The organism is Mammaliicoccus sp. L-M44 (genome assembly GCF_022386355.1).
GTDB classification, from domain to species: domain Bacteria; phylum Bacillota; class Bacilli; order Staphylococcales; family Staphylococcaceae; genus Mammaliicoccus; species Mammaliicoccus sciuri_A.
In genome coordinates, this window is sequence record NZ_JAJNIU010000005.1 from 1 (window position 1) to 115,343 (window position 115,343).

Below are 115,343 nucleotides of genomic sequence, written 5' to 3' on the forward strand. Positions count from 1 at the left end.
AAAGAGGTCACACCTGTTCCCATGCCGAACACAGAAGTTAAGCTCTTTAGCGCCGATGGTAGTTGGGCTTACGTTCCGCGAGAGTAGGACGTTGCCGGGCAAATGTTTATAAATGGATGCGATGAGCCGCACTTGAGACCTGTTAGGTCTCTTTTTTTATGTTTAAATTTAGTTGAAATAAAGTAGAAGATAAAGGGCATGTATACAGTACATAATAAATAAAGATATAACAGGGTTTATATCAAAAAAACATCTCATTTCTTTCTGTAATAAACAGAGAAATGAGATGTTTTAATTTGGTTACGTACTTATATTAGCAATGAATAAAGCATTTTATTCTTATTAATATAGATGTATTTAGGATCAAATTCGCTAACGTTCTTATAAAGTTGGTCTAAATCGTTATGATCTTTAAGTTGAATACCTATAATAACAGAACCAGTATTTTGGCTCGATTTTTTTAAGTATTCAAATTTTGTTATATCATCATTTGGTCCAAGTACTTCGTTAACAAATTCTCTTAATGCCCCTGGTCTTTGTGGGAAGTTAACAATAAAGTAATGTTTCATATCTTCAAATAAAAGTGAGCGTTCCTCAATTTCTTTCATTCGGTTAATATCATTGTTACCACCACTGACAATACAAATAACATTTTTACCTTTAATTTCATTTTTATAATGATTAAGTGCAGTGACACTTAAAGCGCCAGCTGGTTCTGCAATAATAGCTTGTTTAGAGTACATATCTAGGATTGAACTACATACTTCACCTTCATCTACAGCAACAAAGTCATCAACAACATTTTTTGAAATTTCGAATGTTAATTGTCCAACTTTCCCTACTGAAGCGCCATCTACAAATTTATCGATATCCGTTAATGTAACAATTTTATTAGCTTTAACAGATTGAGCCATACTACTTGCTCCAAGTGGTTCTACACCAATGACTTGTGTAGTAGGCATTGTATCTTTAAGATAAGTGCCTACTCCTGAAATTAAGCCACCGCCACCAATTGCAGCGAAGCAATAATCAAATTTGATATCTTCTTCTTCTGCATAATCTACTATTTCTTTAGCGATCGTACCTTGACCAGCAATTGTATTAATATTATCAAATGGATCAATAAAGTTTAATCCAAATTGTTCAGTATAATCTAACGCATGTTTTAAGCAATCATCAAAAGTATCGCCAATTAATTCTATTTGTACAAATTCACCACCGAAAAATTTAACTTGATTAATTTTTTGAGCTGGTGTTGTTACTGGCATAAATATAACAGCTTTGATTTCGAGTTGTTTAGCCGTGAATGCGATACCTTGTGCATGATTACCTGCGCTCGCACAACTAACGCCATTTGCTCGTTCTTCGTCTGTTAACTGATTAATTGCATAGTACGCACCTCTTAATTTAAAGGAACGTACCCATTGCAAATCTTCTCTTTTTAAATATACATTACAGTCAAACTTCTGTGATAAATACATATCTTTTTCTAATGGTGTTTGTTTTACTGTATCTTTTAATTTTAAAAATGCTTCTTCTATATCTTCAGCACTTAAACGTGTTTTTAAGGTCATTCTACCACTCCCAATTAGTTGTGCATTTTTTCATATTGGTTGATCTGTTCTTCATAAGTTAATGTAATAGCAATATCATCTAAACCATTAACCAATTTATTCTTCCATGTCGCATCTATATCAAAATGATATTTTGCTTCAGGTGTAATAATAAGTTGGTTAGGTAAATCAATCGTTATTTCACTATGGTGCGCTATTGCTTCTCTGTCTTCTTTATTTTCAATTACAATAGGTAACATACCATTTTTAGTACAGTTCATATAAAATATATCACTAAAACTACCTGCTATAATGATTAAGAATCCAAAGTCTTTTAATGCCCAAGCTGCGTGTTCTCTTGATGAGCCACAACCAAAATTATCACCTGAAATGAGTATGCTTGCACCTTTGTATTCTGGTTTATTTAAGTTGAAATCTGGATTATCAGAGCCATCTTCTAAATAACGCCATTCGTCGAATAAGAAGGGGCCAAAACCAGTTTTAGAAATTCTTTTCAAAAAAGCTTTTGGAATGATTTGATCCGTATCAATATTATCATTGAGTAGGGGAACTGTTTTACCATTAAAAATATTAATTGGTTCCATTTAAATGACCACCTTTCTAGTATCTACAAATCTTCCGTTAATAGCTGCTGCTGCTGCCATTGCAGGAGATACAAGATGCGTTCTTGCGCCTTTACCTTGACGACCTTCAAAGTTACGGTTACTTGTTGAAGCACAGTGAACACCGTTAGGAACTTGGTCAGGGTTCATTCCTAGACACATTGAACATCCAGGTTCACGCCAATCAAATCCTGCTTCTTTGAAAATTTTATCTAGACCAAGCGCTTCTGCTTGAAGTTTAACACTTCTAGATCCAGGAACGACTATTGCTGTAATATCTTGATGGACTTTATGACCATCTACAATTTTACTTGCTTCAATAAGATCTGAAAGTCTTGCATTTGTACAAGAACCAAGGAAAACATAACCTAGAGGAATATCTCTAGCAGTTTGACCTGGTTGAAGGCCCATGTAATTATAGGCTCTTTCATCATTTAAATCTTTAATTTCTGGGAATGGCGTATTAAAACTAACACCCATTTCAGGACTTGTACCCCAAGTTACTTGTGGTTCAAGATCACTTACGTCTACAGTAATTACTTTATCGTAAGTAGCATCTTCATCTGAATACAAAGTTTTCCAATCTTCAATAGCTGCTTCAAAGTTCTCTGGTTGATATTTACGTCCTCTTACATATTCAAAAGTTGTTTCATCTGGCTTCATCATGCCATATTTAGCACCAGCTTCGATTGCCATATTACAAATTGTCATTCGCTCATCCATTGTCATATTAGAAATAGCTTCACCAGCGAATTCTAAAGCGTAACCAGTACCAAAATCAACTCCGTGTTGATTGATTAAGTATAGGATAATATCTTTAGCATAAACACCAGTTGGCAATGTACCATCAACTTGAATTTTCAAGTTCTTTGGTTTAGTTTGCCATAGTGTTTGAGTTGCAAAAACATGTTCGACTTCACTTGTACCTATACCAAAAGCAATAGCTCCAAATGCACCATGCGTTGCAGTATGTGAATCTCCACATACGATAGTTTTACCTGGTTGTGTTAAACCTGTTTCTGGGCCAACCATATGCACGATACCTTGTTCATCTGAACCCATATCAAATAACTTTACACCAAATGCTTCACAGTTTTTTTGCAAAGCACTAATTTGTTTATTAGCAATTTCATCTCTAATATTGAATATATCAACTGTAGGTACATTATGATCCAATGTTCCAAACGTTCGATCGGGACGTCTTACTTTCCTATTTTGTAATCTTAAGCCTTCGAATGCTTGAGGAGATGTAACTTCATGAATAAGGTGTAAGTCGATGTATAATAATTGGGGTTCACCTTCTTTACCAGCTATTATATGTCGATTCCATACTTTATCAAATAATGTTTGAGACATGTCGTTTTCCTCCTTCTAAATATTATTTTTGATTGCTTCGAAGACTTCAGATGTACTGTTATTTCCACCTAAATCTTTAGTTGCAATACCTTTCTTGATTGTGCTAAATACGATATCTTCTAAATACTGAGCGCATTCAGGTTGATGTAAACTTTCTCTAATACACATTGCTAATGATAGTAACATACCACTTGGGTTTGCTTTATTTTGACCGGCTATATCAGGTGCAGAACCGTGTATTGGTTCATATAAACTTGGTCCATTCTCACCAAAACTTGCAGAAGGTGAAAGGCCAAGTGATCCTGGAATAACTGAAGCTTCATCACTAAGAATATCTCCAAATAAATTTTCAGTTACAATAACATCAAACTGTTTAGGATTTGTAATTAAATGCATGCTACATGCGTCTACTAAGAGATGATTTAGTGTAACATCTGGATATTCTTTAGAAACTTGTTCTAATGTTTGTCTCCAAAGTTTAGAAGAGCTTAGTACATTTTCTTTATCTACTGATGTAACGGTTTTATTTCGTTTAGTAGCTAGCTGAAATGCAACGTGTGCGATTCTTGTAATTTCTTCTTTAGTATATGCAAGTGTGTCAATTGCTTTTTCATAATCAAAATATTTTGGTTCTCCAAAATATAAACCGCCTGTTAATTCACGTACAATTATAAAATCAGTACCTTTGACGAGTTCTTCTTTTAATGGTGATAAATGTGCAGTTGATTCAGTAACAATTGTTGGTCTAATGTTAGCAAATAATTTCAATGCTTTTCTAATACCTAATAGGCCGTGTTCTGGTCTATTTTTTGGATCAGTCCATTTAGGACCACCAACGGCTCCTAATAATATTGCATCACTGTTTTGACAAGCAGTTAGAGTTTCTGGAGGTAAAGGCTCGCCATGTTTATCGATGGCGATACCTCCAAAATCTTTAGTGTCTATTTCATAATCAAAATTAAATTTCTTTGATAATAATTCTAGTATTTCAATACTACCTTCTAAAATTTCTGGACCGATTCCATCACCGGGTAGGGCAGTGATTTTGTATGTCATGACTTTACGCCTTCTTTCAATTTGTTCTCACTGTGTTTAGCATGTGCTTCAACATATGCCTTACAAGAAGCATATAGGATATCGTAGTCAATACCGATACCTGTATATACTTCGTCTTCAAATTCTACTTGAACGTGTACTTCAGCTTGAGCATCCGTACCTTCTGTAATAGATTCAATTCGATATTGTTGTAATTCAGGTGTGTAATCAAAAATTCTATCAATTGCATTATAAATTGATGTAATTGAACCTGAACCAATAGATGAGTCTTTATAAGTATTTCCTTCTTTATCTTCAATAACGACAACAGCGCTTTGTAAGCCATTCGATACAAATTGAAGTTGAAGTGCATTTACTTTATAGTATGCATTTTCTTCATGTTCACTACCTTGAAGGATAGCGTGTATATCTCGATCAGTTACTTGTTTTTTCTTATCTGCGACTGATTTGAATTGTTTAAATACTTCCACTTGTTCATCTGGTGAGAGATTATATCCAAGTTCAACTAACTTTTCGCTAAATGCGTGTTTACCAGATAGTTTACCAAGTGGTAATGAATTTTTAACAACACCGACAAGTTGAGGTGTCATAATTTCATAAGTTTCTGGGTTTTTCAAAATACCATCTTGATGAATACCAGATTCATGACTGAAGGCATTTTGACCAACGATCGCTTTGTTTCTAGGGACTCGAAGACCTGAATATCTACTTACCATGTCACTTGTGTTTTTAGTTTCAGCTAGATTGATATTAGTAGATAGGTTGTAATGATCTTGTCTAACGTGTAGTGCAAGTGCAATTTCTTCAAGAGCAGTATTACCAGCACGTTCACCGATACCATTAATTGCACCTTCAACTCTTCGTGCACCATTTTCAAAAGCAGATAGGGCATTTGCTACAGCAAGACCTAAATCATCATGACAATGAGAACTATATATCACTTCATGATCACTTTTAATTGTTTCAATAAGTGTCTTAAAGATTTGACCATATTCTGTAGGATAAGAATAACCAACCGTATCTGGAATATTGATAATATCTGCACCAGCATCAACTGCTGTTTGCACTGCTTTAATTAAAAATGGTAAAGGTGTTCTTGTAGCATCTTCAGGTGAAAATTGAACTTTTTCAAATAATGTTTTTGCATAAGTTACATTTTCAGTAATAGATGCTAATACTTGTTCTTCAGTCATTTTCAATTTATATTCCAAGTGGATAGGGCTAGTTGCTAAGAAAACATGAATTTGTCTATGTTGTGCTTCTTTTGTTGATTCATGTACAGCATCGATATCTGACTTTTTACATCTAGCTAATCCGCAAACTGCAGTTGTTGTTAATGCTTTAGCAATACTTTCTACTGATTTAAAACTACCTTCACTAGAAGCGGGGAAGCCAGCTTCTATTACATCGACTCCCCATTTTTCTAGTTGTATAGCAATTTTGAGGCGTTCATCAAATGAAAAACTGACGCCTGGTGTTTGTTCTCCATCTCTAAGTGTTGTATCAAATATTTGAATATGGTCTGACATAATAATCCTCTCCTTAAATTCTAGTACTTTTATTTAGTTTGAATACTTTTAGCTTTAACGAATGGCATCATGTCACGTAATTCTCTACCTACTGATTCGATTTGATGTCCTTGTTGCTCTTTACGCATTCTTAGGAATTCTTCGAAGCCATTTTCGTTATCTTTAATGAAGCGATCACTGAAAGCTCCTGTTTGAATATCTTTAAGTACTTCTTTCATATTTTCTTTAACATCAGGTGTGATAACACGTTCACCAGATACATAATCTCCAAATTCTGCAGTGTTTGAAATAGAATAACGCATGTTTTCCATTCCGCCTTCATACATTAAATCAACGATTAATTTCATTTCATGTAATACTTCGAAGTAAGCAATTTCTGGTTGGTAGCCAGCTTCAACTAATGTTTCGAAACCAGATTGGATAAGTTTCGTTACACCACCACAAAGTACTGCTTGTTCACCGAATAAATCAGTTTCAGTTTCTTCTTCAAAGCTTGTACCAATAACACCAGCTCTAGTAGCACCGATACCTTTTGCATAACTTAATGCTAATTGAGTTGCTTTGCCTGTAGCATCTTGATATACAGCGTATAGTGCAGGTACAGCACTTCCTTCAGTAAATGTACGTCTAACTAGGTGACCTGGTCCTTTTGGTGCAACTAAGAATACATCTACGTTTGCTGGTGGTTGAATAACTTTAAAGTGAATATTAAATCCATGAGCAAATACTAAAGCATTTCCTTCATCTAAGTTAGGTTCAATTTCTTCTTTATAAACTTGTCCTTGAATTTCATCTGGTAATAGAATCATTACAACGTCAGATTGTTTTACAGCTTCATCTACTGGATATACTTCAAAACCATCTTCTTTAGCTTGATCAAATGATTTACCTGGACGAATACCAATTACAACATCATAACCGTTATCTTTTAAGTTCTGTGCATGTGCATGTCCTTGTGAACCATATCCAACTACTGCGATTTTCTTACCTTGTAATGCGTCCTCTGTTACCGTGTTGTCATAAAATACTTTAGTCATAATAAATGCCTCCATTAATTTGTTTTATTTTGTATTATAGTAATCCTGCAGAACCTGTTCGTGACACTTGTGTCACAGGATATATTTTTAAATCATCCAATAGATTTTCTATTGTTTGATGGGTTCCAATTGCTTGAATATAAATATAATCTTCTAAATCTTTTAAAATGGTTAATTGACCTTCATAAGGCTTAATGATTTTTTCGAACGTTTGATAATCGTCAGGATGTCCTAACTTGATTAAAATAAGTTCTCTATTAAATAGGTTGTTATCTGTAATATCTAGGGCAGATATTACATTTACTTGCTTTTCTAACTGCTTAATAATTGTTTCTGTACTACTTTCATCTGAAACATCCACAATAAATGTAATATTTGTGATGCCCTCTGTTTCAGTAGGCGTTGCAGAAAGAGAAACAATGTTGTATTGTCTCCTTACAAAAATGCTTGTAAGTCGGTTGAGTGTACCCGCTCTATCGAGTACTTGAGTCTTAATTGTTCTTTTCATTATTCAACGCCCTCCATTTTGTAGTTTGGTTGTCCACTTGGAACCATTGGAAGTACTGGTTCAGAAGGGGAAATTCTAATTTCGATTAAGGCTGGGCCTTTATGAGCGAATGCTTCATCAAGTGTAGATTCTAATTTGTCGTTAGAATCGATCATGAAACCTTTAACACCATAGCTTTCAGAAAGCTTCATAAAGTCAGGCTGCCCAGCAAATACTGAATGAGAAAAACGTTGGCTATAAAATTTATCTTGCCATTGTTTAACCATACCTAAAGCACCATTGTTGATTAATACGATTTTGATGTCATTATCAAATTCATTTAAAATGGCCATTTCTTGGTTAGTCATTTGGAAACCACCGTCACCAACAAAGGCAACAACTGTCTTGTCAGGGTGTGCAAACTTGGCACCCATAGCAGCTGGAATACCGAAGCCCATTGTTCCTAAACCACCGCTTGTAATAATTTGACCATGTGTTTTAAATGGATAATATTGTGCAACCCACATTTGATGTTGACCTACGTCAGTTGCAACAAGTGCATCTCCGTTTGTAATCTTTCCGATATACTCAATTGCTTGTTGAGGCTTAATGAAGTCATCAGTTGGTTTGTCGTATCTAAATGGATATGTTGCTTTATTTGATAGACAATGTTCATACCATTCATGATGGATAAGCTCATGAGAATCATATTCTAATAGTGCTTCTAATGTTTGTTTTGCATCGGCAATAATACCTAAATCTGTAGGAATGATTTTGTTAATTTCACATGGATCGATATCTACATGAATAACTTTAGCGTCTTTTGCGAATTCATCTGGGTTACTTGCTAGACGATCATCAAATCGACTTCCAAAGTTAATTAACAAATCACATTCTGTTAATGCCATGTTACTTGCATATGATCCATGCATACCGCCCATACCTAAGAATAATGGGTCAGAGTAGGGGATAGAACCTAATCCAAGCAAAGTGTTTACAACAGGAATTTTGTATTTATTAGCAAATGCTGTAAGTTCCTTTGAAGCTTCAGCGTGGTTAACACCAGCCCCAGCAAGGATAATTGGTTTCTTAGCTAAACGAATCATTTGGATAACTTGTTCAATCTCTTTATCTTCTGGCGTTAAGTTAATATGATATCCAGGTAAATTAAGCTCTCTTGGAGAAACTTCAACTGTTTCTAGAACACCGATATCTTTAGGAAAATCGATTACAACTGGCCCTTTACGACCAGTTGAAGCAATATGAAATGCTTCATCAATAATCTTTGGAATATCTTTTACATCTGTAATTTGATAATTATGCTTTGTAATAGGTGTTGTCATAGAGAGTAAATCCGCTTCTTGGAAAGCATCTTTACCAATACCTGGTCTGTGAACTTGTCCAGTCAGTACAACTAGTGGAATTGAATCACTCATAGCATCAGCTATTCCAGTAATTGTATTAGTTGCGCCAGGTCCACTTGTAACGACTACAACACCAGGTTTACCTGTAACTCTTGCATATCCTTCAGCTGCGTGAACTGCACCTTGCTCGTGTCTCGTAAGAATATGAGGCACTTTACCTTCATAAAAGGCATCATATAAAGGCAAGACAGCACCGCCAGGATATCCAAAGATGTAATCGACTTCTTGATCAATAAAGGATTGGACAAGTAATTCTGCCCCTGTGTAAGTTATTGTCTTTTCTTTAGTTGCTTCATCTGGTTCTTTGTATGATTTAGTAGTTAGTGCCATGCAAATCACTCCTTAAATTAGTTCGTCCGGTACTTTCAAGATGCCTCCTGTATTTGCACTTGTTACAAGGGCAGTGTATCTTGCAAGATAACCAGTCTTAACTTTAGCTTTAAATGGTTCAATGTTTTGTTTTCTAGCATGTAATTCTGCTTCAGAAACATTTACATCTAATGTACGATTCGTTAAATCGATGATGATTTCATCACCGTCTTGGATGAGTCCGATAGGTCCACCCGCGGCAGCTTCTGGTGAAATATGTCCGACAGCGATACCTCTTGTTGCACCAGAGAATCGACCATCTGTAATTAATGCAACATCTTTACCTAAACCTCTACCGACGATAGATGAAGTAGGTGCTAACATTTCTGGCATTCCAGGTCCACCTTTAGGGCCTTCATAACGAATGACAACAACGTGACCTTCTCTAACAGTATGGTTATCAATTGCTTCAACCGCTTCATCATGTGAACTAAAGCAAATCGCTTTACCAACAAATTTCTTGATTGATGGATCAACACCACCAACTTTAATAGCAGCACCATCTGGCGCGATATTTCCAAATAACATTGATAAGCCACCAGTTTCAGAGAATGGATTATCTCTTGTATGGATAACTTCTGTATTTTTAATTTCACGATGTTCGTTATTTTCTCTTAATGTTTTGCCTGTGACTGTAATACGGTCAGGATGTAAAACATTATCGAGTTTGAGTAATTCACCGATGATAGCTGGTACACCGCCTGCTTCATGTACATCATGCATTGAGTATGAAGAACTTGGTGCAATTTTAGATAGGTAAGGTGTACGTTTAGCTATTTCATTTACTCTATTTAAGTCATAATCGATACCAGCTTCATTTGCTAAAGCTAAAGTATGAAGGACTGTATTTGTAGAACCACCCATTGCCATATCTAAAGCAAATGCGTCATCAATTGCATCTTTAGTAATGATGTCTTTAGGTTTAATGTCTTTTTTAACTAAGTCCATTAGTTTAAAGGCTGCTTCTCTAATTAATTCTCTTCTTTCTTCTCCTACAGCAATAGCTGTTCCGTTATAAGGTAATGCTAATCCTAATACTTCCATTAAGCAGTTCATTGAATTTGCTGTAAACATGCCTGCACATGAACCACAAGTAGGGCATGCGTTCTTTTCCATATCTAAGAATTCTTCTTTCGTCATTGAACCACCTTTGAATGATCCAACTGCTTCAAACATCGAAGATAAAGTTAATGCTTTACCTGTTGCAGATAAACCAGCTTTCATTGGGCCACCTGAACAGAAGATAGCTGGTACGTTTGTTCTAACAGATGCTAGTAACATACCAGGTGTAATCTTGTCACAGTTTGGCATGTAGAATACGCCGTCAAACCAGTGTGCGTTAATAACAGTTTCAGCTGCGTCAGCAATAACTTCTCTACTTGGTAATGAGTAGCGCATCCCGATGTGACCCATTGCTATACCATCGTCAACACCGATTGTATTGAATTCAAATGGAATACCACCTGCTTCTCTAATCGCTTCTTTTGCGATATCCGCCAATTCCCTTAAATGAACATGTCCTGGGACAATATCAATGTAAGAATTGCAAATCGCAATAAATGGTTTATTCATATCCGTTGGGCTCTTGATTTGTCCTGTTGCATGTAATAGGCTTCTTGCAGGTGCTTGGTGATCACCTTTTTTGATCATGTCACTTCTCATAATTACACTCCTCTAGAAAAATAAAAAAGCAACGTCCCAATAAATATGGGACGTTGCTTCGAGTCCCATTCAAGTAGAAATAGGACTTAAACCATACAGTAAATTGAAACTTACTGTTGTTCGAGTCCTTCTAAGCGTAATAAAATCACTAATATGCTGTATTCGATTGTCGGTTTATTTGCCGTCATTGTGAATTTCATTACAACTCGTCCTTTCTTCTCAAATGTGAACCATATTTTTAGTTAAGATTTTTGAATAGTTAAAAAATTTATGTACTAAATTTAACGCATATCAGAATACATGTCAACAGAAGATTTAGATTTTTCTAAAAATTTAGATAATGAAAGCGTTTTATTGATAAATGAACCATTCATTACCCAATTAAATAAATATTTGTTATAATAGTTCAGTTAGTTTAAGTAAAGAAAAGGTAGGTGCCAAATTAGTGATTATTCAAGTTGACTCATTAGAAAAAACGCAGCAAATTGCTGAAAAATTAGCTCAAGTTGTAACTGAAAATGATATTATTTTGTTGAATGGAGATTTAGGAGCGGGTAAAACCACTTTTAGCCAATATTTCGGAAAGGCTTTAGGCGTTAAAAGAAACATTAATTCACCTACCTTTAATATAATAAAGTCCTATAAAGGGAGATTGCCTTTTCATCATATGGATTGTTATAGATTAGAAGATAGTGATGAAGATTTAGGATTTGATGAATACTTTAATGATAATGGTGTTACGATAATTGAATGGAGTGAATTCATTCAAGAATATTTACCTAAAGAGCGTTTAGAAATCAACATTAAGTATATTGACGCCGATAAAAGGGTGTTTGAAATAATTTCTAAAGGTGAACATTATAAACAGATAAAGGAAGTGCTAAATGATGACAACATTACTAATTGATACTTCTAATCAACCTTTAGCAGTAGCACTTGTTAAAGATGGAAATGTATTAATCAATTATCAGTCCAATATAAAGAAGAATCATTCATTACAATTAATGCCCGTTATTGAATCGTTAATGGATGAAGCGCAATTAACACCTCAATCATTGTCAGATATAGTCGTTGCCAATGGACCAGGTTCGTATACGGGGTTAAGAATTGGTATTACAACTGCAAAAACGATGGCATATACTTTGGATATTCCTTTATATGAAGTTTCATCTTTAAAGGCATTAGCAGCAACATATAACAACGAAAATGATCTTATTGTACCTTTATTTGATGCTAGAAGAGACCATGTATTTGCTGGTGTTTATCAATATAAGGATGATAAATTAGAAACAATCAAAGAAGATAGTTATATTTCTATTGAAGCATTGAATCAATTTTTAAAATCACAAAATCATCCATATATATTTATTGGTCACGATGTATTAAAGTTACAAGATAAGTTAGAAGGTAGAAGTCTTTCAAAATTACCTGATGCTTCAATAATGTATAACATTAAGGAACAACCGGTGTTAAATGTTCATGAACTAAAACCAAGATATCTAAAATTATCAGAGGCGGAACAAAATTGGAAAAACAATCAAACGAAGCATTAGAAATTAGAAAAATGTCAATTGAAGATGTCCCTCAAGTATACGAAATAGAAAATCATAGTTTTACGCAAAGTTCATGGTCTATTGACGCATTCTATCATGAGTTAGAGAAAAATGAATTTGCGCATTATTTTGTTGTATCTATAGGTGAAGAAATCATTGCATATTGTGGATTGTGGTTAGTTATTGATCAAGCACAAATTACGACAATATCTGTTGCCGAGCAATATAGAGGTAATGGAATAGGACAAATGTTATTAGAATATGCGATGACTTTTGCTAGTGCAACTTGTACAACGATGAGCTTAGAAGTAAGAGTGGATAATGAAGCGGCGAGACATGTTTATGAGAAAGCTGGCTTTACGTATGGTGGCGTTAGGAAAAATTATTATGGTGATGGAGAGGATGCTAAAGTGATGTGGGTGAGTCTAAAAAATGTCTGAATCAATTATATTAAGTATAGAAACAAGTTGTGATGAAACAGCAGCAAGTGTCATAAAAAACGGCAATGAAATTATCAGTAATGAAGTTGTAACACAAATGATGACACATAAAAAATTTGGCGGTGTAGTACCAGAAGTAGCGAGTCGTCAACACGTTGAAGTTATGACAACAGTGATTGATGAAGCTTTGAAAAATGCAAATATGCAAATGGATGACATTGATGCAATAGCTGTAACAGAAGGTCCAGGATTAATTGGTGCTTTACTTGTCGGTGTTGCAAGTGCTAAAGCTTTAGCATTTAGTCATCAAAAGCCACTTATTCCAGTTCATCATATTGCAGGGCATATTTATGCTAATCATCTCGTTAAACCATTAGAATTTCCTTTAATTGCATTAATAGTTTCTGGTGGACATACAGAACTGATTTACATGAAAAATCATTTAGATTTTGAAGTTATAGGTGAAACGCGTGATGATGCAGTCGGTGAAGCATATGACAAAGTTGCTAGAACAATAGATTTACCATATCCAGGAGGTCCTGAAGTTGATAGACTTGCACAAATCGGTCAAGATACTTTGAATTTCCCTAGAGTATGGTTAGAGAAAGACAGTTATGATTTCAGTTTCAGTGGGTTGAAAAGTGCGGTTATTAATACATTGCATAATAAAAAGCAAAAAAATGAAGAAATCATTAAAGAAGATGTTGCGACTAGTTTCCAAAATAGTGTTGTTGAAGTACTTGTCGGCAAAACAATGGCCGCAGTTAAAGACTATGATGTTCAACATTTAATTGTAGCTGGTGGTGTAGCTGCGAATAAAGGTTTGCGTCATGCACTTGAACAAGAATCAAACAAATTAGGAATAGATCTTAGTATTCCACCATTAAATTTATGTACAGATAATGCTGCCATGATAGGGTCAGTAGCTCATTTCTTATATGAAAATAACCGCTTTTCAAATATGAAATTAAACGGTAAAAGTTCTCTAGATATTGAAGCATTTTAATATACAATAATTTGTAATATTGCACTATAGACGTTATACTCAATATGATATAAAAAGATTGAGGAGTCGTTGTAAAGTGGAAGTGAATACTTATTTTAATTTTAAAAATAGTATTGAAGCATTAAAGTTCTACGAAGAAAAATTAGGTGCAACGGATATTATGAGAGTTCCGGGTAACCATGAGATGTTTAAAGATGCACCTGATGAATTTAAATTGCCCGAATCTTTTACAATGAACGCGAGCTTTAACTTATTAGGGAAGACATTTTTATGTAGTGACACTTGGCAAAATAAAGATATTAATAACGAAGGCGCTCAAGCATGTTTTCAGTTTAATTATAACGATGAAGAAGATAGAGCAGCTGTCATCGAATTGTTTAAGAAAGCAGAAGAAGCGGGTTGTAAAATTGATATGCCTTTAAACGAGGTAGAGTGGTCACCACTCTTTGGTTCATTCCAAGATCCATTTGGTGTAACTTGGATGGTAAATGCATATACAGAATAGGATAAAAGGACGTTCAAAAATTTTGAACGTCCTTTTTTATTTGCGTGCGTATTTGCCTTCACTATTCGTATAGTCAGTATAATCTTTTATACGTTGATCATATTCTTCTTTAGTTATAATTTTATGTTTCAATAGTTCCTTAGCTTTCGTTGTATAATTTTCAATGTTAGATTGTTTCATAAATCATCATCCCTTCTGAAGCATACACAAGACCAATTAATCAATGAAATTTAACTCTAAGCACATCATTAACTTCAAAATTAAAGTAGAATTTATAACTAAAGTCTATAAACAAGAAAATTGGTTACATAAATTATAAGTCTTAATTGATATTAAATCTAGCCTAATTGATAAATATATTAATATTTTAGTCATTTCAACATTTAGAATTTAAAATATTTACAAAAAATACATGAAGGTCACCTATTCATCATAAAGTCAATACAGAACATTTGTACTTGTGCACAAGTTAACCACATTTTGTGGATAACATTAGTATAAGTTTTTAAATATTTGTGGATAAAATAGTTGATTCAGATCGATATTTTACATTTTACTTGTGGATAACTAGGATAACTTTGTGGATTACTTGAAAAATAAGACTTTTTGATGTGTATAAAGATGTGCTTAATTATTTCAGAAAAAAACGACTGAGGTGTAAAATTTACCTCAGTCGTTTTTCGTTAATTTAACTTACTTTCAAGTTCTTCCCATTTTTCCATATTTTCTTCGAGCAAACGTTCTGCTTCAACTCGTAAGTTATTGATTTCATTACTTTTTTCAATATCATTAAATATCTCTGGTAACGTAAGTTGATGTTCATAGTCAGAGATTTGTTCTTCATATGTTGAAATATTATTTTCGATTTCTTCTAACTGTCTTTCGAGTTTACGCTTTTCTTTTTTTAGTTGTTTTTGATTTGCGTAATATTGATCGTCTTTAGGCGTTTCAGTAGATTGGATGTCTTCTTGTTCATAACGACTAATAGCCTCACGTTGTTCTAGCTTTTCTAAATAATATTGGTAATCTCCTCTAAATAATTCATTTCCACTTTGTGTGATGTGGAAAATATTATTTGCTAGTTCGTTAATAAAATAACGGTCATGAGATACAAAGAGTAATGTACCTTCAAAATTTTGCAAAGCTTGTTCCAGCATTTCTTTAGAATCGATATCTAAGTGGTTGGTAGGTTCATCTAGAATGAGTACATTGTTTTTTTCTAACATGAGCAAAGCGAGTTGAAGTCTGGCTTTTTCTCCACCTGATAAATCATTGATGACTTTTTTTACTTCTTCTTGAGTAAATAAAAATCTACCTAAAATCGTTCTAATATCTTTCTCAGGCATATGTGCATACTGATTCCAAACATAGTCTAAGATTGTCATATTAGAAGTGAATTCTGCTTGTTTTTGGTCGTAATAACCGATTTGAATATTGGAACCATAAACAATATTACCACCTAAAGCAGGTATTTTTTGAGCAATTGTTTTGATTAACGTAGATTTACCAATACCATTTGGACCAATTATCGCAATACGATCATGTCGTTTAACTTCTAAGTTGATAGGTGGTGTAATGCTTTTAGAATAACCAATATCTAAATTTTGAACTTTAAGTACATCTTCACCTGTAGCTCTGTTTATTTCGAAATTTATTTGTGCACTTTTAGCATCAAGTCTCGGCTTTTCGATTCTTTCCATTCTTTCTAATACTTTACGACGACTTTTTGCCATGCCACTTGTCGAAGCACGTGTAATATTTTTTTCGACAAATGTTTCTAATTTTTTAATTTCACTTTGTTGTCTTTCGTATTCAGCCATGACTTTTTCGTAATGTGCATCTCGTTCTTTTAAGAATTTACTATAATTACCGACATACTTTTTAACAGAACCTAAAGCGACATCATATACTTGATTGACTATTTTATCTAAAAAGTATCTGTCATGACTGATAATAACGATCGCGCCTTTAAAATGTGTTAAATAATTCTCTAGCCATTCAGTTGTTTCCATATCTAAATGGTTCGTAGGTTCATCGAGTAATAGTAAATCAGGTTCACTTAATAACATTTGAGCCATAGATAATCTTGTTTTTTGGCCACCACTAAAGGATTGAATTTGTCTATCAAAGTCAGATTCTTTAAAATCTAAACCTGTTAAAACGGTTTTAATTTTGCTTTCGTAATTATAGCCATCCATTAATTCATATTGATTAGATAACGCTTCGTATTGTGACAATTTTTCTTTATATATATCTTGGTCATATTCATCAGCATGAATACTTAACCAATCTGTTAAAGTTTTCATTTTATCTTCAATATTGATAACGTCTTTAAATGGTTTTTTCATTTCATTCATAACACTGTCATTAGAATCTAATGTCATTTGTTGAGTAAGGTAACCCATCGTAACTTGTTTACCTTTAGAAATATTTCCTTCATCATACGATTCGACACCAGCGATGATTTTCATTAATGTTGTTTTTCCCGCGCCATTTCTTCCGACAATAGCGATTCTTTCACCGGTTTTTACTTCGAAATCTACATCAGAAAAGATAACTTCTCCATCATAAGATTTCTCTAATTTATTTATTTGTAAAAGTATCATGTTTACACCTCTCTATTAGTTATTATTTTACATGAAAACGAGTGATAATTGTATGTAAATCACATACAATATTTATATAGTTATTTTACGTGAAGTTTGTTATAATTAAGCCATTAGATGTGAACGCAATCACATTATTTTATATTGGAAAAGGTGAGGATTTTGGCAAAGAATGATGTGAAGATCCCTAAAGCAACTTTGAAACGTTTGCCTCTTTATTATAGATTTGTTAGCACATTGCATAATTCTGGCGTAGATCGTGTTTCATCGAAAGAATTAAGTGAAGGACTTAAAATTGATTCAGCTACTATTCGTCGAGATTTTTCGTATTTTGGTGAATTAGGTAAAAAGGGTTATGGTTACAATATTAGTTATTTACTTAAATTTTTTAGAACAACGCTTGAACAAGATGATATGACTAAAGTCGCAATCGTTGGTGTTGGTAATTTAGGTACTGCACTTGTGAATTATAACTTTACTGTTAATGATAGAATGCAAATTGTAGCTGCTTTTGATCAATCAGAAGATATCATTGGTAGTATGGTTGGTAAATTAACTGTGGATAGTATGGATGATTTTGAAAAGGTAGTTGAAGAAGTAGGTATACAAGTTGTAATATTAACAGTACCACAACAAGCAGCTCAAAAAGTTGCGGATCGTATAACATCTTCGGGTATTACTGGTATTTTGAATTTTACACCTCAAAGAATTAATGTGCCTGAGAAAGTGCAGGTTCATCATATAGATTTAGGAATTGAATTACAATCTTTAATCTTCTTTATGAAGAATCAATAGGAGGGTATCAAATGGAAGCTTTAATGTTTATTAACACACTTGGTATTTCAGGACCAGTCAGTTTATTATTTATAGGGGTAGTTGCATTAATCATATTTGGACCAAAGAAATTACCACAATTCGGTAGAGCAATGGGTTCAACTTTGAAAGAATTTAAAGATGCGACTGATGGCATGACAAACTTTGATGAGAAGAAAAGCACTCCAGAAGATAGCAAAGATAAAGAAGTTAAATAGAATTTTATTTAACAGATGTTCCCATGTATGTGGCGGGTTTCCTGCCACATCTTTTTTAGATTGGAGGTAAGACGGTGGATAAAGACAATTTAACATTTGTCGAACACTTAGAAGAACTTCGTGGACGTATTATGATCATTGCATATTTCCTTGTTGGTGGTCTCATCGTTGGTTTTTTCGTAGCTAAACCCGTTATTTTTTATATAACAAATGATGATTTCACACAAACATTAGAACTCAATGCATTTAGAATAACGGATCCATTAACGATATACATAACAATGATAATTGTGATTGCATTTATCATAGTATCGCCTGTTATTTTATACGAATTATGGGCATTTATATCTCCAGGTTTACATCCTAAAGAACAAAAAGTGACATTAAGTTACATACCATTTAGTTTGATTTTATTTGTAGGTGGTTTATTATTCTCATACTTTGTTATTTTTCCGTATTTAATTTCGTTCACAATGGGATTAGCTGATGATATGGGGATTAAGCAAACTATCGGGATTAAAGAGTACTTTAGTGAAATGTTTAAATTTACAATACCATTCGGATTTGTCTTTCAATTACCAATTTTATTACTATTTTTAACGAGATTAGGTATCGTTACACCGATGTTTTTAAAGAAAAATAGAAAATATGCATATTTTATTTTACTTGTTGTGGCTGCGTTAATCGCACCACCTGACTTTATGACACATATGTTGTTTACTTTACCGATGATTTTACTTTATGAAATCAGCATAATTATTTCAAAAATCGGCTATAAAAAATATTTAAAAGCAGAACAAAAATTAATGGAAGAAGAACTTGGGATGGATGAAGAAGATAAAGAGCAGCTGTAGCTTAATGCTATGGCTGTTTTTTTATTGAATTGTCTGATATTTGTAATCAAATGTTAACTTGAATATGTGTTGTATATGATATATTATTATTCCTATCATTGTAATAGGAATAAGGAGTTGTTTATATGGTTTGGATGATTATAAGTGGACTTATAGTCGGAATATTACTTGGCTTTGTTATGCAAAGAACACGTTTTTGTTTAACAGGCGGGTTTAGAGATATGTATGTACAGAAAAATAATAAAATGTTTTATGCTTTATTAATAGCGATCTCTATTCAAAGTATTGGATTATTTACACTAGTAGGATTAGGCGTATTTAAGTTAGAAGCTGCAACATTTCCATTAGTAGGTACGATATTTGGATCATTTGTATTTGGTATCGGAATTATCTTAGCTGGTGGATGTGCGACTGGGACTTGGTACAGAGCAGGCGAAGGATTAATTGGAAGCTGGATAGCCTTAGTATTATATGGTGTAACAGCAGCAATTATGAAATCTGGACCATTAAACCCTGTTCAAGAAAAAATTAATTCATATAGTGTCGTTAACTCTAATATGGCAGAAACACTTAATGTACCTGTATGGGTATTGATTGCAATTTTAGTGATTGTTACAGTTTATTTTGTGACAAAGACACTAAAAAAACCAAAAGTAGCAATTCCTCAATTAAAACAAAAATATACAGGCATTCGTCATATCTTATTTGAAAAAAGATATCACCCATTTGCAGCTGCTATTGCAGTAGGGATAATAGCTTTAATTGCTTGGCCAATGAGTGCTTCAACAGGAAGAATTGCTGGCCTTGGTATTACAACACCTTCAGCAAATATCGTGCAATACTTAGTTACAGGTGATGCTTCATTAATAAACTGGGGCGTATTTTTAGTACTTGGTATATTTATCGGTTCATATATTGCTGCAAAAGGTTCAAGAGAATTCAAATGGAGAATGCCAGATACTAAGACAATAAGAAACAGTGTTATCGGTGGTGCTTGTATGGGTGTTGGTGCATCATTAGCAGGCGGATGTTCAATCGGTAATGGTTTAGTTTCAACTGCAGCAATGAGTTGGCAAGGTTGGGTTGCTTTACCATCAATGATCGTTGGTGCATGGTTTATGAGTTATTTCATCTTTGTTAAACCTAGAAAAGCAAGACAAACAAAAGCACAAGTAAGTACACAAAGTATTTAATAAAAGGAGTTAATATATATGGTACATGAATTAGGTACAGTAGGAATGGTATGTCCGTTCCCTTTAATAGAAGCGCAAAATAAAATGGATGAATTACAAGTAGGCGAACAATTGAAAATTGATTTTGATTGCACGCAAGCGACAGAAGCACTTCCAAATTGGGCAGCAGAGAATGGCTATCCCGTTACAAATTATGAACAACTTGGAGATGCTTCATGGACAATAACGGTTGAAAAACAATAAATTACATTTAACCTAGAAACAAAGCCAAATGTCTTTGTTTCTAGGTTTTTTTGTTTAAAACTGTATTTTATTTATAAAGAATTGGAAACGGTTTTATGATAGAATAAATGACTGAGAGGTGTATACATGAAGACGATTAAAGATATTGCTAATATGGCAGGTGTTTCTAAAAGTACAGTTTCTAGATATTTAAATGGCGGCTCCATTAGTAAAAGTACAAAAGAAAAAATACATAAAGTAGTAGAAGAAACAGGATATAAACCGAATCAATTTGCACAAAGTTTAAAGGCTAAGAGAACAGGTCTGATCGGTGCAATTGTACCTAGGCTAGATTCCTATGCAACGACTGAAACGTTAAAAGGTATAGAAACAACTTTACTGAAACAAAATGTTCAAACAATGATTGTGAATACAGATTTATCAAAAGATAGAGAAATTGATTCTATTTATATGTTAGCTAAGCGTAAAGTGGATGGCATTATTTTGATGGCAACGAACATTTCTGAAGAACATATGAAAGCAATTGAGTCAGTTGAATGCCCAATTGTTATTGTTGGTCAATCGCATGAATCACTTTTATCGATTGTTCACGATGATTTCCAAGCAGGTAATCAAGTTGCAGAATGGTTATTGAAACATCAAAAGCACAATATTACATATATCGGTGTTTCTGAACATGACATTGCAGTTGGTAAGACGAGAAAAGAAGGCCTGTTTGTCCCACTAAAGGAACAAGGCATCGAACCAACATTTATTGAAAGTAGTTTCAGTATTAAAGATGCACAAATATTGGGTAATGATATTGAGTTGAGAGAAGACGAAGTTATTGTCGCAGCTACGGATAATATAGCTTTAGGTATATACCACACACTTTTAAAAAGAGAAGTTGATATGCCAACAATTATTGGATTTGGTGGAAATAAGATGACAGAAATTGTGGCACCTCATATTGGGACAGTAAAGTTTAACTATTATTTAGCAGGTGAGACAGCAGTTCATGTATTAAATAAAAGTATAAATAACGAAACGGTAGAAAAATTAAATATTATTGAAACACAATTTGAATGGTTAAAAAATTAAGCCTTTCAAGTATGCTAAAATATATATATTATGGAACCCGTCTAAATCGGATGTAAGGAGAATGATAATGGTAAATTGGACACGAGAAGAAAGATATAAAAAATTATCAGACATATCTGATGAAGCATACAATGAATTAATAGATAAAGTAAATGCGTCAAAATGGCGTCAAACTTTTCATATTCAACCAAAAACAGGATTGTTAAATGATCCAAATGGATTGGTTTATCATAATGGTGTTTATCATATATTTCATCAATGGTTTCCGCTTGGTGCAGTACATGGTTTGAAGTATTGGTATCATTATACAAGCAAAGATTTATTAGAATTTAAAGATGAGGGAATCGCTTTAGTGCCTGATACAGAATATGATAGTCACGGTGTATATTCGGGTAGTGCTTTTGATTATAATGGCAAGTTATATTTAATGTATACGGGAAATGTACGTAATGAAAATTGGGATCGTAAATCTGTCCAAATGATTGCTGAACAATTAGAAGATGGTACTTTTAAAAAGTTTGATCAACCAGCTATTCCAAACAAGCCAGAAGGATATACTGAACATTTTAGAGACCCTAAAGTATGGTTTGAGAATGAAAAATACTATGCAATATTTGGTATTCAAAGAGAGAATGAAACAGGTACGGCTGTTATATATGAATCTGAAAATATTCAAGATTGGAACTTTAAAGGCGAAATTGAAACACGACTGCAAAACTTCGGTTATATGTGGGAATGTCCAGATTTATTTAAGTTAAATGATAAAGATGTATTTATCTTTTCACCTCAAGGTATTGAAGCGGAAAATAACCAATTCGAGAACATCTATCAATCTGGTTATTTAATTGGTGATTTTGATATTGATACGTTGAAGTTTGAGCACCAAGAATTTCTTGAATTAGATCAAGGCTTTGACTTTTATGCCCCACAAACATTCTTAGATGAACATGGTGACAGAATTTTAATTGGTTGGATGGGTCTTCCTGAAATAGATTATGCTACAGATGAAGAAGGTTGGGCACATTGTTTAACGATTCCAAGAGTACTCACAATTGAAGATGATAAACTGAAACAAAGACCTATAAAAGCACTTGAAAAATTAAGAACAAATAAAGAAACTGCTGAAGGTTATGCTAATAAACATTCAGTTAAACTCCACCCATATGAAGGTAAACAATTTGAATTAATGATTGAGATACTAGAGAATGAAGCTAGCGAAATATACTTTGATTTAAGAGTTTCTAAAAAATGTTCAACGCAAATTATTTATAATACACGTTCTAAACAACTTACTTTAGATCGATTTGAAAGTGGTATTGTAAGTGAAGCGGTTGAGAAGACAACTCGTACAACAACTTTAGATAATGACTTAAAAGAGTTGAGAATTTATAGCGATACATCTAGTTTAGAAATTTTCGTTAACGATGGTGAAAAAGTATTAACAACGAGAATATTCCCTGATGAAGATGCTGTTAATTTCAGAACTTCTACAGAGTCTGGTCAAGTTTACTTGAAGTTTACGAAATATGACTTACAACTAAATAACTAAACGAATAAAAAACACTTGTTGTTCTGATACAGCAAGTGTTTATTTTAATATCAGTAAATTGTAAGAAATATGAATAAGTTATTACAAAATATTAATTCTGTGTAACATATGGCGTACAAGCATAGAAAACAAAGAAACATTCCTTTATACTTTAACTATTAATTAATGTAGAGGAGGGGAAGAATTTTTATGAAGATATTTAAAAATGCTATGATTTCAACATTACTATTATCTTCTATGGCATTTGGAGTAGCACACGGGAATAATACAGATGCAATAGAAAGCAATGAATCTAGTACAAAAGATACTTCTCCGAACACAACTCAAGAACAATCGAATCAAAATATAGAAGCACAGCAATCCAATAAAACTGATTCAAATAGCAAACAAAATAGTAAAACTGAGGAAACAACTACTGAACCGAAGTCAGAAGAAAATTCAAGCACTGAGGAACAGTCATCAGAAGAACCTACTAGAGATAAAAAGTCTGAACAAAAATCAGATGAACAGCCTAGTAAAGAAGAACCAACAACAGAAGAACCAAGTACAGAGCCGAAATCAGATCAGAAACCAAGTACAGAAGAACCGAAGACTGATGAAAAGCCTAGTATAGAGGAGCCAACAACAGAAGAACCAAGCACGGAAGAACCAAAAACAGATGATAAACCAACTTCAGAGGAACCAACAACAGAAGAGCCAAAGACAGATGATAAACCAACTTCAGAGGAACCATCAACAGAAGAGCCAAGTACTGAACCAAAATCTGGCGAAAAACCGAGCACTGAAGAACCTTCAAGTAATGATAACAATCATCAAGTACCACCACCGAACCAATCCAATAGTGGGAAACCATCTTCTGAAGAACCTAAAACTAATGAACCAAATTCAAATAGCAATAATGATCAAAATGTAAATCAATATAAACCAACAATGCCAGCATATCCTAATACAAATGAAGTAGGGGATGGATATTACAATCCGCAATACACTGATGAAAAAGCGCCTAAATTTATACCTGGCCATTCAGAAGCATATTATAGTAAATTGGATGAAGATGTACTAGCGCTCGTAACAAGTAAAGTTGGTAGTAGACCTGATTTAGCACAACCAAAATTTAAAAAGACTAATAAAACGACAGAAACAACTTCAGTAGATGATGATACTAAAACAGAGACAACTCAAACTACAACAGAAAGTTTTGAAACAACTTCTGACGACAAAGGTGTTTCTAAACCATTCATCATTGGTATTTCAATCGCAATCGTACTAGTATTAGGAGTCATCATATTATTCATAATGCGAAGATTTTCAAAATCATAAATAAAATAAAAGTGAGTCTGGGACAGAAATGTTCTAGACTCTTTTTCATATTTTTAGAAATTGGGAGGCTGAATATTGCAAGTGAGGCGTGATAAGCAATGTTGGAGGACCTTGTATTTATCAAGACTGGACAAACAAGATAAATAAGCGCCTTGTATTTATCAAGACTGCCCAAACAAGATAAATAGGAGCTCTGTATTTATCAAGACTGGTGAAACAAGATAGATAGACGCTATCTATGTTGCAAGACATACCAAACAAGCAACATAGAACTCCTGTATGTTGCAAGACTCCCTAAACAAGCAACATAGAACTCCTGTATGTTGCAAGACCCACCAAACAAGCAACATAGAACCTCACACTAATATTGATTTTTCCAAATAAAAGAGACTGGTATATAATGTAATGTCTCAGTCTCTTCTAGTATCTTGGGAGTAAACTTCTGTCTCGCACCAACTTTTTTATTAAAATTTACTTTGATCAATATTCTGTGTTGCTTTGTATAATGTTTCTATAATGGATTTTACAGTACCTTCTTCAAATGGAGATTGTAACTGAACAGATGCCATAATATCAATAAATGATTGTGAACCGCCAATTTGACATATTTTCAAGTAATCAGACCATGCTTGTTCTGGATCAGCTTCTTGTTTAATGAAAAATTGCATTGCACAAATTGTCGCTAATGTATAATCAATATAATAAAATGGTGATGCAAAAATATGACCTTGTCTATGCCAGAATGCACCATTTTCAAGATGTTGAATATTGTCATAGTCTACACTTGGGAAGTATTTATTTTCTAAATCTGACCAAGCTTTTCTACGTTCTTCTGAAGATATGTCTGGGTTCTCATAAACAAAGTGTTGGAATTCATCCACTGCTACACCGTACGGTAAGAATTTAATATTGTCTTCTAAGTGTGCTAGTTTAAATTTATCCGTATCTTTTTTGAAAAATAATGGCATCCATGGATAAGTTAAATATTCCATGCTCATTGAATGAATTTCACATGCCTCTGAAGTAGGGAAGTAATATTCGGGTACAGAATACTTCAAGCTTTCATATACTTGGAAAGCATGTCCGGCTTCATGGGTCATAACTTCAATATCACCTTGTGTGCCATTAAAGTTGGCAAAGATGAATGGTGATTTAAAATCATTAATGATTGTACAATATCCACCACTTTCTTTTCCTTTTTTAGCTTCTAAATCAAATAATTGTTTATCAATCATAAAATCTATAAAATGACCAGTTTCTTTAGAACGTTCATGGTACATTTTTTTAGCATTTTTCACGATTTCTTCTGTAGATATTTGTGGTTTAGGCGATCCAGTTTTAAAAGTGAAATTATTATCGTAAGCTTTTAAACTGTCAACGCCAATACGTTTCGCATGCTGAGATTTGATGTCTTCAGTAATAGGTACGACATGTTCTTTAACTTGCTCTCTAAAAATTTTTACATCATTTGCGTCGTAACCAATTCTTTGCATTCTATCATAGCCTAGTTGAACAAAGTTCTCGTATCCTAATTTTAGAGCTATTTCATGTCTTGTTTTTACAAGATCATCATAAATACGATCTAAATCCTCTAGATGATCTGCAAAAAACTGTTCTCTAGCTTTAAAAGCATCTTTTCTAATTTCTCTATCTTCGTTGATTAAGTACTTACTGAATTGTGATAAGTTCAAATGTTCACCGTTATAGTCAATATCTGCTGAAGCAATTAATTTATCATATTCGCTTACTAATTTATTTTCTTTAACAAGTAAGTCATTAATAGAAGGATTATATGTATTGAGAGCAACTTCTGCTAAAGAAAATAGTTGTTGTCCAAAATGCGCAATTAAATCATTTTTAAATTTAGATTTTAATAAAGATTGATAGAATAAATGGTCTAAATATTGTATTTTAGGCATTGTTTCATCAAAGAAATCTCTTTCTTTATTATAATATTCATCATTTGTATCGATAGATGCTCTTATGTAAGCTAAGTTATAATGCGTATCAGTATGGTTTCTAATTTTATTAATTTCATTAATCGCCTCAATTGCTTGATCGACCGTTTCTGCATTATCGAATTCATTTAATAATGATTTGGTTTGCTTTTCTTTTTCTTCAATATTGATTTGTTCATATTGATAATCTTTAAAAGTTAACGTCATGTTAAAACCTCCCTTAATAAATTTATTATAACATTTCTTTGTTGTAATTTTATTGAAAATTGCGGAAATAAAGGTAAAAGCATATAATATGAAATGAAAAGAGGTGTATATAAATGACTAAAAATAATGAACAATTATCTTTAGAAGTAGCAGCATTAACGAGGAAGACAAAAGAACTTGGAATTCCTATCATAATTGTATTTGAAGGTGTTCCCGCATCAGGTAAGACGAGACTATCAAATGAACTTCTTTTAACACTTGATGCTAAATACACACACTTTGTACCGATGAAATCACCTTCAGAAGACGATCTAAGATATCAATTTTTACAGAAGTATTGGAACAGTTTACCTTCAAAAGGGGATATCAATATTTATTTTAGAAGTTGGTATACATATTATATAGAATATCAAGCAAACAAAATAAAGCATTCTATATACAACAAATATCATGCGTTACGCAGACAAATCCAAGACTTTGAATCGATGGTCCAAGATGATGGCTATGAAATTATTAAGTTTTATATTGAGATTAGTGATAAAAAGAGAAAAGAACATTTAAAAGAAATGAAAGAAAATCCATTAACAAGTTGGAAAGCACAAGAATATGAAAGTGCTATTAATGATGATGTATATCATAAAGAAATGCATAAAATACTGAAAGCATCGCCTGATGAATGGGAAATCATTGATTATACGGAGAGAGAAGAAGCTATCAATTTGATGTATAAACATATCATCAATCGTTTGAACAAAGCGATTAAACTACATAAAAAGAAAGACAAAGTAATTGATGGCGATTTTACAGAAGATTTTAAAACAGACCTATTTGATCAATCTATAGATAAAGTAAATAAAAAGACATATAAATCTCTTATAGGTGACTTGCAAGATAGACTGAAAGAATTGCAATTTGCATTATACGAAAGAAAAATTCCGTTAATATTAGTATACGAAGGCATGGATGCAGCCGGTAAAGGTGGCAATATTAAAAGAGTTAGAGAAAAATTAGATCCAACCGGTTATGAAGTAAATGCAATAAGTGCGCCAACAGACGTTGAGTTGAATCATCATTACTTATGGAGATTTGCTAAAGATATGCCAAGAAGCGGCCACATTGAAATATTCGATAGAAGTTGGTACGGAAGAGTATTAGTCGAAAGAGTAGAAGGATTTGCTACTAAAAAAGAATGGAAACGTGCCTATGAAGAAATCAATCAATTTGAGAAAATGTGGACAGACGAAGGTGCAATTATTCTAAAATTCTTCTTAACTTTAGATAAAGATGAACAATTAAGAAGATTTAAAGAACGAGAAGAAACACCAGAAAAACAATGGAAAATCACAGACGAAGATTGGCGAAATAGAGAAAAATGGGATCAATATATCGAAGCAAGTCATGATATGATTAAATTCACAAACACAGATCATGCACCATGGCTTGTCGTACCGGCTGACAATAAAAAATCAGCTAGAATCGAAGTTATCAAATACATTATTAAAAAATGTGAAGAAGTATTATGGGCGTCAAACAATATTAGAGTATGTTAGGGACAGAATTCTGAGAAATGTCCATAAGATGGGGCATATCTAATTGTCAGAATTTGAAATAATGGAAGTTAGCCACCCTCCAAATACAAAAAAATAAGCATATCACTTAAGACTGAGTTCTTCAGTTCGGTGATATGCTTATTTATTTACACTTAGCTATACATGCTCAAGATTGTATGATATATCAGTTGTGAAATTTGAGATTGTTTCTCTAATTGTTCGTTTACTTGATCTTTAAATACAATTTGTCCTAAAACAACTATTCCGTTCATTCCCATATGTGCAACCATTGGTACGATGATACGTTTCGTTAATACATAAAGTCCGCTAAATACAGTTCCCATTACAACATATATTAATGTATGTTCTGGATCTGAATGTGCTAATGAGAAGATAAAAGAACTGACTAATACTGCAACGATAAAGCTTAACCACTTAGGTGCTTTAATCATATTGTATATCTCTCCGAAAATTAATTTACGGAATATTAATTCTTCTAATATTGGACCTGCTAATACGATATAAACGATTAATATATGTGATTGTTGTGCAATCTTCATGAGATTTTGAGTATTGCCACTTTCTACTGGTTGATTAAATATATATGTATTAATCAAAGCGGCGATGATTTGTCCAAGCATGGCCATTATAATACCTGCAACACACCAGAAAATCACGTATACCCATGGTTCTTTCTTCTGTTGTTCTAATCGAGTTGGATTTTTAATATTTGAGTTCATATACCATAATAATAAAACAGTAATGATAGCTGTTGTTGCCATCCAAGTTAAGCTGATTTCTAACCTTGTGACTTTAGATAATCCTGAATCAGCGTATAAACTATTTGGAATAATTGCGATTGTTTGTACAACGCCAAATAGTAATAGGGTAGCAATATTAACAGTTAATCGATTAAATTGCATTTTCAATTCCTCCAAAAATAAACATGTAAACATTGTACCTTATTTAGCAGAAAAAGAGAAAAATTTAAGTTATATTGCTTGTAATTTTGACCAAATTTGATTATTATAAAAATGTAGTTAGCACTTAAGTATAAAGAGTGCTAACATTATTAGCGCCAAGGAGGATTTTATAAATGTTAAAACCATTGGGAGATAGAATTATTATTGAGAAAACAGAAACAGAACAAACTACAGCTAGCGGGATTGTATTGACAGATTCAGCTAAAGAATCATCTAACGAAGGAAAAGTTGTTGCTGTTGGACCAGGTAAGCGTCTAGAAGATGGTACAAGACTTACTGTAGATGTTGCTGTAGGTGATCAAGTTGTATATCAACAATACGCAGGAACAGAAGTTAAACGTGATAAAGAAACATATATTATCCTTTCAGAAGATGACATTTTAGCAGTTATTGAATAATTTAGATAATATTTTTGAAGATATTTTATGGAGGTTTTTATAAATGGCTAAAGAACTAAAATTTTCAGAAGACGCTAGACGTTCTATGCTTGCTGGTGTTGATAAATTAGCAAATGCAGTTAAAGTAACTTTAGGACCTAAAGGACGTAACGTCGTTTTAGATAAAAAATTCACTTCACCATTAATCACAAATGATGGTGTTACAATCGCTAAAGAAATTGAATTACAAGATCCATATGAGAATATGGGTGCTAAATTAGTTGCAGAAGTTGCGAACCAAACAAATGATGTTGCAGGTGACGGTACAACTACAGCAACTGTCTTAGCTCAAGCGATGATTCAAGAAGGTTTAAAAAACGTAACTAGTGGTGCAAATCCAGTTGGTATTCGTGAAGGTATTGATAAAGCAGTTAAAGTAGCTTTAGAAGAATTACACAATATCTCACAACCAGTTGAGAAAAAAGAAGAAATTGCACAAGTTGGTTCTATTTCTGCTGCTGATGAAGAAATTGGTAAATTTATTTCAGAAGCAATGGAAAAAGTAGGTAATGACGGTGTTATTACTATTGAAGAATCTAAAGGATTCAGCACAGAATTAGAAGTTGTTGAAGGTATGCAATTTGATAGAGGATATACTTCTCCATACATGGTGACAGATTCAGACAAAATGACTGCTGAATTAGAAAATCCTTACATCTTAATTACAGATAAAAAGATTTCTTCATTCCAAGATATTTTACCTATCTTAGAAAAAATCTTACAAACAAATAGACCAATTTTAATTGTTGCTGACGATGTTGATGGCGATGCATTAACAAACTTAGTATTAAACAGATTACGTGGTACATTCACAGCAGTAGCAGTTAAAGCGCCTGGATTTGGTGACCGTCGTAAAGCAATGTTAGATGACTTAGCAATCTTAACTGGTGGTCAAGTGATTACTGATGACTTAGGTCTAGACTTAAAAGAAACAACTCTAGATATGCTTGGTGAAGCAGGTAAAGTTCAAGTTACTAAAGACAACACTACAATTGTTGAAGGTCAAGGTGACTCAGTAAACATCGACGCTCGTGTTGGTCAAATTAAAGCTCAAATTGAAGAAACAACTTCAGACTTTGATCGTACGAAATTACAAGAACGATTAGCTAAATTAGCAGGTGGCGTTGCAGTTATCAAAGTAGGTGCTGCAACTGAAACAGAATTAAAAGAACGTAAATTAAGAATTGAAGATGCTTTAAACTCTACACGCGCTGCAGTTGAAGAAGGTATTGTAGCAGGTGGTGGTACAGCATTAGTATCTATTTATAATAAAGTAGCTGAAGTTGAAGCAAAAGGCGATGTACAAACTGGTGTGAACATTGTGTTGAAAGCTCTTGAAGCACCATTACGTCAAATCGTTGAAAATGCTGGTTTAGAAGGCTCAATTATAGTTGAAAAACTTAAAAACGCTGACGAAGGTATTGGTTACAATGCAGCAACAGACGAATGGGTAAATATGTTAGATGCAGGTATTGTCGATCCAACAAAAGTTACACGTTCAGCATTACAAAATGCAGCATCTGTAGCAGCAATGTTCTTAACTACTGAAGCAGTAGTAGCAGATATTCCAGAAGAAGAACCAGCAGCACCAGATATGGGCGGCATGGGCGGAATGCCAGGTATGATGTAATTCGGTGAATATAACCGACATTACTAGCTAAGAGATATGTATAATACCCTTTCTAAATGGTATTAAACCATATGGAAAGGGGATTTTTATGTTAAAATGAATCTAATTTGTATTAAAGGAGTAGAAAATATGATTAGACCTGCTGTTAAAGAAGATGCGAAAAAATTAAGTGAGTTAATGTTTATGATTTGGCATGATATGGAGCTACCTTTAGTTGTTCAAAATGATAAAGAAACTGTTTTAAGATTACTTGAACAAGCGAGTGTTGAAAGTGAATATAGAAACCATTATAAACATAGTCAGGTATTTGAAATTGATGGAAAAGTAGCAGGCTTTCTTAATTGCTATAGTGGTACTGACGAAAAACAACTTGAAGAAAATTGGCACAATATTGAATTTAAAGATTCATTTAAATTAGAAGGAACGCCGTTACCTGAACAAGAAGCGGATAATGGTGATTTATATATTGATTCAGTTGCGGTCTTTTCAGAATATAGGGGTAGAGGTATTGCCTCTAAACTTATAGAAGATGCATTTGTACGAGCTAAAGAAAGAGGATTTAAACAAGTATCATTAAATTGTGAATTTGATAATGAAGGTGCAATGAAACTATATGAGAAATTAGGATTCAAACCATCATATGATCGAAAACTAAGTGGACATGACTACAAATATATGATTAAACATTTATAATAAACTAAAAAAGTAACATCGGTTGATAATATTAGCCGATGTTACTTTTATTTTTTTCAATATCAAGCAAGATTTCTTTTCGTTCTATGCCACTAGAATAACCACCAATTGAACCATCGGCAGCTATCACACGGTGACAAGGTACAAGAATCGTTATAAAGTTCTTACCATTTGCATTTGCGACAGCACGAAAAGCAGTAGGTTTACCAATATTCTCAGCTAACTGCTTATAAGATATCGTTTCGCCAAATGGAATATCACATAAAGCACGCCACACTTTTTGTTGAAAAGGTGTACCAAAATTAAAATGGATAGGTGTTGTAAAAGTAGAAAGATTACCTTCAAAATAAAGATTTAATTCCTCTTCAAGTTTATCTAAAACATGATTACTTTCATCATTAATTTCTGAATTAAGTTGTTTACGTACAATTTGTAATTCCTCTTCTAACGAAGGCTTATTCGTAAAATGTAGCATTAATAAATACTCATTATTAGCAATTGCTAACATTTCACCAGCATTCGTTTGAATTAACTTTTGATATAAAGCCATAATCATCACTCCTAAAGAAAGTTTAACATATAAAAATTTGATTGACTTTAGATTACTAAATGATAATATAATAATTAAACAGATGAGTTTAGTAGGAATTGAGGGAGATGTTTTTATGAAGAGATACATATTTTTAGCTTTGACACTTATTTTATCAGTTGTGCTAGCGGCTTGTGGAAATAATGATGACAAAGAAAAGAAGGAAATTACAATTGCTACATCACCGGGACCTTATAGTGAGTTGTTTTTGAAAGGTATTAAACCTGAATTAGAGAAGAAAGGTTATACTGTTAAAGATAAAGACTTCACTGAATTACTACAAGCTGATGTTGCTTTGCAAGAAGGTAGTGTGGATGTTAACGTTGATCAACATAAAGCGTATATGGATACATTTAATAAGGAAAGAGATGCAGATTTAACAAATATTACTAAAATACCAACAGTACCTGCACAAATATTCTCTAATAAAAATAAAAATCTTAAAGGTATTAAAGAAGGAGATACAATTGCGATACCACAAGATCCATCAAATGCAGCAAGAGCTTATCGTTTATTAGAAAAAGCAGGATGGATTAAATTAAATGCAGATAAGAATGATATTAAAATCACGAAGAAAAATATTTCTGATAATCCAATGAATCTTAACATCAAAACGATGGATTCTGCTAATATTCCTAGAATTTTAGACGAAGTTGATTATGCAGTTATACCAGGTTCAATTGTTTACGCTTCGAAAGTTGATCCAGCCAAAGGACTTCTAAAAGAAGATTTAGTAGAAGATTTATATTTACAAGTTGTTGTAGATAGTAAAAATAAAGATGCTAAATGGGTTAAAGATATAAAAGAGGCATATCAATCAAAAGGATTTAAGAAAGTATTAGATAAAGAAAATAAAGATGATTATTGGAAAATACCAAAGCAATCATAATATAAATATAGAGACTGGGACATTACCTTATGTTCCAGTCTCTATATTTTTTTACTTCTTTCTATTAGCTTTTTTGCGGTCGCCATTTCTACTTATAAATGCGGCTATTAAAAATAATATTGAAGCGAATGTAAATTGAATGCCTGAGTTGCCGCTTATTTGAATGCCTATTCCAATAATTAAGCAGATTATAGCTAAACCGACAAGAACTTTTGTAATTGTAGACATATGTTTTGCTCCTTTGCTTTATTTATTATATCAATTATTTCTTTGTTATCCAAAAAGGGATGATTTTCTAAAATTAAATGATGAAATTTAGTGAACACACTTTTAATTTTCATAATTCTCGTCTAGTATAGAAGTATCATAACAATGAAAGAGGATGACTTTCTATGAACCCACTAGCATTAGAATTAAATGAACAACTGAAAAAAGAATATCCTGTTGTATTAGATATGCTTTCCGATTTAGGTAAATCTATTTATTATCCAAAGGGTATTTTATCACAATCTGGAGAAGCAAAAGGTACAAAGTATAATGCAACAATCGGTATGGCAACTACTGATGAAGGTATTATGTACACAGATGCTTTATATAATCAATTTGGTGACCAAGATCCAAGTGATATATTCCCATATGCACCGCCACAAGGTGATGAACGTTTACGTACATTATGGCAACAGAAAATTTTAAAAGACAATCCTGATTTAAGTGCTGATGATATTTCTAAACCAGTCGTAACAAATGCATTAACACACGGATTATCTTTAGCTGGAGACTTATTTGTAGATGCCCAAGATACAATTTTATTACCTGAACATAACTGGGGTAACTATAAATTAGCTTTTGGTGTAAGACATAGTGCTAACATTGAAACTTACAAAGCTTTTGAAGAAGATGGCAGTTACACTTTAGAATATTTCAAACATGCTTTAGAACAATATAATAAAGAAAAAGTTATTCTCGTGTTAAACTTCCCAAATAACCCAACTGGTTATACACCAGTAGTTGAAGAAGTTAAAGAAATGGTTGAAGCTATTAAACAATTAGCTGATAAAGGTACGCAAGTCATTACATTAGTGGATGATGCTTATTATGGATTGTTCTTTGAAGATGTTTATAAACAATCTGTATTTACAGCATTAACAGCGTTAAATCACGAAAATATTATGCCGGTTAAAATTGATGGCGCAACTAAAGAATACTTCTCATGGGGCTTCCGTGTTGGTTTCTTAACATTTGGTAGTCAAAATGATGTTGTTAAAGATGTATTAGTTGCTAAATTAAAAGGTTTAATTAGAAGTAACTTATCAAGTTGTTCTTTACCTAGCCAAACTGCAATTATTCATGCAATGGAAGATCCTTCTTTCCAAGATCAAGTTGATCATAACGTGAATATTCTAAAAGAAAGATATGAAGTAACGAAAGAAGTCGCATATCGTGATGAATTTAAATCATTATGGACGCCATATGCATTTAATTCAGGTTACTTTATGGCACTTAAAGTGTTAGATGTAGACCCTGAGCAATTGAGATTACATTTAATTGATAAGTATAGTATCGGTATTATTGCTTTAAATAAAACTGATATTCGTATTGCATTTAGCTGTATTGAAAAATCTGATATAGAACATGTATTTGAATCTATCGCTAAAGCAATCAATGACTTAAAATAATAAAATTAATCAGAGTGTGTATATACAATGTGTATACACACTCTGTTTTTTTATGCCTAAAAACGTTGATTTATAAGCTTTCTATTAAATGAGTTTGACAAATATGTATATAGTGTATATACTGTTTATACACAGTTAGAGAGAGGGAGGTTAAACATGAAGATTCTACTTCAAAATAATAGTAATCAGCCTATTTATGAACAGATTAAAGAACAAATCAAAGCACAAATATTACAAGGTAAAGTAGAACCGGGTGCTTCATTACCTTCTATGAGAGAGTTAGCAAGTGATTTAGGTGTCAGTTTAATAACAACTAAACGTGCATATGTTGATTTAGAACAAGAGCAATTTGTCACGACCATAAGAGGGAAAGGTACTTTTGTAAAATCACAAGATCCCTCAATCATGAAAGAAAAACAATTTATTGTTATAGAGGATTTAGCAAGAGATTTAACTAAACAAGCAAAGTTAATCGGAATGGATGTTAAAGAACTCAATGAAATCGTTAATTTGATTTATGAGGAAGGTGAATAAAATGGACAATGCGATAGAGGTTAAAAATTTAAATTTTAATCATAAAAATCTTAAATTATCAGATGTTAACTTTGAAGTACGTAAAGGTTATGTAACAGGATTTATTGGTGCAAATGGTGCAGGTAAAACAACGATTATACGTATTATTATGGGTCTACTTAAAGAACAAAATGGAGATTTAAAAGTACTTGGAGAATATTTAAGTGAGAACCCAGTTGATATTAAAAATAAAATCGGCTTTGTCTATTCAGAATTATATATGTATGAAAACTGGAATATTAAAACAATCGAGAAAGTCGTCAGTAAATATTATAAAGAATGGGACCACGATGTATTTGAAGGTTATATTAATGAATTTAAATTACCTTATAAACAAAAGATTAAGCAATTTTCAACAGGTATGAAAATGAAATTGTCGTTAGCAATCGCATTAAGTCACCATGCTGAACTTTACATTCTAGATGAACCAACTGCAGGACTTGATCCAGTCATACGTAATGAAGTGCTTGAAATTTTGCAAAGAGAATTAATAGATGAAGAAAAAACAATCTTTTTCTCTACACATATTATTTCAGATTTAGAGAAAATCGCTGATTATGTTGTCTATTTGAAAAATGGATCCATTGTTATTAATGAAAGTGTAGAAGATTTAACGGATGGTTATCGAATCATCAAGGGAGACCAATCTATACTTGATGATGAATTAAGATCGTTATTAATCAGTGTGAAAGAAACGAATACAGGTTTCTCAGGATTAACAAGACAAAGTTCGGTATTTGTTGAGTTATTTGGAAATGAAGTAGTCGTTGAAACACCGTCAATAGAGGATATCATGGTAAGAATTGAGAAAGATCAATTCGATAAGGAAGTGGTATAAATGAAAGCTGTTTTCTACCGAAACTTTCAATATGAGAAAGGATACTACTTACTTTATTTAATCTGCTTCGGATTAGTATTTATAACGAAATTTACTGTGTCTTTTCAAAGTATAGAACTCATGAATGTATTAGCGGTTTATTTTGTCGCAGTTGTTTCAGTACACAGTATTAATCATGCGATATTTTTAAATAAACAAAGTAGTCAAATCTTTTATATGAGTTTACCGATTTCTAAAGTTGATATTGTAAGAGGGCATTATTTATATAACTTATTAGTAACAGGTATTTCATTTATGATGATCATGATCATAGCATTCGTAAAGCAAGACACAATATTTATACAAGCAGGGTTATTTATTATAGCAACGAACTTGTTTACGTTAAGCATTGTTTATCCAACATTTGCACATTTAAATATTAATCAATTAGGTGCTTGGATATTAGTTGCTATGTATGGGATATTCACAATGTTTTACTTTGGGATATATTCGAATCGACATTATCCATTTGCTGAGGCATTTGGTTGGAAAATATTTTTATACTATACACCAGCAATCATATTGTTAATCGTTGCAATCGTATGGTCGATTCAGTTTAGTAGAGCTATCAAACTAGCTAAACAAGATCAAATTACGGTTTATGGAGGTATAAAATGAAGGCAATCTTATATAGAAACTTAATTTTATCAAAATCATACCTATATTTAATGTTAGCTACAGCATTGTTACTACCATTAATAGTCGTATTACCTCTTAATGGATTTATTAAAATAGGTATATTAGGAATAATCGTTGTTATGATCCATATTGTGTTCTTAGTACCAATGTATTTTCTATTCAATAGAATCAATAAAAATCATTCTGAATATACATTTTTAAGTTTACCTGTTAAGCAATCAACAGTGATTAATGCTCATTATTTAACAGGATTAATATTTATTTTATTCACACAATTACTACTTGGTTTATGTACGATTGTAGCATTTTTAATACAAGAACCAGGCATGGAAGTTTCATATGACATTTCAGGCATGTGTTTAAGCATTGCAGGGAATTTGTTGACGATTAGTTTAATCTTACCATTTGCAGAGTATAAAAGATTGATCAAAATTCCTATTATATTTTGGATGATTATAGTCGGTGCAATTGTACCAAACTCAATACAGTTTATAGATTATGTGCTTAAATTCTTTTCAGTACAATCGCATATATTTAAAACACATGATATGTCAATATTCTTAGGCTGTTCCATCATTCTATTTATCGTCAGTTATATCATTTCAATCAATAAAGCGCGTAAACATGCAATTACAATTTAAAGGAGAGGTGAATAATCGTGAAATTAAATAACATACAAAAGTATTACGGTAAGCAACATATCCTCAAGAATATTGACTTTGATTTTGGGGATAGCCAAATTGTCGGATTGATCGGTAAAAATGGTGTAGGTAAAACAACTTTAATGAAAATTATGAACCAGAATATTATGAAATATGAAGGGGATTTCAACAAAGAAAATAGTGACAAAGTGGGTTATTTAATAGAAAATCCTAAATTATATTTAAATAAAACAGGCTATTATAATTTAAACTTCTTTAGAAATGTATTAGGGACTAATGTTGATGATAATTATATCAATATGTTAATCGAGTCATTTGGCATTAAGCCTTATATCGACAAAAAAGTAAAAAAATATTCAATGGGTATGAAGCAGAAACTATCTATTGCAGTTGCGCTTATGAATAAACCACAATATTTGATTTTAGATGAACCAACTAACGGAATGGATCCAGACGGTTCGATTGACGTCTTAAAAACATTAGAAAAAGTAAGTAAAGATTTGAATATTAAAGTACTCATTTCAAGTCATAAGTTAGAAGATATTGAATTAATATGTGATAGAACAGTATTTATGAAAAATGGTGCAATCGTTGAAGATTATGATATGAAAGCTCAATCTAAAGACGTGACTAAATTTATTTTTGATCATTCAAACTATAATGAAGCACTTAATCTTCTTACGATGAATTACAAAGTAGTAACAAGTAATAAACAAGAATCGATTATTTCAGTAGAAGCACTGGAAGATTATCAAGAAGTGTTAAAAGCATTAAGCGCTAAAAATATTTATCCTAAGTTTATTCAAAATAATAAAACGACTTTAAGAGATCAATACTTTAATATTAACAAAGGAGTTGAAGTATCATGAATATCGCCCAACATGTAAAATATGATTTAACGAGAATATTTAAAAGTCCATTAGGCTATTTAGGATTTCTCATTTCATTGTTTCCAGGAATAGCCATCATGATTTCTGTTAAAACGTTAGATGGACCATTTGATGCACAAGTTGTATTGGCTATGTTCTTCATATTTGGTGGACTTGTATTATTAATGTTCTCTATTAGAACGATAGTACGTGATATGCAGTATGGTACGATTCAGTTGTTTTTAAATTCTAAAACAAATAGAGTGAAGTATTTATACGGTAAGTTACTATCAATTATCGGCATTGTTATTATATTTACGATTTTAGGTACGCTATTTACATTATTAGCATCAACTATAATTGATGCAGGCGAATTAAGTGTATCTGACTATTTCAAAATGTTTGGTGAATTTCTACTTATCATGCTATTTTACGGAACATTATTAAATATTCTAAATTTATTAACTGGTAAATCAGCAGTTGTTTATACTACTGCCATCATATTGATATTATTTTTACCTAACATCTTTGATGCATTGATTTTTATTCCTGAAATAGGGGAAGATTTATCAAAAATGATGAAATACAATCCTTTAGACTTTTTACCTAAAATATTGAATCAAGGTTTACTAACAATGAAAGTATCACAAATATGGATATCTGTAGCATGTATTGCTGTATTCACAGGTATCAATCATTACATGATAAGAAATAAGAATATTTAATGGTTTATCCCTCATTTCTATGTTAAATTTAACTTATTAGACATAAGAATGAGGGATATTTTTGGGTAAAAAATTTATTAAACATTATATCATTATTGGTATAATATGTATTGTTGCAAGTTTCTTTTTCCACGGTACACCTAGCTCATTAATGATCGGAGCTGGACTAGGATTTTTCCTAACAGCCGTATTAGCAAAGTTTGAAAAAGAAGATAAAGTTGATGAACATCCAGATAAATTAAAAGATAAAAATGAAAAAAAGTAGCTACTACATCTTGTGGTAGTTACTTTTTATGAAATTGAGGGGGGTGAATCTATGTTACGTAGTTTACTATTCAAAAAGCTCGAACAAAAAGAACAAGATATGATTAAGCATTATCAATATTTACATCAATATCCTGAACCGTCATTTAATGAAGTGAAGACATCACAATATATAGAAGCATTTTATGAAAATAAAGACGTCGTTATACATAATCGTATTGGTGGTAATTACGGACTGATTGTAGAGATTGAAGGCAGTTTACCGGGAAGAACAATTGCATTACGAGCAGACTTTGATGCTTTAAATATTACTGAAGATACGGGATTACCATTTAGTTCTAAAAATAAAGGCTGGATGCATGCTTGTGGGCATGATGCACATACTGCATATTTGTTAATACTTGCGGAATGTTTGATTGAACTTAAAGAGCATTTACCTGGCAAGATTATAATTATCCATCAACATGCCGAAGAGTTAGCACCAGGTGGCGCAATTGACATGATGCAGTCAGGATATTTAAATGGTGTGGACGAAATCTATGGTATTCATTTATTCCCTGATTATACACCTGATGTTATTTCATATAGGAAAGGTCCTACAATGGGTGGTCGATCATTATTTCACCTTAAAGTTAAAGGAAAAGGTGGACATGGATCAAGTCCACACCTAGCGAATGATGCAATTATGGCAGCAAGTACTTTCGTAACGAATGTTCAAACCGTTGTTTCGAGAAGGTTGAATCCATTTGATATGGGTGTTGTAACGATTAGTTCATTTAATGGTTTAGGATCATTAAATGTTATCCAAGATAGTGTGGAATTAGCTGGTGATGTAAGATATATGGAAAGCCGTATAGGTCATCAAATCCATGATGAAATCGAGCAGTTAATTAGAGGATTAGAAGATACATTTAATATTCAATGTGAGTTTAAATATGAATTAGATTGTATTCCACTAGTCAATCACTATAAACAAACAGATTATTTAATAGATATTTTGGCAACGAGTCAAGGTGATTATTTTGAATCTTTAAAAGAACATGAACAATTAACGAGTTCTGAAGACTTTGCGATATATCTTGAGAAAATACCAGGTACATTTTTCTTTGTCGGATGTAAACCATATGGAATTGAGAAAGCGCATTTTAACCATAGTCCAAAATTTGTCGTAAATGAAGATGCTTTATTAACGGCGAGTAAAGCATTAGGGGAAGTTGTACTAAATCGATTATCAATAGAATAGCGTTATATATATAAGAGTTTGGGATTAAAAAAATCCTGAACTCTTTTTTTGTATTTTAAAAAATAAGCAGTAACCGTTTACAAATAATTCGAAAACGTTTACAATAACTTGTATACAAGTATACGAAGTTTGGAGGTATTTTATGAAACATCATTATCATTATCCAAGCGAATGGTTAAAGCATCGTTCAACGGGAGAGCAAGTAGCGAGTGAACTTAGACTAGCAATTATAAGTAAGATTATAGAAGAAGGCGATAAGTTAAGTGAAAATAAAATTGCTCAACAATTTGAAGTGAGTCGATCGCCAGTAAGAGATGCACTTAAACTCCTGCAACAAGATGGGCTTATATCTTTAGAACGTATGGGAGCAGTTGTTATGGGGTTATCTAAAGCTAACCAAAAAGAAATATATGATATTAGGTTAATGTTAGAGTCATTTGTATTTGAAAGATTACTCGTTGAAAATAATGAAGAAGTGATTAAACAGCTGAATAAAATATTAAAAATGATGACTGTAGCTGTTGAATTTGAAGATGCAGATGAATTCACGAGATTGGACCTACAATTCCATGAATCGATGATCACTGCTATTCACCATCAATACATTGAAATGATATGGCATAATTTAACGCCTGTTATGGAATGTTTAGTTTTAATTTCAATGAGAAAAAGAATGCAGAATGAACCTGAAGATTTTAAAAGAGTTATTCATAACCATAAAGTATATATTGAAGCGATTGAAAATAAAGACAGAAATAAAATGAAAGAAGCATTTCATTTAAATTTCGATGACGTTGATGAACAAATTGATGTCTTGTGGAATTCTCAAACTAATATAGATAGAAAGTAGGATTTTGTAATGAAATATATGATTGGTGTAGATATTGGTACAACGAGTACTAAAGCTGTTATTTATGATAGCGAAGGGAACTTTTTGAAAAAACATAATATAGAATATCCAATGACGACCCATGAGATTGGCGTTGCAGAAGAAAGTCCTGCAGAAATATTCGACGCTGTACTATTTACAGTAAAAAAAGTGATTAGAGAAGTTGGTGCTAAGCCAGAAGAAATCAAATTATTAAGTTTCAGTAGTGCGATGCACAGCTTGATAGCAATGGATAAAAACAATCAGCCATTAACTGAATGTATCACTTGGGCAGATAATAGAGCAAGTGAATACGCAGATAAGATTAATAATGAACATAACGGTATAGAAATATATAAAAGAACGGGTACACCCATTCATCCAATGTCTCCATTATCAAAAATTTATTGGTTAAAACATGAACATGCCGATATATTTAAAAACACTGAGAAATGGATAGATATTAAGACTTATGTATTCTATCAATTATTTGAAACATACGTTATGGACCACTCAATTGGTTCAGCGACGGGTATGATGAATTTGAATACATTAAATTGGGATAAAGATGTCTTAAACTTACTTGAAATTAATGAAACGCAATTACCAGAATTAGTGTCAACAACACATATTATGAAGCAAGTTAAAAAGAATTATGCTGATATTATGGGCATCAATGAAGATACACCGATTGTAATCGGCGCTTCAGATGGCGTATTGTCCAATTTAGGTGTTAATAGCTATCGTGAAGGAGAAGTAGCCGTAACGATTGGAACGAGCGGTGCTATTAGAACAATTATTGATAAACCAAAGACAGATGATAAAGGAAGAATATTCTGTTACGTATTAACGGAAGATCACTATTGCATCGGTGGACCAGTGAATAACGGTGGTGTCGTTCTAAGATGGTTAAGAGATGAATTGTTAGCAAGTGAAGTTGAAACAGCTAAAAGACTTGGCGTTGATTCATATGATGTTTTAACTAAGATTGCAAGTAGAGTTAAACCTGGGGCAAATGGTTTGTTATTCCATCCGTATTTAGCTGGTGAAAGAGCACCGCTTTGGAATGCGAATGCAAGAGGCAGTTACTTTGGTTTGACACTGTCTCATAAAAAAGAACATATGATACGTGCTGCGTTAGAAGGTGTTCTACTTAATTTATATACAGTGTATCTTGCTTTAATAGAAGTGATGGATAAAGCGCCTGAACAAATTAAAGCAACAGGTGGATTTGCTAAGAGTGAGGTATGGCGCCAAATGATGGCAGATATATTTGATACTTCTGTTGAAGTACCAGAAAGTTACGAAAGTTCATGTTTAGGTGCTTGCATATTAGGACTAAAAGCTATTGGGGAAATTGAGGATTTTGAAGTTTTAAACAAAATGGTCGGTAAAACATATCAACATGAACCTAATCAAGAGAATGTCGATATTTACCAATCGTTAATTCCGATTTATATCAATTTAAGTCGTAAATTAAATGAAGAATACGATTTAATCTCAGAATTTCAATCAACACATTCATAAGGAGATGTTTATATGTTTTCAGATATTGCACCATTATTAATTGTCGCACTCGCAATTGTTATATTATTAGGTTTAATTATGTGGTTAAAACTTAACACATTTGTATCTCTGATTATCACAGCTATGTTAACTGGTATTATGCTTGGTATGCCACTAAGCAAAGTTATCGGCACAATTGAAACAGGAATGGGCTCTACACTCGGTCACATTGCTTTAATATTTGGTCTCGGTGCTATGTTAGGTAAGTTACTAGCAGACGGGGGCGGTGCAACTAGAATTGCACATACATTGATTAATAAATTTGGTCAAAAACGTATTCAATGGGCAGTTGTAACAGCATCATTTATTATTGGTATAGCTTTATTCTTCGAAGTAGGGTTAGTACTATTAATTCCGATTGTCTTTACAATTGCTAAAGAATCTAAAGTTTCAACATTATACTTAGGTATTCCAATGACAGCTGCATTATCTGTTACACATGGATTTTTACCACCTCATCCAGGTCCAGTCATGATCGCTAAAGAATTTGGTGCAGATATTGGTCAAGTATTACTATTCGGCTTTATTGTTGCAATACCAGTAACAATTATTGCAGGTCCTATTTTTACAAGATTTGCGAAAAAAGCAATTCCAGAAGCATTTACTAAGTCTGGTGACTTAGCTTCATTAGGTAAACAAAAAACATTCAATATAGACGAAACACCTAGCTTTGGAATTTCTGCTTTAACAGCTTTATTACCAGTATTTATTATGCTTATTTCAACTATTGTAGATTTATTAACAGGCTCACCAGAAAACCCTCAAGGTATTTTAGGCTTTATTAGTTTTATTGGTGAAGCGGGTACTGCAATGTTAATTTCAGTATTATTCGCTATTTATTCAATGGGTCTTAAACGAGGATATAAAGTTACAGAAGTTATGGATACATTAACAAATGCCATTTATCCAATCGGTATGATGCTCTTAATCATCGGTGGCGGTGGTGCATTTAAGCAAATATTAATTGATGGCGGCGTAGGTAAAACAGTTGAGTCACTATTTACAGATACAGCAATGTCTCCAATACTATTAGCTTGGATCGTTGCAGCTGTACTAAGACTAGCATTAGGTTCTGCAACAGTTGCTGCTATTTCAACAGTTGGTATTGTTATGCCATTATTAGAATCATCAGATGCTAATTTAGCATTAGTTGTATTAGCAACTGGTGCTGGTAGTGTAATCGCGTCACACGTAAATGATGCTGGTTTCTGGATGTTTAAAGAATATTTCGGTTTAACGATGAAAGAAACATTCTTATCATGGACGCTTCTTGAAACAGTTATCTCAGTTTCAGGTATTATCTTTATACTATTTATAAGTCTATTTGTATAATTTATTTAAATATGAATATAAAAACCTCCAAATCTGTAAATAATCAGATTTGGAGGTTTTGTTATGTGTTTTTATTTGATGTTTACTGCGCTTGCATTTCTTTAATTCTTTTAATATCTACTCTGATTAAGAATGAAATCGCTAATGCTACAACAAAGAATGCTGCGAAAATATATAACGTTGCCATGTAACTTTGTGTAACTTCTCTGACAGTTGCTGATATAAAAGGTCCAACTAATCCAGCTGCTGCCCATGCAGTTAATATATAGCCATGTATGGCACCGAGTTGTTTCGTACCAAATATATCACCGATATAAGCGGGGATAGAAGAGAAACCACCGCCATAACAAGAAATGATGATGAACAGAATAATTTGAAATAACATTGAATTATCAACGATTGGTAACCATAAGAATAATGCGATTTGTATGACAAAGAAAATTGTATAGACATTTGTTCTGCCAATAAAATCAGATATACTTGCCCAAATGAGGCGACCAAGTCCATTAAACACACCGATAATACCAACCATTGTGGCAGCTTGAGCAGGTGTTAAGTTTACAATTTCTTGTGCCATTGGACTTGCGACAGATAAAATCGCTATACCACAAGTAACATTAATAAAGAGCATTAACCATAAATAATAAAACCTTTTAGTTCTAACGGCCTCATTAGCAGACATTTGAACTAAGTCTGGTTTTTTCTTTTTATCTTTTTGAGGATTAAAACTGTTAGGTCTATAATATTCCGGTGGTCTTTCTAAATATAAACTAGAGATCAGCATGATAATACAATATACGACTGCTAAAATGATAAAAGTCGAGACAAGATTAAAATGTGTAATGAGAAATTCTATAACTGGACTGGCAATCATTGATGCAAATCCAAATCCCATAATTGCTAGTCCTGTAGCCATACCACGCTTATCGGGGAACCATTTCACTAATGTAGATACAGGTGCAATATAACCAATACCAAGTCCAATACCTGATAATACACCATATCCTAAGTAAAGTAAGGGCAAGCTCTCAACGGAAATCGCATAACTAGAAAGTAACAATCCTGAGATGAAAAATATCGTAGAAACAAGTCCGGATAAACGTGGTCCAAATTTCTCAACGAAATGCCCCATAAAAGCTGCAGAAAGTCCTAAAAATAATATTGCGATACTAAATATTCTAGATACTTCACTTAATGTAAAGCCTAAATCATTTTGAATATGTTTAGTGAATACACTCCATGAATAAACAGATCCTATTGAAATATGTATTCCAACAGCAGCGACCGCAATGAGCCACCTGTTTTTAATTTTCTTGTTCATCATATTCCCCCTATAGTAATTGTGTCCAATTGATGTCATTATAGCTAAATTCAGAATATTCAGCAATCAAAAATTTAAAAAAAGTGACATTATGGAACAGTTAGGCAGCATGATTGCATGTTGATTTCATCGTCTTTTTAACAGTTAGGCATGCCTAACTGTTAAAAAAATAGTTGTAAAATACACTTAAGAAATGAAATATTTGAGTTAAGAATGAATCAACAAAAATTCCTATCTCACTGATATACTTTAGTCATAGATAACACAACACGAAGCACAATCCATTCAATTCCTCAAAACTATTTCGTATATGTTTTTTTCATGATTGTAAATGACTTTGTGTAGAACGTGTTTTGATAGTTATCTGTAATTGTAACGTTGAAATGGATCATAAAATGATTCAAGATATTTTTATAAAGTTTCCCGGCTTTATAAAAATACATGTTTCCTTAATTAATAACCCTTCCCCGAAAAGCGCTCGTTAATTCCCGGACGAGCGCTTTTCACTTGCCAATTTTTATATGTTAACTTTAATAACATGAATTTTCAGTTTTTATTGATTTGAAGTATAGTTATATTAGTAGCCATGGGGATGGCGAGAAATTCTCCTAAGTGAATAGGGGCATTCATACATAAATAAGGCTCGGACTATATGTCCGAGCCTTTATACATTTAATTATGAAATTGAACTAACGATTGATTCGTATACGTCATCCCAAAATTCTGTTTTATTTTGATAAGTTTCATGGATGCTATGATGTACTTCTTTTTCTTTTTCAGCATATGTTGGATCGTCTTTACTTGGTAAATCTTTACGAATATTTTCTACAAATTTTTGGACGCTGATTGCTCTTGGTCCCCAAACATGTTCTTGTTCATGTTTGTCATTTAAAAATACAAAAATAGGTATAGAGCGAGCAGTACCATTTGTTAAGTATTGATCAATTAAATTTGTATCTTCATCACGATGGAAAGCTTTCACTTCAATATTAGCGTAATCAGCAATGTTTAATAGAACAGGTATGTTCATCATTGCATCTCCACACCAATCTTCAGTAATCACAAGTACTTTATAATTTTTATCTTTAATTTTATCTAATCGTTCATCATTTTTAGGTAATTGGAAAGCTTGATAAATATCGAGTAATTGCTCTTTATTTGTTGTCATCTCATTAACATATTCTTTAATGGGTTGTGCCTGTTCATAGTATGTAGCTAACTTTGTCATTGTAAAAATCCCCCTTTGATATACTTAATATTATAACAATTCTGAAATATTTCGCAAAGTACAATACTTTAAAATGAATAATTAATCTACCGCATTATCTATTATTGTAAATGTCTTATTATCGACATCTAATTCAGCTTGTACACCGTATGGAATAATGCATTTTGGTTCATTATGTCCAAAACTAGCATTATAGAAAACAGGCATATCTTCTTGATGCCACTCTTTTAACATTTTAACCCATACTTCTTTATATTCTTCATAATATACATCGTCTTGAGGTCTTCCGATAATAACGCCATTAATTCTATCAAAAATACCCATAGATCCAAATGCACGAACATAATCTTCCATTAACCAAGGTGGGGCATGAACTTCAGCAGTTTCAATGAAAAGAATAGCACCATCAAAGACGTCTTTATTAGGGAACACGTCAGTAGCTTTTAAGGAATGGAATAATTCCATACAACCGCCAATAAGATGTCCAGTAGCTTTGCCAGAACCATTTAGAATTTCATATCCGTTATTATCAAAAGATTCACGATTAATATTTTTATTCTTTTCATCCCACTGTAAACCGTATTTTCTAATTTGTGGTGAAGTAGGTACATTACCGACAACACCATTTTGGAACCACGTTTGATTGATCGATTGAACAGTGTAGTCATCCATTTGAACATTTTCGGCAAAATCAGTTAATAACAATGGTCCATAAAAGCTTGAAACACCTGCTTGATAAAACATGAAATGAAGTGCAGTCGTGTCTGAATAGCCACTGAAAATTTTAGGGTTATCCTTAATAATATTTAAATCTATGTATGGCCACAATCTAACAGAATCATCTCCGCCTAATGTACAGATAATAGCTTTAACTTCTGGATCTTGAAGTGCTTGATATAAATCTTCTACTCGTTTTTCTGGATGATTATAAGTATAGTCAGCGCCTTTTAATGCGTGTGGCATGACTTTGACATTTAATCCGAACTCATCCTTTAATCTTTGTATACCAACTTCAGTTCTCCATAATATGTCTTTTTCGCCAGCTAATCCTGAAGAAGGCGAGACAATTGCTACAGTATCGCCTTTAGAAAGCTTACTCGGTTTTATTAATTCTTTCACATCATTACCCCCTTATTTGTATATTGAAATTAGTATAGCATATGGGTATAACTTGAAATCAAATAATTCAAATGATAATATAAGTTTGTTTGTAAAAAGAATGGTAAAATAATGAATAATGTAAGGTTAACTTCAGAATATAAGGGGTATTTCTATGGATAAAATAACCTTCCTTAATTACCTTGAGGATGAATTATCTCGACTGCCTAAAGTAGAGCGAGATAAAATAATGTACGAATATGAAACGAAATTTTTTGAATCAGAAGATGAACAAAGTTTAATACAAGAACTTGGTGAACCTAAAGCAATCGCCAAGAAAATATATGCAACAAGTGCCATTCATGATGCAGAGTTATCACCCAATTTTAAGAATGTATTTCAAGCAATTTTAGCGACATTAGGACTAAGCTTTTTTAATATATTTTTTATTATTATTCCATTTCTTATCATTGCCTTTGTACTGCTCATAGTAGTTGTAATCGGCGCTTTAATGATGTTAGGTCCTATCGTTAGTGTGATCAATGTATTTGTTCACAGTTTTTATTGGATTGATATTACAAATATCATTTTTTCAATCTCTTTCTTAGGATTAGGACTGATGTTGTTAATAGCAGGGCTTAAATTAATAGAAGTGAGTTACAAAGGTATCTTAAAATATTTAAGATGGTGTGTGAAACTCGTTAAGGGGCGTGCTGAATCATGAAGAAGTTATTTTTATCTGGTCTAGGCATCTTCTTAATTTTTGGCATTTTAGGAACGATACTTTGGTTTACAGTTAATAATAAATATGAAAAGCAAGAAACATATGAAAAAGTATATAAAAACAATCAAGTAGAACAAGTTATCGTGAATGGGCAAAATACAAATGTTGAAGTTAAGAAAGGGAAATATTTAAGTATTAAATATAATGGTAATCAAGACGTAAACGCGAGCATTGAAAATAATTTATTGCATTTTACGGAAAGGGAAAATAAATATAAATTTAATGCTAATTTTATTCCGTTTAGAAAGACCATTAATCACTTAGTGATCACATTGCCACCTAAAAATTACGAATCATTTAACATTACAACAAATACCGGAAACATTTCAGTTCATGATGCTAAAAGTAATAATAGTAATATGATTACGGACACAGGTGACATTGTTTATCATAATGTAAACTTGAAACATGCTAAAGCGATGACAGACTTAGGCAGTGTTAAAGTTAAACATTCAGATTTAACTGAATTCACAGGCGAAATCAAAACAGGTAATATATCTGTCGACAAAAGTAGTCTTGTTAATAGTGAGATGATTACGTCATTAGGTAATATTAATATTAGCCAATTGAAAAATGAATGCGATATTAAATCTTCAACTGAAGATGGAGATATTTCAATTTCTTATATGAATCCACCTAAGAATACTTTATTACAACTTCAATCTGAATCTGGCAATACAAAAATTGAAAATAAAGCATTTAATGGCGAAAAAGTAGGTAAAGGGAAACACGTTATTGAAAGTTACACAGATAACGGAGATATTTATATAAAATAATATAGAAAAGGCTGAGACATAGATGTCTCAGCCTTTTTTCATTCACTAGCAAATAGAATGTCTGAATCAATCTGACCTGTTATTGTAGGAAGGCTAATGGATTTACCATTTAACCATTCTTTGAAATCAAATGTATGTATGGTGCCATTTTCACCAAGTGCAATTTTCATTTTTAATTGGCTAGGTATGTATGCTGATGTATGTATCGTACCTGACCAACTTTTGAATAACTTGCTGTAAATTTCATATTGAGGATCATTAAAATATCGAAAAGCATCTTCTAAAGACATTTGATCATTTGTGATTTGGTCAATTCGATTATATCTGTCAACAGATTCTTTAATATAATTTCGATTCTCATGACTTAATATTTCAAAATGATTAGTACATAAATTGTTTTGTTTAGTCACAACTTCTCTTGGTGTCGCTTCTACAGTAATTCTCTTGTTTGTTTTATCCATTAAAATATAGCTAAATGAGCTACGGTGAGGAATTTCATTTAATAGTCTAACAGCATCATCGACATCTTTACATGTTTCTAAGATCAATCTTCCAATCATGTAGCAAACAAATCCATCACCAGGTTTTTTACGATGCATAAAATTATAGCCCATCGCTAAACCATGTTCATTCATGCCATCCATTCTGCCAGTTACTCTGGAAGTAGGACCGATTTGTGCATATCCACCATCTGTAGGTTGGAATAGACTAAATCTCCCATCATATGTAGCAGGACTATAATCATAGTTTCTAACCATATAATCTTCTCCTAAGAAAATAGAACAACCACTATCTTTAGCATAAACTCTATAATGACCATAGTTTAACAAGATTGTTTCTAACGGAAATTTTAATGTATCTTGAATCCCCATTAGTTCGTTCCAAATTTTTGGTGCGAATTTTTGATATATATTTTTTGTTTCATCTATATTAATATCGAAGCGGGGTCTTCTAATTCGCCATTCTTTTTCTCTATTTTGCAACATTTTAGTAGACTTTAACCATTCTGCTTGGGCAACACCATAATCATAATGGTTACCTCTAAACTCTAATGTTTGCATCTTAACATTTTGCACATTATCACTCCTCTTATATTTATTTTGATTGAACTTATGTACTTTGTCACGTAAATCCTCTCATATAATTGGAAATATGATGTTAAAGAGATTGTAATAATCGCTTAACCTATGTAATTTATTACCATGTTATATTTGAATTACCAATTATCTCACAGATTATGTGAGAAGGGGGTATGTAAAATGTGGAATCAAGGATATATTTACGTAAAGAAAATATGGCAAGAATGGTATAGAAGATAATCTATTAAATGACGCTTATAGAACAGTTAGAATATATATTTTTGAAATAAAGAGCAAGGGACAATTTAATGTCTCTTGCTCTTTACTCTTTATATTTGATCTGTTGATGTTCTATACGTTTGTGCTTTATTAGTCTTTTTAGTTTGGTTAGACCAAATAATAGCAATTGTAGGTCCAGTGATTAAGTGGATAAAGCTGAATATTGCGCCAGGAACTGCGGATAGGGGATTGAAATGTGCTGTTGCGAGTGACACAGCTAGTCCGGAATTTTGCATTCCAACCTCTATTGAAATGGCACGTTTATCTGGTCTGTTAAGTTTGAATAATTTAGCTAATAAGTATCCGATTGTTAAACCACTGACATTATGAAGTAAGACAACGCCGAACATAATAAGACCAGTTTCAATGATTTGTGTTTTATTACCTGCGACTACGCTTGCAAGAATAAGTGAAATAGATACAACTGAAATAATAGGTAAAATATCAATAGATTTTTCTGCAACTGGTCTAAAGAATCTTTGAACGATAAAACCTAATATAATTGGTATCAATACAACTTGAACTACTGATATAAACATAGATGCAAATGATACTTGTAACCATTCTCTTGCAAATAAATATATTAAACTAGGTGTAACAATAGGTGCTAATAATGTAGAAACAGTTGTGATAGAAACGGATAACGCAGTATTTGCTTTAGCTAAATAGCTAATAACATTTGATGCAGTTCCACCAGGACAACAACCTACTAAGATAACGCCTAATGCTACGTCAGGACTTAAATTAAGCCCTTTAGCGATTAAATATGCAGTAACAGGCATTACAGTATATTGAAGAATAACACCAATTAATACGCTTTTGGGTGATTTAAACACTTCTTTAAAATCATTTGTAGAGATAGTCATGCCCATTCCAAACATTACAATTCCTAATAAATAAGGAATGTAAGGTGCTATTTGAGCAATGGCATTTGGAAAGCTAAAGCCTAGCACTGCTGCTAAAAGCATCCAAAATACAAATGTTTTATTGATAAAATGACTGAACTTCTTAATATTACTCATATATACACCTTCCAATTAAATAATAATCAGAATATTAACAATAATACAAAAATTTTTCAATACTTTATTTGAATTAATTATTTATTTCGTGTATTAATGATGAAATGATACATATATAAAGTGAAATTATACTAAAATATCTATATATCGATAATATCTCGCTTAGAAAAGGATAATATCTTTTATGTATTTTAAATATTATGTTATGATGAAAGAGGTAGAAAATGATGAATGAGGTGACTTCAATGGATTGTATTAAAGGGATATTCAAATTCTTTTTCATCTTAATTGCTATAACAACAGTTGCTGTTGGGGCAGGTATTGCTGTCTTAGCATTTGTATTTAAAAAAGACTTTGAAGAATTAGAACAAAAAACAAAAGAAATTGTATCTGAAATCGAATCTAATAATTAAAATAAAGGAGCAATCACAATATTTCTGTGATTGCTCCCTTTTTATATTTAAAAATTAGGAGGGTTTATATTTGCGATATGAGCGTAATGTTTTAATATCCCCAAGACTAGAAAATGACAAGTGTCATCAATTAAAAGCTTTATCTCATAATCTCAAAGTACCAAGCGAAGATGAATTGTATGCCATACTTGAAAGCATTGAATATGACCAACCATTTTTAAAATCGATTACAATTGGAACGAGTAATGAAAAAGAGATGATTAATACAGCATTTCATTTAAAAGCAATCATAGAGTATATGTGGTACGAACGAAAAAAATCTGAAGTATATGTTAATATCGTCATTTGGAAGAATCATGTTGGTTCTTCTAAAAAATATGTTGATAAATTTATGAAGTATGAACCAGATGCGTGGATAATATTAGGATCTCATATAGGATTCTGCAATTTGTTAAAAAGATTATATAGATTTGAAAGTTGGGATGCTAATCGAACATATTGTTCAAATGCATTATTGTCCCAAACGATGTTTCAAATTGTAGGTGAAAAGTATTTCGAACATATTAAAAGTATTAATCATCTCGGTAAACCAATTATAATCGAGGGTGGTAAAATCATTTTAAAATACAATGCTATTGTTTAGACCGCTTCTTTTTGAATATAAAAAATAGAATTGATGCAATACATATGAGTAATGCACTTATTAAATAATTTAAGTAATGTTTTGAACTTTGACCAGTTTCAGGAAGCTTTGATGTTTCTGATTTGGTCTTTTTTTCTTTATTAGTGTGATCGTTAGTAAGTTTATTAGGGTTAGGAATTAAAGAGTCTTTAATGACTGAGATTTGGTATGTCTGATTTTGACTTGGAATTTGATTAGAATTTGAATTATCCGTAATTTGACTATGACTTTGTTGACCTTGATCTATTTGAGTAGGTTGATTTGTATTTTGCTCAAAAGTTGAAGTGGTCTTGTCGTCAGAATTAAATGTATAATATTTATCCTCTCCTAGTGAAATCGTTGAGTGGCTATCTATGCCGTTAATCTTCACATTAAATTTAGTGGACTTAGTAAATGTAGTGGGTATATTGATTGAAGTATTACCGTTCTGATCTGTTATGCCAGAAAGTTCTTGGTTATCTGCAATGAGTTTAACTTCGACATTATTTAAAGGGTGATAGGTCTTTGAAAGTACATTAATAGAAATGGATTGATTATTTGTATTTGCTATATTGCGTTGGATATTGCTAGAAGAAGTCAATCTATATAACTTATTAGGTTCAACAGTAAAAGTTTGATTATTTGAAGTGGTTAAAGTGTAATGAGGTTTAATATTCTTATTAGGAATTTCTATAAATGCTAAACCGTCAGATTTAGTTGTTAAAGATTTAACTTCTTGATCTAACTGTAATTGGAAAGTTTCATTAGATATCGGGGTATTATCAGAAGCATAAAATTGAAAACCAATAGGTGTCATATCATTATTAGCGTGCGCAGTTCGTGACGTATTGAATGATGTAGCGACCATACAAACAATACTAAATAAAAAGATTGGAAAAGGTTTCATATTGACCTCCTTTCATCTCTTAATTTATTAGATGATCATCTGATATCATTATGCCATAAACTCGATAGATATTCCACTATTATTTTATGATTTTTATATAAAATTTTTAACACAACTAAAATCTTCCTATATATATGTCATTCAAAACTTTTGAGAATGGACGCTTGAATCTTTTTGCAAGTGATAAAATAAAAGAGTAAAATATAATCAGAACGAGCATAATCTAAAAGGGGATGTCTTATATGAAATGTGCAAGTTGTAATCAAGAAATGGTAGATGATCTTCGTACGAATGTTCCAGGCACTCTAGTTGATGTTAGATTAATAAAAGAAGAAGAGAATGAAGATATTTTAAACAAAGCGATTGCAATACCGAAAGCAGCAGTATGTTTACAATGCGGCGAAGTGAAATATTACATAGAAGATATTGAATCATTTAGAAATGCTATTAATCATGAATAACAAGAAAATCATTAATAAAAAAACAGCGTACATTTGAAATAAATCATGTACGCTGTTTTGTTTATATTTTTTTTATATTTCGTACAGATGCATAGCAATGCTCACCATTACTAAAATATACTGCACGATCTTTTGTGTTAATAGTATCAACGTTATTACGATTAATGACATAACTGTTATGGCATCTGAAGAAGCGGTCATCTAAATTAGATAAATCTTTTAAACTGCCATAAAATTCAATTTGTCTATTGTCTAGATGAGCAATTAGTCGATGCGATTTTGATGATGACTCAAAGAACATAACATCATCATATTGAACATATACTGAATTGCTACCTCTCGTTAATTCTATCTTTTCAACGTTTGTATTTTTAGAAAGCATACCTAATCTTATGTATGCAGTGTCTAAACAATCTAACACTCTAGTCTTCAGTTGATCAGGATCATCTTTAAAAATAAAATCCATCGCAGCAACTTTATAAACAAATGTTAAATAAGTCAGTTCACTGTGACTTGTGACAAAAACAATACTACCAATAGGGTCATACTTACGTATTTCACTTGCTAATGTAATACCATTAATATCAGCATCTAATTGAATATCTAAAAAGTAACAACCTATATCATTTGAAGATTTAACGTGCTCCAACAATTCATACGGATCACGTGTTGCTAGTTCAATAGACATTTCTTTTTCTTCAATCATAATATAATTATTGATAATCGTCTGCATGCGCTCTAATTGTTTCGGGTCATCTTCACAAATGATGATTTTCATTGAATCACTTCCTCATTGCTATCATTTAAAATTTCAAGCTTTTGAATAAAGTATTGATTATTAATAAAAGTATCTAAGAAAACATGGTCTGTCTTCTCAGTAATTTCTTTCAACGTAGTTAACCCAATACCACGCTTACGACCTTTAGTAGAATAATGATTTTCAAATAGTTTATGTACCTTAGGCGTATCTTTAGAACATTTATTCATGAATACAAGTAAAATCGATTCCTCATTTTTAATAAATGCAATTTGAATCGTTGGATTATCAACAAACTCAGAGGCCTCAATTGCATTATCCATAATAATGCCAATACATCTACTTAATTCAACAATGTTCATATTTATATGATCAATCTGTTCAGTAATCTCAACACTAATATTGATATTCTGTTCTTGAGATTGAATAATTTTCGTCGTTAATAAACCCTTTATTTCTCTAACATGTAAATTTTGAAGACCATTAATTTTTATCGCATTTAATTTCATATCATCATGAAGATGTGCAATATTTTGGTCAAAGTAAGTTCTCAAACCATCCATATCATCTTCTCTAATATATTCAGATAACGTCGCTAAAATATTTACATAATCATGACGAAACTTTCGCATCTCATTATTAATCTGCTCAATCTGCAACGTATACTTATAATACTGATTGATTTCTTTCTTCGTACGCTGCAAAGCCATCTCTCTAATAACCGTGAAAGAAATTAAAATAATAAAAATAGCAGCAACACATACATAAATCACATAAAATAAAGTTTGGAATTCAAACTCTTTTTCAGTATTGTAAGACTTTGGCATGTATACATAGAACACCGTAAAAGAAAGACCTAAGAACGCTGCTAACAATAGTAGGTAAATACGGTTGTTATATAAATAGCTTAATTTAAGTCTATTCATTAATTGTCTTATTATAATCGCTATTGATACTGAGATTATAAAATGAAAGACAAAATAAAATACATGTGTTGATATTGCAGAAGGCTCTATATTAAAGATGAGTCTAATTAATAAGGATGATAAATAATCTGAAACTACTGAAATGATTATGACCAGTAATGTATTTATAATCCCAAATATTCTAAATTTAAAGTAGAAAAAGACTCCCAAAAAAGTTATAACAAATATTATAGATGCTACACCAACTATAAAATATAAAGCAAGAGAAGGGATCATGTACCCTAATAATAGGATGACATAATCCCTTTTTGAATATCGATAGTTTTGAGTTAGTGATAATAAAACTACAAATAATGATGTTTGAAACAAACCATATATAATAGTCTCTGTAATTGATAATTGTGCCATATACTTACACTTCCCAAATTATATATTACTTATTGTTTTCGTTTAATAATTCTTGTGGTACTTCTGTTTCATCTAAGAATACGTTACAACCTCTAATTACCGCTTTTTCACCGATTGCTGAAAGGATATTTGATACTGATTTTGAAAATAGGCTAGATAATAAATTCATGATAATGTTTCCTCCTCTTTGTAAAATATAGGTAATAGTGATACTGCTTCAAAGATTAATCCTAAACATACTAATTGTTGATAGGGTTCTTTAAGGAATAAAGTTAATACTATCAAAATTGTTGCTGCTAGGATTGATCTTAGTTTAAGTCCTTTTTTCCATTTGCCTAATATTGGGTGTTTCTTTGTTTGCATTGGTGCGTACTTTATAATGATAAGATATCCGACTAACGCTATGGCTAAGAATGGCCAATAGGGTATGTTGGCATTTATGATTATAAGTGGTGCAACGACAAACATGATTAGGCTTTGTATCGTACATAGAAATGTGGACTTAGCATGCGCGCCAAACGCGAAATATCGAATGGCAAAATAACTAAGATGTACAATAAGTGTGTATAAAAATATATGGCATAGAAGGGCAGCGCCGTATATAACTATGGTCTTCATCATATTCCCTACAAATACTTCTAGTCCATACTTTACCTTTAAATAACTAACATGATCTAGATTATTTGAATTTTGAAGACTTGCAGCAATTTTATCTATTTGTGTTTGGACAGGTTGATACATAGCGCCCCTCCTTCATTATGATTATAGAACATATTGATTTACATTTTACTTCTTTTGCCTAACTGTATTATTTCAATGCCTAACTGTTTGAATTTATAATATATTTGTATTTTAACATAATTTTAATGCAGTTAAGAACTTAAATTAACGACTTAGGGAAAATATAAAATTCTATTATTGAAATACTATAATATATTTAGTGAATATTTAATTTTTTATGATAAATTAAAAAGTTTAAATATAAAGGAGGATCCTTTATGGCAGGCGATATCGTCAATGCTATTTGTAGTATTTTTAATTGGTTAGTGGAACTTTTTAATGGGTTGTTTACTTAAATATCTGCTGTGTTTGATACGTGGTTATTCATATAATAAATATTGTAACGTGTACCATTTGGTATGCGTTTTTATTATAGTTATTGAGCGTTTTCATGTAGAATGATATTAAAGAACAAATTAGGGAGGAATTTAATTTTATGAAAACGAAAGGTTATATTGGTAGTTATACGAAGAAAGAAGGAAAAGGGATTTATCGTTTTGATGTTGATGAGAATGATCAAACAATCGAGAAGGTTGAAGTTGGTTATGAAGTTGAAGCATCTACATATTTAACACAACATGGTCAATTTTTATATGCTATTAAAAGAGATGGCGATGATTGCGGTGTTGCAAGTTTTAATATTAATGAAGATGGTAGCTTAACATATATAAATGATTGCTTAGCTTCACAAGAAGGAACGGGTTGTCATATTTCAGTTTCTGAAGACGGTCAATATTTATTTGAAGCTGTTTATGGTAGTGGTTATGTAAGACTTTATAAATTAAACGCTGAAAATGGCGAAATTATTGAATTAATAGATGTGTATAAAGGTGAAGGTCATGGACCAAATGAAGCAAGACAAGAAGGTAGCCATATTCACTTTGCAGAACAGACACCAGATTTAGATTATATCGTTACAGTTGATTTAGGTGCAGATGTAATCAGAACATTTAAATTCTCTGATGAAGGATTGGAATTATATGAAACATTAGAAGTCCAAGCTGGAAGCGGTCCAAGACATATTGCGTTCCATCCAAGTGGTGTTTACGCATACTTAGTAAATGAACTGAGCAATACGATTCAAGTGTTGTCATATAAAAATGGAGTGTTTGCGACAATCAGTCCAGCACTATTAACGATTCCAGAAGACTTTGATTTAAATTCACAAGTTGCTGCTGTTAGATTAAGCCATGATGGTCAGTTTATTTATGTTTCTAACAGAGGACATAATAGTATAGCTGTTTATAAAATATTAGGTGATGGTGCAAATGTTGAATTAGTTGAAATTGTAACAAGTGGTGGAACTTGGCCTAGAGATTTAAATATCACACCAAGTGATTCATTTATAGTTGTTGCACATGAACATTCATATAATTTAGTATTATTTAGTCGAAATAAAGAAACTGGTAAGCTGACAGAAATAGAGAACGAACAAAAAGCTGCAGAAGGCGTTTGTGTTCAATTTATATAATGGTAGGTGATGAACGTTGAAAATAGCACTATATCAGATGCATGTAATACCTGGAGAACCAGAAAAAAATATTGAAAAAATTAATCAATGGTTAGATGAGTTAGATGATGAAATTGACATAGCAGTGTTACCTGAAATGTGGAATACTTCTTATCGATTAAATGAGTTAACCGAACTTGCTGATGAAGATGGTCAAAGAATTTTACCTTTCTTAGAGCAAAAAGCAAAAGAAATCCACAAACATATTGTTGCTGGTTCAATTGCATATAAAAAAGGAAATGAAATTTATAATCGAACAATTGTCGTCAATAATGAAGGAAAGTGCATTAATACTTACGACAAAGCACATCTTGTGCCAATGTTTAATGAACATCATTTCTTAACTTCAGGTAGTAAGAAATCTACTGTATATGAGTTAGATGAAATAGAGATGGGAACGATTATTTGTTATGATTTAAGATTCCCAGAATTAACGCGTTCACTAGCTTTAGAAGATGCAAAAGTAATTTTTGTTTCGGCACAATGGCCGAAATCAAGAATTGATCATTGGAAAGTATTATTACGTGCTAGAGCAATTGAGAACCAAGTATATATTATTGCTTGTAATAGTGTAGGTACTTGTGATGATAATGAATTTGGTGGACACAGTTTAGCATATGCACCAGATGGAACACTAATCGACAGTTTATACTATGATGAAGATACATTAATCGTTGATATAGACTTTGATTCGCAAGAAAAAATTCGAGAAGCCATTCCTATTTTCAATAGTTTAAGAACAGATTTATATTAGGAAGATGTGGAAAGAGACTGAGACATTACATTTTGTCCCAGTCTCTTCTTATTATCTTACAAATGTCATATTGAACATTTTTAGAAAAAGTATAAAATCATTTATAAGACAGAAAATTGTAAAGGCATGGAGATGATTTATTTGGAAAGTAGTATAGCAGTCCAATTTAAAAATGTAGAATATGAAATAGAACGGTCTCTTATTTTAAAAGGTGTTACAGGTGACATTTATAAAGGTAAACTCACTTCTATAATCGGGCCATCAGGTGCAGGAAAATCAACACTGCTCTCTTTAATTAATTTGTTAAAGTCTAGTACAAGTGGCGAAATATTAATAGATCAACAATCTATTCAAACATATAATCCAATGGAACTTAGAAGAAAAGTACAATTGGTTTCTCAAGAAGCAACGATGATTAAAGGAACTGTAAAAGATAATTTAGAACTGCCATTAATACTACAAAATAAAAAAATGACAGATGAAGAAGCTAAATATTATTTGAAGATAGTCGATTTGCCAGAAACTTTTTTGAATAAAAATAGTAAAGAATTATCAGGTGGAGAAAAACAAAAGTTATCACTAGCACGTTCACTCGTTAATAAACCTAAAGTGATATTGCTAGATGAAGTGACATCGGCATTAGATAGAAACTCAAAGCGTGTAATTGAACAGCTATTGCAAAAAATTATTAAAGAACACGAAGTTACCATGATATGGATTACACATGATATTAATCAAGCTTTTAGAATGAGCGATTACATATGGGTCATGATCAATGGAGAAGTTGAACAAGCTGATACAACTGAAAATGTTAAAAATTCAGAACAACCAAACGTCAGAAGCTTTATAGGAGAAAAATTAATATGAGTATAACATCAATTGTGTTAATGTTTATTTTTATAATTATTCCGATAGTTATTTCGAAAAGTTTTAATTTAGGATTAGAGAAAGATACATTAATTGCAGCTATTCGATCATTTGTTCAACTGTTAATTGTAGGGTATATATTACAATTTATATTTGATCAAGAAAGCCATATTTTTATCATTTTAATGATCATGCTCATAATAGGTGCGGCAACACAAAATGCGCGAAAAAAAGGTTTGGAAATACCAGGTATTACATGGAAATTATTATTGGCTTTTGTAGCAATAGAAGTCATTACACAAGGTATCTTATTAGGATTTAAAATAACACCACCAACAGCACAATACATCATACCGATAAGTGGCATGATTGTTGGTAATGCGATGGTATTAAGTATATTGTTCTTAAATAGATTTATGTCAGAAGTTAAACAAAATGAAAATGTGATAGAGCTTGTTCTTTGTTTGGGAGGCACGCCTAAACAAGCTATCCATAAGCAACTTATTACTTCTATACAGTCTAGTGTTATACCAACAATAGAACAACAAAAGACAATAGGGCTTGTCCAATTACCCGGTATGATGAGTGGTCAAATCATTGGTGGGGCAGATCCAATTGAAGCGGTACTCTTTCAAATATTAATCGTATTTATGTTATTAACAAGCGCTACAATGACGAGTGTGATTTTAGGTTTCTTATCATATCCAACTTTATTTAATAAAAAGCAGCAGCTCATTGAAAGTCAATATAAATAAAAATAAGCATGTGGTTAAGACGTTAATGAATGTCTATACCATATGCTTATTTTATATGCTTAAATTTAATTATGTCGCCGTTAGTAACACTTCTGCATTACTTTTTAAACATAGCTCGCACATATTTAGCTTTTCCTTTATAAGGTGGGAAAAGAACGCCAGTTTCTAGTTTGGTAGTTTTAAACATGATGCTCTTTTCATTGCTAAAGAGTTCAAATGAAGCTTTGCCATGATATTTACCAATTCCTGAATGACCGACACCACCAAATGGTAAGTTATGGTTACCTAAATGTAAAAGTGTATCATTGATACAACCGCCACCGAATGATATTCTTCTTACGACTTCATCAGTATGATTTTCGTCTTCACTAAATAAATATAATGATAGTGGCTTTGGTTTATTCTTGATAAATTGAATGGCGTCGCCGAATGCTTCATACGTCATAATAGGTAATATTGGACCAAAGATTTCATCTTCCATTAGAATATCATCGAATTTAACATTATCGACAATAGTCGGTTCTATATAGCGATTCTCTCTGTCCGAGCTACCACCGTAAACGATGTCACCATTAGTTTGATTAAGTAAATTCACTAATCGATCTGTATGACGTTCGTTTACAATTCTGCCATAATCTTCACTATTTTGTGCTGATGACGTATAAAACTCTCGAATAGTTGTTTGAATTGCTTTAATAAATTGTTGTTTAATCGATGCGTCGATGATGACATAATCTGGTGCTACACATGTTTGACCGGCATTAATGAATTTACCAAATGTGATTCTTTCTGCTGCTACTTTAATATTTGCAGTCTTATCTACAATTGCTGGACTCTTTCCACCTAATTCAAGTGCTACTGGAATCAGTTGTTTACTAGCTTGTTCGTAAACGATTTGTCCTACTTTAGTAGAACCAGTAAAGAATATAAAGTCGAATGGGTAAGTTAACAGTTCTTCAGTTACGGTTTGATCGCCAGTTATACAAGATACATATGCAGGATTAAATGCTTCATGTATAATTTTTTCTATCACAACACTAACATTTGGTGTGAGTTCTGAAGGTTTGATAACTGCACAATTCCCTGCAGCAATAGCACCAATTAAAGGTTCTATTACAAGTTGAAACGGATAATTGAACGGACCGATGATTAAGACTGTGCCATATGGTTCATTAATTGTGTAACTTTTACCTGGAAATAAAAACACAGGTGTATTCACGGTTCTTTTACTTGCTAAACTCTTGACTTCTTTTAGCATGAAAGAGATACTTTTGTAAATGTAACCAATTTCAGTAGCATAAGATTCAACAGAATTTTTGCCTAAATCTTGTTGCAATGCTGAAATTAAGGCACTTTCATTTGATTTAATAGATTTTCTCAGTGCTCTTAACTGTTTTTTTCTAAATTTAATATCTTTTGTTACATCACTATCAAAAAGTGATTGTAAGTTTTCGAATTGAGTCGCGATAGTCAATATGGATGTCTCCTTTATACTTCTATTGTTTATATTTTAACAATAGTTATAATTAAAAGCGAAGTGTTTATTTATGAAATTTTTATTTTTAAAAAAATAACGAAAAGGTGAAATAATATGAGATTTGGATTTATAGGTACCAATTGGATAAGTGATAAATTTATAGAGAATGGTTTAGAAGTTGAAGCGTTTGAACCTTATGCTGTCTATTCACGTACTGAAGAAAGAGCAGACTATTATAAGGAGAAACATCAACTTACTGAAACGTTCACAGATTTAGAGTTATTTTGTCAATCACCTAATTTTGAAGCGGTATACATAGCATCACCAAATGCGTTTCATTTTAAACAAGCAGAAATAGCGATTAAAAATAAAAAACATGTCTTAATCGAAAAGCCAGCGACAATTGTGCAAGAGCAATTTGAAGCATTATCTAAACTTGCTTATGAATATAATGTTACTGTTATGGAAGCGATGAAATCAACATTATTACCACCATTTGTAGAATTTACAAATGATCAAATTGATATTGGTGAAATTAGATATGCTGATTTTCATTATCACCAATATTCTTCAAGATACGATAACTATAAAAAAGGCATCATAGAAAATGCGTTTAAACCTGAGTTAGGTAACGGCGCTTTAATGGACTTAGGTGTTTATGCTGTAGCACCGATGATACATTTGTTTGGTATGCCACAAAGTATTAAAGCAAATGGTTTTAAATTAGATACTGGTGCAGATGGACAAGGTAATGCGATATTGGATTATCATACTTTCCAAGCAACGATTAGTTATTCGAAAATATGTGACCGCCCCAGCCCTTCAGAAATAGTAGGGGAAAATGGTTATGTATTAATTGATAAAATAAGTGCACCTTCAAATATAAAAGTATTTAATAGAGAAGGTGTATTACAGAAAGAATATAATAATGATTCACCGTTAACAATGAAAGATGAAATAATTGAATTTATTAATTGTGTACAGAATCATAAGGTAGAGTCATCTATTAATACACATCAAAGATCATTAGAAACGATTAAAGTATTAGATGAAATTAGACAGCAAATTGGAGTTCAATTTAATGTCTAAAAAGTACTTCATCATTACGGCTGTGATTATTATCGTTTTATTGTTAGTCGTGGCATTTGTGCCGTTTAAACAAAATCCATCTTCGACATCAAGAGTGGTCGTTGATCACTTTAATCATAAGTATGCATTTCCGAGTTGTTATGACTACGAAAAAGCATCAAATTATATTGATGAAGTAACATATAAAGATGCTCAAGATTTAAAATATCCTCCTATGAATACGTGCACAGAAGAAAAGGCAAAGCCTCAATATAAATCATTGCTTAAACGGTTATTAGAAAGTACAGAAATATAAAAAATCCTGACGAAATAATATCATTTCGTCAGGATTTTTTGATTATTTCTTTAATACATCGTGTGTGCTTTCATCTTTAGTCATAACATCTTTAACGTACGGACAAACTGGATCAATTACTTTCTCTTCAGATCTTGCTTTTTCAAAAACAACATCAACCAATTTTCTAGCAATACCCTGTCCACGTAGTGAAGGATCTACAAATGTATGATCGACCACAAGTGTCTTGCCATCTAAGTCTTGATACGTGATTTCCGCTTCAAAATCATTCTCAGAATTGCCTACATAAAATTTGTTTGTACCTTGTTTGATTTCCATTTAAAGCACACTCCTTATAAATTATTTACCTAATAATTCATCAATAGGTGGAACGACTTGTTTCTTACGAGAAACAACGCCAGGTAATACAGCGACATTTCCATTTAATTCAGTGTTGAACGCTTTTGTTACGACTTGTTGTTCTTTACCTAAAGTAATAGCAGTTGAGTCACTGTTTAAGATATCTGTAATAACAAATACAAATAAGTCATATTGTTCTTTAGCAATAATTGCGTTGATTTCATTTTCAACGTCTTCTTGAATTTCAAGAACTTCGTTTACATCAACAGTATTAACTTGTGCAATACGTACGACTTTATCACCCATGTTGAATGATTTAGCATCCATATTTAAAAGGAATTCAGGTGATTTACCTTTTACTGAAGCACCAGCTTTTAACATTTCTAAACCATATTCATTTAAATCAACATTGGCAATTTTAGCTAATGCTTCACAAGCTTGTTTATCTTGTTCTGTGCATGTTGGTGATTTAAATAGTAATGTATCAGAAATAATAGCTGAAATCATAAGACCAGCAATTTCAGGTTTAATTTCAATACCATTTTCTTCGTACATTTTTTTAAGGATTGTAGTCGTACAACCAACTGGTTCAGCTCTGTAATATAATGGAGCTGCTGTTTCAAAATTGCTGATACGGTGGTGATCAACAACCATAGTAATTGTAGCATCTGTAATATCATCAGCACTTTGTTGGAATTCGTTGTGATCTACTAAAATAACGTCTTTACCTTTTAAAGGTGTTTCTAATAATGCAGGTGCTTGAACTTTGAAATAATCCAATGCGAATTGTGTTTCGTCTGAAACGTCTCCAAGTCTTGCTGCTTGAACGTCATTTCCAAGTTCTTTTTGTAAATCTTCCATTACTAATGCTGAAGCAATTGTATCTGTGTCAGGATTCTTATGTCCAAATATAAATGTGTTTACCAATGTAATTTCTCCTTTTGCTTTGAATATTCTGTCACTTTATTTTAACATGAACACCTTGTCTATTCTACAACTGCGCCTATACTATTTTCAAAATGTGTAAGCGCCCAATCGTGCCCAGCTTGATTAAAAGAAGCGACACAATTCTTAGGAATAATAATTTGATAATTTAAATTGTAAGCATCGACAGCAGTATGTAACACACAAATATCTGTACAAACGCCGACAATTTCAACAGTATCAATATGTCGTTCTCTTAATAAACTATCAAGATTTGTACCGAAAAATGCACTATATCTTGTCTTATCTATCCAAAATACATGATTAGAATGCTTGATTGAATCGTATTGAGGCTTTAATGAGTTATATAAATTTCTACCTTCTGTGCCTACGATATTATGAGGTGGAAATAATTTTGTTTCAGGATGATATGGATCATTCTCATGGTGATAGTCCATTAAATAAAAAATTAAATCTTCATTCGAGTTGTATGTTTCGATTTTATGATGAATATTTTGTTCAATTTCTTGACCAGGTTCTCCGCATGTTAACTTACCATCTGACGCAACGAAATCATTTGAATAATCAACGATAATGAGTGCTTTCTTCAATTATATTCCCCCTAATTGTTTATAAAATGTTTTCAGTGTAATATAAATATACATGCAAGTATACGCTATATTAAGGTGGTTATGAAGTATGAAGCATATTGTTAATGTAAATCGTTATGGTGCTAAAGGTGGTTGTGGAATTACAGATACAGTGGGTATTCAATTAGCTTTATTACAAGCTAAGAAAGGACCAGTAACAGTTTATATACCTAAAGGTGTTTATCATATTATTTATGAATTAGTGATATATGAGAATACAACGCTTATTTTACATGATGAAGCTGTGTTAATCAGAAAATCGCCTACAGCTATGCTGAAAAACGGACATAGATTGAAAAAATACTATGGCTACGATGGTCACGGTAGTATCAATATTATCGGTGGGACATTTGATGCGTATGGACATACAAATAATACAAATAACACAATCATGTCTATTGGTCATGCACGCAATATTCAAATACATAATGTGACATTTAAGAATGTTGTTGGTGGACATGCGATTGATGCATGTGGCTTAGATGGCTTTTATGTAAATGAATGTAAGTTTCTTGGATTCCGTGACGATAGTGGAACGAGATTATTTAGTGAAGCAGTTCAAATAGATATTCAAACAGAAGGTGCATTTCCTAAATTTGGGGCAACAGATGGTACGATAACTAAAAATGCACTGATCGAAAACTGTTATTTTGGAAATTCAGGTGATCCAAACATGTTACCTTGGAATAGAGCAGTTGGATCTCATGCAAGTATGTATGATGTATTTTATGAGGATATAAATATTCAACATAATACTTTTGAAGGGTTAGGGGATTTCGCAGTTACTCTATTAAAAGCAAAAGATTCATCTGTTACACACAATCAATTTATAAATTGTGAGGGTGGCGTAAGATATTTAGCTGTACCAACAGGTAAATATTCATTAGATATCCATAAATTAAATAGAGGCGGACAAGCAGGGTCAACTATATTGATAGGTGATAATACATTTAAAGATATTAAAAGTAAACCAAGTATTTTAATTAAAAGTTATGAAGACGTTATGAATAAAGATATTTATATTTATAATAATCATTTTGAAGGAGAGTCTTCAAATAATATTAAATTCATTAAGACGACAGATATTTATTTATACAATAACCGTAATTTAAGTAATATCAAACAAGATCAAGTTGAGAACCTTATTCATATTTAATTATAATGGAGGACATGATGAATAGCATAGACCGTTATATTGAACAAATTGATGAAAAGAAAAAAGAAACATATATTCATTTGCTAAATACAATCAAAACACATTTACCACCAGGCTATGAACTAGTCATGCAATACGGTATGCCGACATTTGTAGTACCTTTAGATAAATATCCAAAAGGTTATTTAAATAGAGTAGACGAACCACTTCCATTCATTAGTGTTGGTGCTCAAAAAAATCATATTGCCTTATATCATATGGGGTTATATGGGATGCATGAATTGAAAGATTGGTTTGAGAATAGATACAAAGAACAAGTACCAACTAAATTAAATATGGGGAAAAGTTGTATTAGATTCACAAACAATAAAAACATACCCTATACTCTAATAGGTGAGTTGAGTGAAAAAGTCACTGTAGATGAATGGATACAAAAATATGAATCAGGACATAGAAATCAAAAATAATAGTTTTTGTGATTTTTACTTAAATTATACGAGAATGATTAGTGTTTTGCATAAAATCGTAGATTATAAAAAAGCACCTCATTATTACTGAATAAATCAGTATAATGAGGTGTTATTTAATTTGAGTTAGGAATTATGTCTCAAACTCTTTATTTATGTAATTCGCTTATCAAAATTACCTAGCACTTTTACATTAAAATCTAAAGTTTTTAGGATTGTGATGACTTTTTTCATTTCTACATCTTCAGCGCTACAATCTGCTTGAACAAAGAAATGATACATGCCGAGTTGCGTTTTGAGTGGTCTTGATTCAATCCATGATAAGTTAATATTAAACAAAGCAAATGTATTTAATATACTTGCTAATAAGCCTGGTTTATCTTGGTCAGGTGTAATTAACAAAATACTATCTGTTGCTTTTTCAACATGTTTTTCTTGTGCTGATAAAATTAAAAATCTTGTTGTATTATGTGGATAGTCTTCGATGTGTTCATGTAATGCTTCAACATCGTCATTAGATTTTTCTAAACCAATTGGTGCTATAGCGCCAGTATGTGCATCTATTTCATCTAAACTTTGAACAGTACTGTCGGAATATCTGTATGCAAAGTTATGATTTTTAATGAATTTAGATGTTTGATTGATCGCTGGGGCGATAGAAACAACTTCTTTAATATCTTCTAATTTTGCGCCTTTTTGAACATAAAGAGAAAATGATATATCTAGATGTAATTCGTCTATAACGTGGATTTTCTGCTCTGTTAATGAATCGGCAATGATGTTGATTGTACCTTCGATAGAATTTTCAATTGGGGCAATTGCAATGTTCTGTGGGTCAGCTTCAATTGCTTTAACCACTTCGTATAAATTTGACTTAGGAATATATTCATTGATTTCATCTGGCTTATATTTAAGTGCTGCCATATGTGAAAATGTACCTAATGGTCCTAAATAATATAACTTCATAAATGACTTCCTTTCTAATGCATTGGACAACCTTGTTGATTTTGTCTATATAAAAAGTTTGGACTTCTCATCTCATTATCATAGCCTTTATGATAATTATGTACAAGTGAAGGTGAAAGGGGCGGTGCGAGCCAACTCCATTTTCCGGTCACTTTTCTATTGGCTTTACATTCATTTTCTTCAAATTTCTTAAATTGTTTAGAGGCATTATAATGATCAACAATCGCAACACCCGCTTCTTTATACGAATGATAAATAGCATAATTAAACTCTACTAAAGCTCTATCTCTCCAGTAACTTGATGTTGTCGTTGTATCAAAATCAAATGCTTCTGCAATGTCTTTTAATTTATTATAGCGATATTCGTCTGTAAAATTTCTAACGCCAATTTCAGTTTCCATGTACCACCCGTTGAATGGGGCAGTATGATAATATATACCACCAATTTCTAAATCCATATTTGAAATGATGGGTACTGCATACCATTTTAGTTGTAGTGATGCTAACTTAGGATACTGTTTATGAGTGATGTTAATTTCTTTAATGAGTCCTTGTGGATATTGATGGATTTTAGGGCGTTGTTGATTAATTCGAAACATTAATGGAAGCACATCAAAATCAGTATGAGGACTTTGCCAATTTAAATGGTGTGCTAATTTCGTCATTTTGATAGATTTAGGGTCGCCCTTATTTTCGTATCCTGCATATCTAATCAATTGTTCATTCATAATTTCTATTTGGTTATTATATATGCTTATCATTGGTTTGATTTTTCCGTCATTTGTAGCGTCTTTAATGTGATCTTCAATTGAAGCGATAAATGTTTGTTCATCTTGAATATGTCTTAAATCTCTAACCGTCAATTTATCCCAAAAAAGTCTACCAATACATCTATTTGAATTTCTCCAAGCTACTTTCGCACCATATTCTAATTCTTCGGTAGTGTGGGTATAAGTACCAGTTTTAGAAATTTCATGTTCAATTTCTTGTATTCTTTTATTCATTTGTAATTCTGATATTTCTAATTCTTTATACATATCTTTAATAAAAGCAGTCGCTTTATCTCGTAACATAAATACACCTCTATGTACTAGTATAAGCGACTGCTAATTTTTGACAATATATGAATTATGACAATTTACCAATTATTAATGTCTTGTCGTTCACCTTTAAAATTACCTGACTTTTTATGACGTTCTTTTAATACTGATATCACATCTTCAAATTTAACGCTTCTATCATGTAGTAATACGAATAAATGATAAAGTACATCAGCGACTTCATTTGTGAGTTCTAATTTGTCATCTTTCATCGCTGCGATAACGACTTCAAATGATTCTTCTCCATATTTTTTAGAAATTTTATCTATACCTTTATTAAGTAAATAATTTGTATATGATTTTGGATTATTAGAATCAACACTTTCTTGAATAGTCATTTCTAAAGATTCAAGCGTGTATGGTTCTTCAGTATTAAAACAACTAACAGATCCAGTATGACAAGTAGGGCCATCAGGATTGACTTGTAACAAAATTGTATCTTGGTCACAATCTAATTGTATATCGATAACATGCTGGATATGATTGGACGATTCGCCTTTTTTCCATAGACGATCTTTACTTCTTGAATAAAACCAACAGACTTTATCTTGAATGGTTAAGTTATAAGCTTCTTCATTCATATAACCTAACATTAATACTTGTCCAGTTTGGTAATGTTGTAAAATTGCTGGTACAAGACCTTTAGAAAAATCAGGTGCTAATTCACTCATCGTACATTCACTCCTTCATTAGATAAATGTGTTTTGACTGCTTGTATCGTTGTTTCTTTATCGTGAAAAATACTTGCAGCGAGACCTGCAGATACATCTGTTTGTTTAAATAAATCAACAAAATGCTGACTATTACCGCCACCACCTGATGCAATAACAGGTAAAGACACCAGTTGGTTTATTTCTGTTAATAAACGATGATCAAATCCTTGTTTAACACCATCGTAATCCATACTGGTAATTAATAATTCACCGGCGCCGAGATTTTCAACTTCTTGAACCCAATCTAACACGCGTTTATCTGTTCGCTGTTTACCACCATGTGTATAACAGTACCAATCTTGATGTTCTTCTTCCCATTTAGCATCAACTGCGATACAGATACATTGTTTTCCGAACTTATCACTCGCTTCACGAATAAATGCTGGGTTACGCAATGCACTTGAGTTTAAAGAAATCTTATCAGCACCATGATTAAGTAATACCGAAATATCTTCAAGTGTACTAATACCACCACCAATTGTAAGTGGAATGAATAATTTTGAAGCTGTTTCTGATATGATATCTAACATCATTTGATGTCCATTTTCTGTCTTAGAAATATCTAAGAACACAAGCTCATCTGCCGCTTCTTGATTATAATATTCAGCTAATTCAACTGGATGTCCAATATCTCTCAAACCTTTAAATTTTATGCCTTTAACGACTCGTCCATCTTTAACATCTAAGCATGGGATGATTCTTTTTTTGATCATTCAATACCCTCCCAAAATGCATCCGTATTTGCTGCTTTTCCAACAATAGCAGCGTGAACATTTAATGCATCCAGTTGATTGATGTCATCTTTATTTCTTATACCACCAGATGCAATGACAGGTATAGATGTTGATTGTACTAATTTGCCTGTTAATTCAAAGTTTGGTCCAGATAATTTACCGTCTTTCGAAATATCTGTATAGATAATTCCGCCGAGAGGGAATGTGTTAATTTTTTCAATGAAATCAAATAGGTTTATGCCGGCATCATCGAGCCAACCGTTTAGTTTGATTTTTTCAACATATGCATCGACAGATAAATATATTTTGTTAGGGAACCTATTAGTCACTTCTTTTAACCAGTCTAAGTCTTGTATGCCTTTAGTGCCGACGATAATGTACTCAACGCCTTTATTTAAATATGATTCAATTGTTTCAACACTTCGAATACCGCCACCAACTTCAATTGGTAAATGAGTTAAATTGACGAGTTGTTCTATGTAATTTGCTTCTGTTGGTTGTTGATTTTTTGCGCCGATTAAATCGATGACATGAATTCTAGAAACTTGTTTAAATTTTGAATAGAAAGCAATTGCTTCTTCTGCAGTTCTAGGCATAGATTCTTTAGAATCATATTTACCTTCAGTTAATCTCACGCTAGTGGAGTCTATTAAATCTATTGCTGGCCAAATTTCAATCATTTAAAAAACCTTCTTTCAATGCTTGGTCTAGTATTTTGAGTCCGTAATCACCACTTTTTTCTGGGTGGAATTGTATACCGATAATATTTTTTTGTTGCACGATTGCAGTGATTGGTTGTCCATAGTCTGCTGTAGCAACTATAGGTAAATCAGTAGAGACATGATAAGAATGTATAAAGTAAACATCACCATCAAGTAGAGGATGTTCACTTTGTAAATTGTTCCATCCTAAATGTGGAACAGGGTAGGGACTCTCTATAGGTATAACGTTCCCTTGCAATAAATTTAATCCTTTTGTTGAACCTTCCGCACTGTATTCAAATAGAACTTGCATACCTAAACAAATGCCAATGATTTTATGTGTATCTTTAATATCTTTAATCACTTTGTCTAGACCACTTGATGTCAATTGTTTCATAGCATCTTTGAAGTGCCCGACACCTGGAAGAATAACATGTGTACTATTTTTTATAGTTTCTTCATCTGAAGTTAATATGGCATCATATCCTAAATGTAAGAGGGCACGTTCAATATTTTTAATATTGCCAAGTCCGTAATCAATGATTGCAATCATTATTCAATCACACCCTTAGAAGAAGGGATACCTGCATAATCATCTTGTGTTAATGCGATTTTTAGACTTCTAGCAAATGCTTTGAAAATCGCTTCGATTTCATGGTGTGTATTGCCACCTCTAATTAAATCAATATGTGTCGTTAATCTTGCATTAATCACAAGTGCTCTAAAGAATTCCTCTACAAGTTCGGTATCAAACGTGCCAACTTTTTCACGAGAAAATGTCGCATTAAATGATAAATATGGTCTGCCACTTATATCCGTTACAACACATGCTAAAGTTTCGTCCATTGGTATATAGAATGAACCATATCTCGTAAATGATTTTTTATCTTTAACGACTTCAAGAAGTAATTGACCTATTACAATGCCAATATCTTCAACAGTATGATGATCATCTACATGTGTATCTCCATCAACTTCTATATTTAATGCAATACCACTATGAAAACTAAATAACGTCAACATATGGTCTAAGAAACCAACACCTGTATTAATGTTTGAATCTTCTCCATCTAATCGTAGTTGAATTTTGATATCTGTTTCTTTAGTTGATCTTTCTTTTTGATAAGTCATATTCTTGTCTCCATTCTTTAACGATTTTTTCAAGTTCATTTAATTCAGATTCTGTAGCAATAGAGTATCTAACAGTTTGTTGCATGTTTGGTTCATCATAAAATCTTGGTAAATAGCCATGGTCATAAATATATTGACCTAATGATTCTGCTAAATCTCCATAAGTTAAGACGAAATTTGTTTTTGAAGGTATAACATGGATAACATCGCTCACATGTTGTTCGAAAATATTTCTTAATTGAATACTCAATTGTCTTTGTTGCTTTAATAATGAATGTACAAGTTCTTTGTTACTGAAAATTTCAGTCGCAATATTTAAAGTTAATGTGTTTAATGGATAAGGATGCGCGATACGATTTAAAGTTTGAATGGTTTTCTCAGTAGAAATGACGATGCCGACTCTTAATCCAGCTATTGCAAATGCTTTGCTTAACGTACGCATTTGAATGATATGGTCTTGTAATTCAATATCATATGCATCTCCAAAATCTAAATAAGCTTCATCAATAATAAAATAACCACCAATTGCCTTCATTTCATTCGCGATTTCTTCTAAAAATGCTTTAGGATATTGAATGCCTGATGGATTATGAGGCACACTCATAATGAAAAATGCTGGCTTTAATTTTTGGATTGATTGCTTAATTTTATCTAACGAGAATGTATAGTCATCTTCTGCATCTACATAGTGAATAGGGCGATTAATCTGATGAGCATATGCAGTATACATGAAGAAATCTGGATTAAGCGTTAGTACTGGTCCATCTGGTAATGCAATCATGCATTTTTGAATCCACTCATCTGAACCATTAGCTGCAGAAACTTGGTTAGGTGATAATTGATAGTAGTCTGCATAAGACTTGATAAAGGCATCATATTCCTCATCAGGATAAAAATTAAAATTTGAATTGGCGATAATATTTTTTAAAGTTGCATCATCTAATGCAGGAATAGGACTTTCATTCTTGTTTATTCTAATCATGTTTCACGACTCCTCGTTGTTTGTTAATCTCACTTCTAAAGATTGTTTATGTTGATATAAACCTTCTTGTTCAGCCAAAGCTATGGCACTAGGTGCAATACTTTGATAAGTGTGTTCATCTAAATGAATGACAGAATGACTCGTTAAGAAATCATTAACTGTTAAGCCATTCGAGAATCTTGCTGTTTTATCAGTCGGTAATACATGACTCGGTCCAGCAGCATAGTCACCAATTGCTTCTGGTGAGTATTGACCTAAGAACATTGCTCCGACGTATTTAATTTTACCAATATATTTACTTGGATCAGTCGTTTGAATGGATAAATGTTCTGGCGCAATATAATTAATGACTTCTATCGTTTCGTGAATATCACGCGTTAAAATTGGATAATGATAATTTTTAATACTTTGTTCGATAATTTGTTTTCTTGGTGCTTGATCTATAGCTTGTTGTAGTTTCTGTTGAACTTTTGTTAAGAAAGAAGAATCTGTTGATACTAGAAATGTTCTAGCTTGTTCATCATGTTCTGCTTGCGCTAATATATCCTGAATGATGTAATCTACATTTGAATTTTCATCAGCAATAAGTGCAATTTCACTTGGTCCAGCTATTTGATCAATACCAACTACACCATATAATAACTGTTTACTTAGTGAAACAAATTGGTTACCTGGTCCAACAATTTTATCTACTTTTGGAATTGTTTCAGTACCGAAAGCTAATGCAGCGATACTTTGAGCGCCACCAACTTGGAATACACGATCAACACCCGTAATATGGCATGCAGCAAGTATAGCTGGGTCGATACCATCTTTTTGAGGTGGGGTAACAACAATAATTTCTTGAACATTTGCTACTTTAGCAAGTGTAGCTGTCATCAGAACTGTTGATGGGTAACTTGCTTTTCCACCTGGTACATAGATGCCGACTTTTTCAATAGGATGATAAAGTTGGTAAGTTTGACCTGTTGTTACATTTTCATGTTTAATTTTTTGTTGGAAATTTTTAATTTGTTCAAAGCTTGTTTCAAGTGCTGATCTTAAAGTATCTGATATAAGGTTGATGCTGTTTTTTATATCATATTGTGGGACTTCAAGTTGCTCTAAATCAACATTGTCGAATTTCTTGTTATAGCGAAATAAAGCTTGGTCTTGCTGTTCTTTAACATCTTGGATAATTTTTTTAACATCTTCAGTATTACTTTCGTCTGTTAATCTATCTTGTTCAAATTTATTTATGAATTCCGTTTTAGATAGCATTCATCGACACCCCAATTTCTTCTATAAATGATTCAATCATATTTGATTTACTAAAAAATGCATGTTTATTTGTAATAAGTTTAGCATTGATGTCACCAATAGATTCTTTTTCAACGAGTCCATTAGATTTTAATGTCGTACCCGTTTGGACGATATCAACGATAGCATCAACCATATTCACTACTGCTGCTAATTCTACAGATCCTGATAATGGAATAATTGAGACATCTTGTCCTTTATTTTTAAAGTACGCTTTCGTCGTTTTAACATAAGTCGTCGCAATTTTTTTATATTCTGTTACTTCAGGTTTACTTGCAACAGCAAAGTGACAATAACCAAAAGGTAAATCAACTAAGTTGTTTACATTGAGTTTATCTTTTTCATCTAGAATATCACTGCCTGTAATACCAATATCAGCAATGCCTTCTTCAACATATGTTGATACATCATTTCCTTTAACAAGAATAAATCTAACGTTCGCAACTTCAATTTGAAGTTTACGTTCTCTATTATTTAAGGCGTCTGCCCATTTTGGGTTACCATTTTCATCAATAAATTTTATGAAATCTTTTAATAAACGTCCTTTACTTAATGCAACTGTTAACATAATGACCTCCTATGATAGTTGAATACCAAATCCAAAACCTTCTAACGTACCGTTATAGTGCCCGCCTGAAGCGATTGGATTTCTATTGTTATTTTCGTAAAGCTGAATGAAGCTCCCAACATAATATGATTTTGGGGGCATTGTTGTTATATCTAAATGTATATGGTTAATACCTGATGCTTCTAATGTCGCTTTCCAATATTGTAAAGATTTATAAGTTGGATGGTCAGTATCAGCAAAAGTTGTTAAAAAGTCTAATTGTTGATGAGTAGGTGTTTTAAGTAATTGTACGAGTGAATGATTTTGTGAAAGTAGTTTAGAAATTTTTGAAATATTCCTTTCACTAATAGCCGTAAATAATTCTTCGTTTTGTTCTTCTTTAGAAAGTAAAAGATCAAATAATTGATAATGCCCAATAACAGCAAAATCAACATTTAAATCAAGTTCATTTTGGATAAAGTCATGTATATATTCATAACATTGCAACATGTCATTCCTTTTAGGATTGAAAATTTCAACACCTAAATTTGTATATATATGTTCATTAATTGCGATAGGGCCAGCATATGTTACGGAACGTGCATCAAGGTTATATTCACGACTATAATGTTGGATTTGATCCGTCCAATCATTTCTTAAACTATAAAATGCATCGCCATTTTTCCAAATACTTCTAGTATCTAAACTATTCAAATCATCTTGTGTTAATTGTTTCCAATGAAGTTTCTCTATGAAGCTCATATCAATCACTTCGAAATCTCGAGTACTAAAATATTTTAGAAATTTAAGTTCTTTTTCTTTCTTTTGAATAACGTCATCTCTGTATTTTACATAATCCATATTATAAACCTCGCTTTTACTCTCTACCAAGTTAAAGTATTTATTTAATTATAAATGATACTATAACATGCATAACGAAACATATCAATTGAAAGTTCTGAATATTTAAAATATCAAAAAAATATATAAAAAATAAACCCATAGACATTTGAATTGATCAAAGTCTATGGGTTCTCATTATATTTTAACGATGCGATTTTAATTTTTATTAATAGCTTAAATTATGCTTCAACTTTTGTAGGTGTTCTATGAATAAGTAATAGAATAAAGACGATAAATACAAACGCAGCAATCATCGTAAAGAATATTGTGCCGTTTGATAATTGTATAATCGTTCCTCCAAGCATTGGGCCAATGATACTACCGACACTAAATGACATGGCTATCATTAAATTACCAGCAGGTAGATTATGCTTCGGTGTTAAATCTGTCATAAAGCTTACACCTAATCCATAAAAAGATCCTGTGAATAATCCTGCGATTAAGAATAATCCCATCATAATAAATGTACTCGTTGGTAAAAAGTCACCTAACATAAACACGATGCTGCCGATTAATGTTAATCCTGTTAATACTTTCTTTCTACCATGAATGTCGCTAAACATGCCTAATGGTACTTGGAAAAGAATAGCACCAAGACTAAATGCAGGTAAGATTAATGTAATACTTGTGACATCAAGTCCATTTCTTAAACCATAAACAGGGAAGTTACTATGTAATCCTGCTTCAAATAATCCATATAATAATGGAAACATAAACGCTATCCATGATGTTCTTATAACATCACCAAAGTTTTTTAACGTATTTAATATACTGACTGGTCTAACATTTGATGAAGGGAATTCATTGTGTATTAAAAGGACTAATGAAATTGTTATTAATGAAAGTATTGCTGAAAGGATAAATGGTAAAGCTTCCGAAACGTCTACAAGTTTAGCTAAAAGGGGCCCTAACATAAAACCTGCTGAGAAACTGAAACCATAAACAGAAATCGTTCTTCCTAATTTTTCTTTAGGTGTAATATGTGTTAACCAAGTTTGCGTGCTAAAGTGTAACATATTATCACCAATACCAATTAATAGTCTTAAAATAAACCAAATAGATAATGTCTTTAAAGTTGGAAATAACAATAAAGATAAGGCAACTATGGCTCCACCAACTAATATCATATATTTAAACCCAGACTTTCTAACAAGCCCTTCGATAAAGAATGATGATAAAAATACACCTATATATAATGAAGTTGCATGTAAACCATTCAATGAACTTGAAATACCATTTCGTTCAAAGATGACCGATATAAGTGGTAAGAGCATTCCTTGTGAAAAACCAGAGACAGCTACAATAATTGAAAGTATAATAAATAATTTTTTGAATGAAGAATTTTTCATTTGTATGCCTCCTTCTAAATTTTACATCTTTAGTATTTTATCACAGAGGTAAATGACTTGATATATTTAAGTTACTTTTTAATTTTTAATTTAAAAAGTATGATAAAATAATATAAAATTAGATAACCTGAGGAGTATTGAATAATGTATAAATATGAAGACGATAGTTTGATGTTACACACGGATTTATATCAAATCAATATGGGTGAAACTTATTGGAATGATGGTATTCATGAGCGTACTGCTATTTTTGATTTGTATTTTAGAAGCATGCCATTTAATAGCGGCTATGCTATTTTTAGTGGATTAGAAAGAATTGTGCAATTTATTGAGCATTTCAAATTCACAGAATCAGATATTGAGTATTTAAGAGAAGTTGGATATCAAGATGATTATTTAGATTATTTAAAATCATTGAGATTTACTGGGAACATTAGAGCAATGAAAGAAGGGGAACTTTGTTTCAATAATGAACCACTCATTAGAGTAGAAGCGCCACTTATTCAAGCTCAACTTATTGAAACAGCACTTTTAAATATCGTGAATTTCCAAACGTTAATTGCGACTAAAGCAAGTAGAATTAAACAAGTTGTTCGTGATGAAATAGTAATGGAATTTGGTACTAGAAGAGCGCAAGAAATGGATGCTGCGATTTGGGGTGCTAGAGCAGCGATGATTGGTGGATTTGATTCTACAAGTAATGTTAGAGCTGGTAAATTATTTGGTATTCCGATTTCAGGAACACATGCACATTCAATGGTTCAAACATACGATGATGAATATACAGCGTTTAAAAAATATGCTGCAAGACATAAAAATTGTGTGTTTCTAGTAGATACTTTCCATACTTTAAAATCGGGTGTGCCGAATGCGATTAAAGTAGCGAAAGAATTAGGAGATAAAATTAATTTTATCGGTATTCGACTAGACTCAGGAGATATTGCTTATTTATCTAAAGAAGCAAGAAGAATGTTAGATGAAGCTGGCTTTACAGAAGCAAAAATCTTTGCTTCAAATGATTTAGATGAACAAACGATTACAAGTTTAAAAGCACAAGGTGCTAAAGTAACGGCATGGGGTGTCGGTACGAAACTGATTACAGCATATGATCAACCAGCGTTAGGTGCTGTATATAAACTTGTAGCAATTGAAGAAGAAAATGGCGAATTATCAGATCGCATCAAAATTTCTAACAACGCTGAAAAAGTTACAACACCTGGTAAGAAAAATGTTTATAGAATTATCAATACTAAAACGAATAAATCTGAAGGCGATTATATTACTTTAGAAGATGAAGAGCCGAATAAAGAAGAACGATTAAAAATGTTCCATCCTGTTCATACTTATAAAATGAAATATATCAAGCATTTTAAAGCTGTCGATTTACATCAAGACATTTTTAAAGACGGTAAACGTGTGTACACACTTCCTGAAATAAATGAAATTAGGGAATTTGCTTTTAACAATCTAGATATACTATGGGAAGAAAATAAACGTTATTTAAATCCTGAAGAATATCCAGTAGATTTAAGTAAAGCATGTTGGGATAATAAAAATAAAAAAATATTCGAAGTGGCAGAAAGAGTTGCAGAAGCGATAAAGGATGTGGAAGAGTCATGAGAGATTTACAATCAATCATTGTCAAAGAAATGAATGTTAAAAAATCAATCGATCCCAAAAAGGAATTTGAAGAAATCAAGCAGTTCTTGAAATCTTACGTTAAAGCACATAGTTTTGTTAAATCTTTAGTGTTAGGTATTTCCGGCGGGCAAGATTCGACATTATTAGGTAAAATCGCGCAATTAACAGTAGATGAATTAAATGCTGAAGAGAATCATCAATATGAATTTATTGCTGTAAGATTACCTTATGGCGAACAATTTGATGAACAAGATACACAAGATGCATTAGATTTTATCAATCCAAGTAAACGTGTAACAGTCAATATTAAGCCTGCAGTGGACGCGAGTATTCAATCGTTGAAAGAAGCGGGTGTAGAATTAACTGATTTCCAAAAAGGGAATGAAAAAGCGAGAGAACGAATGAAAGTTCAATATTCAATTGCTTCTGCTAATAGTGGAATTGTACTTGGTACGGATCATTCTGCTGAAAATATTACAGGTTTCTATACGAAATTTGGAGATGGCGCTTGTGATGTTGCACCATTATTCGGACTTAATAAACGCCAAGGCAAAGCAATTTTAAAATATTTAGGTGGTCCAGATCATTTAATCAATAAAGTACCAACTGCTGATTTAGAAGAAGATAAACCGGCTTTACCAGATGAAGAAGCATTAGGCGTGACTTATGATGCAATTGATGACTTCTTAGAAGGTAAAAAAATCAGTGAAATAGATCAAGAAATTATTCAAAAACACTATGTAAGAAATGCGCATAAACGAGAAATGCCTTATAACCGTTACACATGGCCAAAATAATTCGTGACTTTCATAAGTTTGCTTGATAAAATGATTCCAGTATTTTGATTTATGGAGGGTTTAAATGTCAGCTATATTAGATAATCCATGGTTAATGGTACTATCTATATTTGTCATTAATATAGTATATGTATCCTGTTTAACAATGAGAACAATTTTAACATTAAAAGGATATCGATATGTGGCCGCTGCTGTTAGTGTACTTGAAGTAGTTGTTTATGTTATCGGATTAGGTTTAGTTATCAATAGTCTTGACCAAATTCAGAATATATTAGCTTATGCGCTTGGATTTGCTGCAGGCATCATTGTCGGCATGAAAATTGAAGAGAAAATTGCATTAGGATATATCGTTGTAAATGTTACGACAGCTGAATATGAAACGGATTTACCAAGAACGTTAAGAGATTTAGGTTATGGTGTAACACATTACGTTGCTAAAGGACGAGATGGAGATCGCTTAGTGATGCAAATTTTAACACCACGTAGATTTGAATTGAAATTAATGGATACAATTAAACAATTGGATTCTAAAGCCTTTGTAATCGCTTATGAACCTAAGAACATACACGGTGGATTCTGGGTTAAAGGTGTACGAAGCAAAAAATTAAAGGCGTATGATACGGATGAAGTTTAGAGTAGAAGACAATGAAACAATTGAAATGTGTCTCAAAAGAATGAAAGCTCAAGGTTATACACCTGTAAAAAGATTTGAAAAACCTGTATTTATTGAGAAAGAAAATGGTGACATCGAAGTTCTTAAACAAGAAATACAATTCGTAGGTAAGAAAATCAAAGAATGAAAATAAATCTGGGACATGAGAATGTGGCCCAGATTTTTTTCTGCTTTTAGTTTATTCTCATACTGTTACAATATATAATGAAAGATATTAGGAATAAAATTATAAATCACGAACAATTTTGTATTTTTTATAAACAATGTACGTGTTCGAAGAAGTCTGTTATACTATAAATGACTAAAATATGTTAGGAGAATTTATCAATGATTGAACGTTATTCAAGAGAAGAAATGGCTAATATTTGGACAGAACAAAATCGTTTTGAAGCTTGGTTAGAAGTTGAAATACTAGCTTGTGAAGCATGGAGTAAATTAGGACACATTCCTGCAGAAGATGTAAAGCTTATAAGACAAAATGCTAAGGTCGACGTTGATAGAGCTAAAGAAATTGAACAAGAAACACGTCACGATGTTGTGGCATTCACAAGACAAGTTTCTGAAACTTTAGGTGAAGAACGTAAATGGGTACATTACGGTTTAACTTCAACTGATGTTGTTGACACAGCGTTAAGTTATGTCATTAAACAAGCAAATGAAATCATTGAAAAAGACTTAGAAAGATTTTTAGAAGTATTAAAAAATAAAGCAATTGAACATAAAACAACTTTAATGATGGGTAGAACACATGGTGTACATGCTGAACCAACAACATTTGGTATTAAAATGGCACTATGGTATACAGAAATGAAACGTAACTTAGAAAGATTTAAACGAGTTCGTGAAGAAATTGAAGTTGGAAAAATGAGTGGTGCAGTTGGTACATTTGCAAATATTCCACCAGAAATTGAAGAGCATGTATGTACAGAATTAGGGTTAGGTTGTGCGCCAGTTTCTACGCAAACACTTCAACGTGATCGTCATGCGTATTACATTGCGACATTAGGTTTAATCGCAACATCTATTGAAAAATTTGCAGTAGAAGTTCGTGGTTTACAAAAAACTGAAACACGTGAAGTTGAAGAAGCTTTTGCTAAAGGTCAAAAAGGCTCTTCAGCAATGCCTCATAAACGTAATCCAATTGGTTCAGAAAATGTTACAGGTTTAGCACGTGTGATTAGAGGATATATTACGACAGCTTATGAAAATGTACCATTATGGCATGAAAGAGATATTTCACATTCATCTGCTGAAAGAATTATGTTACCAGACGTAACAATCGCATTGGATTATGCATTAAACAGATTTACGAATATCATCGATCGTTTAACAGTATATCCAGAAAATATGAAACGTAATATCGATAAAACATTTGGTTTAATTTATTCACAACGTGTTATGTTAACGTTAATTAATAAAGGTATGGTAAGAGAAGAAGCATATGATATCGTTCAACCAAAAGCAATGGAATCATGGGAAACTCAAACACCGTTTAGAACATTAGTAGAACAAGATGAAAAAATTACAAACTTGTTAAGTACTGAAGAATTAGATGAATGCTTCAATGAGAAACATCATTTAAATCAAGTCGATACAATATTCAGAAGAGCGGGTATAGAATAAGACACGTTTTACTGTACTTTAATAGGTTAGTGCGTTAAAATGCAATTAATGAACTTATATTAAACAGGGGTTGATTTTTTGCAAATTGAAAAATTAAGAGGAAAAGCATTAGATGAACTATTTGATGCAGTTCTTACATTAGAAACTCGAGAAGAATGTTATCAATTTTTTGATGATTTATGTACAGTAAATGAATTACAGTCATTGTCACAAAGATTACAAGTGGCTAAAATGATTAAACAAGGATACACTTATGCTCATATAGAAAAAGAATCAGGTGCTTCAACTGCAACAATCTCAAGAGTTAAACGCTCATTGCAATGGGGTAATGATGCATATACGATGATTCTTGAAAGAATGAATATTGACTTCGAAAAATAATCATAAATATGTATGAGGGGCTGAGACATTAATGGATGTCTCAGCCTTAATTGGTTAAAATAGTATATAAATAGTAAATTTTATGAAATAAGGAGCTTTACGCATGAAGAAATTATTTTTAATAATTGGTATATCTACTTTAGTATTAAGCGCATGTAGTGATGATCAGAATACAGATAAGCAATCTACTAAAGAAGAACATACTCAAAAAGATAAAAAAGAGACTGCACAAAAATCTAAAAAGCAAGAAGAGAAGAAACATAAAGTTACAAAGAAAGATGGCATCACTTATGTTGATGGGCATGTTTTTGTAAATAAAAAAGTAGGCTTACCACATGATTATGCCCCAGGTGAAAATAGTACTGCAAGAAATCAATTAAATAAACTAATACAAGATGGAACGAATGAAGGTTTAGACTTAGTATTTAGAAGCGGATATCGTTCTTATGAAAATCAAAAACAACTATATAATGATTATGTAGCAAGAGATGGTGAAGAAGCAGCTAACCAATATAGTGCTAAACCAGGACAATCAGAACATCAGACAGGATTAGCATTTGATGTAGGTTCAAACTCAGCAACTGATGATTTTAGAAAGTCATTCGGTAATACAAACGAAGGAAAATGGATTAAAACATACGCACATCAATATGGATTTATCATTAGATATCCATTAGGCAAAGAAAAAATAACAGGATACCAATATGAACCATGGCATTTAAGATATGTCGGTAAAGAATTAGCAGAAAAAATTTATAAACAAGACACAACATTAGAAGAATACTTTGATTACGGTAAGTAGAAGTTGTGAGAGAAATTGAACATGTGAGTTAAAGAAGCAATAAACTCACGAGATTGCAAAAGATGTGAGTTAAAGAGGCAGTAAACTAACATGTTCACCAAACTCACACCTCACATCTTCACAAACATACAACTTCATCTTAACCGTATCTCGAACAATGTAAGAAGCGAAATTTTTCGCTTCTTTTTTTATGATAATTGTCCTATTTCATTTCGGAATTTAATCTTAAAAATGCTATAATTAATCTTATGATAATTAAAGGAGTTTAAGTATGTACGATATAAATTTGTGGAGTCACGTATTTAAATTAGATCCAGCGAAATCTATATCAGATGAGGACTTAATGAAAATATGTGAATCTGGTACGGATGCTATTATAATTGGCGGTACTGATAATGTTACGGAAGATAATGTACTTAATTTAATGAGTAGAATTAGACGTTATCCGCTACCTTGCGCACTTGAAATTTCTAATATTGAAAGTGTTGTGCCTGGTTTTGATTTTTATTTTGTACCGAGTGTTTTAAATAGTAATAATGTTGACTTCCATAATGGTCTGCTTCAAAAAGCTGTTAAGGAATATGGCTATATGATGGATTTTGATGAAATTTTCTTAGAAGGCTATGTTGTCATGAATGAAGACAGTAAAGTAGCGCAATTGACAGGTGCGAATACAGATTTAGATGAAGAAGATTTAATCAGTTATGCAAGAATGGTGGATAAACTTTATCATTTACCTATTTTTTATTTAGAATACAGTGGTAAGTATGGAAAAGTGGAAGAGGTTAAAGCTGTTAAAGAACATTTAGAAAACGCCCAACTTATTTATGGTGGCGGTATAGATAATTTAGAAAAAGCGAAAGAAATGGCAGAATATGCTGACATAATTGTAGTCGGTAATGCCATTTATGAAGATTTGAAAAAAGCTTTACAAACAGTAAAAGTAAAACAATAAAGGAAGGTTTTTATGAACGCATTGTTAGATAGAATGAATGACGAACAGAAACAAGCAGTCAAAACAACTCAAGGGCCATTACTGATTATGGCAGGTGCAGGTAGTGGTAAAACGAGAGTATTAACGCATAGAATTGCGTATTTATTAGATGAGAAAGATGTTTCTCCTTATAATGTTTTGGCGATTACATTTACTAATAAAGCAGCTAAAGAGATGAAAGAAAGAATTAGCCATTTAGTTGGTCCTGAAGCTGAAAGTATTTGGATATCTACATTCCACTCAATGTGTGTAAGAATCTTAAGAAGAGACATTGACCGTATTGGAATTGAAAGAAACTTTACAATTATAGATCCGACTGACCAAAAATCAGTTATTAAAGAAATATTGAAAAAACAAAATATAGACAGTAAAAAATATGACCCAAGAACATTTATTGGTGCGATTTCTAATTTAAAAAATGAATTAAAAACAGCAGAATATGCTGAAAAAGAAGCAAGTGATTTTCATGCCAATATGGTCGCTAGTGTATACAAAGGCTACCAAGAAAAATTACTTAGAAATCACGCATTGGACTTTGATGATTTAATCATGATGACGATTCAATTATTTAATAGAGTGCCTGAAGTATTGGAGTACTATCAGAATAAATTCCAATATATTCATGTCGACGAATATCAAGATACTAACAAAGCACAATATACACTCGTTAATTTATTAGCAAGTAAATTTGAAAATATATGTGTCGTAGGTGACTCTGACCAATCTATTTATGGTTGGAGAGGGGCAGACATTAAAAATATTTTATCATTTGAAGAAGACTATCCAAATGCACAAACAATCTTCTTGGAGCGTAACTATAGATCAACTAAGACGATTTTAACTGCAGCAAACGAAGTGATTCGCAATAATGCTGAACGTAAACCTAAAGCATTATGGACGGATAATAACTCAGGCGAAAAGATAAAATATTATGAAGCAACAACTGAAAGAGATGAAGCAGAATATGTTATTCGTCAAATATTAAAGAAAAAACAAGAAGGCTATAAAAACCAAGATATAGCCGTGTTATATCGAACAAATGCGCAATCACGTGTACTTGAAGAAACGTTCTTGAAATCTAATATTCCTTATACAATGGTTGGTGGAACAAAGTTCTATGACAGGAAAGAAATTAAAGATATTTTAAGTTATTTAAGATTAATTTCAAATAGCAATGATGATATCAGTTTTGAAAGAATCATTAACGTACCTAAAAGAGGTATTGGACCGACATCAGTTCAAAAAATTGCTCAATATGCAGCGATGAATCAATTGAGTTACTTTGATGCTTTAGGAGAAGTTGATTTTATCGGTTTATCTAAAAAAGTTACTGAAGAAGGCGCAGCATTTTATGAAATGATGAACAACTTTATGCAACAGCAAGAGTTCTTATCTGTAACTGAAATTGTAGAACAAATATTAGAAAAATCTGGTTATAGACGTATGTTAGAGAACGAACAAACGATTGAATCACAAAGTAGACTTGAGAATATTGATGAGTTCCTGTCAGTACCAAGAGACTATGAGAAAAACACACCTGTTGAAGAGCAATCATTGATGAACTTCTTAACAGATTTATCACTTGTTGCAGATGTTGATGATGCAGATTTAGAAGCCGGTGTAACATTAATGACAATGCACTCAGCGAAAGGTCTAGAGTTCAAAGTTGTATTTATCATTGGTATGGAGGAAAGTATTTTTCCACACTTTAGAAGTCTTCAATCAGGTGAAGAACACGAAATGGAAGAAGAACGCCGAATTGCATATGTGGCTATTACGAGAGCTGAAGAAGAGTTACACTTATCTCATGCGACAACTCGTACATTGTTTGGTAGATCTCAAGCGAACTTAAAATCAAGATTTTTAAAAGAAATTCCAGAAGATTTACTGGATGGCGTGAAACCAAAAACATCATTCAAGCAAAAACAAACATCAACACCTAAACGTAGTTTTGCAGGTCGTATGAATACGAAGCAAAAACCAGAAACATCATGGAATGTTGGGGATAAAGTAACTCATAAATCATGGGGTGAAGGAATGGTAAGTGCCGTAAATGATAAAAATGGTTCTGTTGAATTAGATATCATCTTCAAAAAAGAAGGACCAAAACGTCTATTAGCACAATTTGCACCTATTGAGAAGAAAGGGGAGTAAACTATGGAAGATTTAAAATCAAGAGTTAAAGAACTTCATCAATTGTTACATCGTTATAACCATGAATATCATGTGTTAGATAATCCAACTGTTCCTGACAGTGAATATGATCAATTATTGCATGAGTTAATCTCTATAGAAGAAAAGCACCCTGAACTAAAAACGGACGATTCACCAACAGTTAGAGTTGGTGGACCACCGTTATCTCAATTTGAAAAAATTAATCATGATACACCTATGTTGTCATTAGGTAATGCTTTTAACGAAGAAGATTTAAGAAGATTTGATCAACGAGTTAGAGAAAAAGTAAACAATGTTCGATACACATGTGAATTAAAAATTGATGGTTTAGCGGTATCGTTAAAGTATTTAAACGGACGATTTGTTCAAGGATTAACGCGTGGAGACGGTACAACAGGTGAGAATATCACTGAAAATTTAAAAACGATCCATGCCATTCCTTTAACAATTAAAGAACCTCTTTCTATTGAAGTTCGTGGTGAAGCATACATGCCAAGAAAATCTTTTGTTTCTTTAAATGAACAAAAAGAACAAAACGGTGAACAACTATTTGCTAATCCTAGAAATGCTGCTGCTGGTTCATTAAGACAGCTTGATTCTAAATTAACTGCTAAAAGAAAGCTCGATATTTTCTTATATAGCGTTAATGACTTAACGGAAATTGAAGCGGATAGTCAATCAGAGGCATTAAATAATTTAGATGAACTAGGCTTTAAGACAAACAAAGAAAGAGAAACTTTTGATGATATAGAAGGCGTATTATCTTTTATAAGTAAGTGGACTGAACAACGCAATAATTTATCATATGATATAGATGGCATTGTGATTAAAGTTGATGATTTAAGTCAGCAAGAAGAATTAGGATTTACTCAGAAATCACCAAGATGGGCAATTGCGTACAAGTTCCCAGCTGAAGAAGTCTTAACTACATTAACAGATATAGAATTAAGTATAGGTAGAACGGGTGTTGTGACACCAACTGCGATATTAGAGCCTGTTAAAGTGGCAGGAACTACTGTTTCTCGTGCATCATTACATAACGAAGACTTAATCCATGAAAAAGATATCCGTATAGGAGATAAAGTTGTCATCAAAAAAGCAGGTGATATTATACCTGAAGTCGTTAAAAGTATTGCTGAAGAAAGAAGCGAAGATAGTGAAGTTTATCATATGCCTACACACTGTCCAAGTTGTGAGCATGAATTGGTTAGAATAGAAGGTGAAGTTGCATTAAGATGTATTAACCCTAAATGTTCTGCTCAATTAGTAGAAGGTATGATTCATTTCGTATCACGACAAGCAATGAATATCGACGGTTTAGGAGATAAAATCATCGAACAACTTTATCAAAACGATAAAATTAAAGATGTTGCGGATTTATATTATTTAACTAAAGATGATTTACTACCATTGGAAAGAATGGGTGAGAAGAAAGTTCATAAATTATTAACAGCAATCGAAGCTTCAAAAGAAAAATCACTTGAACATTTATTATTTGGTTTAGGTATAAGACATTTAGGTACGAAAGCAAGTCGTGTAATAGCTGAAAAATATGAAACAATTGATCGTTTATTCGAAGTAACGATAGAAGATTTAACTGAAATTCCAGATGTGGGTCATAAGATGGCTCAATCACTTGTTACTTATATGGAAAATGATGATATAAAAGTATTAATCGATAAACTTAAACAGAAAAATGTTAACATGACTTATACAGGTATTAAGCAATCTGAAATAGAAGGTCATCCAGATTTTACTGGAAAAACATTCGTCTTAACTGGTAAAATGACAGAGATGACAAGACCTGAAGCAACAAAAGTAATCCAATCATTAGGTGCAAAAGTAACAGGAAGTGTCACTAAAAATACAGATGTTGTTATTGCTGGTGAAGATGCTGGATCCAAACTTGAAAAAGCAGAAAAATTAAATATAGAAGTTTGGTCAGAAGAAGATTGGTTAAACAAATATCGTAATATCAATGAATAGAGGTTAAAGATATGAAAAAAGGATTTCTTATTTTAGCGTCTGTAATATTGCTTACAGCATGTTCATCAGATACTACCCAAAAAGATAATCAAGATAAATCAGATAAAGAAAAAGAGCAAACAAAGCAAATTTCTACAGGTATGCAAATTTCCAGTGATTATTATCGAACATTACTACCGTTTAAAGTAAGTGCTGCTAGAGGTTTAACACAAGATAATATGATTTCTAGTTATAACAGTGAAGCATTTGAAAGTGGATTGTTAGATATAAGTAAACAAACATTTTCACCTGATGATTACTTATACAGAGATGGCCAATTCTTAGATAAAGATACTGTGAGAGCATATTTAGCACCTAAATATACTAAAGCAGAAATCAAAGATATGAGTGATGACGAAAAAGAACAAAATAATGCAAGAGAAAATTTAGGTTTGAATCCAACTCATAAAGGAGAAACAGATCCTGAAAAAATAGCTGAGAATTCACCTACATATTTATCACATATCATCGAACAAGATTACTTCACAGAAAGTGATGCTAAAAAACAAAAGATTTCTGGTATGACAATTGGTTTAGCCATGAATAGTGAATATGTTTACCAAAAAGAAGAATACGGTGAAACATATACGAAGAAACTGGATAACAAAGAAGTAGAGAAAAAAGGTAAAGAGATGGCTGAAGAAATCCTTTCACGTCTTCGTGTAAGAGATGACCTTAAAAATATTCCAATTAACTTCGGTATATTCATACAATCTGGAGAAGGTGACATCAAACCAGGTAAATTCGTTTCTTATGCTTCTAGTGAAGGCGGTAAGCGTAACGTTAAAAGTTGGGAAAAAATGAACCAAAAATATGTCACAATCCCATCAAACGATGCAGCAGATTTAGATGGAAATTTAAATTCTAATTTTGAACAGTTCAATCAAGACTTACAAAAATACTTCCCTAACTTTACACAATCAGTAGGAACAGGTAAATTTGATGACGATAAACTGACAGAACTAGAAATAAAAGTACCACTTGATTATTATGGAAAAGCAGAAGTAATTGGTGTGACTCAGTACGTAGCAGACCTATCTCAAAAATACTTTAAAGGTATAGATGATTTAGAAATCTCTATCGTAGACGGAGAAGAACCACAAGCACTAATTACAAAGACTAAAGATGATGACGAACCACAAATTCATATTTATAAATAATTAAAAAGAGAGTCTGGAACAGAAATGTTCCAGACTCTTTTCGTATTTTCAGAAATATGGGTTTGAACATTGCAAGTGGGGTGCGACAAGCAATGTTGGAGGACCTCGTATTTATCAAGACTGACTAAACAAGATAAATATGAGCTTTGTATTTATCAAGACTGCCCAAACAAGCAACATAGAGCTCTCGTATATTGCAAGACTGTCCAATCTAGCAACATAGAACACTCGTATATTGCAAGACTATTCAAACAAGCAACATAGAACACTCGTATATTGCAAGACTGCCCAAACAAGCAACATAGAGCTCTCCTATATTGCAAGACTGCCCAAACAAGCAACATAGAACACTCGTATGTTGCAAGACACTCCAAACAAGCAACATAGCCCCCATATATACAGCTATTTTTCCATAAGAAAAGAGTCTGGACATAATGTAATGTCTCAGACTCTTTTAGTATCTTGGCAGTAGATGTCTGAATTGAAAATGCGCTAGTACCAAGCTTTTTTCAACTCTAGTCATCCTTGCCGGGGCGGGACTACGAAATCTTTTTATATAAATTAGATTTCTGTCCCGCTCCCTCTTCCATATTAATCTTCTTTTAATATACGTTTCATACGATCTAAGTTATCGATAACTTCTTTGTCTGGTTTTTTAGTAAATGAACTTACAATAACTGTAACGACGATGTTTGTGAAGAATCCTGGGATAATTTCGTATAATTCGAAAATACCGCCATGACTTTTCATCATAATCCAGAATAGTACGACGATTGAAGACGTAACCATACCTGCGATTGCACCGTTTTTCGTTAAGCCTTTCCAGTATAATGACATTAATACAAGTGGTCCAAATGCTGCACCGAATCCTGCCCAAGCATTACCTACAAGGTTAAGGATAGTGTCGTTTGGAGTCCAAGCAAGTAATATTGCCACGACTGCTACAGCTAATACTGCAAATCTACCTACCATAACAAATTCTTTATCTCTATTTGGCTCATAACCACGTTTTTTAGTTATGATTTTATAGAAGTCTTGTGTTAAAGCACTTGATGTAACGAGTAATTGAGATGAAATTGTACTCATAATAGCTGCTAAAATTGCTGCTAAGAAGAACCCGCCAACTAATGGGTGGAATAACACTTGACTCATTAAGATAAAGATTGTTTCTGGGTTATCAATTGTTTGGCTCGTATCATGAATGTATGCAATACCAGTTAAACCAACTAAACATGCACCTAATAATGAAATAGCCATCCAACCAATACCGAATCTTCTTGCTGTTGGTAATTGTTTATGTGATTTAATAGACATAAATCTTACGATAATATGTGGTTGTCCAAAATAACCAAGTCCCCATGCAATTAATCCTATAATACTTACAACTGAAGTTCCTTTAAACCAATCTAAGTTAGTTGGTTTAACTTCTGCTACAGTGTGGAAAGTATCTAACCCGTTTAATGTTAATAATGCTGCGATAGGTACCATAACCATCGCTATTAACATGATCACACCTTGGAAGAAGTCTGTTAGAGAAACAGCTAAATATCCTCCGAAGAATGTATATAATACAACGATACCACCAGTTAAGATAATACCAAGACGATAATCCATACCGAATGCACTTTCGAATAAAGTACCACCTGATACCATACCAACTGAAGTATATAGCGTAAAGAATACTACAATGATAATACCTGAAATAATTTTTAAAGCATGTGTATTATCTGCAACACGTTTCTCGAAGAAGTCTGGAATAGTAATAACATTTCCAGTATGTTCAGTATATACACGTAATTTCGGTGCGACTAATATGTAATTTAACCATGCACCTACTGTTAAACCGATAGCAAGCCAAGTTGCTGATAATCCAATACTGTAAACTTCACCAGGAAGTCCCATAATCATCCAACCACTCATATCGGATGCACCAGCGGATAATGCTGTTACATAAGGACCTATACTACGGCCACCTAACATGTACTCATCTAAATTGCTTGTTGATTGTTTATAAGCATAATAACCAATTGCTAATAGAACAACAAAATAGACTATAATCATGAAATAAGTTTGCCAGCCTGAAGCAACTCCAGCACTCGCATCAATTTGTCCTAAAATAAACATAATCCCGCTCCTTTATTTTTATGTATTTTAAAGTTGCACGTTGACCATTATACACAAATGAAATAATAATCAAAGGGTAAAAAGTAAATTATCCGTATATTCAGTTTATCATTTATATAGAATGATGTCACAATTTGTTCATATTTAATATTGCTCTATGCCTTGCGGTGTAAATGTTTACAAAGGATATGCATATGACTTATTTTGCTCATAAAATTACGATGTAAACTTTTTTAAAAATTTTTAGCTTTTTAAAATTTGTTCCATTTCATCAAACTTTTTAAGGTCATATTCAACAGGTGGTTTTGTCATTAAGCTGACAATAACTGTTACGATTATACTTGAAATAAATCCAGGTATGATTTCATAAAATTCAAAAATGCCACCATGATCTTTCATGAGTATCCAGAAAATAACGACTAATGAACCAGTCAAAATTCCTGCAATCGCGCCGTATTTAGTTAGACGTTTCCAATATAGTGATAATAAAACTAAAGGTCCAAATGCTGCGCCAAATCCAGCCCAAGCATTACCAACTAAATTTAAAATTGTATCATTTGGATTCCACGCGATGTACATCGCAACGATTGATACAAGTAAAACAGATAAGCGTCCTACAAGAACAAATTCCTTTTCATGACTTTTATCTTGTAACGTTTTTCTGCGCAATAACATGTAAAAGTCTTGTGTTAATGCACTAGATGTCACAAGAAGCTGTGATGAAATTGTACTCATAATCGCAGCTAAAATTGCTGCTAAGATGAACCCTGCAATGAGTGGATGGAATAAAATTTGACTCATCACGATAAAGATTGTTTCTGGGTTTTTAACTTCTATATTAGTGTGTTCAACAAAAGCAATACCAATTAATCCTGTCACACAAGCACCTAATAAAGAAATTGCCATCCATGAAATACCAATTCTACGTGCTCTAGGCATTAGTTTATGCGTTTTGATAGACATAAAACGTACTATAATATGTGGTTGACCGAAGTAACCTAATCCCCAAGCAAGTAAACTGATGATACCAACTGTTGTTGTACCTTTGAACCAATCTAAATTCGTAGGTTTTAAATCACCAACTTCACTAAACGTGTCTAGACCATTTAACTTTAATAACGCAACGATAGGTACTAATACCAATGCTAAGATCATAATGACACCTTGGAAGAAGTCCGTTAATGATACAGCTAAATAACCGCCGAAAAGTGTATACAAAATAACAATACTAGCGGCTATAAATAAACCAACATGGTAATCTAGTCCAAATGCACTATTAAATAGTACGCCACCAGCTACCATTCCAGAATGTGTGTATAGCGTAAAGAATACAACGATAACTAACCCCGAAATGACTTTAACGATTCTTGTATGATCGGATAATCTTTTTTCAAAAAAGTCAGGTAAAGTAATAGCGTTATCAGTCAGTTCAGTATAAATTCTCAAACGTGAAGCGACGAGTATGTAATTAAGCCAAGCACCAATTGTAAGTCCAATCGCAATCCAAGTTGCTGATAGACCGATACTATATACAGATCCCGGCAAGCCCATAATCATCCAACCACTCATGTCTGAAGCACCTGCTGATAGGGCAGTAACAAGTGCACCTAAATCTCTGCCGCCTAACATATATTCATCAAGCGTACTTGTCGAACGTTTGTAAGCATAAAATCCAATTGCTAATAAAATGGCAAAATAAATAGCAATCATGACATATGTTTCCCAAGAAGTTTCGACTTTAACATTCTTAAAAGTATTTCCAAGTATAAACATGAAAAACCACCTCTCACTCATTGACATAAAATTCAGAAAAAATTCTGATAATTTATTATACACAATGTATGCGCTTTCATGTAGTTAATTTTTAATAACTTTAGATTTTTATATGAAAATTTGTTAAAATTATATGATGTTAGATTAACTAAGGAGGCGTCGCACATGACGAAGGTAACATCTGAACAAGTTGAACATGTTGCTAATTTAGCTAGACTTGAAGTTTCACAAGACGAAGTCAATGAATTCACACAATCTTTAGAAAAGATCTTAAACTTTGCAGGACAATTAGATGAAGTTGATACTGAAAATGTTGAACCAACATTCCACGTATTAGACTTACAAAATGTTCTAAGAGAAGATAAGAGTGAATCAGGAATTCCTCAAGAACAAGCATTACTTAATGCGAAAGAAAAAGAAGCGGGGCAATTTAAAGTTCCAGCAATTATGAACGAGGAGGACTAAAGCATGACAATTCGTTATGAAACAATTGAACGTTTATCAGAAATGATTAAAAATAATGAAATTAAGCCATCTGAAATTGTTAGAGATATTTTTGATGCGATAGAAGCAAACGACGCAAATATTAAAGCATTCTTAGCTTTAGATAAAGAACAAGCAATTAAAAAAGCTGAAGAACAAGATAAATTACAAGCTGAAGGTAAAATGGAAGGTAAGCTATTTGGTATTCCGATGGGTATCAAAGACAATATTATTACTGAAGGTGTAGAAACTACATGTGCAAGTAAAATGTTAGAAGGCTTTATTCCTATATATGAATCAACAGTTATGAATAAATTAAATGCTGAAAATGGTATTTTAGTTGGTAAACTTAACATGGATGAATTTGCAATGGGTGGTTCAAATGAGAACTCTTATTTCAAGACAACTGTTAATCCATTTGACCATAAAGCCGTACCAGGTGGTTCATCAGGTGGTTCAGCAGCAGCTGTTGCAGCAAGCTTAGTACCATTTGCATTAGGTTCAGATACTGGTGGTTCAATCCGTCAACCAGCATCATACTGTGGTGTTGTTGGTATGAAACCTACATATGGTCGTGTATCTCGTTTTGGTCTAGTAGCATTTGCTTCTTCATTAGATCAAATTGGACCTATTACACGTAGTGTTAAAGATAATGCGTTAATTTTAGAAACGATTTCTGGACATGACGCACAAGATTCAACAAGTGCTCCGATTGAAGATGTAGACTTTACGTCTGAAATTGGTAAAGATATTAAAGGCTTAAAAGTAGCTGTACCAGAAGAGTTCATTGGCTCTGGTGTATCTGAAGAAGTTAAGAATTCAGTAAATGAAGCGGTTAAAACTTTAGAATCTTTAGGTGCTACAGTTGATCGCGTATCATTACCAAATACTAAATACGGTGTAGCAAGTTACTATATTATTGCATCTTCTGAAGCATCAGCTAACTTAGCTAGATTTGATGGTATCCGTTATGGTTATCATTCAAAATCAGCAAATACACTAGAAGAACTATACAAAAAATCTCGTGGTGAAGGCTTTGGAGATGAAGTTAAACGTCGTATTATGCTTGGAACATTCGCATTAAGTTCTGGTTATTACGATGCTTACTACAAAAAAGCTCAAAAAGTTCGTACATTAATCAAACAAGACTTCGAAAAAGTATTTGAAGACTATGATGTTATCGTAGGACCAACTGCACCAACGACAGCATTCAATATTGGTGAACAAATTGATGATCCATTAACAATGTACGCTAATGATATTTTAACGATTCCAGTTAACTTAGCAGGTGTACCATCAATCTCTATTCCTTGTGGTAAATCAAATGGTCGTCCAATTGGTTTACAAATTGTTGGTAAACCATTCGATGAAAAAACGATATACAAAGTTGCTTATCAATATGAAACACAATATAACTTACATGATGACTATAAAACTTTACAAGGAGTGTGAAACTGAATGCATTTTGAAACAATTATCGGCTTAGAAGTTCACGTCGAATTAAAAACAGAATCAAAAATGTTTTCACCATCACCCGCTCATTTCGGTGCGGAACCTAATACAAATACAAACGTTATTGACTTAGCATATCCAGGCGTATTACCAGTTGTAAACAAGACAGCTGTTGATTGGGCTATGCGTGCTGCAATGGCATTAAATATGGATATTGCGAAAGAATCTAAATTTGATAGAAAAAACTATTTCTACCCAGATAATCCAAAAGCTTATCAAATTTCTCAATTCGATCAACCAATTGGTGAAAATGGTTGGATTGATATTGAAGTAGATGGAGAAACTAAACGTATTGGTATCACACGTTTACACATGGAAGAAGATGCAGGGAAATTAACACATAAAGATGGATATTCTTTAGTTGATTTAAACCGTCAAGGAACACCTTTAATCGAAATCGTTTCTGAACCTGATATTCGTTCTCCTAAAGAAGCATATGCTTACTTAGAAAAATTACGTGCAATTATTCAATATACAGGCGTATCAGATTGTAAAATGGAAGAAGGTTCATTACGTTGTGATGCCAACATTTCATTACGTCCATATGGTCAAGAAGAATTCGGTACAAAAGCTGAGCTTAAAAACTTAAACTCATTTAACTATGTCCGTAAAGGTCTTGAACATGAAGAAAAACGCCAAGCAGAAGTATTATTAGCTGGTGGCGAAATTTTACAAGAAACACGTCGTTTCAACGAATCAACAGGTGAAACAATTTTAATGCGTGTTAAAGAAGGTTCAGATGACTATCGTTACTTCCCAGAGCCAGATTTAGTACCATTATATGTTGATGATGAGTGGAAAGAACGTGTACGTCAAACAATCCCAGATTTACCAGACGTACGTAAAGAACGTTATGTTAATGAATTAGGATTACCAGCTTATGATGCACATGTATTAACATTAACTAAAGAAATGTCAGATTTCTTTGAAGCAGCAATTGAACATGGTGCAGACGTTAAATTAACATCTAACTGGTTAATGGGTGGCGTTAATGAATACTTAAATAAAAATCAAATCGAATTACAAGATACTGCATTAACACCAGAAAACTTAGCAGGTATGATTAAACTTATTGAAGATGGCACAATGAGTAGTAAAATTGCTAAGAAAGTATTCCCTGAATTAGCTGAAAACGGTGGAGACGCACATCAAATTATGAAAGACAAAGGTCTTGTACAAATATCTGATGAAGCAACACTATTAGGATTCGTTACAGAAGCGTTAGACAATAATCCACAATCAGTAGAAGACTTCAAAAATGGTAAAGGCAAAGCGATGGGCTTCTTAGTAGGTCAAATTATGAAAATTTCAAAAGGCCAAGCAAACCCACAAATCGTGAACCAATTACTAAAATCAGAATTAGAAAAAAGATAATAAATATTATGAAAATCTCGTCACAGAGTGAAGTACTCGTGACGAGATTTTTTTGTTGAATGAGATGGTGGCGTGGCTGTTAGGGACAGAATTCTGAGAAATGTCCGTAAGAGAGCGCCCACCTAATTACCAGAATTCAGAATAATGGAAGATACACCTCCATTAATTCTTGATCTTATTAAATTGCAAATTCTATATCTAATTACTTGCATGGTTGGTGTGTTGAAGTACAATAGTATTAAATCATAATGATGATGGAGGAGTAACTACATATGACACAAATTAAAATAGCTAAAAATGAAAATGAAATCAATTTAGAGTTAGGCCAAGCTAATAGACATGGCTTGATTGCTGGTGCTACTGGTACTGGTAAAACAATTACTTTAAAAGTATTGGCTGAACAATTTTCTAAAGCTGGTGTTCCAGTCTTTATGTCAGATGTTAAAGGGGACATCTCAAGTATTGCAGAGGCTGCCTCTATCAATGATAAGATTCAAGAACGTATTGATATGATGAAAATTGACGATTACAAAAATAATGCTTTTCCTGTAACGTTGTTTGATGTATTTCAAAAAACGGGTGTACCTGTTCGTACAACAATTACAGAAATGGGTCCACTATTAATCGGTAAATTATTAGATTTAAATAATACTCAATTAGGTGTGTTAGATATTGTATTTAAAGTTGCTGATGAAAGTGGTCTGCTTCTAATTGATATGAAAGATTTTAAAGCACTTTTAAAAGAAATTAATGAAAATAGAGCAGAGTATGCTGAAAAGTATGGAAATATTTCTTCTGCATCAATTGGTGCAATTCAGCGTGCATTATTAAGATTAGAATCTGAAGGTGCTGAAACATTCTTCGGAGAACCTGCGTTACAATTAGAAGATTTTATTAAGTTTGATGAATCAGGCAGAGGTATGATCAATGTACTTGATGCATCTGTTTTATATCAAAAGCCTAAATTATATGCAACGTTCTTATTATGGTTATTATCGGAGTTATTTGAAAGTCTTCCAGAAGTAGGCGATCCTGAAAAACCAAAAATTGTCTTCTTCTTTGATGAAGCTCATCTTTTATTTAATGATAGTTCAAAAGAGTTAATTGAAAAAGTTGAACAAGTTGTACGTTTAATCCGATCTAAAGGTGTAGGTATTTATTTCGTAACTCAAAATCCAATTGATATTCCAGAATCAGTGCTTGGACAACTAGGTAATAGAGTGCAACATGCACTTAGAAGTTACACACCTAAAGATCAAAAAGCGATTAAAAGTGCTGCACAAACTTTCCGTCAAAATGAAAGCTTTGACACTGCTCAAGTAATCGGAGAATTGAAAACAGGGGAAGCATTGATTTCATTCTTAAATGATGAAGGCCAACCAAATGTTGTTGAACGCGCATTTATTCGTCCACCTGAAAGTAAAATTGGTGTAATCGATGAATCTGTTAAAAAAGATTTAATTGATAATGCACCATTAAATGAAACGTATAAAGAAACATTTGATCGTGAAAGTGCATATGAAATGTTACAAAATAAGATTGAAAAGCAACCTGAAGAAGAACAAAAAACTAAGAAATCACAGTCAACTAAGAAAGAAACAACATCTAAGAAGAAAGAAAAACCTTCACAATTCCAAAAAGAAACATCTAAATTCTTATCAACAGTTGGAAGACAAATTGGTAGAGAAATAGTACGTAATATATTTGGAACGAAAAGACGCTAATTATTTTTTGCTTTCTTATATTTAGTATATGCTTTAATATAAAGATATAAGAATAAACAAGAGGGATCATAATGAAGAAAAAAGCTAGAATCATTTACAACCCAACATCAGGAAGAGAGTTATTTAAAAGAGCATTACCTGATGTATTAATTAAGTTAGAACAGGCTGGTTATGAGACAAGCGCTCATGCTACAACAAGTGCTGGAGATGCGACACATGCTGCTAGGGAAGCTCTAAAATATGATTATGATGTAATCATTGCTGCTGGTGGAGATGGTACTTTAAATGAAGTTATCAATGGTATAGCAGAAGCAAAGAAGCGACCTAAACTAGGGTTAATTCCTATGGGGACAGTTAACGATTTTGGTAGAGCACTTCTTATTCCAAACAATATAATGGAAGCTGTAGATACAATCATCAAAGGTGATCTTGTACCTGTAGATGTTGGTAAAATGAACAATCGCTATTTTATTAACATTGCTGGTGGCGGTAAAATAACAGAAGTTTCTTATGAAGCGCCAAGTAAATTGAAAACAATGGTTGGACCACTCGCTTATTACATTAAAGGCTTAGAGATGTTACCACAAATTAAAGCGACTGATATACGTATCGAATATGATGGTAATGTATTCCAAGGCGAAGCGATGATGTTTTTAATTGGCTTAACGAATTCAATAGGCGGCTTTGAAAAGCTTGTACCAGATGCTGATATTAATGATGGTAATTTTACTTTGCTTATATTAGAGAAAGTGAATATAGCAGAACTTGGACATATTATGACATTGGCTTCTAGAGGTGATCATATCAATCATCCGAAAGTACATTACACAAAAGCTAAAACAATTAATGTCTCATCATTTGAGCAAATTCAATTAAATGTTGATGGTGAATTTGGTGGCGTATTACCTGCTAATTTCTTAAACTTAAAACAACATATACAAGTCTTTTCTAAACTTGAAAGGGTTAAGAGAGAGCACGGAATTGAAACAGTAGAAAGAGAACGAGAAAGACTACACGAAGAACAAACAGAAGAATAAATACATAGGGACATTATTTTGTCCCTTTTTTCTATGTTTATCGTGAAAGAGGGAGTTAATATGGCAGGAGTCGTAAATAAGAATGAAATATATACTGGAGAGGTTATCGATTTTACACATGAAGGGCATGGTGTTGTAAAATTCGATCGTTATCCAATTTTCGTACCAAATGCAATTAAAGATGAAACCATTTCATTTAAAGTCATCAAAGTGAAAAAGCAATTTGCTATTGGTAAATTAATCTCCATTGAAGAAGCATCAAAGGACAGAATTGAACCACCATGTGAATATTATAAAGTTTGTGGTGGATGTCAACTTCAACATTTAAGTTACAATGCGCAATTAGAAATGAAAAAAGAACAAGTGATTAATCTATTCAAGAGAAAATCACATTTTGAAGATACAATTATTCACGATACAGTTGGCATGGAAAATCCTTGGCATTATCGTAATAAATCCCAAATACCAGTGGGGAAAAATAAATCTGGTGAAATTGAACTAGGATTCTATAGACAAAGAAGTCACGATATTGTGAATATAGATCATTGCATGATTCAAGATGAAAAGCATGATTTAATTATGAAGAAACTTAAGAAACTTTTAGATGAAACAAACATCAGTATTTATAATGAACAAAAGCATAAAGGTGAATTAAGACATATCATCTTGAGAACTGGTTATTATACTGGAGAAACAATGGTTATATTCGTGACGAATAGTAAACAACTTAGCCATAAAAATAAAATTATTGATTTTATACAAACAGAATTTGAAAATGTGGTCAGCATTAAACATAATATTAATTTAGAAAAATCAAATGTTATTATGGGACATACGTCACATACTTTATACGGGAAAGATACAATTACAGATAAACTTTCTGAATATGAATTTAAAATATCCGACACTTCTTTCTATCAAATCAATCCAACACAAACAGAAAAACTTTATCATAAAGCGCTAGAATATGCACAATTAGATGGAGAAGAAACTGTCATTGATGCGTATTGTGGTATTGGGACAATCGGTTCATACATGTCACAAAAAGCAAAACACGTTTATGGCGTGGAAGTCGTAGAACAAGCTATAGAAAACGCAAAAGAAAATGCGCAAATCAACCATATAGACAATGCGACATGGGAAGCAGGAAAAGCAGAAGAAATTATCTTAAAATGGCAACAAGAAGGTATTAAACCAGAAGTTGTAATGGTCGATCCACCAAGAAAAGGATGCGATCAAACATTTATTGAAACATTAATCGAATTATCACCAAAAAGAATCGTGTATATTTCATGTAACCCAGCAACACAGGTGAGAGATGTAGAATTGTTGAAAAATAGCGGTTATCAACTAAAAGAAATCACACCAGTGGATATGTTTCCACATACAACACATGTCGAAACAGTAGCATTAATCGAAAAAATAAAAGAATAGAATTCACCAAAAACCCAAGCCAACTTATACGTTGGCTTGGGTTTTTGAGCGTTATGTTTGTGTGAAAGTGTTTACAACTGTATAAATAATGTAAGGAGGGTTGTTTATGAAACGACTAATGATTAGTGCAATTTCTGCTAGTTTTATTTTATCTGCTTGTAGTAATGATTCGCGTGATGAAACTGAAGATAAAGGTAAGCAAACTCAGAATGAAATGGAACATGAACAGAGTCAGTCAGATGACAACCAAGATCGTAAAGAGACTAAAGGTATTGAAACGGTAGCTCAAGGTTTAGATACACCGTGGAGTATTGCGAAATCAAATGATGTGTTTTATTTATCAGAACGTCCTGGCAAAATTATTAAAATCGATGGCAATAAAAAGAATGAGCAACAAGTGGATTTAGATAAGGAAATTTCTACAGCTGCTGAAGCGGGTTTATTAGGATTCGTTCTTGCACCTGATTTTAAAGATTCTCAAGAAGCATATGCGTATTACACATATGAAGATAATGGCCAGTTTAATCGTATCGTAAAATTAAAATTAGAAAATGATACGTGGAAAGAAGAAGAGGTATTAATTGATAAAATTCCGAGTGGTCAATATCATCATGGTGGTCGTTTAAAAATTGGACCGGATGATAAATTATACGCGACAACTGGAGATGCTTCAGACGAACAAAATGCACAAGATAAAGATACTTTAGGTGGTAAAATTTTAAGAATTAATCTTGATGGTAGTAAGCCTAAAGATAATCCGATTTCTAATTCATATGTTTATAGTTATGGTCACAGAAATCTACAAGGAATTGTATGGACCCCTGATGGACAGATGTATGCGAGTGAACATGGTAATCAGGCTAATGATGAAATAAATGAGATTAAAGAAGGTCATAATTACGGTTGGCCAGTGATTGAAGGCAATGAAGAAAATAATAATATGGAAACACCGATATTTACTTCAGGATCAGATGATACATGGGCACCTTCAGGCATCGCATTTAAAGACGGTATCATTTATTCAGCTGCGTTGCGTGGAGAAGGTATTATGAAATTTGATGTAGAAAAAGATGAAATGAAAAAAGTGGCGACTAAATATGGAAGAATTAGAGATGTTTACATTGTAAATGATGATTTGTATTTTGTAAGTAATAATACAGATGGTAGGGGTAATCCTTCTCAAAATGATGATAAGATGTATAAAGTTTCACTAAGTCAATTAAATTCATAATTCAAACCGAGCATAAAATCATTAGTATAAATTGAATTTATATTTTATAATCATTATGTAAAGGTTATTAAGAAATGGTTTCACGGGGGTATTGGATGCTTAAAATTGACTTAGTTAACAATATATCTGTATTAAAAAGGTTAGCACTTTTACAATTTGTTTTATTTCTTTCATTAATATTAATTAGTTTTAAGTTAATTGCGAATATCATATATATTTATGAAGAAGGCTTTGTAAGAAATATTATAGTCGGGTTAGTTGGTTTAATTATATTAGTGTTTATCCATGAGTTAATACACGGTATTTGTTTTAAAATATTTAACCCAAAGGGAAAGGTTAAATATGGATATATGAAAGGCATGTTTTATGCAACGATGCCACATGCTATTTTTACAAGAAAACAATTTTATATCATATTATTAGCACCATTTGTTTTAATTAGTATAGGATTATTAATTGTATTATTATGGCTTCAAGTCACTTCTATTATTTATGTATTTGCTTTTCATGGTGCAGCATGTATCGGTGATTTTTACATGGCGCAAGTGATTTATAGTAATAAGCAGATGAATTATGTAGAAGATACAGAAGTAGGTATTAATTTATTTACGGATAATAAAGACGTTCAATCAACAAGTTAATAAGATTTTTGATATAATATATAGGAATTTGGGCAACCAACTTCCTATTTTTTTGTAGAGGTGTTTAGAATGGAACGGCGAATCATTCACATTGATATGGATGCTTTCTTTGCTCAAGTAGAAATAAGAGATAATCCAAAATTAAAAGGAAAACCAGTGATTATAGGTGGACGTGCTTCAGGTAGAGGGGTTGTTTCGACAGCTAGTTATGAAGCTCGTAAATTTGGTGTTCATTCAGCTATGCCCATGGCTCAAGCACATCAACTTTGTCCGGATGGTTATTATGTACGCCCAAGAATTAATTATTATCGAGAAGTGTCGAATGATATAATGGCAATATTTAAAAGTTATACAGATATTGTAGAACCTTTATCGTTAGATGAAGCTTATTTAGACGTTACTGAACTTGTGAGAAAAGACTTACCTGCGTCAACGATTGCACAATACATTCAACGAGATATTTATGATAAGACGCATCTAACTTCTTCAGCGGGTGTTTCTTATAATAAATTTTTAGCAAAGCTCGCTAGCGGTATGAATAAACCGAGTGGTCGTACAGTGATAGATTATGAGAATGTACATGATTTGTTGATGTCGTTGCCTATAGGAGATTTCGCGGGTATTGGAAAAGTAACAGAAGAAAAGATGAAATCATTGGGGATCAATAGTGGTAAAGATTTATACGCATATGACCAAATGGAATTGATTCAATTATTCGGTAAACGTGGTGTAAGCTTTTATAATAAAGTACGCGGTATTGATCATTCTCCAGTGAAACCAACACGTGTTAGAAAATCAATCGGTCGAGAAACAACATTTGAAACAGATCAAAATGATGATGACTTTATACTCAATACAATTAGAAAATTGAGTACTGAAGTTACTAATAGAGCAGATAAACATGAACTAGCAGGACGAACGATAACAGTTAAACTTAAGACACATAACTTTGAAACATTATCTAAACAAACAAGTAGTCATACACCCGTCTATGACGAAGTTGAAATATATAATATAGCATATGATTTATATAATTCATTAAAAGACCCCGAGACTTCTATACGTTTAGTAGGTGTATCAATCGGGAATTTAGTTTCAAGAACGTATCGTAATTTAACAATATATGATTTTATTTAAACCGATTTACTTGATATCATCATGTATCCTTAGTATTCTGAATATTGTTGAATGCGCGTTTCGGCTACATGAGAAGTGGGTATTTATTAATACTTATAATAAGAAAGTAGAGATTGATATGAAATTTAAATTTTCAATTATTGCAATTACAGTATTATTAATCATTTTATTTATTAAAAGTTCCATTGAAACAGGTTCATTCGATATTATCAAATTACTAGGTATTATTGCGATAGCAATATTATTATTCTGGGTTGATAGAAAATTAGAAAGACCTGTTAATAAAGCGAGTTTAAAAAGAGACATAAAAAAAGAATTCCAACACAAAGAGTAAATAAAAGAATAAAAGCTTCTAGGATGCGTCATGATATCCTAGAAGCTTTTTATTTATACATATTTTTTATCGGTTAACGTTTTGCCGTAAATATCTAATACAGAATATAAGTCTGGGTAATGTTTTAACAATCGATACGTAATAATCGCACATGCTTTAGCATCATTTAACGCATGATGGTGACCTTTAAAATCAATATTATAATAATCCATCATTGGCGCAAGTCCATATCTATGATTGTTGACTGTTTTTCTAGCTAATATACATGAACAAAAATACGTTAATTCAGGAATTTCGATTTGGTGTTTAATGAGAGATTTAAACAATACAGTCATATCAAATTTAGCATTATGTGCTACAACTGGTAGTGTACCGATGAAATCCATCATATATGGAAACACGACATCGAAAGTAGGTGAATTTGTCACATCAGAAGGTTTAATTTTATGAATTTTAATATTTATATTTGAAAAATAATCTTCGGGATTCACTAATGTGTAAAAAGTTTCTGTAATTTGATGATCAATTACTTTGACCATTCCGACAGAACAAATACTTTCCGGACTTCCATTTGCTGTTTCAAAATCAAGTGCTACAAATGAAGACATACCATCACTTCCTTTAGAAAGTTATTATAAACATTTGTTGGAATAATGTAAATGATGATGGTATGTAAGATAGAATGAATAAAGACCATCCACCATGAGTAGCTCACGGTGATGGTCTTCATTTAAGTATAGTAAGACTATAAATTATTCAGCATCTTCATCGAAGTGACGAGAAGCTAAATCTTTTTCATAGATAAATAATGCGTTATTGTCTTCTTGAATTCTTTCTAAGTAGTCAATATGTGTTTCAAACATAGACTCTTCTTCAACTTGCTCATCTAAGAACCAGTTTAAGAATGAAATTGTAGCAAAGTCTTTTTCTTCTTTAGCAATTTCAGATAAATTATAGAATCGACGTGTAACATCTTGTTCTTGAGCTAATCCATCTTTAAATGTCTCTAATAAAGAACTGAATTCAGTCTTAGGAGCATCTAAAGCTGTGAAAATAGCTTTTTCACCACGATCGTTAATATAGTCATATATTTTCATACCATGGAAACGTTCTTCTTTAGCTTGTTGAATATAGAAGTTTGCAAATCCATCGTAACTCTTATCTGCACAATAAGCTGCCATTGCCATATATGCATGTGCTGCGTAAAATTCATGATTCAACTGATTGTTTAAAGCATCTAAAATATTTTTAGATAACATAGAAATCTTCCCTTCTATAATAATTTTAACTTACATTTTTATTATACAATAACAACAAAATGAAACCAACGATTTGATACAGTTAAACACTTTTTTTAAAGCTTTTGAACGTGGTATAATGATGTGACAGAACAAGGAGGTAACGTATGAAGAAGTATGTTGCGAAAAATATAGCAAAGCTAGCTCGATATGCTAGTAGAAAAGTAGGTAAACAAGGTACGGATCTTCCGGGACAAATAGCTCGAAAAATAGACCCGCTTATTTTAAGAAAGTTAGCAAATGAAGTAGATGAAATCGTGATGATTAGTGGTACGAACGGTAAAACGACGACATCGAATTTAATAGGTTATACATTAAAGAAGAACAATATTGAAATTATACATAATACTGAAGGTGCCAATATGGCAGCTGGGATTACTTCAAGCTTTATTGTTCAATCTAATAAAAATACTAAAATTGCTGTTATAGAAATAGATGAGGGTTCTATACCAAGAGTGTTAAAAGAAATGACACCTTCTATGATGGTAGTGACAAACTTCTTTAGAGACCAAATGGATAGATTTGGTGAAATCGATACGATGGTAGATAATATTGCCAACTCAATCAAAGATAAAGGGATCAAACTATTACTGAATGCAGATGATCCTTTCGTTAGTCGATTAAAAATAGCAAGTGATGACATCGTATATTATGGTATGCAAAAAGGGATACACGACTTTGAACAAAGTTCAATGGTTGAAAGTAAATACTGTCCTAATTGTGGAAGATTATTAAATTATAGTCATATTCATTACAATCAAATTGGTCATTATACATGTGAATGTGGATTCAATAGAGCAACACCACAATATGAAGTGACAGCATTTAAACAAGAACCATTCATACATGTAGGCTTAAATGATGCTCATTTTGATATGAAGATTGCCGGTGATTTTAATGTATTTAATGTCATTGCAGCTTATTCAGTATTAAGAGAATTAGGTTTATATGATCAATCTATTAAAATTGGATTTGAAACATATACTTCTGATAATGGACGTATGCAATACTATAGAAATAGTAAAAAAGAAGCGCTTATTAACTTAGCTAAAAACCCTGCAGGTCTGAATGCAAGTTTGTCTGTAGGTGAACAAATTGATGGAGAAAAAGTTTATTTAATCAGTTTGAATGATAATGGTGCAGATGGAAGAGATATTTCATGGATTTATGATGCAGACTTTGAAAAATTATCTAGACAGAATATCAAAACCATCATCTGTACAGGACAAAGAGCTGAAGAATTAGCATTAAGACTGAAATATGCTGAAGTTGAAGCGGAAGTTATTATAGAACATTCAATAGAAAAGGCAACGGAACTATCGATGACTTACAATCAGTTTACAGTTGCAATTCCAAACTATACATCTTTATCACCAATGCATCGAACATTGAATAAAGCCTTCAAGGAGGAAGCATAATGTCAGCAATAAAAATATTTCATTTTATGCCAGATAAATTAAATTTATACGGCGATATTGGCAATATTATTGCACTGAAGCAACGTGCGAAATGGCGTAATATAGAAGTAGAAGTAATAGATATAACAGATACTGATCAATTAAGTTTAGATGATTGTGACATTTTCTTTATTGGCGGTGGAAGTGATAGAGAACAAAGTTTAGCAACAGAACAATTAAAGAAAATTAAAACACAACTCAAAGATGCAATTGAAGACGGCATGCCAACCTTAACAATATGTGGAGGCTATCAATTTTTAGGATCTGAATATGTAACACCAGATGGTACAAGATTAGAAGGTTTAAACATTCTTGATATTTATACAGAATCTAAGAAAGACCGTCTAATAGGAGATATTGTAATTGAATCAGAAACATTTGGACAAATTGTCGGTTTTGAGAATCATGGTGGTAGAACATATCACGAATATCCTACATTAGGTAAAGTCGTTGATGGTTATGGTAATAATGATACGGATAAGAAAGAGGGTATCCATTATAAGAATTTATTAGGTACATATTTACATGGACCAATATTACCTAAAAACCACGAAATCACCGATTACTTATTAAAACAAGCATGTATCCGAAAAGGTATAACATTCGAACCAGAACAATTAGACAATACAGTTGAAGAAGCGGCAAAACAAGCTATTATTAAACGATTGTTAAAAGCAAAATAATAAGATGTGAGTTAAAGAAGAAGTAAACTCATGAGATTGCAGAAGATGTGAGTTAAAGAGGTAGTAAACTCACGAGTTCACTAAAAATCATAATAAGTAACTCACATCATTAAAACATAAAAAGCGGCTGGGACATATTTTAATGTCCTGGCCGCTATTTATGTTTTAGCATAGTTATTTTGTTAATCTTGAATATCTATCGTTTAAAATTTTATTAATCATGAGTATTTCATAAATAATGTGACTTTTGATTTGGTTTTCATCAAATTCGTTTAGTCCTTTAACACTATTTTTTAATGTGGATGCTGCATTTTTTTGTTTTTTATATTCATTTGCTTTTATTAAATGTTCATAGGATTTGATGAAATTTGAGATTGCTGTGCGTTCTTTTTCGGTAAAGACGATGTGCGTATTCTCTGGTAAATATACTAAGTTTAATAAATGTGCATTTAGTAGTCGGTTAATGTGATATTTCATTTCGACTTTTCTAATGTGAGATTTAGATTCTTTCTTTGCTCTATGGTAATCGTATTCTTCTTTTTGATATTTTATAAGTTGTTCAATTTTAGTAGCTTGTTGTTGCAATGTTGATACTTTTTTCATGGATAAAGTAGATTCGTATTCACCTAGTAAGAGTTCTTTAAGTCTAGCTATGTATATTTCTAAAATTTTTTGATCCATCTTATGATTGATGTCTTCTATTTGATTTATATATTTAGGTGGCAAAATAATGAAGTTGACGATGCCTGCTGTTGCAAGACCAATTGTAGTCGTCGCTAATCGTGATACGAAATTATATACGAATGCTTCATGGATAACCGGAACCATTGCGACAGCTGTAATGGCAGCTACTAACATTCCATCAAATAATTTAAGTTTATAACATACTAAAATCGTGACGGTTGCTGCTAATGAATAACTTAAAGGTGATTCTCCAAAGAAGTATGTACTAATAACGGCTATAAATGCACCAAGTATAGAAGCGGGGAACCTCACAAATGCTTTCTTTAAGGATGCTTTAGCTGTAGGTTCAATTGTCACAATAGATGTGATAACCGCAAATATAGGATTTAAATTTAAAGACATACATATTAAAGCAGTTAAAAAAGTTGCTAATCCAGTTTTAATAATTCTTGCACCGATAATTCGAGATAACCAATTTTCTTTCATATTCAAAACTCCGAAATCATTTTTTTATAGTATAACATGCATTTTCTGATATAATGATAAACGACAAAAAAATTTTAAAAGAAAGAACGGGATTTAAATGATAATTCAAAACAATGAAGAACTTGAAGGCCTAAAAGAAATAGGTAAAATTTGTGCAATAATTCGTGATGAGTTAAAAGAAGCAACTAAACCCGGAATTACAACTAAAGAATTAGATAACATCGCAAAGGAAAGATTTGAAGAGTTAGAAGCAGAATCAGCACCTATTGCAGAGTATGATTTTCCTGGTTACACATGTATAAGTGTAAATGAAGAGGTTGCGCACGGTATACCTGGTAAACGTGTGATTAACGAAGGCGATCTTGTAAATATAGACGTTTCAGCTCGTAAAAATGGCTATTATGCAGATACAGGTATTTCATTTGTTGTTGGTAATGCAGATGATCCGAAAAAACAATTAGTAGTTGATGTAGCAGCTATGGCTTTTGAAGAAGCAATGAAGAAAGTTAAGCCAGGTGCTAAATTATCTCAAATTGGTAGAGCAGTAAATGCTACTGCACGTAAAAATGGCTTAAAAGTTATTAAAAACTTAACAGGACATGGTGTTGGACGTTCATTACACGATTCACCACAACATGTTATGAACTATTATGATCCATTAGAAAAACAATTGCTTAAAGAAGGTATGGTACTTGCAGTAGAACCATTTATCTCATCAAACGCGACAATCGTTAGCGACGGTAAAAATGATTGGGCATTTGAAACGAAAGATAAAAGTTTCGTCGCTCAAATTGAGCACACAATTGTTGTAACTAAAGAAGGACCATTATTATTAACTAAATTAGAAGACTAAAAATATAAGAGGAGTGGATAGAATTGATTAAACATACAAGATTCTATACTACTCCTTTTTATTTTTCTAAGACTAAGGTCCTATTGAAAATTCAATCCTAGGTCCATTTTTAGATTTGAAATAACATTTTATAATAGAGTTTAATATGACAGAAGTAGGTGATTCTATGTTTAATGTTGTTTCAGATCAATTAAAACAATTAATTCTTGTTTCATATTATGAAAGTTTAGATACATGTGCTAAGCGCTTAGATGTTAAAATTAAAGCTATGAAGCAGTACTTAACGTATCTTGAACAAAAACGTTGTCAATTAAGTAAATTAATTGATAAATATACTTTAGAATTAGACAATAAGTATATGGACAAGATTGAAGATTTTAAAATTAAATGTGCTAAAAAATTAGAAGATCATGATTTACAATGGTTACAAAAGCAAATTAATATGTTAGAAAGTGAATTAGCGAAAATTGACGAAGCTATGAAAAGTACTTTTGATAAAATTGCTGATACTATAGCTGAGCGTACGATGCTTACTCAGATGAATTCACTTCTCTAAAAAAGGAGTGGTATGTTGAAGAATAAATTTATATCAACGGAATTGTTGATCGTATTATCTGTATTGATTTTGTTATCAAACATTTACTATATTTTCTTTGAGAAAATAGGCTTATTACTCGTTGTTGTAATGGGTACGATATTTATATATGTAGGATATTTATATTTTCATAAATTACGGGGATTAATTATATTTTGGATAGGCGCCATTTTAATGATTTATGCATTACTTTCTAATCCATACATGCTTGCCATTTTATTTTTATTCTTAGTATTTTTAGTTATTAGATATCTTTTATATCGTAAGAAACCATTAAGAGTAGAACATGTCGATCAAACATCAAATGAAAATATTAACGAATCATTTATAAAACAGCGATGGTTCTCTCCACAAAAGACACCACACTATATTTATAAATGGGAAGATATACAAATTCAACAAGCAATTGGAGATATTGAATTAGATTTATCTTTAGCTGCTAATTTATCTGAGCATAATGTTATTGTCGTGAGACAATATATTGGAAAGACGCAAATTATTGTTCCATATAATTACCATGTACATGTACATATAACTGCTTTATATGGCAGATTATATATGAATGATCAAGTGTACAGAGTAAAAAATGAAACAGTACATTATGAGGAAAATAGTCATAAAAATTCATTTAAAGTTAATATATTCTTCTCAACATTTATGGGAGATGTTGAGGTGATTTATCGATGAATAACTACACAAGAATTATCGGTTCAATGCTTATTCTTGTTTATACAATTGTCGGCATTTTATTTTTCTTAGATCGAATTTTTATTAATATTATATATTTTCAAGGTTTATTTTACACACAAATATTAGGTGTACCAGCATTCCTGTTTATTAATATTGTAGTAATTTTACTATGTATCATAATAGGGACTGCAGTAGCTTACAAAATTAATCAACAGCACCATTGGATTAAAGAACAAATCGAAAGATCTTTTCAAGGAGAAATGTTAGGTGTGAATCACCATGAAATTGATTTGCACAAAGAAACTTTAGAAATTTATCAAACATTAATTCCTTTGCATGAAGAACTATACACGTTGAGATTAAAGTCTCAACAAATTATTAATGAATCGTATCAAATGCAAGATTCCGTCGTTAAAAAAATCATAGAAGATGAGCGACAAAGATTAGCAAGAGAATTACATGACTCAGTAAGTCAGCAATTATTTGCGGCAAGTATGATGTTATCTGCAATTAAATCATCAGAATTAAAAGAGCCATTAGCTAAACAAGTAGACTTATTAGAAAAAATGATACAAGATTCGCAATTAGAAATGCGTGCTTTATTATTACATTTAAGACCTTTAGGATTAAAAAATAAATCTCTTGGTGAAGGTATTAAAGATTTAGTAGTCGACTTGAAACAAAAAATACCAATGAAAGTTGTTTATGATATAGAAGATATAGAAATAGCCAAAGGTACGGAAGACCATCTATTCCGTATAACTCAAGAAGCCATATCTAATACGTTACGTCATTCTAAAGGTACAAAAGTTTCAATAGAGTTAATAGATACGAATGATTATGTTATATTACGTATACAAGATGATGGGGTAGGTTTTGACACATCTAAAAGAGATCCACAGAGTTATGGGCTAAATACTATGAACGAACGTGCATTAGAAATTGGAGCCACTCTCAATATTATTTCAATGCCTGAATCGGGAACGCGTATTGAAGTTAAGGTACCAAATAATAAGGAGGAACAATATGACAATTAGAGTATTATTTGTAGATGATCATGAAATGGTTCGAATCGGAATCTCTAGTTATTTATCTACACAAGAAGATATATCCGTCATAGGGGAAGCAGCATCAGGAAGAGAAGGTATTGAAAAAGCTGAAGAATTAGAACCCGATGTCATTTTAATGGATTTAGTGATGGATGATATGAATGGTATAGAAGCAACACAACATATAAAAAAGCATCAACCAAGTGTTAAAATCGTCATGTTAACAAGTTTCATTGAAGATAATGAAGTCTACCAAGCCTTAGATGCAGGTGTTGATAGTTATATATTAAAGACGACTTCTGCAGATGATATCGCAAATGCTATACGTAAGACGTACAACAAAGAGTCTATTTTTGAACCAGAAGTACTTGTAAAAATGAGAAATAGAATGAATCAAAAAGCTGAATTATTCGAAATGTTGACTGAACGTGAAATGGAAATATTATTATTAATCGCTAAAGGTTATTCAAACCAAGAAATAGCAAGTGCCTCACATATTACGATTAAGACAGTTAAAACGCACGTTAGTAATATATTAAGTAAATTAGAAGTACAAGATAGAACACAGGCTGTTATATATGCCTTTCAACATAATTTAATATCATAATAAAAGAAGTTGAGCTTCCATAAAGGAGCTCAACTTCTTTTATTTAGTAAATTCATATCCATTTTGTATAACTTCTAAATCACCATTATGTGGATCAATTACGAGTCCATGTATCGGAACAGATTGATCAAATAATGGATGGTTATATACTTTTTGTATATTTGTTTGAACATTTTCAGTTACATCATCGAATCCTCTTAAGAATTGATGGATATTAATACCTGAATGTTCGATTGTATTTAGTGTATCATCTGTGATACCACGACTTTTCATTGTATCTATTACTGAATCCACATCCAAATTCCCCATACCACAGTCTTTATGACCCATGATAATGATTTCTTCAGCGCCAAGTGCATAAATCGCTACTAATAAACTTCGCATTGTAGAACCATATGGATGAGAAATAGTTGCGCCAGCGTTTTTAACAACTTTGATATCGCCATTTTTAAAGCCTAATGCACGCGTAGAAAGTTCTGTTAATCGCGTATCCATACACGTGAGCAATACTGCTTTAGCGTTAGGTGTCTTTGTTGTTATAAGATTTTTATATTCCTTATTTTCTATAAAAGCTGCATTATATTCTAAAATATCATTCAATAGAGGCATTAGTCATATCACCGTTTTCTGTTAAGTTATTAAATGCTTGTTCTTCTGGTGATCCATTTTTAAGCATTTTCTTCTGATGTAGTACTGCGTTTATTTCTGCACCGATGATAATAATTAATCCAGTTAAGAATAACCAAATCATCAATACGATAATACCTCCGATACTACCGTATGTTTTAGAGTAGTTAGCGAAATTATTAACATAAACACCAAATAAAGCACTTGAACCTAACCATGCAATTGTTGTAAAAGCTGCACCAGGAACAACTGATAATAATTTGATTTTAATGTTTGGTGCAAGCGTATATAGTGTGATAAATACGATAAACGTCACAATTAATGGTAGTACGACTTTTATTAAACTAAATATCCAACGTAATTCAGATTCTAATCCTAAAGGACCAAATAATAAATTGCCGATTTGTTGACCAAATATAGGTAGTGCTATTGCAATACCGAATACAACAACCATAATAACTGTGAAGAAGACACTCATGATTTTAAGTATGATAGCATTTCTTCCATCTTCAACATCATAAGCGACATTAAATGCGTTCATTAAAGCAGTCATACCATTTGATGCAGACCATAATGCTGCGATTAAACCGAATGAGAATAAGCCACCACTAGCATTATTCATAACGTCATCAATTATGCCAGTAATTAACTTTGCCGTATCACCAGGTGCATTCTCTGATATCATATTTGTAATTGTATCAGGATTGACTTGGAATAGTGGTATCAACGTTAACACAAATATTAGAGTAGGGAATAACGCAAGTAAGAAGTAATATGAAAGCTGTGCTGCAAGTCCTGTAGCATTATCCTTACCAATTCTGTAAATTAAAGTTGATAAAATATTACCGTCTTTCGTAAATTTAGCTGGCTTATTAATTTTTGAAACATAAAATATTTGGTTATCTTTCTTTGCTGTCTTAGATTC

119 protein-coding genes and 1 rRNA gene (1 of these 120 running past the window's edge) are annotated in these 115,343 nt (G+C 32.2%); 72 read left to right on the plus strand and 48 right to left on the minus strand.

Features of this window, described 5'->3' with window-relative positions; translation table 11 throughout:
* A 5S ribosomal RNA gene (gene rrf, locus LQ611_RS03780) occupies nt 1–100 on the plus strand; the annotation flags it as partial.
* Nucleotides 101–308: 208 nt separating this feature from the next.
* On the opposite strand, the gene ilvA is transcribed toward rrf, so the two are convergent.
* The 9 genes from ilvA to ilvD are packed head-to-tail and all read right to left on the minus strand — an operon-like array spanning nt 309 to nt 11,096.
* On the minus strand, nt 309–1,574 hold the full coding sequence (gene ilvA, locus LQ611_RS03785; protein ID WP_107590635.1) for a threonine ammonia-lyase IlvA: 1,266 nt from the start codon (nt 1,572–1,574) through the stop codon (nt 309–311).
* 14 nt (nt 1,575–1,588) lie between these two features.
* A complete protein-coding gene (leuD, locus tag LQ611_RS03790; protein ID WP_107590634.1) occupies nt 1,589–2,158 on the minus strand; it encodes a 3-isopropylmalate dehydratase small subunit in 570 nt (189 codons plus the stop codon).
* Complete coding sequence (gene leuC / locus LQ611_RS03795) at nt 2,159–3,532, minus strand: 3-isopropylmalate dehydratase large subunit (RefSeq protein ID WP_037589613.1); 1,374 nt, start codon at nt 3,530–3,532, stop codon at nt 2,159–2,161. It lies immediately after the preceding gene.
* Nucleotides 3,533–3,547: 15 nt separating this feature from the next.
* A complete protein-coding gene (leuB, locus tag LQ611_RS03800; protein ID WP_107565881.1) occupies nt 3,548–4,588 on the minus strand; it encodes a 3-isopropylmalate dehydrogenase in 1,041 nt (346 codons plus the stop codon).
* Complete coding sequence (locus tag LQ611_RS03805; protein WP_103361617.1) at nt 4,585–6,117, minus strand: 2-isopropylmalate synthase; 1,533 nt, start codon at nt 6,115–6,117, stop codon at nt 4,585–4,587. The genes leuB and LQ611_RS03805 overlap by 4 nt, the downstream gene beginning before the upstream one ends.
* Before the next feature lie 29 nt (nt 6,118–6,146).
* On the minus strand, nt 6,147–7,154 hold the full coding sequence (gene ilvC / locus LQ611_RS03810; protein ID WP_025905047.1) for a ketol-acid reductoisomerase: 1,008 nt from the start codon (nt 7,152–7,154) through the stop codon (nt 6,147–6,149).
* A 34-nt stretch (nt 7,155–7,188) separates the two neighbouring features.
* Nucleotides 7,189–7,662, minus strand: coding sequence for an acetolactate synthase small subunit (gene ilvN / locus LQ611_RS03815; RefSeq protein WP_025905048.1), 474 nt, complete (start codon nt 7,660–7,662; stop codon nt 7,189–7,191).
* Complete coding sequence (ilvB, locus tag LQ611_RS03820; RefSeq protein ID WP_103361616.1) at nt 7,662–9,395, minus strand: biosynthetic-type acetolactate synthase large subunit; 1,734 nt, start codon at nt 9,393–9,395, stop codon at nt 7,662–7,664. The genes ilvN and ilvB overlap by 1 nt, the downstream gene beginning before the upstream one ends.
* Before the next feature lie 12 nt (nt 9,396–9,407).
* Nucleotides 9,408–11,096 (minus strand): dihydroxy-acid dehydratase, encoded by a 1,689-nt coding sequence (ilvD, locus tag LQ611_RS03825; protein WP_025905050.1) that lies wholly within the window; start codon nt 11,094–11,096, stop codon nt 9,408–9,410.
* 448 nt (nt 11,097–11,544) lie between these two features.
* Here ilvD and tsaE point away from each other — a divergent pair, with 448 nt between their 5' ends.
* The 5 genes from tsaE (at nt 11,545) to LQ611_RS03850 (ending at nt 14,600) form a co-directional block, all read left to right on the plus strand.
* Nucleotides 11,545–12,003: a tRNA (adenosine(37)-N6)-threonylcarbamoyltransferase complex ATPase subunit type 1 TsaE gene (tsaE, locus tag LQ611_RS03830; protein ID WP_025905051.1), complete on the plus strand. Its 459-nt coding sequence runs from the start codon at nt 11,545–11,547 to the stop codon at nt 12,001–12,003.
* Entirely contained in the window at nt 11,984–12,649 is a 666-nt protein-coding gene (gene tsaB, locus LQ611_RS03835; protein ID WP_103361621.1) for a tRNA (adenosine(37)-N6)-threonylcarbamoyltransferase complex dimerization subunit type 1 TsaB, read from the plus strand. The genes tsaE and tsaB overlap by 20 nt, the downstream gene beginning before the upstream one ends.
* Nucleotides 12,622–13,089 carry a ribosomal protein S18-alanine N-acetyltransferase gene (rimI, locus tag LQ611_RS03840; protein ID WP_049320460.1) on the plus strand — a complete coding sequence of 156 codons (468 nt, stop codon included), beginning with the start codon at nt 12,622–12,624 and terminating at the stop codon, nt 13,087–13,089. The genes tsaB and rimI overlap by 28 nt, the downstream gene beginning before the upstream one ends.
* Nucleotides 13,082–14,095, plus strand: coding sequence for a tRNA (adenosine(37)-N6)-threonylcarbamoyltransferase complex transferase subunit TsaD (gene tsaD, locus LQ611_RS03845; RefSeq protein ID WP_107590632.1), 1,014 nt, complete (start codon nt 13,082–13,084; stop codon nt 14,093–14,095). Before rimI ends, tsaD begins: the two co-directional genes overlap by 8 nt.
* Nucleotides 14,096–14,171: 76 nt before the next feature.
* Nucleotides 14,172–14,600 carry a VOC family protein gene (locus tag LQ611_RS03850; protein ID WP_048540591.1) on the plus strand — a complete coding sequence of 143 codons (429 nt, stop codon included), beginning with the start codon at nt 14,172–14,174 and terminating at the stop codon, nt 14,598–14,600.
* A 36-nt stretch (nt 14,601–14,636) separates the two neighbouring features.
* Here the strand turns inward: LQ611_RS03850 and LQ611_RS03855 are convergent, their stop codons facing one another.
* Nucleotides 14,637–14,780: a hypothetical protein gene (locus LQ611_RS03855; RefSeq protein ID WP_164961626.1), complete on the minus strand. Its 144-nt coding sequence runs from the start codon at nt 14,778–14,780 to the stop codon at nt 14,637–14,639.
* 503 nt (nt 14,781–15,283) lie between these two features.
* Nucleotides 15,284–17,206: an ABC-F family ATP-binding cassette domain-containing protein gene (locus LQ611_RS03860; RefSeq protein ID WP_103361777.1), complete on the minus strand. Its 1,923-nt coding sequence runs from the start codon at nt 17,204–17,206 to the stop codon at nt 15,284–15,286.
* Between the two features lie 162 nt (nt 17,207–17,368).
* Here LQ611_RS03860 and LQ611_RS03865 point away from each other — a divergent pair, with 162 nt between their 5' ends.
* From LQ611_RS03865 to LQ611_RS03900, 8 genes are all read left to right on the plus strand, one after another.
* Nucleotides 17,369–18,001, plus strand: a complete 633-nt coding sequence (locus LQ611_RS03865; RefSeq protein ID WP_025905057.1) for a redox-sensing transcriptional repressor Rex — start codon at nt 17,369–17,371, stop codon at nt 17,999–18,001.
* Between the two features lie 11 nt (nt 18,002–18,012).
* Nucleotides 18,013–18,237, plus strand: coding sequence for a twin-arginine translocase TatA/TatE family subunit (locus LQ611_RS03870; protein ID WP_048540593.1), 225 nt, complete (start codon nt 18,013–18,015; stop codon nt 18,235–18,237).
* A gap of 74 nt (nt 18,238–18,311) precedes the next feature.
* The gene (gene tatC / locus LQ611_RS03875) at nt 18,312–19,091 is read left to right on the plus strand and encodes a twin-arginine translocase subunit TatC (RefSeq protein WP_103361776.1); all 780 of its coding nucleotides are present in this window, start codon (nt 18,312–18,314) and stop codon (nt 19,089–19,091) included.
* Between the two features lie 125 nt (nt 19,092–19,216).
* Nucleotides 19,217–20,284, plus strand: coding sequence for a YeeE/YedE family protein (locus tag LQ611_RS03880; protein WP_103360809.1), 1,068 nt, complete (start codon nt 19,217–19,219; stop codon nt 20,282–20,284).
* Between the two features lie 18 nt (nt 20,285–20,302).
* Nucleotides 20,303–20,527, plus strand: coding sequence for a sulfurtransferase TusA family protein (locus tag LQ611_RS03885; RefSeq protein WP_025905061.1), 225 nt, complete (start codon nt 20,303–20,305; stop codon nt 20,525–20,527).
* Nucleotides 20,528–20,653: 126 nt separating this feature from the next.
* Entirely contained in the window at nt 20,654–21,607 is a 954-nt protein-coding gene (locus LQ611_RS03890; protein WP_103360810.1) for a LacI family DNA-binding transcriptional regulator, read from the plus strand.
* Between the two features lie 67 nt (nt 21,608–21,674).
* Nucleotides 21,675–23,156: a glycoside hydrolase family 32 protein gene (locus LQ611_RS03895; RefSeq protein WP_107590631.1), complete on the plus strand. Its 1,482-nt coding sequence runs from the start codon at nt 21,675–21,677 to the stop codon at nt 23,154–23,156.
* Between the two features lie 189 nt (nt 23,157–23,345).
* Complete coding sequence (locus LQ611_RS03900; RefSeq protein WP_239709355.1) at nt 23,346–24,476, plus strand: SdrH family protein; 1,131 nt, start codon at nt 23,346–23,348, stop codon at nt 24,474–24,476.
* A gap of 464 nt (nt 24,477–24,940) precedes the next feature.
* Here the strand turns inward: LQ611_RS03900 and LQ611_RS03905 are convergent, their stop codons facing one another.
* Nucleotides 24,941–26,641, minus strand: a complete 1,701-nt coding sequence (locus LQ611_RS03905; protein WP_151359286.1) for a M3 family oligoendopeptidase — start codon at nt 26,639–26,641, stop codon at nt 24,941–24,943.
* A gap of 113 nt (nt 26,642–26,754) precedes the next feature.
* Between LQ611_RS03905 and LQ611_RS03910 the strand changes: the two genes are divergently transcribed.
* Nucleotides 26,755–28,191, plus strand: a complete 1,437-nt coding sequence (locus LQ611_RS03910; protein ID WP_239709357.1) for a phosphate--AMP phosphotransferase — start codon at nt 26,755–26,757, stop codon at nt 28,189–28,191.
* A gap of 152 nt (nt 28,192–28,343) precedes the next feature.
* Here LQ611_RS03910 and mroQ read toward each other — a convergent pair whose 3' ends face one another.
* On the minus strand, nt 28,344–29,114 hold the full coding sequence (mroQ, locus tag LQ611_RS03915) for an intramembrane glutamic endopeptidase MroQ (protein ID WP_025905067.1): 771 nt from the start codon (nt 29,112–29,114) through the stop codon (nt 28,344–28,346).
* A 173-nt stretch (nt 29,115–29,287) separates the two neighbouring features.
* Between mroQ and groES the strand changes: the two genes are divergently transcribed.
* From groES to LQ611_RS03930, 3 genes are all read left to right on the plus strand, one after another.
* Nucleotides 29,288–29,572, plus strand: coding sequence for a co-chaperone GroES (gene groES, locus LQ611_RS03920; protein ID WP_025905068.1), 285 nt, complete (start codon nt 29,288–29,290; stop codon nt 29,570–29,572).
* A gap of 43 nt (nt 29,573–29,615) precedes the next feature.
* Nucleotides 29,616–31,241: a chaperonin GroEL gene (groL, locus tag LQ611_RS03925; protein ID WP_239709358.1), complete on the plus strand. Its 1,626-nt coding sequence runs from the start codon at nt 29,616–29,618 to the stop codon at nt 31,239–31,241.
* Between the two features lie 129 nt (nt 31,242–31,370).
* Nucleotides 31,371–31,934 carry a GNAT family N-acetyltransferase gene (locus tag LQ611_RS03930; protein ID WP_103360834.1) on the plus strand — a complete coding sequence of 188 codons (564 nt, stop codon included), beginning with the start codon at nt 31,371–31,373 and terminating at the stop codon, nt 31,932–31,934.
* Between the two features lie 31 nt (nt 31,935–31,965).
* Here the strand turns inward: LQ611_RS03930 and LQ611_RS03935 are convergent, their stop codons facing one another.
* Nucleotides 31,966–32,484, minus strand: coding sequence for a methylated-DNA--[protein]-cysteine S-methyltransferase (locus tag LQ611_RS03935; protein WP_103360835.1), 519 nt, complete (start codon nt 32,482–32,484; stop codon nt 31,966–31,968).
* A gap of 115 nt (nt 32,485–32,599) precedes the next feature.
* Here LQ611_RS03935 and LQ611_RS03940 point away from each other — a divergent pair, with 115 nt between their 5' ends.
* Complete coding sequence (locus LQ611_RS03940) at nt 32,600–33,412, plus strand: MetQ/NlpA family ABC transporter substrate-binding protein (protein ID WP_103360837.1); 813 nt, start codon at nt 32,600–32,602, stop codon at nt 33,410–33,412.
* A 51-nt stretch (nt 33,413–33,463) separates the two neighbouring features.
* Here the strand turns inward: LQ611_RS03940 and LQ611_RS03945 are convergent, their stop codons facing one another.
* Nucleotides 33,464–33,640 (minus strand): hypothetical protein, encoded by a 177-nt coding sequence (locus LQ611_RS03945; protein ID WP_037589573.1) that lies wholly within the window; start codon nt 33,638–33,640, stop codon nt 33,464–33,466.
* Between the two features lie 164 nt (nt 33,641–33,804).
* Here LQ611_RS03945 and LQ611_RS03950 point away from each other — a divergent pair, with 164 nt between their 5' ends.
* The 12 genes from LQ611_RS03950 (at nt 33,805) to LQ611_RS04005 (ending at nt 44,706) form a co-directional block, all read left to right on the plus strand.
* Nucleotides 33,805–35,088, plus strand: coding sequence for an aminotransferase class I/II-fold pyridoxal phosphate-dependent enzyme (locus LQ611_RS03950; protein ID WP_103360838.1), 1,284 nt, complete (start codon nt 33,805–33,807; stop codon nt 35,086–35,088).
* 156 nt (nt 35,089–35,244) lie between these two features.
* Nucleotides 35,245–35,622: a PSM export ABC transporter transcriptional regulator PmtR gene (gene pmtR / locus LQ611_RS03955; RefSeq protein ID WP_025905075.1), complete on the plus strand. Its 378-nt coding sequence runs from the start codon at nt 35,245–35,247 to the stop codon at nt 35,620–35,622.
* Between the two features lies 1 nt (nt 35,623).
* Entirely contained in the window at nt 35,624–36,499 is an 876-nt protein-coding gene (gene pmtA / locus LQ611_RS03960; RefSeq protein WP_239709359.1) for a phenol-soluble modulin export ABC transporter ATP-binding protein PmtA, read from the plus strand.
* Complete coding sequence (locus LQ611_RS03965) at nt 36,500–37,156, plus strand: ABC-2 transporter permease (RefSeq protein ID WP_103360840.1); 657 nt, start codon at nt 36,500–36,502, stop codon at nt 37,154–37,156.
* Entirely contained in the window at nt 37,153–37,818 is a 666-nt protein-coding gene (gene pmtB / locus LQ611_RS03970) for a phenol-soluble modulin export ABC transporter permease subunit PmtB (RefSeq protein WP_103360841.1), read from the plus strand. Before LQ611_RS03965 ends, pmtB begins: the two co-directional genes overlap by 4 nt.
* Before the next feature lie 17 nt (nt 37,819–37,835).
* Complete coding sequence (gene pmtC, locus LQ611_RS03975) at nt 37,836–38,708, plus strand: phenol-soluble modulin export ABC transporter ATP-binding protein PmtC (RefSeq protein WP_119494130.1); 873 nt, start codon at nt 37,836–37,838, stop codon at nt 38,706–38,708.
* Complete coding sequence (locus LQ611_RS03980; RefSeq protein ID WP_103360843.1) at nt 38,705–39,433, plus strand: ABC transporter permease subunit; 729 nt, start codon at nt 38,705–38,707, stop codon at nt 39,431–39,433. The genes pmtC and LQ611_RS03980 overlap by 4 nt, the downstream gene beginning before the upstream one ends.
* A 61-nt stretch (nt 39,434–39,494) precedes the next feature.
* Nucleotides 39,495–39,698: a hypothetical protein gene (locus LQ611_RS03985; RefSeq protein ID WP_025905081.1), complete on the plus strand. Its 204-nt coding sequence runs from the start codon at nt 39,495–39,497 to the stop codon at nt 39,696–39,698.
* Between the two features lie 51 nt (nt 39,699–39,749).
* The gene (locus LQ611_RS03990; protein WP_103360844.1) at nt 39,750–40,940 is read left to right on the plus strand and encodes an amidohydrolase; all 1,191 of its coding nucleotides are present in this window, start codon (nt 39,750–39,752) and stop codon (nt 40,938–40,940) included.
* A gap of 142 nt (nt 40,941–41,082) precedes the next feature.
* The gene (locus LQ611_RS03995; RefSeq protein ID WP_025905083.1) at nt 41,083–41,790 is read left to right on the plus strand and encodes a GntR family transcriptional regulator; all 708 of its coding nucleotides are present in this window, start codon (nt 41,083–41,085) and stop codon (nt 41,788–41,790) included.
* A 9-nt stretch (nt 41,791–41,799) separates the two neighbouring features.
* Nucleotides 41,800–43,335 carry a gluconokinase gene (gene gntK, locus LQ611_RS04000; protein ID WP_103360845.1) on the plus strand — a complete coding sequence of 512 codons (1,536 nt, stop codon included), beginning with the start codon at nt 41,800–41,802 and terminating at the stop codon, nt 43,333–43,335.
* Nucleotides 43,336–43,347: 12 nt separating this feature from the next.
* On the plus strand, nt 43,348–44,706 hold the full coding sequence (locus LQ611_RS04005; RefSeq protein ID WP_037589558.1) for a gluconate:H+ symporter: 1,359 nt from the start codon (nt 43,348–43,350) through the stop codon (nt 44,704–44,706).
* A gap of 82 nt (nt 44,707–44,788) precedes the next feature.
* On the opposite strand, the gene LQ611_RS04010 is transcribed toward LQ611_RS04005, so the two are convergent.
* The 3 genes from LQ611_RS04010 to LQ611_RS04020 all read right to left on the minus strand — a co-directional run bounded on the left by LQ611_RS04010 (nt 44,789) and on the right by LQ611_RS04020 (nt 48,374).
* Nucleotides 44,789–46,027, minus strand: a complete 1,239-nt coding sequence (locus tag LQ611_RS04010) for an L-lactate MFS transporter (protein ID WP_103360846.1) — start codon at nt 46,025–46,027, stop codon at nt 44,789–44,791.
* Nucleotides 46,028–46,703: 676 nt separating this feature from the next.
* A complete protein-coding gene (locus LQ611_RS04015) occupies nt 46,704–47,255 on the minus strand; it encodes a thioredoxin family protein (RefSeq protein ID WP_103360847.1) in 552 nt (183 codons plus the stop codon).
* Nucleotides 47,256–47,336: 81 nt separating this feature from the next.
* Nucleotides 47,337–48,374 carry a S66 family peptidase gene (locus LQ611_RS04020; RefSeq protein WP_103360848.1) on the minus strand — a complete coding sequence of 346 codons (1,038 nt, stop codon included), beginning with the start codon at nt 48,372–48,374 and terminating at the stop codon, nt 47,337–47,339.
* 154 nt (nt 48,375–48,528) lie between these two features.
* Here LQ611_RS04020 and LQ611_RS04025 point away from each other — a divergent pair, with 154 nt between their 5' ends.
* Nucleotides 48,529–49,077 carry an HAAS signaling domain-containing protein gene (locus tag LQ611_RS04025; protein ID WP_103360849.1) on the plus strand — a complete coding sequence of 183 codons (549 nt, stop codon included), beginning with the start codon at nt 48,529–48,531 and terminating at the stop codon, nt 49,075–49,077.
* The gene (locus LQ611_RS04030) at nt 49,074–49,913 is read left to right on the plus strand and encodes a DUF4097 family beta strand repeat-containing protein (RefSeq protein ID WP_103360850.1); all 840 of its coding nucleotides are present in this window, start codon (nt 49,074–49,076) and stop codon (nt 49,911–49,913) included. The genes LQ611_RS04025 and LQ611_RS04030 overlap by 4 nt, the downstream gene beginning before the upstream one ends.
* Before the next feature lie 38 nt (nt 49,914–49,951).
* Here LQ611_RS04030 and LQ611_RS04035 read toward each other — a convergent pair whose 3' ends face one another.
* Together LQ611_RS04035 and LQ611_RS04040 are read right to left on the minus strand one after the other, a co-directional pair.
* Nucleotides 49,952–50,989, minus strand: a complete 1,038-nt coding sequence (locus LQ611_RS04035; protein WP_103360851.1) for a C45 family autoproteolytic acyltransferase/hydrolase — start codon at nt 50,987–50,989, stop codon at nt 49,952–49,954.
* Nucleotides 50,990–51,321: 332 nt separating this feature from the next.
* Nucleotides 51,322–52,293 (minus strand): bile acid:sodium symporter family protein, encoded by a 972-nt coding sequence (locus LQ611_RS04040; RefSeq protein ID WP_239709360.1) that lies wholly within the window; start codon nt 52,291–52,293, stop codon nt 51,322–51,324.
* 224 nt (nt 52,294–52,517) lie between these two features.
* Here LQ611_RS04040 and LQ611_RS04045 point away from each other — a divergent pair, with 224 nt between their 5' ends.
* Both LQ611_RS04045 and LQ611_RS04050 read left to right on the plus strand, forming a co-directional pair.
* On the plus strand, nt 52,518–52,706 hold the full coding sequence (locus LQ611_RS04045) for a hypothetical protein (RefSeq protein ID WP_037560030.1): 189 nt from the start codon (nt 52,518–52,520) through the stop codon (nt 52,704–52,706).
* A gap of 70 nt (nt 52,707–52,776) precedes the next feature.
* The gene (locus tag LQ611_RS04050; RefSeq protein WP_119493898.1) at nt 52,777–53,349 is read left to right on the plus strand and encodes a hypothetical protein; all 573 of its coding nucleotides are present in this window, start codon (nt 52,777–52,779) and stop codon (nt 53,347–53,349) included.
* Here the strand turns inward: LQ611_RS04050 and LQ611_RS04055 are convergent.
* A complete protein-coding gene (locus LQ611_RS04055; protein ID WP_119493899.1) occupies nt 53,339–54,274 on the minus strand; it encodes an LPXTG cell wall anchor domain-containing protein in 936 nt (311 codons plus the stop codon). The genes LQ611_RS04050 and LQ611_RS04055 overlap by 11 nt on opposite strands.
* A 242-nt stretch (nt 54,275–54,516) precedes the next feature.
* On the opposite strand from LQ611_RS04055, the gene LQ611_RS04060 reads away from it, so the two are divergent.
* Entirely contained in the window at nt 54,517–54,735 is a 219-nt protein-coding gene (locus tag LQ611_RS04060) for a hypothetical protein (RefSeq protein WP_025905095.1), read from the plus strand.
* Between the two features lie 61 nt (nt 54,736–54,796).
* On the opposite strand, the gene agrA is transcribed toward LQ611_RS04060, so the two are convergent.
* Genes agrA through LQ611_RS04080 form a run of 4 tightly spaced genes read right to left on the minus strand, consistent with a single transcriptional unit; the run spans nt 54,797 to nt 57,567 of the window.
* The gene (gene agrA, locus LQ611_RS04065) at nt 54,797–55,513 is read right to left on the minus strand and encodes a quorum-sensing response regulator AgrA (protein WP_119493900.1); all 717 of its coding nucleotides are present in this window, start codon (nt 55,511–55,513) and stop codon (nt 54,797–54,799) included.
* Nucleotides 55,510–56,826 carry a quorum-sensing sensor histidine kinase AgrC gene (agrC, locus tag LQ611_RS04070; RefSeq protein ID WP_025905097.1) on the minus strand — a complete coding sequence of 439 codons (1,317 nt, stop codon included), beginning with the start codon at nt 56,824–56,826 and terminating at the stop codon, nt 55,510–55,512. The genes agrA and agrC overlap by 4 nt, the downstream gene beginning before the upstream one ends.
* Nucleotides 56,827–56,851: 25 nt before the next feature.
* Nucleotides 56,852–56,995 carry a cyclic lactone autoinducer peptide AgrD gene (agrD, locus tag LQ611_RS04075; protein ID WP_077152221.1) on the minus strand — a complete coding sequence of 48 codons (144 nt, stop codon included), beginning with the start codon at nt 56,993–56,995 and terminating at the stop codon, nt 56,852–56,854.
* Nucleotides 56,992–57,567, minus strand: coding sequence for an accessory gene regulator AgrB (locus tag LQ611_RS04080; RefSeq protein ID WP_103360857.1), 576 nt, complete (start codon nt 57,565–57,567; stop codon nt 56,992–56,994). Before LQ611_RS04080 ends, agrD begins: the two co-directional genes overlap by 4 nt.
* A gap of 475 nt (nt 57,568–58,042) precedes the next feature.
* Between LQ611_RS04080 and pglS the strand changes: the two genes are divergently transcribed.
* From pglS to LQ611_RS04100, 4 genes are all read left to right on the plus strand, one after another.
* Entirely contained in the window at nt 58,043–59,077 is a 1,035-nt protein-coding gene (gene pglS, locus LQ611_RS04085; protein WP_025905099.1) for a 6-phosphogluconolactonase, read from the plus strand.
* Between the two features lie 16 nt (nt 59,078–59,093).
* A complete protein-coding gene (locus LQ611_RS04090) occupies nt 59,094–59,870 on the plus strand; it encodes a carbon-nitrogen family hydrolase (protein ID WP_103360858.1) in 777 nt (258 codons plus the stop codon).
* Nucleotides 59,871–60,002: 132 nt separating this feature from the next.
* On the plus strand, nt 60,003–60,737 hold the full coding sequence (locus tag LQ611_RS04095) for an ABC transporter ATP-binding protein (protein ID WP_232152932.1): 735 nt from the start codon (nt 60,003–60,005) through the stop codon (nt 60,735–60,737).
* Nucleotides 60,734–61,492, plus strand: a complete 759-nt coding sequence (locus tag LQ611_RS04100) for an ABC transporter permease (RefSeq protein ID WP_025905102.1) — start codon at nt 60,734–60,736, stop codon at nt 61,490–61,492. The genes LQ611_RS04095 and LQ611_RS04100 overlap by 4 nt, the downstream gene beginning before the upstream one ends.
* Nucleotides 61,493–61,589: 97 nt before the next feature.
* Here LQ611_RS04100 and LQ611_RS04105 read toward each other — a convergent pair whose 3' ends face one another.
* Nucleotides 61,590–62,969: an aldehyde dehydrogenase gene (locus LQ611_RS04105; RefSeq protein WP_374229763.1), complete on the minus strand. Its 1,380-nt coding sequence runs from the start codon at nt 62,967–62,969 to the stop codon at nt 61,590–61,592.
* A 114-nt stretch (nt 62,970–63,083) separates the two neighbouring features.
* Between LQ611_RS04105 and LQ611_RS04110 the strand changes: the two genes are divergently transcribed.
* Nucleotides 63,084–64,058, plus strand: a complete 975-nt coding sequence (locus LQ611_RS04110; RefSeq protein ID WP_107572641.1) for a Gfo/Idh/MocA family protein — start codon at nt 63,084–63,086, stop codon at nt 64,056–64,058.
* Nucleotides 64,051–64,353: a hypothetical protein gene (locus LQ611_RS04115; protein WP_025905105.1), complete on the plus strand. Its 303-nt coding sequence runs from the start codon at nt 64,051–64,053 to the stop codon at nt 64,351–64,353. Before LQ611_RS04110 ends, LQ611_RS04115 begins: the two co-directional genes overlap by 8 nt.
* A gap of 42 nt (nt 64,354–64,395) precedes the next feature.
* Here the strand turns inward: LQ611_RS04115 and LQ611_RS04120 are convergent, their stop codons facing one another.
* The 3 genes from LQ611_RS04120 to LQ611_RS04130 are packed head-to-tail and all read right to left on the minus strand — an operon-like array spanning nt 64,396 to nt 66,227.
* Nucleotides 64,396–64,671, minus strand: a complete 276-nt coding sequence (locus LQ611_RS04120; RefSeq protein WP_119493902.1) for a GNAT family N-acetyltransferase — start codon at nt 64,669–64,671, stop codon at nt 64,396–64,398.
* Between the two features lie 21 nt (nt 64,672–64,692).
* Nucleotides 64,693–65,619 (minus strand): manganese-dependent inorganic pyrophosphatase, encoded by a 927-nt coding sequence (locus LQ611_RS04125; RefSeq protein WP_119625741.1) that lies wholly within the window; start codon nt 65,617–65,619, stop codon nt 64,693–64,695.
* Nucleotides 65,620–65,678: 59 nt separating this feature from the next.
* Nucleotides 65,679–66,227 (minus strand): cysteine hydrolase family protein, encoded by a 549-nt coding sequence (locus tag LQ611_RS04130; RefSeq protein WP_103360863.1) that lies wholly within the window; start codon nt 66,225–66,227, stop codon nt 65,679–65,681.
* Between the two features lie 88 nt (nt 66,228–66,315).
* Here LQ611_RS04130 and LQ611_RS04135 point away from each other — a divergent pair, with 88 nt between their 5' ends.
* On the plus strand, nt 66,316–67,422 hold the full coding sequence (locus tag LQ611_RS04135; RefSeq protein ID WP_119493904.1) for a pectate lyase family protein: 1,107 nt from the start codon (nt 66,316–66,318) through the stop codon (nt 67,420–67,422).
* 14 nt (nt 67,423–67,436) lie between these two features.
* A complete protein-coding gene (locus tag LQ611_RS04140; protein ID WP_308192882.1) occupies nt 67,437–67,889 on the plus strand; it encodes a DUF1801 domain-containing protein in 453 nt (150 codons plus the stop codon).
* 153 nt (nt 67,890–68,042) lie between these two features.
* On the opposite strand, the gene LQ611_RS04145 is transcribed toward LQ611_RS04140, so the two are convergent.
* The 12 genes from LQ611_RS04145 to LQ611_RS04200 form a co-directional block, all read right to left on the minus strand.
* Nucleotides 68,043–68,855 (minus strand): prephenate dehydratase, encoded by an 813-nt coding sequence (locus tag LQ611_RS04145; protein WP_025905111.1) that lies wholly within the window; start codon nt 68,853–68,855, stop codon nt 68,043–68,045.
* A 14-nt stretch (nt 68,856–68,869) separates the two neighbouring features.
* Nucleotides 68,870–69,928, minus strand: coding sequence for a nitric oxide synthase oxygenase (locus LQ611_RS04150; RefSeq protein ID WP_025905112.1), 1,059 nt, complete (start codon nt 69,926–69,928; stop codon nt 68,870–68,872).
* Nucleotides 69,929–69,993: 65 nt separating this feature from the next.
* Nucleotides 69,994–70,626, minus strand: a complete 633-nt coding sequence (hisIE, locus tag LQ611_RS04155; protein ID WP_025905113.1) for a bifunctional phosphoribosyl-AMP cyclohydrolase/phosphoribosyl-ATP diphosphatase HisIE — start codon at nt 70,624–70,626, stop codon at nt 69,994–69,996.
* A complete protein-coding gene (gene hisF / locus LQ611_RS04160; protein ID WP_025905114.1) occupies nt 70,623–71,381 on the minus strand; it encodes an imidazole glycerol phosphate synthase subunit HisF in 759 nt (252 codons plus the stop codon). The genes hisIE and hisF overlap by 4 nt, the downstream gene beginning before the upstream one ends.
* The gene (gene hisA / locus LQ611_RS04165; RefSeq protein WP_025905115.1) at nt 71,378–72,082 is read right to left on the minus strand and encodes a 1-(5-phosphoribosyl)-5-((5-phosphoribosylamino)methylideneamino)imidazole-4-carboxamide isomerase; all 705 of its coding nucleotides are present in this window, start codon (nt 72,080–72,082) and stop codon (nt 71,378–71,380) included. The genes hisF and hisA overlap by 4 nt, the downstream gene beginning before the upstream one ends.
* Entirely contained in the window at nt 72,075–72,656 is a 582-nt protein-coding gene (gene hisH / locus LQ611_RS04170; RefSeq protein ID WP_025905116.1) for an imidazole glycerol phosphate synthase subunit HisH, read from the minus strand. Before hisH ends, hisA begins: the two co-directional genes overlap by 8 nt.
* Complete coding sequence (gene hisB / locus LQ611_RS04175) at nt 72,656–73,234, minus strand: imidazoleglycerol-phosphate dehydratase HisB (RefSeq protein ID WP_239709361.1); 579 nt, start codon at nt 73,232–73,234, stop codon at nt 72,656–72,658. The genes hisH and hisB overlap by 1 nt, the downstream gene beginning before the upstream one ends.
* On the minus strand, nt 73,206–74,216 hold the full coding sequence (locus tag LQ611_RS04180; RefSeq protein WP_025905118.1) for a pyridoxal phosphate-dependent aminotransferase: 1,011 nt from the start codon (nt 74,214–74,216) through the stop codon (nt 73,206–73,208). Before LQ611_RS04180 ends, hisB begins: the two co-directional genes overlap by 29 nt.
* Nucleotides 74,217–74,219: 3 nt before the next feature.
* A complete protein-coding gene (hisD, locus tag LQ611_RS04185; RefSeq protein ID WP_025905119.1) occupies nt 74,220–75,476 on the minus strand; it encodes a histidinol dehydrogenase in 1,257 nt (418 codons plus the stop codon).
* A complete protein-coding gene (hisG, locus tag LQ611_RS04190) occupies nt 75,466–76,083 on the minus strand; it encodes an ATP phosphoribosyltransferase (RefSeq protein WP_025905120.1) in 618 nt (205 codons plus the stop codon). The genes hisD and hisG overlap by 11 nt, the downstream gene beginning before the upstream one ends.
* A 9-nt stretch (nt 76,084–76,092) precedes the next feature.
* On the minus strand, nt 76,093–76,923 hold the full coding sequence (locus LQ611_RS04195) for an ATP phosphoribosyltransferase regulatory subunit (RefSeq protein ID WP_025905121.1): 831 nt from the start codon (nt 76,921–76,923) through the stop codon (nt 76,093–76,095).
* Nucleotides 76,924–77,144: 221 nt separating this feature from the next.
* On the minus strand, nt 77,145–78,314 hold the full coding sequence (locus tag LQ611_RS04200) for an MFS transporter (RefSeq protein ID WP_025905122.1): 1,170 nt from the start codon (nt 78,312–78,314) through the stop codon (nt 77,145–77,147).
* Between the two features lie 144 nt (nt 78,315–78,458).
* Here LQ611_RS04200 and LQ611_RS04205 point away from each other — a divergent pair, with 144 nt between their 5' ends.
* The 11 genes from LQ611_RS04205 (at nt 78,459) to LQ611_RS04255 (ending at nt 90,585) form a co-directional block, all read left to right on the plus strand.
* The gene (locus tag LQ611_RS04205; protein WP_239709362.1) at nt 78,459–79,934 is read left to right on the plus strand and encodes a nicotinate phosphoribosyltransferase; all 1,476 of its coding nucleotides are present in this window, start codon (nt 78,459–78,461) and stop codon (nt 79,932–79,934) included.
* Nucleotides 79,931–80,752, plus strand: a complete 822-nt coding sequence (gene nadE, locus LQ611_RS04210; protein WP_119493906.1) for an ammonia-dependent NAD(+) synthetase — start codon at nt 79,931–79,933, stop codon at nt 80,750–80,752. The genes LQ611_RS04205 and nadE overlap by 4 nt, the downstream gene beginning before the upstream one ends.
* 64 nt (nt 80,753–80,816) lie before the next feature.
* Complete coding sequence (locus LQ611_RS04215; RefSeq protein ID WP_025905125.1) at nt 80,817–81,386, plus strand: DUF2179 domain-containing protein; 570 nt, start codon at nt 80,817–80,819, stop codon at nt 81,384–81,386.
* Nucleotides 81,376–81,552 (plus strand): NETI motif-containing protein, encoded by a 177-nt coding sequence (locus tag LQ611_RS04220; RefSeq protein WP_049320405.1) that lies wholly within the window; start codon nt 81,376–81,378, stop codon nt 81,550–81,552. The genes LQ611_RS04215 and LQ611_RS04220 overlap by 11 nt, the downstream gene beginning before the upstream one ends.
* A gap of 200 nt (nt 81,553–81,752) precedes the next feature.
* Nucleotides 81,753–83,048, plus strand: coding sequence for an adenylosuccinate lyase (purB, locus tag LQ611_RS04225; RefSeq protein ID WP_025905126.1), 1,296 nt, complete (start codon nt 81,753–81,755; stop codon nt 83,046–83,048).
* A 78-nt stretch (nt 83,049–83,126) separates the two neighbouring features.
* Nucleotides 83,127–83,429: a YerC/YecD family TrpR-related protein gene (locus LQ611_RS04230; protein ID WP_025905127.1), complete on the plus strand. Its 303-nt coding sequence runs from the start codon at nt 83,127–83,129 to the stop codon at nt 83,427–83,429.
* A gap of 103 nt (nt 83,430–83,532) precedes the next feature.
* Complete coding sequence (locus LQ611_RS04235) at nt 83,533–84,231, plus strand: M15 family metallopeptidase (RefSeq protein ID WP_025905128.1); 699 nt, start codon at nt 83,533–83,535, stop codon at nt 84,229–84,231.
* A 271-nt stretch (nt 84,232–84,502) separates the two neighbouring features.
* Complete coding sequence (pcrB, locus tag LQ611_RS04240) at nt 84,503–85,186, plus strand: heptaprenylglyceryl phosphate synthase (protein ID WP_107565484.1); 684 nt, start codon at nt 84,503–84,505, stop codon at nt 85,184–85,186.
* 12 nt (nt 85,187–85,198) lie between these two features.
* A complete protein-coding gene (gene pcrA, locus LQ611_RS04245; RefSeq protein WP_025905130.1) occupies nt 85,199–87,379 on the plus strand; it encodes a DNA helicase PcrA in 2,181 nt (726 codons plus the stop codon).
* A 3-nt stretch (nt 87,380–87,382) separates the two neighbouring features.
* Complete coding sequence (gene ligA, locus LQ611_RS04250) at nt 87,383–89,386, plus strand: NAD-dependent DNA ligase LigA (protein ID WP_025905131.1); 2,004 nt, start codon at nt 87,383–87,385, stop codon at nt 89,384–89,386.
* An 11-nt stretch (nt 89,387–89,397) separates the two neighbouring features.
* Complete coding sequence (locus LQ611_RS04255; RefSeq protein WP_239709363.1) at nt 89,398–90,585, plus strand: CamS family sex pheromone protein; 1,188 nt, start codon at nt 89,398–89,400, stop codon at nt 90,583–90,585.
* A gap of 591 nt (nt 90,586–91,176) precedes the next feature.
* Here LQ611_RS04255 and putP (LQ611_RS04260) read toward each other — a convergent pair.
* Together putP (LQ611_RS04260) and putP (LQ611_RS04265) are read right to left on the minus strand one after the other, a co-directional pair.
* On the minus strand, nt 91,177–92,709 hold the full coding sequence (putP, locus tag LQ611_RS04260; RefSeq protein WP_025905133.1) for a sodium/proline symporter PutP: 1,533 nt from the start codon (nt 92,707–92,709) through the stop codon (nt 91,177–91,179).
* Nucleotides 92,710–92,952: 243 nt separating this feature from the next.
* Complete coding sequence (putP, locus tag LQ611_RS04265; RefSeq protein ID WP_107565482.1) at nt 92,953–94,482, minus strand: sodium/proline symporter PutP; 1,530 nt, start codon at nt 94,480–94,482, stop codon at nt 92,953–92,955.
* Between the two features lie 165 nt (nt 94,483–94,647).
* Here putP (LQ611_RS04265) and gatC point away from each other — a divergent pair, with 165 nt between their 5' ends.
* From gatC to LQ611_RS04315, 10 genes are all read left to right on the plus strand, one after another.
* Nucleotides 94,648–94,947, plus strand: coding sequence for an Asp-tRNA(Asn)/Glu-tRNA(Gln) amidotransferase subunit GatC (gatC, locus tag LQ611_RS04270; RefSeq protein ID WP_025905135.1), 300 nt, complete (start codon nt 94,648–94,650; stop codon nt 94,945–94,947).
* A gap of 3 nt (nt 94,948–94,950) precedes the next feature.
* Nucleotides 94,951–96,417, plus strand: a complete 1,467-nt coding sequence (gene gatA / locus LQ611_RS04275) for an Asp-tRNA(Asn)/Glu-tRNA(Gln) amidotransferase subunit GatA (RefSeq protein WP_107565481.1) — start codon at nt 94,951–94,953, stop codon at nt 96,415–96,417.
* A gap of 6 nt (nt 96,418–96,423) precedes the next feature.
* Nucleotides 96,424–97,851: an Asp-tRNA(Asn)/Glu-tRNA(Gln) amidotransferase subunit GatB gene (gene gatB / locus LQ611_RS04280; RefSeq protein ID WP_037590579.1), complete on the plus strand. Its 1,428-nt coding sequence runs from the start codon at nt 96,424–96,426 to the stop codon at nt 97,849–97,851.
* 272 nt (nt 97,852–98,123) lie between these two features.
* Entirely contained in the window at nt 98,124–99,575 is a 1,452-nt protein-coding gene (locus LQ611_RS04285) for a helicase HerA-like domain-containing protein (protein WP_103360873.1), read from the plus strand.
* A 71-nt stretch (nt 99,576–99,646) separates the two neighbouring features.
* Nucleotides 99,647–100,612, plus strand: coding sequence for a diacylglycerol kinase (locus tag LQ611_RS04290; protein ID WP_025905139.1), 966 nt, complete (start codon nt 99,647–99,649; stop codon nt 100,610–100,612).
* Nucleotides 100,613–100,672: 60 nt separating this feature from the next.
* Nucleotides 100,673–102,046, plus strand: coding sequence for a 23S rRNA (uracil(1939)-C(5))-methyltransferase RlmD (gene rlmD / locus LQ611_RS04295; protein ID WP_103360874.1), 1,374 nt, complete (start codon nt 100,673–100,675; stop codon nt 102,044–102,046).
* Nucleotides 102,047–102,152: 106 nt separating this feature from the next.
* Nucleotides 102,153–103,277, plus strand: a complete 1,125-nt coding sequence (locus tag LQ611_RS04300) for a PQQ-dependent sugar dehydrogenase (RefSeq protein WP_119494006.1) — start codon at nt 102,153–102,155, stop codon at nt 103,275–103,277.
* Between the two features lie 95 nt (nt 103,278–103,372).
* A complete protein-coding gene (locus LQ611_RS04305) occupies nt 103,373–103,918 on the plus strand; it encodes a DUF3267 domain-containing protein (protein WP_058591878.1) in 546 nt (181 codons plus the stop codon).
* Nucleotides 103,919–103,987: 69 nt separating this feature from the next.
* The gene (gene dinB, locus LQ611_RS04310; RefSeq protein WP_239709364.1) at nt 103,988–105,055 is read left to right on the plus strand and encodes a DNA polymerase IV; all 1,068 of its coding nucleotides are present in this window, start codon (nt 103,988–103,990) and stop codon (nt 105,053–105,055) included.
* A 118-nt stretch (nt 105,056–105,173) separates the two neighbouring features.
* Entirely contained in the window at nt 105,174–105,389 is a 216-nt protein-coding gene (locus LQ611_RS04315) for a hypothetical protein (RefSeq protein WP_048540669.1), read from the plus strand.
* 53 nt (nt 105,390–105,442) lie between these two features.
* On the opposite strand, the gene LQ611_RS04320 is transcribed toward LQ611_RS04315, so the two are convergent.
* Nucleotides 105,443–105,997: a 3'-5' exonuclease gene (locus tag LQ611_RS04320; protein ID WP_239709367.1), complete on the minus strand. Its 555-nt coding sequence runs from the start codon at nt 105,995–105,997 to the stop codon at nt 105,443–105,445.
* Between the two features lie 144 nt (nt 105,998–106,141).
* Nucleotides 106,142–106,648 (minus strand): ferritin, encoded by a 507-nt coding sequence (locus LQ611_RS04325; RefSeq protein WP_025905146.1) that lies wholly within the window; start codon nt 106,646–106,648, stop codon nt 106,142–106,144.
* Between the two features lie 146 nt (nt 106,649–106,794).
* On the opposite strand from LQ611_RS04325, the gene murT reads away from it, so the two are divergent.
* Complete coding sequence (gene murT / locus LQ611_RS04330; protein WP_103360879.1) at nt 106,795–108,105, plus strand: lipid II isoglutaminyl synthase subunit MurT; 1,311 nt, start codon at nt 106,795–106,797, stop codon at nt 108,103–108,105.
* Complete coding sequence (gene gatD, locus LQ611_RS04335; RefSeq protein ID WP_025905148.1) at nt 108,105–108,827, plus strand: lipid II isoglutaminyl synthase subunit GatD; 723 nt, start codon at nt 108,105–108,107, stop codon at nt 108,825–108,827. The genes murT and gatD overlap by 1 nt, the downstream gene beginning before the upstream one ends.
* 174 nt (nt 108,828–109,001) lie before the next feature.
* Here gatD and LQ611_RS04340 read toward each other — a convergent pair whose 3' ends face one another.
* The gene (locus tag LQ611_RS04340) at nt 109,002–109,997 is read right to left on the minus strand and encodes an FUSC family protein (protein ID WP_239709369.1); all 996 of its coding nucleotides are present in this window, start codon (nt 109,995–109,997) and stop codon (nt 109,002–109,004) included.
* Nucleotides 109,998–110,094: 97 nt separating this feature from the next.
* Here LQ611_RS04340 and map point away from each other — a divergent pair, with 97 nt between their 5' ends.
* The 5 genes from map to LQ611_RS04365 all read left to right on the plus strand — a co-directional run bounded on the left by map (nt 110,095) and on the right by LQ611_RS04365 (nt 113,791).
* Nucleotides 110,095–110,850: a type I methionyl aminopeptidase gene (map, locus tag LQ611_RS04345; RefSeq protein WP_025905150.1), complete on the plus strand. Its 756-nt coding sequence runs from the start codon at nt 110,095–110,097 to the stop codon at nt 110,848–110,850.
* Nucleotides 110,851–110,995: 145 nt separating this feature from the next.
* Complete coding sequence (locus LQ611_RS04350) at nt 110,996–111,406, plus strand: hypothetical protein (protein ID WP_233670693.1); 411 nt, start codon at nt 110,996–110,998, stop codon at nt 111,404–111,406.
* 15 nt (nt 111,407–111,421) lie between these two features.
* Nucleotides 111,422–112,132: a cell wall-active antibiotics response protein LiaF gene (gene liaF, locus LQ611_RS04355; protein WP_025905152.1), complete on the plus strand. Its 711-nt coding sequence runs from the start codon at nt 111,422–111,424 to the stop codon at nt 112,130–112,132.
* Complete coding sequence (locus LQ611_RS04360; RefSeq protein WP_037590451.1) at nt 112,129–113,172, plus strand: sensor histidine kinase; 1,044 nt, start codon at nt 112,129–112,131, stop codon at nt 113,170–113,172. The genes liaF and LQ611_RS04360 overlap by 4 nt, the downstream gene beginning before the upstream one ends.
* Entirely contained in the window at nt 113,162–113,791 is a 630-nt protein-coding gene (locus LQ611_RS04365) for a response regulator transcription factor (RefSeq protein ID WP_025905154.1), read from the plus strand. The genes LQ611_RS04360 and LQ611_RS04365 overlap by 11 nt, the downstream gene beginning before the upstream one ends.
* Before the next feature lie 39 nt (nt 113,792–113,830).
* On the opposite strand, the gene LQ611_RS04370 is transcribed toward LQ611_RS04365, so the two are convergent.
* Nucleotides 113,831–114,400 carry a beta-class carbonic anhydrase gene (locus LQ611_RS04370; protein WP_103360882.1) on the minus strand — a complete coding sequence of 190 codons (570 nt, stop codon included), beginning with the start codon at nt 114,398–114,400 and terminating at the stop codon, nt 113,831–113,833.
* Nucleotides 114,384–115,343, minus strand: partial view of a YihY/virulence factor BrkB family protein gene (locus LQ611_RS04375; protein WP_025905156.1) — the 3' portion only. It continues 108 nt past the right edge of the window; the window shows 960 of its 1,068 coding nt (coding positions 109–1,068); the start codon falls outside the window, past its right edge; the stop codon is at nt 114,384–114,386. Before LQ611_RS04375 ends, LQ611_RS04370 begins: the two co-directional genes overlap by 17 nt.

Bases quoted from the DNA above. Each gene is read 5' to 3' on its own strand.
- ilvA (WP_107590635.1), bottom strand. From the start codon at position 1,574: ATGACCTTAAAAACACGTTTAAGTGCTGAAGATATAGAAGAAGCATTT.
- leuD (WP_107590634.1), bottom strand. From the start codon at position 2,158: ATGGAACCAATTAATATTTTTAATGGTAAAACAGTTCCCCTACTCAAT.
- leuC (WP_037589613.1), bottom strand. From the start codon at position 3,532: ATGTCTCAAACATTATTTGATAAAGTATGGAATCGACATATAATAGCT.
- leuB (WP_107565881.1), bottom strand. From the start codon at position 4,588: ATGACATACAAAATCACTGCCCTACCCGGTGATGGAATCGGTCCAGAA.
- LQ611_RS03805 (WP_103361617.1), bottom strand. From the start codon at position 6,117: ATGTCAGACCATATTCAAATATTTGATACAACACTTAGAGATGGAGAA.
- ilvC (WP_025905047.1), bottom strand. From the start codon at position 7,154: ATGACTAAAGTATTTTATGACAACACGGTAACAGAGGACGCATTACAA.
- ilvN (WP_025905048.1), bottom strand. From the start codon at position 7,662: ATGAAAAGAACAATTAAGACTCAAGTACTCGATAGAGCGGGTACACTC.
- ilvB (WP_103361616.1), bottom strand. From the start codon at position 9,395: ATGGCACTAACTACTAAATCATACAAAGAACCAGATGAAGCAACTAAA.
- ilvD (WP_025905050.1), bottom strand. From the start codon at position 11,096: ATGAGAAGTGACATGATCAAAAAAGGTGATCACCAAGCACCTGCAAGA.
- tsaB (WP_103361621.1), top strand. From the start codon at position 11,984: ATGACAACATTACTAATTGATACTTCTAATCAACCTTTAGCAGTAGCA.
- tsaD (WP_107590632.1), top strand. From the start codon at position 13,082: ATGTCTGAATCAATTATATTAAGTATAGAAACAAGTTGTGATGAAACA.
- LQ611_RS03855 (WP_164961626.1), bottom strand. From the start codon at position 14,780: ATGAAACAATCTAACATTGAAAATTATACAACGAAAGCTAAGGAACTA.
- LQ611_RS03860 (WP_103361777.1), bottom strand. From the start codon at position 17,206: ATGATACTTTTACAAATAAATAAATTAGAGAAATCTTATGATGGAGAA.
- LQ611_RS03870 (WP_048540593.1), top strand. From the start codon at position 18,013: ATGGAAGCTTTAATGTTTATTAACACACTTGGTATTTCAGGACCAGTC.
- LQ611_RS03880 (WP_103360809.1), top strand. From the start codon at position 19,217: ATGGTTTGGATGATTATAAGTGGACTTATAGTCGGAATATTACTTGGC.
- LQ611_RS03885 (WP_025905061.1), top strand. From the start codon at position 20,303: ATGGTACATGAATTAGGTACAGTAGGAATGGTATGTCCGTTCCCTTTA.
- LQ611_RS03890 (WP_103360810.1), top strand. From the start codon at position 20,654: ATGAAGACGATTAAAGATATTGCTAATATGGCAGGTGTTTCTAAAAGT.
- LQ611_RS03895 (WP_107590631.1), top strand. From the start codon at position 21,675: ATGGTAAATTGGACACGAGAAGAAAGATATAAAAAATTATCAGACATA.
- LQ611_RS03900 (WP_239709355.1), top strand. From the start codon at position 23,346: ATGAAGATATTTAAAAATGCTATGATTTCAACATTACTATTATCTTCT.
- LQ611_RS03905 (WP_151359286.1), bottom strand. From the start codon at position 26,641: ATGACGTTAACTTTTAAAGATTATCAATATGAACAAATCAATATTGAA.
- LQ611_RS03910 (WP_239709357.1), top strand. From the start codon at position 26,755: ATGACTAAAAATAATGAACAATTATCTTTAGAAGTAGCAGCATTAACG.
- mroQ (WP_025905067.1), bottom strand. From the start codon at position 29,114: ATGCAATTTAATCGATTAACTGTTAATATTGCTACCCTATTACTATTT.
- groES (WP_025905068.1), top strand. From the start codon at position 29,288: ATGTTAAAACCATTGGGAGATAGAATTATTATTGAGAAAACAGAAACA.
- groL (WP_239709358.1), top strand. From the start codon at position 29,616: ATGGCTAAAGAACTAAAATTTTCAGAAGACGCTAGACGTTCTATGCTT.
- LQ611_RS03930 (WP_103360834.1), top strand. From the start codon at position 31,371: ATGATTAGACCTGCTGTTAAAGAAGATGCGAAAAAATTAAGTGAGTTA.
- LQ611_RS03935 (WP_103360835.1), bottom strand. From the start codon at position 32,484: ATGGCTTTATATCAAAAGTTAATTCAAACGAATGCTGGTGAAATGTTA.
- LQ611_RS03940 (WP_103360837.1), top strand. From the start codon at position 32,600: ATGAAGAGATACATATTTTTAGCTTTGACACTTATTTTATCAGTTGTG.
- LQ611_RS03945 (WP_037589573.1), bottom strand. From the start codon at position 33,640: ATGTCTACAATTACAAAAGTTCTTGTCGGTTTAGCTATAATCTGCTTA.
- LQ611_RS03950 (WP_103360838.1), top strand. From the start codon at position 33,805: ATGAACCCACTAGCATTAGAATTAAATGAACAACTGAAAAAAGAATAT.
- pmtR (WP_025905075.1), top strand. From the start codon at position 35,245: ATGAAGATTCTACTTCAAAATAATAGTAATCAGCCTATTTATGAACAG.
- pmtA (WP_239709359.1), top strand. From the start codon at position 35,624: ATGGACAATGCGATAGAGGTTAAAAATTTAAATTTTAATCATAAAAAT.
- LQ611_RS03965 (WP_103360840.1), top strand. From the start codon at position 36,500: ATGAAAGCTGTTTTCTACCGAAACTTTCAATATGAGAAAGGATACTAC.
- pmtB (WP_103360841.1), top strand. From the start codon at position 37,153: ATGAAGGCAATCTTATATAGAAACTTAATTTTATCAAAATCATACCTA.
- LQ611_RS03980 (WP_103360843.1), top strand. From the start codon at position 38,705: ATGAATATCGCCCAACATGTAAAATATGATTTAACGAGAATATTTAAA.
- LQ611_RS03990 (WP_103360844.1), top strand. From the start codon at position 39,750: ATGTTACGTAGTTTACTATTCAAAAAGCTCGAACAAAAAGAACAAGAT.
- LQ611_RS03995 (WP_025905083.1), top strand. From the start codon at position 41,083: ATGAAACATCATTATCATTATCCAAGCGAATGGTTAAAGCATCGTTCA.
- gntK (WP_103360845.1), top strand. From the start codon at position 41,800: ATGAAATATATGATTGGTGTAGATATTGGTACAACGAGTACTAAAGCT.
- LQ611_RS04005 (WP_037589558.1), top strand. From the start codon at position 43,348: ATGTTTTCAGATATTGCACCATTATTAATTGTCGCACTCGCAATTGTT.
- LQ611_RS04010 (WP_103360846.1), bottom strand. From the start codon at position 46,027: ATGAACAAGAAAATTAAAAACAGGTGGCTCATTGCGGTCGCTGCTGTT.
- LQ611_RS04015 (WP_103360847.1), bottom strand. From the start codon at position 47,255: ATGACAAAGTTAGCTACATACTATGAACAGGCACAACCCATTAAAGAA.
- LQ611_RS04025 (WP_103360849.1), top strand. From the start codon at position 48,529: ATGGATAAAATAACCTTCCTTAATTACCTTGAGGATGAATTATCTCGA.
- LQ611_RS04030 (WP_103360850.1), top strand. From the start codon at position 49,074: ATGAAGAAGTTATTTTTATCTGGTCTAGGCATCTTCTTAATTTTTGGC.
- LQ611_RS04040 (WP_239709360.1), bottom strand. From the start codon at position 52,293: ATGAGTAATATTAAGAAGTTCAGTCATTTTATCAATAAAACATTTGTA.
- LQ611_RS04045 (WP_037560030.1), top strand. From the start codon at position 52,518: ATGATGAATGAGGTGACTTCAATGGATTGTATTAAAGGGATATTCAAA.
- LQ611_RS04055 (WP_119493899.1), bottom strand. From the start codon at position 54,274: ATGAAACCTTTTCCAATCTTTTTATTTAGTATTGTTTGTATGGTCGCT.
- LQ611_RS04060 (WP_025905095.1), top strand. From the start codon at position 54,517: ATGAAATGTGCAAGTTGTAATCAAGAAATGGTAGATGATCTTCGTACG.
- agrA (WP_119493900.1), bottom strand. From the start codon at position 55,513: ATGAAAATCATCATTTGTGAAGATGACCCGAAACAATTAGAGCGCATG.
- agrC (WP_025905097.1), bottom strand. From the start codon at position 56,826: ATGGCACAATTATCAATTACAGAGACTATTATATATGGTTTGTTTCAA.
- agrD (WP_077152221.1), bottom strand. From the start codon at position 56,995: ATGAATTTATTATCTAGCCTATTTTCAAAATCAGTATCAAATATCCTT.
- LQ611_RS04080 (WP_103360857.1), bottom strand. From the start codon at position 57,567: ATGTATCAACCTGTCCAAACACAAATAGATAAAATTGCTGCAAGTCTT.
- pglS (WP_025905099.1), top strand. From the start codon at position 58,043: ATGAAAACGAAAGGTTATATTGGTAGTTATACGAAGAAAGAAGGAAAA.
- LQ611_RS04095 (WP_232152932.1), top strand. From the start codon at position 60,003: ATGATTTATTTGGAAAGTAGTATAGCAGTCCAATTTAAAAATGTAGAA.
- LQ611_RS04100 (WP_025905102.1), top strand. From the start codon at position 60,734: ATGAGTATAACATCAATTGTGTTAATGTTTATTTTTATAATTATTCCG.
- LQ611_RS04110 (WP_107572641.1), top strand. From the start codon at position 63,084: ATGAGATTTGGATTTATAGGTACCAATTGGATAAGTGATAAATTTATA.
- LQ611_RS04115 (WP_025905105.1), top strand. From the start codon at position 64,051: ATGTCTAAAAAGTACTTCATCATTACGGCTGTGATTATTATCGTTTTA.
- LQ611_RS04120 (WP_119493902.1), bottom strand. From the start codon at position 64,671: ATGGAAATCAAACAAGGTACAAACAAATTTTATGTAGGCAATTCTGAG.
- LQ611_RS04135 (WP_119493904.1), top strand. From the start codon at position 66,316: ATGAAGCATATTGTTAATGTAAATCGTTATGGTGCTAAAGGTGGTTGT.
- LQ611_RS04140 (WP_308192882.1), top strand. From the start codon at position 67,437: ATGATGAATAGCATAGACCGTTATATTGAACAAATTGATGAAAAGAAA.
- LQ611_RS04145 (WP_025905111.1), bottom strand. From the start codon at position 68,855: ATGAAGTTATATTATTTAGGACCATTAGGTACATTTTCACATATGGCA.
- LQ611_RS04150 (WP_025905112.1), bottom strand. From the start codon at position 69,928: ATGTTACGAGATAAAGCGACTGCTTTTATTAAAGATATGTATAAAGAA.
- hisIE (WP_025905113.1), bottom strand. From the start codon at position 70,626: ATGAGTGAATTAGCACCTGATTTTTCTAAAGGTCTTGTACCAGCAATT.
- hisF (WP_025905114.1), bottom strand. From the start codon at position 71,381: ATGATCAAAAAAAGAATCATCCCATGCTTAGATGTTAAAGATGGACGA.
- hisA (WP_025905115.1), bottom strand. From the start codon at position 72,082: ATGATTGAAATTTGGCCAGCAATAGATTTAATAGACTCCACTAGCGTG.
- hisH (WP_025905116.1), bottom strand. From the start codon at position 72,656: ATGATTGCAATCATTGATTACGGACTTGGCAATATTAAAAATATTGAA.
- hisB (WP_239709361.1), bottom strand. From the start codon at position 73,234: ATGACTTATCAAAAAGAAAGATCAACTAAAGAAACAGATATCAAAATT.
- LQ611_RS04180 (WP_025905118.1), bottom strand. From the start codon at position 74,216: ATGATTAGAATAAACAAGAATGAAAGTCCTATTCCTGCATTAGATGAT.
- hisD (WP_025905119.1), bottom strand. From the start codon at position 75,476: ATGCTATCTAAAACGGAATTCATAAATAAATTTGAACAAGATAGATTA.
- hisG (WP_025905120.1), bottom strand. From the start codon at position 76,083: ATGTTAACAGTTGCATTAAGTAAAGGACGTTTATTAAAAGATTTCATA.
- LQ611_RS04195 (WP_025905121.1), bottom strand. From the start codon at position 76,923: ATGGATTATGTAAAATACAGAGATGACGTTATTCAAAAGAAAGAAAAA.
- LQ611_RS04200 (WP_025905122.1), bottom strand. From the start codon at position 78,314: ATGAAAAATTCTTCATTCAAAAAATTATTTATTATACTTTCAATTATT.
- LQ611_RS04205 (WP_239709362.1), top strand. From the start codon at position 78,459: ATGTATAAATATGAAGACGATAGTTTGATGTTACACACGGATTTATAT.
- nadE (WP_119493906.1), top strand. From the start codon at position 79,931: ATGAGAGATTTACAATCAATCATTGTCAAAGAAATGAATGTTAAAAAA.
- LQ611_RS04215 (WP_025905125.1), top strand. From the start codon at position 80,817: ATGTCAGCTATATTAGATAATCCATGGTTAATGGTACTATCTATATTT.
- LQ611_RS04220 (WP_049320405.1), top strand. From the start codon at position 81,376: ATGAAGTTTAGAGTAGAAGACAATGAAACAATTGAAATGTGTCTCAAA.
- purB (WP_025905126.1), top strand. From the start codon at position 81,753: ATGATTGAACGTTATTCAAGAGAAGAAATGGCTAATATTTGGACAGAA.
- LQ611_RS04235 (WP_025905128.1), top strand. From the start codon at position 83,533: ATGAAGAAATTATTTTTAATAATTGGTATATCTACTTTAGTATTAAGC.
- pcrB (WP_107565484.1), top strand. From the start codon at position 84,503: ATGTACGATATAAATTTGTGGAGTCACGTATTTAAATTAGATCCAGCG.
- pcrA (WP_025905130.1), top strand. From the start codon at position 85,199: ATGAACGCATTGTTAGATAGAATGAATGACGAACAGAAACAAGCAGTC.
- ligA (WP_025905131.1), top strand. From the start codon at position 87,383: ATGGAAGATTTAAAATCAAGAGTTAAAGAACTTCATCAATTGTTACAT.
- LQ611_RS04255 (WP_239709363.1), top strand. From the start codon at position 89,398: ATGAAAAAAGGATTTCTTATTTTAGCGTCTGTAATATTGCTTACAGCA.
- putP (WP_025905133.1), bottom strand. From the start codon at position 92,709: ATGTTTATTTTAGGACAAATTGATGCGAGTGCTGGAGTTGCTTCAGGC.
- putP (WP_107565482.1), bottom strand. From the start codon at position 94,482: ATGTTTATACTTGGAAATACTTTTAAGAATGTTAAAGTCGAAACTTCT.
- gatC (WP_025905135.1), top strand. From the start codon at position 94,648: ATGACGAAGGTAACATCTGAACAAGTTGAACATGTTGCTAATTTAGCT.
- gatA (WP_107565481.1), top strand. From the start codon at position 94,951: ATGACAATTCGTTATGAAACAATTGAACGTTTATCAGAAATGATTAAA.
- gatB (WP_037590579.1), top strand. From the start codon at position 96,424: ATGCATTTTGAAACAATTATCGGCTTAGAAGTTCACGTCGAATTAAAA.
- LQ611_RS04285 (WP_103360873.1), top strand. From the start codon at position 98,124: ATGACACAAATTAAAATAGCTAAAAATGAAAATGAAATCAATTTAGAG.
- LQ611_RS04290 (WP_025905139.1), top strand. From the start codon at position 99,647: ATGAAGAAAAAAGCTAGAATCATTTACAACCCAACATCAGGAAGAGAG.
- rlmD (WP_103360874.1), top strand. From the start codon at position 100,673: ATGGCAGGAGTCGTAAATAAGAATGAAATATATACTGGAGAGGTTATC.
- LQ611_RS04300 (WP_119494006.1), top strand. From the start codon at position 102,153: ATGAAACGACTAATGATTAGTGCAATTTCTGCTAGTTTTATTTTATCT.
- LQ611_RS04305 (WP_058591878.1), top strand. From the start codon at position 103,373: ATGCTTAAAATTGACTTAGTTAACAATATATCTGTATTAAAAAGGTTA.
- dinB (WP_239709364.1), top strand. From the start codon at position 103,988: ATGGAACGGCGAATCATTCACATTGATATGGATGCTTTCTTTGCTCAA.
- LQ611_RS04315 (WP_048540669.1), top strand. From the start codon at position 105,174: ATGAAATTTAAATTTTCAATTATTGCAATTACAGTATTATTAATCATT.
- LQ611_RS04320 (WP_239709367.1), bottom strand. From the start codon at position 105,997: ATGTCTTCATTTGTAGCACTTGATTTTGAAACAGCAAATGGAAGTCCG.
- LQ611_RS04325 (WP_025905146.1), bottom strand. From the start codon at position 106,648: ATGTTATCTAAAAATATTTTAGATGCTTTAAACAATCAGTTGAATCAT.
- murT (WP_103360879.1), top strand. From the start codon at position 106,795: ATGAAGAAGTATGTTGCGAAAAATATAGCAAAGCTAGCTCGATATGCT.
- gatD (WP_025905148.1), top strand. From the start codon at position 108,105: ATGTCAGCAATAAAAATATTTCATTTTATGCCAGATAAATTAAATTTA.
- LQ611_RS04340 (WP_239709369.1), bottom strand. From the start codon at position 109,997: ATGAAAGAAAATTGGTTATCTCGAATTATCGGTGCAAGAATTATTAAA.
- map (WP_025905150.1), top strand. From the start codon at position 110,095: ATGATAATTCAAAACAATGAAGAACTTGAAGGCCTAAAAGAAATAGGT.
- LQ611_RS04350 (WP_233670693.1), top strand. From the start codon at position 110,996: ATGACAGAAGTAGGTGATTCTATGTTTAATGTTGTTTCAGATCAATTA.
- LQ611_RS04360 (WP_037590451.1), top strand. From the start codon at position 112,129: ATGAATAACTACACAAGAATTATCGGTTCAATGCTTATTCTTGTTTAT.
- LQ611_RS04365 (WP_025905154.1), top strand. From the start codon at position 113,162: ATGACAATTAGAGTATTATTTGTAGATGATCATGAAATGGTTCGAATC.
- LQ611_RS04370 (WP_103360882.1), bottom strand. From the start codon at position 114,400: ATGCCTCTATTGAATGATATTTTAGAATATAATGCAGCTTTTATAGAA.